Below are 85,174 nucleotides of genomic sequence, written 5' to 3'. Positions count from 1 at the left end.
CACAACCACCCCCCCCCCCCCCCTCAGGGGCCCCGGCGCCACCCCCCCCCCCCCGGGCCCCCCCCGCGGGGGGGGGGGGGCCGGGGGGCGCGGCCCCCCCCCCCGCCCGCCCCCCCGCCCGGGTTTTGGCCCAACTGCGGTGGCAGCGACGGGGATCGGGTCACTACGATGGGTGTCCGGTCGGTCGCTGAGGAAGGGGAGCACGGTGACGGATGGCCCCGGCGCGCCGACGCTCGCCGAGCGCATCGAGCAGCTCTTCCGGACCGTCCGCCGCCCCAGCGGCGCCCCGTACAGCAACGAGGAGGTCGCCCGTTCCTGCCGGGAGGCGGCCGGGGAGCGCTTCTCCACCACGTACATGTGGCAGCTGCGCACCGGGCGGCGCGACAACCCGACGAAGCGTCACCTCGAAGCACTGGCACGGTTCTTCCAGGTCCCGCCCGCGTACTTCTTCGACGACGAGCAGAGCAGCCGCATCGCGGAGGAGCTGGCGGTGCTGGAGGCCCTGCGCGACACCGGCGTCCGGGAGGTCGCGCTGCGGGCGGTGACGCTCTCGCCGGAGGGCCTCGGGACGATCAGCGACATGATCGAGGCGATCGCGCGGCGCGAGGCGGACGCGCGGCGGGGCGGCTGACCGGCGATGACGGACGGGCGGCGCCGCGAGCGCTGGGAACGGCGGGAGCAGCGGGAGCTGTGGCGGCGCTGCCGCGGCGTCGCGGAGGAACTGCGCCTGCCCGGGCCCTTCGACGCGGAGCGGCTGGTCGCCGACCTGGGCGCGCGCCTCGGCCGCCCGATCGAGCTGCTGCCCCTGCCCTCCCGCTCCTGCGGGCCCTGCGGGGTGCTGGTGAGCACCGAGCGCGCCGAGTACGTCGGCTATCCGCTGGACACCACCGCGCTGCACCAACAGCACATCGTGCTGCACGAGTTGGCGCACCTGCTCTGCCGCCACCGGGGGCGCGTCGCCCCGCCCAAGGCCTCGGCCGCCACCGTCCCGAGCGGCCTGCTGCCGCACCTGTCCGAGGAGCTGGTCCGGCGGGTGCTCGGGCGGCACGGGTACAGCGAACGGGAGGAGCAGGAGGCGGAGCTGATCGCCTCCCTGGCGCGCGGCCCCGCCGAGCGCCCCCGGTTGGACGTCGTCCCCGGCCTCGCCACCTCCCCCAACCCATCATCGGGTCACGGGAGTTGAACTCCGCCACCGCCTACCTGGTGTGCGCCCTCGCCGTGGCGGCGACGGCCGCCCGACTCACCCTGACCCGCGGCCAGCCCCGCCACGCCGGGGAGCGGCGGCTGATGGCCTTCACCCTCGGCCTCGGCGCGGGCGTCGCCGTCCTCGCCCCCGCCACGTACGCCGCCGTCCCCTGGCCGGGCCTCGCGGATCTGCTCCCGCTCCTCGGCAGCGAGCTCAAGCTCGGCGCCGAATGCGCCCTCGCCCTGCTGGCGTTCGCGCTGCGGCCGGGTTCGGCGTCCTCCGTACGGCGCCAGGCGACGGGTTCCGCGCTGGTCATGGCGGTCGGCGCCACCGCGTACCTGGTCGCCGGCGTCCGCCCGGTCGGCACGTCACTGGTCGCGGACGGCGGCGGGGCGGTCCCCCTGCTCGTGCTGCACGACGCGCTGTTCACCGCGCACGGCTGCTGGTGCGTCGGCGTGTTCGGCCTCGCCGTCCTGCGCTCCGCCGGACAGGTCCCGCCCGGGCTGCCCCGGACGGGGCTGCGGCTGATCGTCGGTGGCGCCACGGCGGGGATGGTCTGGGCGGCGCTGAGCCTCGTCCCGCTGGTCGAGGCGCTGCGGACGGGCCGTCAGGAGATCTGGGAGAACGCCGTCGCGACGCCCGCCGCCGTGCTCTGCCTGACGCTCGGCCTCGGCGGGGTGACCCTGGCCGTCTGGGCCGAGTTCCTCACCCGCACCGCCCGGCGCCTGCGCGCCTGGCGCGACTACCGGCGGCTCGGACCGCTCTGGTCCGCCCTGCACGGCGCCCTCCCCCAGATCTCGCTGGCCGACTCCGTCGGCGGCCTCGGCCCCGGCGGCCCGCTGCGGGACCCGGAGTTCGCCCTCTACCGGCGGGTGATCGAGATCCGCGACGGCCAACTCGCCCTGCGGGCCCACGTCCAGCCGGACGTCCCCGCCTGGGCCGCCGAGGCGAGCGCGGGGGACGCGGTGGTGGTCGAGGCGGCGATGATCGCGGCCGCACTGGAGGCAGCGGCCTCGGGCCGGCGCCCGTCCGGGGAGGCCGCCGAGTACCGCCCGAGGGGGCTTCCGGCCGACCTGGACGCGGAAACGGCCTGGCTGGTGCGGGTGTCGACGGCCTTCGCGCGCTCGCCGGTGGTCGCGCAGGTGCGGGCGCGTCCTTCGACACCGTAGCAACTCTCGTGAAAATCATGGCCGATGTCATTCATTTCAGTTGACGGCGACTCAGCCGCGCGCGCATCCTGGACGAGCCGAACGGGCCCGCCTCCTGGCGCAGCAGAGGAGTCATTCCGTGCACCTTTCCGGCTTCACCCGCGCCGCCCTCGCCCTCGCCGGGCTCACCGCCCTCGCCGTCGGCACGGGCTGCGCCGCACCGTCCGACCCGCCGTCCGACCCGCCGCTCCACCCCGCCGACCAGCTCATCGGGCCGTCGGACATCCCCGCCTCCTTCCTGAAGGCGACGGACCCCGGAGCGTTCAAACTCCCCTGCCCCGCCCTCGAACAGGCCCTGGCCGTCACCGGCGAGCAGTCCCTCACCACCTTCCGCAGCGGCCTCACCGAGATCACCGAACGCATCACCCTGGCCGGCGGCCCCGGCCAGGCCGAGGCCGGCCTGAAAGCCGCCACCGGCGCCGTCGGCGGCTGCCCGAGCAGCACCCCGACCCGGCCCCCGGGCGGCATCGCCTGGGGCAAGCGGATCAAGGTGACGCCCCTGGACCGCCCGGCGGGCCTCGGCGACGACGCGATGGCCGCCCGGGCGGTCGACGGAACCGACCTCGAAGCCTTCGTCACCGACCTCCTGGTGATCCGCCAGGGCCCCGAACTGGTCGAACTCCGGATCACCGACTGGAACCTCAAGCCGGGGCCCGACATCGACACCGCCGACCTGGCCCGCAAGGCCGTCCACCGACTGAGGCCGCAGTGATCGACATCATCCTGATCACCCTCTGGGTGACCAACCGCCGCCGCGCCAGCCGCTCCATGGGCGCGGAGAACGAGAAGTACGCGTTCCGCGCAACGCTCTTCGGCGTGCTGGAGCTCGTCAACCTGGGCGTGAGCGCCCTGTTCGTCGCGGCCTACCTCAAGGGCGGCGGCCGCTAGGGACTTGTCGGTCGGCTCGGGCGGCGCGGGGTGAGCAGACCGGTTTCGTACCCGATGATGACCAGGTGGACCCGGTCCCGGGCGCCGAGCTTGTCCAGCAGGTGGCCCAGGTGCGTCTTCACCGTCGCCGGGGTGACGTGCAGGTCCTGGGCGATCTCCGCGTTGGCACGCCCCGCGCCGACCAGTTCCAGCACCTGCCGCTCGCGGGCGGTCAGGCCGTCCAGCGCGGGCAGTGAACCGGGCGGGTCGGTGGCCGGGCGGCGGCAGAACTCGGAGATCAGCCGCCGGGTGACGCTCGGCGAGAGCAGGCTCTCCCCGGCGGCCACCACCCGGATGGCGTGCAGGAGTTCGGCGGGCGGGATGTCCTTGAGCAGGAACCCGGCGGCCCCGGCGCGCAGCGCCGCGAAGACGTGCGCGTCCAGGTCGAACATGGTGAGCATCAGGACCCGTACACCCGGGTTCCGCGCGCAGATCACCCGGGTGGCCTCGATGCCGTCGGTTCCGGGCATCCGGACGTCCATCAGCACCACGTCGGGCCGCTGTTCGGCGGCCAGCTCGATCGCGGCGGCGCCGTCGGCGGCCTCGCCGACGGCGGTCAGGCCGGGTTCGGCGTCGATCAGCATCCGGAAGCTGCCGCGCAGCAGGGCCTGGTCGTCGACCACCAGGACGCGGACGGGCTCGGTCACTCGGTACTCCACACGTTCGTCGTTGCGCCGGTCGTCGTCCGGTACGGAAGTCGGGCCCGGACGGCGAAGCCGCCGTCGGGCAGCGGACCGGCCTCGAACCGTCCGCCGAACAGCTCCACCCGCTCCCGCATGCCGATCAGGCCATGGCCGTTCCCGTGATCCGTCCGGCCGGGGGTCCGGTCGGCGGCGCCGCCCGTGTTGGTCACCGCTATCCGCAACTCCCGCCCGTCGGCCGCCAGTTCCACCCGGCAGTGGGTCGGCCCGGCGTGCTTGAGGATGTTGGTCAGGGCCTCCTGCACCACCCGGTACGCGGAACTCTGCACGCCCTGCGGCAGGTTGGCGGTGCCCTCGATGTGCAGATCGGTGGTGAGCCCGGCTGCGGTGGCACCGGCCACCAGGTCGGGCAGCGCCGCGAGTCCGGGGGCCGGCCGGAGACCGGCCGGGTCGTCCGGGTCGTCCGGCTCGGGTTCGCCGGCCCGTAGCACGCTGAGCATCTGCCGCATCTCGGTCAGCGCCGAGCGGCTGGCCGTCTCGATCACCCGCAGGGCCTCGCCGACCCCCTCCGGGTGGGTGGCCAACAGGTGGTTGGCCACGCCCGCCTTCACCGCGATCACGCCGACGTGGTGCGCCACGATGTCGTGCAACTCGCGGGCGATGCGCAGCCGTTCCTCACTGACGGCCTCCACGGCGACCCGCCGGGCCGCGCGGGCGGCCTGCGCACGCCGCTCGCGGACCGCCCGACCGAGCACCCAGGCCATCCCGGCCACGGCCAGGCCGGCCAGGCGGAGCACGAGGTCCTGCCCGCCGCCACCGGGGGAGCCCGAGATCAGGAGCAGGACCAGCACGCCGCCGCTCACCACCCCGACCGCCGGGGTGGGCACCCGCCGGGCCGAGGTGGTGACGGCCACCTGGTAGAGCGCCAGGGCCAGGGCGAGGAAGGGCTCCCGTACGGCGCCGGATGCCGAGGCCGCCAGCGAGGCGGCCGTGACCACGGCGCAGACCGCGCCCGGTCCGGTTCGGCGCAGGGCGAGCGGCAGTCCCATCGCGGCCGCGAGGGCGAGGCGGAGCGGCCACCCGCCGTGGGAGCTCCACGCGGGGCCGGGAAGGGCCAGGAAGAGGGCGGTGAGCACCACCGCCACCAGGCCGTCGGCGGCCGCCAACTCGCCCCGGCTCAGCGCGCGCAGGCCACCGATGCCAGGCAAAGGCTCTCGGATCGGCGGGAGTTGGATCATCTGCTCACCGTAGCCGCTCGGGCACGCCGGAACCTCAGCCGCGGGAATGACCGACCGTGGTAGGAGACGGCGCCCGGGGAGCCCGCCGCCTCCACCGGGCGGTGGAGGCGGCGGGTCGGAGCGCCGGCCGATGTGCCGGGACACCGCCCGGCGGAAGCCTGGAGCGGTGATCGAACTACGGCAACTGACCAAGCGCTACCGCGACACCGTCGCGATCGACGGACTCACCTTCACGGTCCGGCCCGGCCGGGTGACGGGCTTCCTGGGCCCGAACGGGGCGGGCAAGTCCACCACCGTGCGGATGATGCTCGGCCTGGAGCGCCCCGACGAGGGCGAGGTCCGCTACGACGGCAAGGCCTACCACGAGTTGCGCGAGCCGCTGCGGCACGTCGGCGCCTTGCTGGAGGCCAAGGCGGTGCAGAACAGCCGCACCGCGTACCACCACCTGCTGTGGCTCGCCCGGACCAACCGGATCGGGCGTGGGCGGGTTCGTGAGGTGCTCGCTCTGGTCGGGCTCGAGGCCGTCGCCTCCCGTCGGGCGGGCGGGTTCTCGCTCGGCATGGGGCAGCGGCTCGGCATCGCCGCCGCTCTGCTCGGCGACCCGGAGGTGCTGCTGCTGGACGAACCGGTCAACGGACTGGACCCGGAGGGGGTGCGCTGGATCCGTACGCTGTTGCGGGAGTTGGCCGCCGAGGGGCGGACGGTGCTGGTGTCCAGCCACCTGATGAGCGAAATGGCGATCACCGCTCAGCACCTGGTGGTGATCGGGCGCGGCAGGCTGCTCGCGGACACGGGGACGGAGGAGTTCATCGCCGGTCACTGCCGTTCCGAGGTGCTGGTCCGCACCCCGGAGCCGGAACGGCTGGTGAGCGTCCTGGGCCGTGCGGGACTGACGGCGCGGAGGGAGGAGGGCGGTGCCGTGGTCGTCGACGGTGTCGGAACGGAGGAGGTGGGTCGGATCGCGGCCGAGGCGGGGGTCGTGCTCGGGGAGTTGGCCGGCCGTACGTCCTCGTTGGAGGACGCGTTCCTCCGGCTCGCCGGCGGCACCGTTCAGTACCGGGGAAGGGGCGGACGTGTCTTCTAACGTGCCCATGGCTGTGGTCCGGGCCGAGCTGACCAAGATCTGGACGGTTCGGTCGACGCTCGCCGCGCTCGGCATCGCCGTGGTCGGCAGCATCGGGGTCGGCGTGCTGGGCAGTGCTTCGGCCCGCTCCGCGATCGACCGGAAGAGCGCGATGCTGCGGCCGGACTTCAATCCGCTGGACGCGGGGTTCGTCGGTGTCCAGGTCGGGCAGCTCGCGCTGATCGCCTTCGCGGTCCTGCTGGTCTGCGGTGAGTACGGCAGCGGCATGATCCGTACCTCGCTGGCGGCGGTGCCCGACCGGGGGCTGTTCTACCTCGCCAAGGTCGCTGCAGCCGGGGCGGTGGCCGTGGTGGTCGCGGTCCCGACCGCCTTCGTCAGCTTCCTTGCCTCGCAGAGGGCTCTGGGGCCGTACGGTGTGGGGCTCGGCAGTCCCGGAGCGCTGCGGGCCGTTGTCGGGGCCTGCTTCTACCTGACCCTGATGTGCCTGTTCTCGGTGGGCGTCGCGACGGTGCTGCGCAGTACGGCGCTCGCGTTGTCGCTGCTGTTCGCCTTCGTGCTCTCGCCGGTGGCCAACATCGTTCCTGCGCTGCGCTCCGCCGCCCGCTACCTGCCCGACCACGCCGGCGCCGAGGTCATGAAGGCGCATCCGAGCCTCAGCCCGGCCACGGGCCTGCTGATCCTGGCGGCCTGGGCAGCAGCGGCTCTGCTGGGCGGCTACCTCGTGTTGCGTGGACGTGACTGCTGATCCGCGCCGCCTGATCCGCTCCGCCTTCGAAGTCATCGATAGACTCACGGCCGTGACAGTGATCCGTCCAGCAACCGCCGCCGACATGGACGGTGTGTCCGAGATCTTCGCGCACTACGTCGAGCACAGCGTGTTCACGTTCGAGGAGGCGGCGCCACCGGTCTCCGCCTGGCGGGAGCGCCTCGACGACCTGACCGCCCGCGAACTTCCGTTCCTGGTCGCCGAGTTCGAGGGCGTGGTGGCGGGCTACGCCTACGCCTCGCCGTGGCGCCCCAAGCCCGCGTACCGGCACACCGTCGAGAACTCCATCTACCTCGCGCCCGGCCACAGCGGCAGGGGCCTCGGCGGCGCGCTGCTGCGGGCGCTGATCGCGACCTGCACGGAACTCGGCAAGCGGCAGATGATCGCCGTCATCGCCGACTCCGGCACCAACGCCTCCCACACCCTCCACCAGCGGCACGGCTTCAAGGAGACGGGCCGGTTGTCGGCGGTGGGGTACAAGCACGGGCGCTGGCTCGATACGGTGTTGATGCAGCGGGCCCTGGGGGAAGCTCGAACTGAACCAACCACGGCTACTTGAGCCGCATCACCGCAGCTCAGCAAGCCTCGGCCCCGCACGCGCGGGGATAGCTCCCTGGGATCGCCGCTGGTGCTAGGCCGGGCACACTCGGCCCCGCACGCGCGGGGATAGCTCCGTCCACTCGGACCCGGTGCCGACTGCGGACCGCTCGGCCCCGCACGCGCGGGGATAGCTCCATGTGGCACCAGTAGGCGGCGCTCCACCCGTACTTCGCCCCGCACTGCGGGGACCGCGCCCAGCGACGCCCCGACCCCCGTCAGTCGAGCAGCGCCTCCGGGTCGTCCGTCGTGTGCATCGCCGCCTCCTCCGCCGAGGCGGCGCCGCCGGAGATGCCGACGTCCTCGGCGATCAGCTCGCTGCGCGACGACCCGGAGAGCACCAGTCGGCCCGTGCGGACCTCGCCGGCCTCCGGATCGACGGGCTCTCCCTCGCTGCCGTAGCAGTCGCCGATGCCGTCCCCGTCCGGCGGGGCGACCTCGGGCAGCTCTTCGGCGAGGCGGCGGTCGAGGCTCTCGCGGGTGTGGGCCTCCGCCGCCGTGGTGCCGTGGCGGGCCACGGCGAGGGGGTGCTCGGGGGGTGCGTAGCCCTCGTCGAGGGCGGAGGCGAGGCCGCGGTCGTCCAGGGTGTCCTCGGGTTCGAGCGGCCCGATGTCGTCCTGCTGCTCGGAGCCGTCCGGCTGGTACACCTGGTCGCCCATCAACGCTTCGTCGGACACGACTTTCCTCCTTCACCGGCCGGGCCCGCCGCGCCGGGTGCCACCTCCCCAGAGTCCCATGCGGAGGCGATCTCCGCAGGACTGCCGGGGAGGGGACCGCTTCACCCGGGGGCAGGTCACATGTTGATCATGTGCCCGGCCAGGCCGTGGATGGCCTCCTTGACCGCCTCGCCCAGGGTCGGGTGGGCGTGCACGTTGCGCGCCACCTCGTACACGGTGAGGTCCCACTGCTGGGCGAGGGTGAGCTCGGGCAGCAGCTCGGTGACCTCGGGGCCGATGAGGTGGGCGCCGAGCAGCTCGCCGTGCGCGGCGTCGCTGATGACCTTGACGAAGCCGATCGGGTGCCCCAGGCCGTGCGCCTTGCCGTTGGCCGTGAAGGGGAACTTCGCGACCTTGACGTCGTGGCCGAGCTCGCGCGCCTGGGCCTCGGTGTACCCGAAGGAGGCGATCTGCGGCTGGCAGTAGGTGGCGCGCGGGATCATGGCGAAGTCGACCTCCATGGTCTCCGCCCCGCCGATGGTCTCGGCGGCGATCACGGCCATGGTCTCGGCGGCGTGCGCGAGCATGAGCTTCGCGGTGACGTCGCCGATGGCGAAGATGTGCTCGCTGCTGGTGCGCCCGCGCCCGTCGATCGCGATGGCGCCGCGGTCGGTGAGCTTGACGCCCGCGTTCTCCAGGCCGTAGCCGTGCACGCGCGGGGCGAATCCGATCGCCTGGAGGACCTTGTCGGCCTCCAGCACCTGCTGCTGCCCGTCCTTGCTGACGGTGACGCGGACCTTGGCGTTCGGGTCGCTGTCGTCGATGGACTCGACGCGGGTGGAGGTGAGCACCTCGATGCCGAGCTTGCGGTACTGCTTGGCCAGTTCGGTGGAGACCTCGACGTCCTCCAGCGGCACCATGCGGTCGAGGAACTCGACGATGGTGACCTTCACGCCGTAGTTGTGCAGCACGTACGCGAACTCGACGCCGATCGCGCCGGCGCCCGCGATGACGATGCTCTCCGGCAGCTCCTCGGTGAGGATCTGCTCCTCGTACGTCACCACGCGGTCGCTGAGGCTGGTGCCGGGCAGCAGGCGGGTGGTGGCGCCGGCGGCGATGATGCAGTGGTCGAAGGTGACGACGTCGAAGCCGCCACCGCTGAGCGCGACCTGGAGGGTGTGGTCGTCGACGAAGGTGCCCCAGCCGTCGTACTCGGTGATGCCGTTCTTCTTCATCAGGTAGTGGACGCCCTTGACCCGGCCGTCGGCCACCGAGCGGCTGCGCCGGAACGCCTCGCCGAAGTCGAAGCTCACCGTGCCCTCGACCTTGATGCCGAAGGTCTTGGCCTCCTTGGTGAAGATGTGCGCCAGCTCGGCGTTGCGCAGCAGGGCCTTGGAGGGGATGCAGCCGACGTTGAGGCAGACGCCGCCCCAGTACTTGGCCTCGATGATCGCGGTCTTCAGGCCGAGCTGGGCCGAACGGACGGCGGCGGTGTAGCCGCCGGGGCCCGCTCCGAGGACGACGACGTCGTAGTGCGTGCTCATGTTGCTGACTCCTCCGAGGGTGTCACGGTGTCGTGATCTCGGTCCCATGGTGTCAGGACCGGGTTCGGCGCACCCACCGGGTCTCGGCGGACGCGCACCGCGCGGAACCGTACATCTCCCGGGGCGGATTGTCAGGGGTGGGCCGGGCCCGCCGCCCCGTGACGGCGGGCCCGGCCGGAGGTGCTCAGGCGTCCGGCTGCTCGCTGTGGGAGCCTGCGGCCAGGCGCGGGGCCGGGGCCGGGGCCGGTACGGGCCGGGTGAGCGAGGAGAGGTCCCAGGCGTACGTGCCGACGGCGTGGGCGATGACGCCGATGTTGACCTGGTACGCGTCCATGTCCAGGTTGCGCAGGTCGTCGCAGGCCTTGTGGTAGCAGGGGTCGAAGGCGACGCCCGCCGTTCCGCCGTAACGGGCGGCCTGCTCGGGCGACTTGACGACCTCGGCGCCGGTGTCGGTGCCGCCGGCGGGGATGCCCACGTCGATGAACGGCCCGTAGTCGGAGCGGCCGTTGAAGGCGGCGGGCTCGTGCGGCAGGCCGAGGCGGTCGAGGTAGCCGGTGAGGTACCGCTCGATCTGGGCGGACCCTTCGGGGCCGGCGCCGCCGCCGGTGCTGCCGGAGCCGTTGTAGACGAACTGCGCGTAGTTCGGGGAGGCGATCATGTCGAAGTTGAGGTAGAGCCGGATCTTCTTCCGGTCCGCCTCGGAGAGGGAGTTGACGTAGGCCTCGGAGCCCTTGAGGCCGAACTCCTCGGCGGACCACCAGGCGAAGCGCACCTTGTTCTTCACCGGGTGGACGTTGAGGTTGCGGGCGACTTCGAGGATGCCGGCCGAGCCGGAGCCGTTGTCGTTGATGCCGGGCCCGGCGGGGACGGAGTCGAGGTGGGCGCCGATCATCACGGTGTTGGTGGCATCGCCGCCCCTGGTCTCCGCGAGGACGTTCCAGGTCTTGCGGTCCTCCATGTAGGTGCGGATGTCCAGGGTGAGGCGGACGGGCCCGGCGGCGGCCTCGGCGGCCAGGGACTCCCCCGCCGCCTGCGTGATGCCGCCGGTGGGGATCCTGCCCGCCTTCGGGTCGGTCAGGGTGCCGTTGAGGTCGCCGTCGGTGTTGTTGTAGATGATCGCCCCGGCGGCTCCGGCCGTGGCGGCGGAGGCCTGCTTGACGGCGAAGCTGCACCCGCCGCGCTTGATCAGCGCGATCTTCCCGGTGACGGAGCCCGCCGGGTAGTCGGTGGGCGCGCAGCCGGTGGCGGCGCTGACGGGGGCGACGGCGAGGTCGGCGGTCAGGCCCGCGTCGGGGCCGCCGGCCGAGTACGTCATGGCGATGACCGGCACGGTCTCGGGCTGCGGGGAGAGGACGGCCAGGTGTTCGGCGCGGGCCTCGAAGAAGGTGTAGGTGAACTCCTGCTTGGACACCTTGAGCCCGGCGCGGCGCGCCTGGTCGTAGACGTACTGGGCCGATTCGTCGTGGCCCTTCGACCCGGCGACCCGGGTGCCGCCGTTGCGCTTGGCGATGCGCTGGAGCGCGGCGAGGGTGTCGTGCGCGTCCTCGGCGCTGCTCGCGTCCACCAGCCGGGCGGCGAGCTTGGCGCCCTTGCGCGCCGGGTCGGGGTCGGCGGCGGCGGTCCCGGCGCCGACCAGCAGGAACGGGGTGACCAGCGCGGCGACGGTGAGTGCGGCGGCGACCGGTCTGTGCCGGGGTGCGGGGGCGGGACGTAAGGGCGAGGTGCTCGGGCGACGCGTGCGCGACTTCAAGGCGGCTCCTTCCGACGGTCCGTGGAGTCACGATTGGACAGGACGGCAAAGCACTTGCCAAGCCCATCGCCCGATTCGGTCAACTCCCGTCACCGTCCGCCGCCCCCTCCTCGACCCACCCGCAGTTCTCGCACGCCTGCGGCCCCGGCCGCTCCCGCAGCCGCCCGCACTCCGGGCACACCCGCTCCAGCCAGCAGGCCGGCTCTCCGCCTTCGTCCATGCGCCCGATTGTGCCGCTCAGACGCCCGCGGTGCCGTCGATCGCCTCGCGCAGCAGGTCGGCGTGGCCCGTGTGGCGCGCGTACTCCTCCACCAGGTGCGTCAGGATCCAGCGCAGCGAGACGGTGTCCGAGCCCGTCATGGCGGCCGCGCCCGCGTCGAGCCGACCGGGGGCGTCCAGCGGGGCGCCGGCGGTCAGGGCGCGGCCCCTCTCGACCTCGGCCCGCCAGTCGGCCAGCGCCTCGGGCATGCCGTACCCGGGGGTCAGGGCGAAGCCGTTGTCCCCCGCCGCCCGTACGGGCGGAAGGTCCAGCCCGGCGAACACCCGCTGGCACCACTCCCGTTCGACCTCGGCGAGGTGCTGGACCAGCCCCAGCAGGGTCAGTTCGGAGCTGGGCACGGGGGCGAGCCGCACCTGCCGGTCGTCCAGCCCGGCCGTCTTGAGCGCGAGGGTGGCCCGGTGGAAGTCCAACCACCCTTCCAGTACAGCCCGTTCGTCCCCGTGTGCGGGCGGGACCACCCGTCCGTCCGGCAGTGTCGTCATGCCTCCCAGTATCGCAGTCGATCACCCGAGGACTCCAGTCGGCTCCTCCGCCGAGTCGGCCGTCAGGCGGGAGAACCCCTGGAGGCTGACGGAGTGTTCGAGGCGGCCGTCCACGAGGTGCTCAGCGGCGGTGCGGCGCGGGCGAGGACGGCGAGTTGGACGAGCGCGCCGACGGCCGGGCCGATCCAGACGCCGGTGAGGCCGACCGGGCCCGACAGGGCGGCGGAGGCGGCGAGTTGGGCCGCGAGGCCGGTGAGGACGGAGAGGACCACCGGGCGCGCGGCGCCCGTGCCCTGGTAGAGGCCGCCGAGGGCGACCACCAGGGCGTACGGGAGCAGGTAGGGCGCCGCGGTGCGCAGGAAGAGGACGGACGGCCCGGCCACCGCCGCGTCGTCGGTGAAGAGCGCGGTCAGCGGGGCGGCCAGGGCGGCGGCGAGCACCGCCGCGAGGCCGCCGGCCGCCGCCGCGGACCACCGGACGGCGCGGCGCAGGTCGGGCAGGTCGCGCGCCGCCCCGGCGCCGGTGAGGCGGGCGGCCTCGATGGCGGCGGCCTGGCGCAGCGCGTAGAAGGCCATCGTGGCGACCAGCAGCAGCCGGTAGCCGACCCCGTACCCGGCGACGGCCGCGACGCCGAAGCCCGCGGTCAGGGCGAGTTGGGCCGTGCCGACGGCCATCCGGGCGGTGAAGTCCAGACCGAAGGGGGCACCCGCGCGCAGGATGCGTCCGGCCGCCGCGCCGGCTCCCCCTGCCGCCGCACGGGCCCGTGGCCGCAGCCGCGTGCGCAGCCGAAGAGTGACGGCGAGGGCGACGGCCCGGGAGAGGGCGAGCGCCAGGGCGGCGCCGGTGACGCCGAGGGCGGGCACCGGGCCCGCGCCGAGGATGAGCAGCGGGTCGAGCAGGAGCAGCAGGGCGTTGGAGAGCAGGGCGATCCGCATCGGGGTGCGGGTGTCGCCCGCGCCCTTGAAGAGTTCGTCGGCGACGCGCTGGCCGAAGAACAGGGCGAAGGCGGGGAAGGCGACGGCGAAGTAGTCGGCGGCGAGGCCGGCGGCCGGGCCGTCGAGGAAGGCGCGGGAGAGCGGCTCGCGCAGCAGGAAGCCGGGCAGGGAGAGGGCGAGGCTGCCCGCCGCGCAGAGCCGCCGGGCGGCGCGGGCCGTCCGGGCGGCCCCGGCGCCGTCCCCGGCGCCCCGGGCGCGGGCGAGGCTGACGCCCGTGCCGGAGGCGACGACCAGGACGAGGCCGAGCAGCAGGTTCTCGACGGTGGCGGCGAGGGTGACGGCGGCGACGGCGGCCCCGCCGAGGCCGACGGTCCAGTACGCGGTGAGCACCGTGGCGAGGACGCCGGAGAGCAGTTCGGCGTAGACGGGCCCGGCGAGCGCGCCGAGCCGTCGCAGGTGTCCGTCGGTGGTCCTTCGCATGCCGCCCCCTGGTCTCCGAGTCGATCGAGTCGGTCCGTGTCGGTCCGTGTCGATTCGCGTCCGTCCGCATCCATTCGCGTCTGTCCTCGAAAAGAGATACATCGAATCGATGCACATCGGCAAGAGGTAGCATGACGGCGTGCTGACCCTCGCGATCCTCGGCTTCCTCTACGACCGGCCGCTGCACGGCTACGAGCTCAAGTCCCGGATCACCGGCCTCACCGGCCACGTCCGCCCGGTCAGCGACGGCGCGCTCTACCCCGCCATCGCCCGGCTGGAGAAGGCCGGCCTGCTCGTCCGCCGCACCGAGCCCGGCAGCGGGGCCGCGCCGCGCCACGCCCTGGAGCTGACCGAACAGGGCCGCGAGGAGCTGCGGCGGCGGCTGGCCGACCCGGAACAGGCCGAGATCACCGACCAGATCCGCTTCTTCGCCCTCGCCGCCTTCCTCCACCACCTCCAGGACCCGGCCGCCCAGGCCGCGGTGCTGCGCCGGCGGCTGGCCTTCCTGGAGGAGCCGAGCAGCTTCTTCTACGACGGCGCGGGCGCGCCCGTCACCGCCGAGCGGGAGCCCAACCCGTTCCGCCGGGGCATGCTGCTCGTCGCCCGGGCCTCCACGGCGGCCGAGCGGGCCTGGCTGCACGAGACCGTCGAGGCCCTGGAACACCCGGAAATCTGACACCGCACGGCGCTCGCCCGGGGCGCTCACGCGGGCGTACAGTCTCCCGATCACGCCCTTTGTTCAACGCCCCTGTGAGGTCACGGGGTTATAACGGAAATCGTGCCCGGTTCCGTCTCACGTCGCCTTCCCGGGGCGTGCCTATGATGCGCCACTCGCGTTACCAGGTGTCACTCATGGCACACGGGCACCACGAGTCACAGCAACAACTCCTGTCCCCACGAGTCGAGTAGCGCACCGTCCGCCACAAGGAGGTCCCATGGCCACCCCCCAGACCGACGCCGCTTACACCGAGCCGCAGACCCGCGACGACATCCCCGGCTGGTTCTTCGGCCTCGACCAGGCCGCCTTCACCCACCTGCTGTCCACCCAGAGCGCGACCGGCGTCACCGGCGACGTCCTGGAGCTGGGCTGCTACCTCGGCCGCAGCACCGTCCTGATCGGCGACCACCTGCGCCCGGGCGAGCGCCTCACGGTCTGCGACCTGTTCGACTCCGACGCGGGCGACGCCGCCAACGCCGCCGAGATGGCGATGTCCTACCGCCGCACCCTCACCCGCACCGCGTTCGAGTCCAACTACCTGGCCTTCCACCAGGAGCTGCCCGAGATCATCCAGGCGCCCACCTCCGTGCTGGCCGACGGCCGCATCCCGGCGGGCAGTTGCCGCTTCGTCCACGTGGACGCCTCGCACCTGTACGAGCACGTCGCCGGGGACATCGCGGTCGCGCGCGCCGCACTGCGGCCCGACGGGGTGATCGCCCTCGACGACTACCGCTCCGAGCACACCCCGGGCGTCTCGGCCGCCGTCTGGGAGGCCGTCTTCACCGGTGGGCTCAAGCCGGTGATGCTGACGCCGATGAAGTTCTACGGCACCTGGGGCGACCTCGACGCCGCCCGCGCGGTGCTCACCCTGCGCGACTGGCAGGCCGCCGGCTACGCCGTGGACGAGGACGTCATCGCGGGCAACCGGGTCCTGCGACTCAACAACCCGGACCGGTCCTCCGCCCCGACCCCCGCCTCCCGCCGCCTCGCCCTCGACCTCCTCCCGCCCATAGCCACCCGCGCCACCCGCAAGGTCCTGCGCACCCTCCGCGACCGCCGCACCACCCGCGAGGCCTGAGAACCGGTACCGGCGGCGGCGATCAGGGCCCTACGTCGGATCATCCCACGTAGTACGCCCGATTGTGCGCCGCCACCGGCGCGGACTGGTACGTCCAGACGCCGGTGGCGGGGGCGTCCGCGATCAGGTGGGCGAGGTCCCGGGCGGCCTCCTCGGACGGGTTGCCGAGGGCGAGGTGGACGCGGTCGGCGCCGAGGTCGTCCAACGCGTAGTAGCGGTACGGCTGGTAGACGTTGAGCGGCCCCGCGAGCAGGCGGCCCTCCTCGTCCGTGCCGTAGCCGGTGACGGGGGTGTTGTTGACGGATTCGGGGGTCAGCCCGACCAGGTTGACCGACAGGGCGACCACCTCCTCCTCGTACCGCTGCAGCCCGCCCGCGCCGAGTGCCGCGCGGCGGCAGGAGACGGCCCAACGCTCCTGCACGGACGGGGCGTTGAGCGAGGGCATGGTGGCCTCGAACCAGCCCGGGTACTTGGGCTCGGCGTACAGACGCCGCCCGGCGTCGATGGCGAGCGGGTTGTCGCACAGCACGTGCAGCCGGGCGATGCCGAGGAGCTTGGTCTGGTCCCACCCCCGCGCGTACTGGCCGTAGTTGAGGACCGGCAGCCGCTCCCCCGCGAAGGCCGGGTGGGCGATCAGGTTGATCTCCAGTTCCTGGGTGACGCCCCAGCCGTTCGGGTACTGGGCGAAGTACAGCTGGTAGTTGAGCGACACGCACGCCCCGCCGTCGAACTCGGCGACGGCGAGGCCCGGGTGGCGCTTCTCCAGCAGCCGGGCCGCCCGCTGCGGGTCCACGAGGTAGTCGACACCCAGGTTGTGCAACGCGCCGTAGTGGAACGGCAGGTGGTACGGCTCGGGCACGGGCGGAAGGGGCAGGCCGGTCATGGCGTCTCCGTCTTCGGAACGAGGGGCGGGTCGGTGACCACGGCCGGGCGGCGCAGCTCCAGCAGGTCCTGGTGCATCCGTTCGGCGCTGCGCAGCGCGAGCGCGGCCATGGTGAGCGAGGGGTTGGAGGTGCCGAGGGAGGGCATCGAGCCGCAGCCGACGGCGTACAGGTTGGGGTGGTCCCAGCAGCGCTGCCACGGGTCGACGACGGAGGTGCCGGGCGCGTCGCCCATGACGTGGGTGCCCCCGGCGTGGCCGGCGCCCCGGTAGCCGTGGGCGACGCCCCGGTGTTCGAGCCTGCCGGGCCAGAGCGGCCCGGCGGGGTAGGCGGTGTGGTCCTCGGCGCCGAGGAGGGCGAACAGCTGGTCGGAGACGGCGCGGGCGGAGGCCATGCCCTCGCGCACGTACGCGTCCAGGTCGTAGTGGACGGCCGGGGCGGGCAGCCCGAGCGGGTCGCGCCGGTGCGGGTCGAGGGTGACGCGGTTGGCGGGGTCGGCGGGCTGCTCCAGCTCGAACTGGAGCGAGAACTGACGGCCCAGCCGGTCCCCGAGCCGCTCGCGCAGCTCCTTGCCGCGCAGCCCCTGGGCGATCATCGCGGCGCTCTCCGCCTCGACGCCGCCGCCCGCCCAGGACCAGCCCCAGTTGCCGATCTCGATGCGGAACGGCGCCCGCCGCGCCCGGGCCGGGCCGAAGCGGAAGGCCTCCAGGCCGCTGGTGGAGCCGGGCCCCCGGTACGGGCCGACGGGCCGGGGCATCAGGCCCCAGGTGAGCAGCGCCGGGTGGTCCATGAGGTTGCGCCCGACCTGGTCGCTGCGGTTGGCGAGCCCGGACAGGAGCAGCAGCCGGGCGTTCTCGATCGCGTGCGCGGCGAGGACGACCACCTCGGCGGAGGCCAGCCGGGCCCGGCCGCCCTCCACGTACTCGACGCCGGTGGCGCGCCCGGTGGCCGGGTCGGCGAGGACGCGGCTGACGACCGCCTCGGTGCGCAGCTCGACGCCGTCCGCCCATCGGGCCTGGGTGCGCAGCGGGGTGTACTTGGCGCCGGTCGGGCAGACGGGCACGCAGCTGGCGCTGCCCTCGCAGACGGCTCCGCCGTCTGCCGCGCCGGGCCCGTTGCGGGCCTGCGGGGTGCCGGTGACGGCGAGGCGGGCCGGGCCGGCCATCGCGGGGTCGTGGGCGAGGCGTCCGTCGAGGGCCCGGGCGAGCCGCTGGTCCAGGTGGCTGGCGGGCAGGGGCGCCTGGGGGAAGGCGTAGTCCTCGGGCAGGGGGAGGCCGACGGCCCCGCGCTGCTCCTCGGCGTCGGCGGCGGCGACGCCCAACTCCCGTTCCGCCGCGCGGTAGTGGGGCTCGAGGTCGGCGTAGCCGATCGGCCAGTCGCGGCCGCGCCCGAGGAGGGTGCGGGTGCGGAAGTCCTCGGGGTGCATGCGCGGGACGAGGCCGGTCCAGAGCAGCCCGGTGCCGCCGTTGGCGCGCAGGTAGCCGCTGGCGTACGGGAGCGGGCCGTACTGCCGCAGGTGTCCGGTGGCGCGGAAGCCGCCGCCGGGCAGGCCGGTGAGGTCGCCGACGTCGGGCGAGGGCGCGTCGGGGTTGTGCGGGTACGGGGAGGTGGGCGGGCCGCCGCCGGCCGCGCGCAGGGCCTCGGCGGTGCGGGCGGCGTCGGGCGCGTGCCGGCCGGCTTCCAGGACGAGGACGCGGTGGCCGTGGGCGCCGAGGCGTTCGGCGACGAGGGAGCCGGCGAAGCCAGCGCCGACCACGATCGCGTCCCAGCGGGCGCTCATCGGCCCTCGCCGCCCTCGGGCGGGCGGGCCCAGCTGCCGAAGCCGGGGGCGGCGCTGCCGGGCGGGGCGGAACGGAAGGTGCGCCAGGCCAGGGCGCCGTCGTGGGCGCGGGCGGAGGTGGGCGCCTCGCCGGGCCAGGCGCCGACGTACCAGAGGTGGACGAGCGCGGCCTCGTCGCGGACGGGGTGGGCGAGGGCGGTGCGGTGGTGCTCGCGGGCCAGGCCGGTGGCGCGCAGTTCGGCGACGTCGAAGCCGGTGAGTTCGGCGCTGACGCGCAGGAACTCGTCGAGGTCGGCGAGTTCGTCGCGGGTGAGGCGCCAGTCGGCCGCGGCGAGGTCCTCGTCGCCGTCGGGGCGGTTGCGGGAGGCGCGGTGGTCGGACAGGGGCACGCGGAGGACCTCCACCAGTGGATGGCCGGGGCATGACATGCCGGGGGCGTCACCCCGGCCGCGGTCGCGATCCTGCCCCGGGGTGGCGCCCGCCAGGCCGGGATGCCCGAATCTGCCCGTTCTTGGTCGCCGATCGATCGACCGACGACCATTCATGTCCCGTCGGAGCCCGCCGGCGACCGGCCTCGCCCTACACAAGAACCCGCAGGCGACCGGCCTCGCCCTACACAAGAACCCGCCGGCGACCGGCCTCGCCCTACACAAGAACCCGCCGGCGATCAGCCGAGCGCCCGTACGGCCTCCAGGACGTCCAGCCCCAGCTCCGGGTCCGCGCCCTCCGGCAGGTTGACGGAGAGCCGGGTGACCAGCCCCGCGTACCGGCGGTGGATCTCCCGCGCCGCCTCCTCGACCGTCCCGCTGACCGCGAAGGCGTCGAACACCTCGTCGTCGATCAGCGCGGCCATCTCCGCCCAGCGCCCCCGCACCGAGTGGGTGTGCAGCTCCTCCTGCAGCGCCTCCCACCCGTGCTGCGCCAGCACCGGACGGTAGGCGGGGGTGGAGGCGTAGAACGCCAGCCGCTCCCGGACGGCGGCCCGGTTGGCGGCCAGCTCCTCCTCCGTCCGGCCGGTGGCGGTGAGCACGTTGCCGACGGTCTCGAACGGCCGCCGCGTCCACGGCTCCCCCGCCGCCTCGGCCCGCGCCCGGGCCTGCCGCAGCCCGGGCAGGACCTGCTCGGCCAGGTAGGCGGTGGAGGTGAAGGGGTGGCCGAGGAAGCCGTCGGCCACGGCCCCGGCGGTGCGGGTCATCAGCGGGCCGACGCCCGCCAGCAGGATGCGCGGCGCCCCGGCCTCGACGGGGTCGGGCGAGAAGACCGGGGTCATGACGGTGTGGGTGTAGAACTCGCCCCGGAAGCGCAGCCGCTCACCGGTCTGCCAGCTGTGCCAGATCGCCCGCACGGCGTGCACGTACTCGCCCATCCGCGCCGCCGGGCGGTCCCAGGGCATCCCGAAGCGCTTCTCGACGTGCGGCTTGACCTGCGAGCCGAGACCGATGACGGCCCGGCCGCCGGAGGCCGCGTGCAGGCCCCAGGCCTGGTAGGCGAGCGTCATCGGGGTCCGGGCGAAGGCCACGGCGATGCCGGTGGCCAGCTCGATGCGCTCGGTGCGGTCGGCGGCGCGGGCCAGCTGGAGGAAGGGGTCGTACGCCGTCTCGGCGACGACCAGCCGGTCCATGCCCCGCAGTTCGGCACGCTCGGCGGCCTCCAGGATGCCCGCCGGGTGCCCGGAGGCGGTGGCGTCGAGGCGGAGGGCGGCGGGCTGGTCCATGGCGGTGCTCCTGGTCGCGGACGTGCGGGGGCGGGGCCCCGGTCGTACCCCGGTAGCCTCCCACGCCGCCCCGACCGCCTGAACCTCCCATGCCTGCGGCCGCCGCGGCGTAAAGGTCCGTACGGTGGTGCCAGACCCGAGGGAGGAGCGCGTCACCATGACCGAACTGCCCGACCAGCCCGTCGTCCGCACCACCGAGGGGGCCCTGAGGGGCCGCCTCGACCGGGGCCTCGCCGTCTTCCGCGGCGTCCCGTACGCCCGGCCGCCCGTCGGGGCGCTGCGCTTCGCCGCCCCGGCCCCGCCCGAGCCGTGGGAGGGCGTGCGCGAGGCCGCCGAGTTCGGCCCCGTCGTCCCGCAGTCCGGCCCGATCACCAGCCCCGTCCCGTCCGAGGGCACCGACTGGCTGACCCTCGACGTCTGCACCCCGGACCCGGGCGCGGCGGGCCTGCCCGTGCTGGTGTGGCTGCACGGCGGGGGCTTCATCGCGGGCACCTCCGGGGACCCTCTGTACGACCCGACCGCCCTCGCCTCGGCCGGCCTGGTCGTGGTGGCCGTCAACTACCGCGTGGGGGCGGAGGGTTTCCTCCTGCTGGAGGGCGCCCCGGCCAACCGGGCCTTCCTCGACCAGACGGCCGCCCTGCACTGGGTCCGGCGCAACATCGCACGCTTCGGCGGCGATCCCGCTCTGGTCACCGTCGCCGGGCAGTCCGCCGGGGCCGGGTCCGTCGCCGCGATGACAGTCATGCCGGCGGCGCGCGGCCTGTTCCGGCGGGCCGTCGCCCACTCCGTCCCCGGCAACCTCGCCACGCCCGAACTCGCCTCGGACGTCGCCGCCGTGCTCGCCCGGCGCGTCGGCGCGGCGCCCACGGCCGCCTCCCTGGCCGAGGTCGACCCCTGGCGACTCGCCTCCGCCGTCACCGACCTGGGCGCGGAGCTGCCGAAGCACCTCGCCCGCTGGGGCCGCCTGGCCCAGACCGGCATCGCCACCGTTCCGGTCCTCGACGGCGAGGTGCTGCCCTGCGTCCCCTGGACGGACCTGGCCGACGGGGTCGAGCTGCTCGTCGGCCACACCCGCGACGAGTTCCGGCTCTTCACCGTGCTCAGCGGTCGGCTCGGCACCTTCACCGAGGAGGAGGCCCGCACCGCGCTGCGCCTGCTCGCCCCGCCGCCGGACGGCATCGCCGCGTACCGCGCCGCCTACCCGGAGGCCGGCTGGGAGGCGCTGCTGGAGGCCGTCGGCTCCGACGCGATCTTCCGGATGCCCTCCCTGCACCTGGCCGAGGCCAACTCCCGTGCCGGCGGCAGCTCGTACCTGTTCGAGCTGGCCCTGCCCGCCGCCGGCCTCGGCGGGGTGCTCGGCGCCTGCCACGGGCTGGACGTCCCGCTCTCCTTCGGCACCCTGGACGCCCCGACGGCCCGGCAGTTCCTCGGCGACCCGCCGCCGCCCGCCGCCACCGAGGTGTCCCGGGAGATCCGGCGGGCCTGGGTCTCCTTCGCCGCCACGGGCGATCCCGGCTGGCCCGCCTACGAGGACGGCGAACAGCTCACCCGCGTCCTGGACGCGCCCTCGCGGACCGCCCGCTACCCCGAGCAGGCGGCCCGCGCGATCTGGGAGGGGAACTCCCCCACCCCGTACGGCCTTTCGGACTCCGACGAGAACGGCTAGGAGTTCAGCACCGCCCGCTCGAACTCGCCGAACCCGCGCTCCTGCTTCCACTCCTGCTGCGCCTTCGGGCTGGCCTCCAGCAGAGCCGCGCAGCGGGGGCGCGGGTTCGTGCTGCCGAGGGTCTCACCGGCGCACTCCGGCACGGGCTGGAAGCGGGTGCGGTCCTTCCACAGGCTGCGGCCGGGCAGGAAGCCGAACTCCAGCGAGGCCCGGGAGAGGTCCTTCAGGTCGCGGTAGCCCAGGTCGTAGCGGGTGGCGGCCTTCTCGTACTCGCCGGTGATGTCCCCGCGCGAGACGCCCGGGTCGTCGGTGGCCAGCGCGACCGGCACGCCGTTGGCGCGGTACAGCGGGAAGGGGTGGTCCTGGCCCGAGACCTGGAGGATCTGCTCGTTGCTGGTCAGCGGCACCTCGACGAGCACCTGGCGCTCGGCGAGGAGGCTCAGCAGGCCGTCGGAGTCGTCCTCGCCGGCGACGTCCACGCCGTGGCCGATCCGCTCGGCGTGGCCGGTCAGCACCGCCTCGCGGATGTGCGAGCGCAGGTCCTCCGGCTTGACCAGGCCGGGCGTCAACTCGCCCGCGTGCAGGGTGATGTGGGCCTTGGGGTAGAGCGGGTGCAGGTAGTCGAGCATCCGCATCTGGAGGTCGTAGTTGTCCAGCGAGGACTGGTAGTCCTCCGGCTGCACGAGGTTGACGGCCACGAACCGGTCGTCCTGGCCGGCGAGTTCCATCCCGAGCAGCAGCTGGGTGAACACCCGGGCCGGGGTGGAGGCGCGGGAGGCCTGGGAGACGATCCGGACGGTGACGGCGCAGCCGGGCGCGGCCCGGTCGGTGCCGCAGTTCTCCGTGGTGCGGTACTCGGCGAACAGCTTGTCCGCGTCGGAGCGCGCCTGGGCGACGAGGTTGGCGATGCCGTTGTCCGCGAGCAGCTTGTCCCGCAGCTTGGCGAGGTCCGCGTCCCACCCGACCTTGGCGGACAGCGCGGCGGCGCCGCCGGAGGCGGGGGTCAGCATGGTCTCCAGGTAGCTCTGGTGCTGGTCGGCCATGGTGTCGGTGACCTCGGCCAGCATCTTTCCGGGATGGCGCCAGCTGGCCTCGCCGAACTTGCCGAACGTGGCGAAGAAGTGGTCGTGCCCGGACTCGGCGCCGCCGGGTGCGAAGTCCTGCATCGACCAGGCCCGGATCACGTTCTGCCGGAACGCCTGGTCGGTGACGGCGTCGGCGGCGGGGCGGGCGGTGGCGGTACAGGGCGGGTTCTGCGCGGTGAGCGTGCCGGTGTCGATGCAGAGGCCGTCCTCGGCGGCGAGCTTGATCAGCAGCTCGGTGGAGACGGCGCCGGAGAGGTGGTTGTGCAGGTCACCGCCCTTGGGCAGGTCGTGCAGGAAGGCGCGCAGCGCGGCCGGGTCGTCCCGGAGGCGGTCGAGCCGGGCGTCCACCTTGCGCTCGGCGAGGGTGCGCGAGCCCTTGCTGGCGGGCGCGGGGGCGGCCTGGGCGGCCATGGGGACGAGGGGGGTCAGCAGGGCGGCGCAGACGGCGGCCGCGATCATGGTGCTACGGCGTGGCGTGATCATGATCGTATGCTCACGTCCCGCCGGAGCAGCCCTTTACCCTTCCTCTACCCGTCACTCGAACGGGTGACTGATCGGTACGAACGGGACGACACCCACGTTCGAACCTCCGCTCATCCGTTCGAGCCTGACGCCCGGACGGACTCCAGGTACGCGACCGTCAGCTCCGGCGTCGCCAGCCAGGCGGCGTGGTCGCTCGGCTCGGCGTAGGTGTTGGCCAGTCGGCGCGCGACGGCGTCGTACTCCGCCGCCGCCGCGAACACGCCCTGGAGGTGCTCCGGCATGGTGAGCAGGTCAGCCGTCAACCGCACGCTGTGGCGGGCCTGTTGCTGCCAGAAGCGCTCGGCGGTCCGGCACATCCAGTCGGCCGTGAAGGGCGCGTCCCCGTGCTCGGCGATCGCCCTCCGGTAGGCGTCGGCGGCCCGGGCGGCGCTGTTGGCGCCCTGCCCGGTGATCGGGTCGTTGACGACCACCGCGTCCCCGAGGCCCAGGACGTGCACGGCGTCGACACCCGAGCCGAGTTCGGCCACGGGCCGCCGGACGACCGGGGTGACCGCCCCCGAGAGCCCGGCCCCGGCGTCGGTCGGCTCGGCCTCCGCCCAGAGCTCCGCCTCCCAGGGCAGGTACTCCGCCAACAGCTTGCGCATCCGGGCGAGTTGGACCTCCGGCGCCGGGTCGTCCCCGAAGGCGTCGAGCGGGCTCCCCGGCAGGGACTCCCACAGCAGGATCGAGCACGGCCCCGACAGGGTGAGCGCGGGCTGGAGGTACAGCTCCCCGAGCCCGGGCAGGGCGTGCATCCGGGCGCGCGGCTCCGTCGCCGGGTCGGGCGAGCCGACGCCGTGGGCGTAGAGGCAGGTCAGATTGCGCTGCGGCCGGTCGAACGGCGAGCGGCCCGGGTCGCGTTCGAAGATCCCGGCCAGCTCCCCGCGCCCGGCCGCGACGACCGTCAGCTCGTGCCGCCGGGCGAGCTCGCGCAGGCCCTCGCGGTCCAGGGAGCGGAACCGGACGTCGCCGCCGCGCTCGCCGAGCAGTTCGAGCCAGCGCGCCAGCTTGATCCGCTGGTCGACGGACTGCGCGGGCTCGTCGAGGGTCATGGTGAACTCGAGCGCCTTGACGCCCGGCGGCACGCACAGCGCCGAGCGGACGGCGTACACGGAGGGCGCCTCCCGCGCCCACAGGTCCAGCCCGGCCCCGGCCTCGATCCGCAGCGCCGGGCCGAACATGGCCTGGGTGGACAGGACGCGCCCGCCGCGCAGCTGGTCCGGGGTCCGCTCGGCGACGAGCGTCACCCGATGGCCGTCCTCGACCAGCCCCAGCGCGAGCTGCAGGCCCGCCTGACCCGCTCCGACGACGGCGATCCGGCGCACAAGGCCTCCCGAAGGCTCCCTGACGACGGCTCCGTTGACCGTGCGTCAGGTTCGAACACCCTAGCCGAGCCCGCCGGGCGCGTCACCGCCGCGAACGCCTCAACCCCGCAGGCGCCCGACGATCAGCTCGGTGACGGCCTCGACCTGCTCCGCCACGTAGAAGTGCCCGCCCGGGAAGACCCGCAGGTCGAAGCCGCCGGTGGTGTGCCCCGCCCAGGCGCCGACGTGTTCGACGGTGGCGTTGGGGTCCGTCTCACCGACCAGGCCGGTGATCGGCACGGGCACGGTCGCGCCGGGCGCGCACAGGTAGGTCTCGATCGCCGTGAAGTCCGCGCGCAGCGAGGGCAGGATCACCTGGCGCAGCGCGGGGACGGCCAGGATGCCGCGGTCCGTGCCGCCGAGCGCGGTGATCTCCTCCAGCAGCGCGTCGTCCCCCTGCCGGTGCACGTCGGTCGCCCGGGGCAGCGAGGGCGCCCGGCCCGCCGAGACGAACAGGTGCTCCGGCGCCGAGAGGCCCTCAGCGGCGAAGCGCGCGGCCACCTCGAAGGCGACGGCCGAGCCCATGCTGTGCCCGAAGAAGTACAGCGGACGGTCGGCCCAGGGCCGCAGCTCCGCGGCGAGCCGGTCGGCCAGCCCCGCCACCGAGGGGATCCCGGGCTCGGAGAGCCGGTTCTGCCGGGCCGGGTACTGCACCGCGAGCACGTCGGCGTACGGCGACAGCGCGTTGGCGTACTCCAGGTAGTAGCTGGCCGAACCGCCCGCGTGCGGGAAGAACACGACCCGCGCGGGGGCGTAGTCGGACGGCTTGAACCGGCGGAACCACGGGTTGTCGACGGCGGCGCTGTTGGACATACGGGCTTCGACCTCTCTCCGGAACGGGCACCCTTCCTCCCCAGTCTCCCAGCACCCGCCCGGTCACGGGATGTTGCCCCGGTCACGCCCGCCCTCCGGGCCGGTGAATCTCCTGCCGCATCACCGGGAGCCACTTGCGCCCCAGTGGGCTACGCTGACGCACCGTCAAAATCACGGGAGGACGGGGTCAGGGCATGACGACGAGCACGGAGCCCACGTACACCGGGCTGGTGCTGGACGGGCTGGCGCAGGACGGGGGCCGGGTGGCCCTGTGGTCCGGCGACCGGGCCTGGACGGCGCGGGAGTGCCTGGACGCGGTGTTCCGGATGGCCCGGGCGCTGGAGCGCGCGGGGCTGGGGCACGGCGACGGGGTGACGGTGATCTCCGGGAACCGCCCGGAGGCGGTGCTGGTGCGCCTGGCCGCGAACCTGCTGGGCTGCCGGGTCGCGATGCCCTACCCCCTCGCCCCCGCACGGGAGTTGGCGGCCCTGGCGGAGTTCGCGGGGACGGAGGCGCTGGTCTTCGACCCGGCCGGCTGCGCGCCCGCCGCCGAGGAGGTCGCCCGGGCGCTGCCCTCGGCGGCCCTGTTCGCCCTCGGGCCGACCGAGGTCGGCGCGGACCTGCTGGAGCTGGCCGCCGGGTGCTCCGCCGAGCCCCTGGAGCCGCGCTTCCGCCCCGAGGACGTGATGGGCGTGCGCTTCACCGGCGGCACGACCGGGCGGCCGAAGGGCGTGATGAGACGGTTCTCCCGACCGCCGAGACCGGGGCTGCTCGGCGGTTCGGTGTTCCTGCTCTGCACCCCGCTGTGCCACGGCGGCGGCACCACGGCCGATCTGGCACTGGCGGCCGGCGGCACGGTGGTGCTGCAGGAGGGCTTCGACGCGGGGGCGGTGCTGGAGGCGGTGGAGCGCTTCCGGGTCTCCCGCACCTTCCTGCCGCCGCACCTGCTGTACCGGCTGCTGGACCACCCGCTGCTGCCCTCGGCGGACACGGGCAGCCTGCGCCTGATCGGCTACACCGGCTGCCTGCCCTCGCCACGCCGCCTGGCGGAGGCGACGCGGCGCCTCGGCCGGGTGCTGCACCAGACGTACAGCCTCACGGAGTGCGGCCCGGTCACCCGCCTCGGCCCGGACGAGCACCTGGACCCCCGGCTGCTGTCCACCGCCGGGCGCCCGTTCCCGGACGTCGAGGTGCGGATCGTGGACGAGGAGGGTGAGCCGCTGCCGCCCGGTGAGGTGGGCGGGATCGAGGTGCGCACCCCGACGGCGATGGCGGGCTACTGGCGGGACCCCGAGCTGACCGAGCGGGTGCTGCGGGAGGGCCGGCTGCTCACCGGGGACCTGGGCACGCTGGACAGGTCGGGCTATCTGACGGTGGTGGGCCGGGGCGAGTCCATGGCCATCGTCGAGGGGCACAATGTGTTCCCCCGCGATGTGGAGGAGCCGCTGCGCTCCCACCCCGAGGTCCGCGAGGCGGTGATGTTCGCGACCGCCGACCCCGACCGCCTGGAGCGGGTGCACGCCGCCGTGGCCGTCGCGCCCGGTTCCCGTGTCACGACGGAGCAGCTGCACCGCTGGAGCATCGAGCGCGGGGGCGCGCGCCACGCCCCGCACACCCTGCTGATCCTCCCGAGCATCCCCCTGACGGGTTTGGGCAAGCCGGATCTGCCCGCCCTCCGGGCCCTGCTCGAAGCGCCGGACGGACGGACCGCGACCGGCGCAGCGGCGTACGAGGAGGCGTACGAGGAGGCCTGACGCGCCCCCGTGGCGCGTCGAGCGCCCGCGCGGACGGCCGCTCGCACCGCAACCGACGGGAAGAACCGCCCCCGGACAGCTCGACCGCGCAGGCCGGACTGCCGATACCACTGCGGCCGCACCGTCCTCCCCGGGAGCCCGACCTTGACCTGGCTACGCGTCCTCACCGCGCTCGGCCTCCTCGCCGCCGCCGCGTGCGCGCTGTTCGTCTTCGCCCGCGCCACCGGCCACGCCACCCGCTCCACGACGACCGCCGCCCCCGACCTCCGGAGGGAGGCCGAGGGCAGCGGCCTGTTCGCGCGCTCGGGGAACGACGACTAGGAGTGCCCCGCCAGGTCGTCCGGCCGCACCTCGATGTGGTCGGCCGCCAGGTCGACGGCGACCCGGTGCTCCATCCCCAGCGCCTCCAGGAACTTCACCGGCAGCTGGACGCGCCCGGTGCGGTCGAGCATCACGTACTCGCGCTCGTTGACCGACTCCTCGCCGTGCTCGTCCGTCACCGTGCGCCGCAGCACCTCGCTGCTGGTCCGCCCGTCCCGGATGGCGACGGTGCGCCGGACCTCCCCGGCCACCATCGGGTCGTGGGTGACGATCACCACGGTCGCGCCCAGCTCCCGGTTGACGGTGCGGAAGGACTCGAAGATCACCCCCGCCGTCTCGGAGTCCAGCTCACCGGTGGGCTCGTCCGCGAGCAGCACCGGCGGGTTGTTGGCCATCGCCACCGCGATCGCCACCCGCTGCTGCTGGCCGCCGGACATCTCGTTGGGCTTGCGGTGGGCGAGGTCGCCGATCTCCAGCGCCTCCATCAGCTCCGCGACCCGCGCCACCTGCTGCTTGGAGCCCCCGGCCCCGCGCCCGCGCAGCTGCATCGGCAGGGCGATGTTCTCGGCCGCGGTGAGGAAGGGCAGCAGGTTGCGGGCCGTCTGCTGCCAGATGAAGCCGACCACCTCGCGGCGGTAGCGCAGCCGCTCCTTGGTGGACATCTCCAGCAGGTCGCAGCCCGCCACCGTGGCGGTCCCGGCGGTGGGCACGTCGAGCCCGGCCAGGATGGTCAGCAGGGTGGACTTGCCGCTGCCGGAGGCGCCGACCAGGGCGACGAGGTCCCCCTGGGCGATGGTCAGCTCCAGGCCCTGGAGCGCCTGGACCTCGACGCCCTCCGCGCTGAAGATCCGCACCAGCCGGTCGCAGACGATGGCCGCGCCCTCTCCGTACGCCTTGGGCGAGGCGGCGGCGAGGGCCCGCCGCTGGAGCTCCTGCAGGCTGGGGGCCTCGGCGGCCGTCCGCTCCGTGGGGGTGCTTGTCACCGCTCGTCTCCTGTCTCGACGGTCTGTCCGGTCCGTCCGGTCTGTTCGGTCTGTTCGGTGTGTTCGATCTGTTCGGTCTGTTCGGTCCGGTGCGTGTCCGGTCGCCCGACTGCTCCGACGAGCCGTACGGGCAGGGAAGTTCGCCGCCTCACGGGGTCTCCCCCGCGCGCAGCTCGGTGGCGATCTGGCGCCGCCCGGTGATCGCCGTCTCCAGCAGCACCGCGAGGCAGACCACCAGGGCCAGCCCGGCGGTGGGCACCAGCACCGGCATCACCGAGGGGAGCAGCTGGTCGTCGACCCGGGCGCCGACCAGCGCCGAGAGGTCGATGGCCGAGCCGGTCAGGGCGACCGCCACGAGGGCGACCAGCCCGCCGCCGAGGGCCGCCGTCAGGGTCTGCGGCAGCGTCTCGGTGACGATCAGGGCCAGGCCCTGCCGGGGCCTCAGACCCATGGTGCGCAGCCGGGCCAGCAGCGCCGTCCGCTCGGGGGCGGCGCGTACGAGCGTCAGCAGCACGGCGAGCAGGGCGAATCCGGCGCCGGCGAAGGCCGCGGACCAGAACAGCGTTCCGGCGGAGTGCTGCAGCGGGTCGTTGGCGAGCCGGGCGGCCTCCTCCTCGCTGCTGTGCACGGTGTAGCCGGGCGGCAGGCCGAAGCTGCCCTCCCCGGCGGCCGCGGCGTCGTCGCTGACCATCTTGACGTAGCCGCTGAGCTTGCTCAGTCCGCGCTCCAGCAGCAGGGTGCGGACCTTGCCGGGGTCGATGTCGCCGACGGCGAACCACTTGTTGACCTTCTTGTACTCCGGGATCCGCTCCCCGGCGGCCGTGGAGGAGACGACCACGAAGGACTGGCCCGGCTGGGAGAGGGCCGGGGTGGCGCTCACGATCCCGGCGACGGTGGTCAACAGGTCGCTGCCGCCCGGCAGGTGCACCTGCGCGGGGCCGGTGGCCAGCCGCTTGGCCAGGTCGCGGCTGAACAGCGCGGGCACCGGGGTGTCCCGGCCGCCCGGGGGAGCGGCCATCTTCGCCGGGTCGAACTGACCCGAGCCGAGGGAGCGGGCGATCTCGGCGTAGGCGTTGGGCTCGACCACGATGAGCACCGTCTTGGTGGAGTCGTGGTCGCCGCCGATGAAGGTGGCCTCCGTCTCGACCCAGGCGCCGGTGGCGGCCCGCACCCCGGGCAGCTCCCCGGCGGCCTTGACGAAGTCGTCCGGCAGGGTGCCGTAGGTGGGGAGCGCGATGGAGGCGTCCCCGCTGCTGGCGATCCGGGCGGCCTGCATCCGGGAGTGGTCGACGGTGTCGAGCACGGTCGCGCCGAAGCCGGTGGTGGTGACGGCGATCAGCAGGGCGAGCAGCGGCAGGGCGGACGGGCGGCGGCCCGCCGCGCTGCCCCGGGCGGCGCGGGCGAGGCCGAGGAACCCGACCACGCCCCGGCCGCGCCCGGCGAGGGCGGCGAACCGGCCGACCACGTACGGCTGGAGGCGGGCCAACGCCAGCGCGCCGGTGACGGCGAGCAGCAGCGGGGCGAGCACCAGCAGCGGGTCGATGCCCGCGCCGGGCGCGGCCACGCCGCGTCGGCGGACCTCGGCGACGGCGGCCGCGGTGGCGGCGAGGACGGAGAGTTCGCCGACGAGTCGGCGCCATCCGGCGGCCGGCCGGGGCTTGGACATGATCATCGCACCGCGCACCGGGAAGGCCAGCAGGGCGAGCAGCGTCGCGGCGAGGGCCGCCAGTACGGCGTTGCCCCAGCGGGGAGTGGGCAGCAGCGCCAGGGCCAGGGCGGTGCCGACCGCCGCGGCCGGCAGCACCGTCACCGCGCCCTCGCCGAGCAGCCGCAGCAGCACGCCGGTGCGCGAGCCGCCCCGGGCCTGGAGCAGCCTGATCTCCCCGGCGCGCCGGTCGGCGGTCAGGGCGGCGGCGAGGCAGAGCACCACGGCGGCGACGCCCGCGACGCCGGCCGGGCCGATGGCGGCCAGCGGCGCGGCGGCCTGCTGGCGGACGACGGCGCGGTTGAACACCTCGGGCAGCATCGAGTTGATGTGCAGGTCCGCGCGGTGGGTCACGACGGGGAGTGCGGAGGCGCCGCGCCCGGCGATGAAGGAGTCGACGATGCCCCGGGTGCGGTCGAGCTGGTCGGAGCGCAGGGTGCTGGTGTCCATCGGCACCCGCCAGAAGTGCTGGCCGACGGAGCCCCAGTTGGACAGCGCGGCCAGGCTCTCGCCGCCGACGAATCCGGTGGTCGACCAGTGGAGGCTGGCCGGTCCGCCGGACAGGCAGGCCCGGGCGGGGCAGCCGAGGTCCTCCCAGTACGGCCCCTGGGGGTCGTTGACGCGGTAGAGGCCGACCACGGCGGTGCGGACCGGGCCGATGCCGTCGTCGCCGTTGTCGAGGACGTCGCCGAGCTTGATGCCGATGGTCCTGGCGGCGTCCTCGCTGATGGCGACCGGCAGCGGCTCGCCCGGCTGGGCGGCGCCCGGCCAGGTGCCGGAGGTCAGGGTGACCTGGTCGCCGAGGCCGTGGAGGTAGAGCAGGCCCATCATCGGCGGGTTGGTGTCCGTGAGGCGGGCGAGGCCCGGGTTGAGCAGCGGGTGGGAGCGCTTGACCCGGGTGCCGTACACCTCGCCGACGGTGCTGAGCGGGAGCTGGCGGCCGATCTCGGCGGTCAGCTTGGCGTGGACCTCGTCCAGGTCCGAGGCCTTGTCGGTGGCGCGGGCGTTGCCCGTCGCGGAGAAGCTGGTCGCGTTGACGCTCAGCCGGTGGGTGAACTCGCGCAGTGCGGAGTCCGAGCCCCGGTCGGACTGCCGGGGGAAGGCGGCCGCCAGGAAGGCGGTGACGAGGGTGAGGGCCGCCATGAGCAGCGCAGCCAGCGGGGCCGAGCGCAGCCGGGTGCGGACCCAGGGCGCGGGCGTGGTCCGTGCCTCCCTCCTCGTGTTCTCCTTCTCCGTGTTCTCCTTGCCGGTCACATCTCCTCCACGTGGCGCAGCCGGGAGGCGACGTCGCGGCGGCGGCCGATGAGGAAGGCCGACAGCAGCGGGACGACGGCGATCGCGGCCGTGAGCAGGAGGGACTGTCCGATCGGCAGTTCGACCAGCGCCGGGGGCGTCGGCCGGACGGCGGCGGAGGTGAGGACCACGTACGGCACGATCAGGTGGACGAGCAGGGCGCCGAGGGCGAGCCCGACGGTGCCGCCGAGGGCGACGAGCAGGGCCTGCTCGACGGCCACGGTCCGGGCGACGGCCCGGCGCGGCGCGCCGAGGGCGAGCAGCAGGGCGGAGTCGCGGGAGCGTTCCCGGGCCGAGCCGGCCACGGCGGCGGCGAAGCCGATGGCGGCGAGCACGGCGGTGACGATGGCGATCACCAGCAGGGCGCTCTGCGGAGCGGAGCCGACGGGGTCGTCGAGCAGCGCGTCGGCGCTCTCCTGGTACAGCTTGACGTCCTGCGCCCCGGGGGCGCCGCGCAGGGCGGCGGCCGCTTCGGCGGGGGTGCGGTCGCCCGGCCCGGCGGCGGGCAGCCACCACTCGGTGCGGGTGGGCAGGTCGCGGCCCTGGGAGGCGAGCAGGTTGGCGATGGTGGGCAGGTCGACGACGAGGGCGCTGCGGCCCGCGACCGGGAGTGCCTCGATCTCGGCGGTGATCCTGACCCGCAGGACGACCCCGGCGAACGGCACCTGGATGGTGTCGCCGACCTTGGCGCCGATGGCCTTCAGGTAGTCGCCGGTGGCGACGCCGGGGGTGTCCGCCGGGGCCTCGGGGCCTCTCGGGGTGAGGGTGGCGCGCAGCGACTCGTTCGCGAAGCCGAAGGAGTTGTGGTAGCGGACGGTGAACAGCCGGTCGGCGCCCAGGGGTTCGGTGCCGAGTTCGGCGGTGGGGCCGCCGCCGGTCTTGCCCGTGACGCGGATGGGCGGGGCCGTGGCCGTCCAGCCGAAGCCGGAGGGGACGGGCACGGCGGTGGCGGGGCCGTCCGCGGTGTCGGAGACGGCGATGCGGTGGACGGTGACCTCGCCCTCGGTCCGGTCGCCGAAGGCGACGCTCACCCCGGCGAGGGTCAGCGGCGCGGCGACGGTGCCCCGGGGGGCGTCGACGGCGGCGCCGAGGTCGATCGAGGCGTGGACGTCGCCGCTCAGCGGCAGCTGGGGGAAGGGGAGCTTGTGGATGAAGCCGAAACGGTCGCGCAGCAGCAGCCGGACCTCGGGGTGGATCACCGAGGCGCCCGTCATGGGCCGCTGCTTGTAGTCCGTCTGGCCGGCCTGGTTGACCGTCAGGTCGGCGTCGATGCGCAGGGGCTTGCCGGGCAGCGGGATGCCGGCGGCGTTCCCGGTGGGGGCGGCCTGGGCGAGCGGGGGGAACAGCTCGTTCGCGCTGTGCCCGTCGAGCAGGTCCTCGCGGACGGGGATGCGCTCGGCGAAGGCCTTGCCGTCGACGGCGAGCAGCCGGCCCTTGCCGCTGGGCAGGGCCTGGTCCTCCAGGACGGCGGGGACGATGCGGTCGCCGCCGGGCAGGGCGGCGTAGCGGCCGCCCTGGCCGATGACGGCGCTCTGCGAGCCGCTGATGCGCAGTCCGCCGAGGGTGTCGAAGGCGGCCTGGTCGCGCTGGGAGGCCGACCAGGTCGCGCCCTGCCCGAGGGCGAGGACGCCGGTGGCGACGGCCATCACCAGCAGCAGGACGGGCCCGGTGGCGCGGGCGGGGCGGCGGGCGAGCTGCCAGCCGACCATCGCGGGCCCGAGTCCCCGGCCGCGGGCGGCCATCCGGGCGCCGAGCCGGGCGGCGAAGGGCAGCAGCCGCAGGACGACGAGGGTTCCGGCGCACAGCGCCAGGGTCGGGGTGGCGACGAGGAGCAGGTCCACGCCGAGGTCGCCGGAGGAGTCGACGGACATCCCGCTGCCGTACTGGCTGAGCTGCTGGTAGGCGAGCACGGCCAGGGCGAGGACGGCGAGGTCGCCGCCGTTGCGGGCGATGCCGGAGACGACGGCCTGGCGGCGGCCGGCGCGGCGGCGCAGGGCGGCACCGGCTCCGCGCAGCAGGCTGGGCACGGTGGCCAGGGCGATGCAGGCGAGGGCGCAGACCAGGGCGACGGGCCAGAGCGTCCAGGTGAGGCCGGTGTCGAGGTCGAGCTGGCGGTCGCTGCCGAGCCCGGCGAGGGCGCGGACCAGCAGCGGGGTCAGCAGGGGCGCGACGAGGGCGGCGGGCAGGGCGAGCAGCACCGCCTCGATGGCGGTGAGGGCGCCGAGGCGGGCGCCCGAGGCGCCGCGGGCGGCGAGCAGTTCGTTCTCCGCCTCCTGCCGGGCCGCGATCAGGTGGACGACCAGGAGCAGCGCGGCGGCGGCGAGGACGGCCAGTTGGAGGGCGCCGATCAGCAGGGTGGACCGGGCGACCATCATGCTGGAGGACAACTCCCGCATGATGTCGGGCAGTTCGGTGGTGGCGTTGAGGGAGGCGCTGGTGCGCAGCTGGTCGCCGAGGCCCCGGGCGCGGGCGCCGATGGCGTCGGCGGTGGACTGGTCGATGCCGGAGAGGTCGGCGTCGAGGAGCCAGCCGCGGCTGCTCTGGATCAGTCCGCCGGCGGTGAAGGCGCTCTGGTCGACCATCATCGGGCCGTAGGTGGTGAAGCCCGACACGGCGATCTCGCGTCCGCCGACCGGGTCGATCCGCCAGTACGGGTCGGCCGGGTCCTTGGCGTGGTAGGCGCCGGTGACGCGGACGGCCAGTTCGGCGCCGCCGAGGCGGTCGACGAGGCGGACGTCGGCGGGCAGGGACTGCGCGGTCAGGCCGAGCCGGGCCAGCATCGACTGCGGGACGGCGACCTGCGGGGCGGTGGTGGCGACGGGCGCGGCGGCCGCCCCGGGCCAGGCGCCGCCGACCAGGTTCAGCCGGGAGCGGTCGAGGTCGGCGAGGACGGTCAGGTCGGGCTGCGCGGCGGCGCCCGAAGTCCCGTTGGCCGGGCCCGCGTTGGCGGTGCCTGCGATGGCCGCGTCCGCGTTGGCCGCGTCCGGCAGGGCGTACGAGCGGCTGCGCAGCAGGGACTGGGTGGTGACCGGGTGGCCGCCGAAGAGCCGGTCGCCGTAGTCGGCGAGCGCCTTCTCGTCCTTGGCCCGGGCGTCGAGTCCGTGTTCCGCCGTCACCACGACGGTGGTGCGGGCGTGGCCGGGGCCTTGCAGCGCCTTGCGCAGGCCGGCTTCGCCGACGCTGTTGTTGAACGCCACGAGCGCCGTCAGCACCGCCGTGGTGATCAACACGGCGAGCAGGACGGCGCCGGCCAACGGCAGTCGCCCGCGCAGTCGGCGCACGACGAAGCCGAGCATGTGATTCCTCCCCCGCTTACGTCCCCGGTTGCGTGCCGGGCTCGTTCACATTCCAATTCGGGCACAATTCGGCCCGCGCTGGCCACTCTTCGAGCACATCATGTGCAGAGATCACCGGCTATCGGTCGCCGGATAGCGGACGACTCTGTCAGATTCGATCCGGGAACGGAAGGGACTTGCGCGAATCGAGTAAGTAATGAGCAAATTCCTTGCATTGGACGCGCGCCCGCATCCGAGGCCGCCTCCGAAATGCCATGCACACTTCACAGAGACCCTGGAGCCACGCCCGCCACGCACCCGCGGCGAACGGAATCCGACGATTCCGGAACCTCCGCGCGAACGCGTGAACCGATCGCACCACCGCGGCCGTGGAACCGGACAGAGACGTTCACAGGGGGACGCCACATGACGCAGCACCAGGCCGAGGACGCCACCGGTACGCCGATGGTGACCGTGACCGACCTGCTCCGCAGCTTCGGCAGCGGCGAGCGGACCGTGCACGCCCTGCGCGGCGTCTCCTTCGCCATCGGGCGGGGCGAACTCACCGCGCTCAAGGGCCGGTCCGGCTCCGGCAAGACCACCCTGCTCAACCTGGTCGGCGGCCTCGACGCCCCGACCTCGGGCACCATCGGCCTGGACGGCGTCGACCTCGGCAGCCTGGACGAGGACGGCCGCCTGGCCCTGCGCCGCGAGCGGATCGGCTTCGTCTTCCAGTCCTTCGGCCTGATCCCCATGCTCACCGCCGCCGAGAACGTCGGCGTCCCGATGCGGCTGCGCAAGGTGTCCCCCGCCGAGCGCGAGGAGCGCGCCCGCACCCTGCTCGCCCTGGTCGGCCTCGCCGACCACGCCAACCAGCGCCCCGGCGAGCTCTCCGGCGGCCAGCAGCAGCGCGTCGCCATCGCCCGCGCGCTCGCCAACGAGCCCGCCCTGATCATCGCGGACGAGCCCACCGGCCAGCTGGACTCGGAGACCGGGCGCTCCATCATGGAGCTGCTGCGCGCGGTGGTGCGCAGCGAGGGCGTCACCGTCCTCGTCGCCACCCACGACCCGACGCTGATGGGCCTCGCCGACCGCGTGATCGAGCTGCGCGACGGGCGACTGGTGGAGGAGACGGCGGAACAGGCCGCCTGAAACCGTCGGAATTCCCCGGGAATCCCGGCCGCCGACGCGGCCGGGATTCCTTCCGTTCCCGTGCGCCCGTCCGAAATTCCGGTTGCCGACGAACAGTTGGGGAATTCCCCGACTCCGGAACGCCCCCGAATCGCCCCCGAAAACGCGGATGTGGTGGCCGACAGTGCCGCCGGCCACCACATCCGTTTCCCGGGCCTGGTTCTCGGTTCAGGCCCCCACCGTCATCACAACGCTGTCATCACACCGCCGGGAAGATCTCCAGGTCCGGCTTCAGCAGCTGGCCCGGCTGCGGCGCGGTGCCGTCCACCAGGTAGCGGGTGACGAGGCCGTTCAGGGCCTTGCTGCGGCCGACGGCGCAGTGCTCGATCGAGTCGACGCTGACCAGCACCGCGTTGCCCAGCTCCTGCTGCATCCGCTGCGCGAACTTGTACTGGGTCGCCGGGTCGTAGAGGTTGCCGATGACCATCACGGTGTTGGAGGTCTTCTTGTTCCACGGGCCCTTGAACCGCTCGGCGTCCCGGGCCGGGGCCGGCCAGCTGGCGCAGGCGGGCGCGTCGAAGGCCTGGTAGCGGCCGAAGGTCGGCGCCTCCTTCTCCCACACCTTGGCGGCGTTGGCGAAGACCTTGTCGTTCGACGGGTACGGCTTGTCCTGGCAGTTGACGCCCATGTACGAGTCGTCGGCGGTGTACTCGGAGTCGACCGGCGCCTCGCGCAGCGCGTGCTTCAGCGGGATCGCCAGCAGGTCGTCGTCCGGGTCGGCCGCCACGGCCTTGGGCGCCATCAGCGCGGCCGGGGCCGGCTTCATCGCCGTGTAGGTGGCCTGCAGGGACTTCGCCAGCGGGGCCAGCTTGGCCTGCGAGTACAGCGCACCGGCGACCTCGCTGGTGAAGCTGCTCAGCGTGACCTGCTGGCCGCTCGGCAGGGTGACCGGGCTGGTGCGCAGGTGGTCGCGCAGCTCGTCGAACTTGGCGCGGGTGTCGCCGCCGCCGAAGGCGCAGCGCGGGGCTCCGGCCGTCTGACAGCGCTTGAGGAACTCGCTCAGGGCCAGTTCGAAGCCGCCCGCGCGCTGGCGGTCGTACTCCAGGCCGTTGTGCAGGCGCAGGTCGGGGTCGACGTTGCCGTCGACGATGATCGCGCGCACCTTGTTCGGGTACATGCCGGCGTACGTCGCGCCGATGAGCGTGCCGTACGAGAACCCGGCGAAGGTCAGCTGGGAGTCGCCGACGGCGCGGCGCATCCGGTCGAGGTCGCGGACCACGTTGATGGTCGACATGTGCTCGATCAGCGGGCCGGCGTTCTGGCTGCACGCGTCCGTGTAGTCCTGGTCGGCGTCCAGGGTGTCGGCGATCTCGGCCTTGGTGACGGGCACGCCGACCATGCGGTTGTTGACCGCGTCGGCGTCCTCCTGCGTCTTGAAGCACTTGAGCGGGTTGCTCCGGGCCACGCCGCGCGGGTCGAAGCCGACCAGGTCGAACTTCGACTGCACCTCGGCGCCGAAACGGGTGGTGGTCGCCCACATGTAGCCGCTGCCGCCCGGGCCGCCGGGGTTCATGAAGAGCGAGCCGATGCGCTTGGACGGGTCGCTCGCCCGTCGCCGCAGCATGGCGATGCCGATCTTCTCGCCGGACGGGTTGTCGTAGTCGAGCGGAACCGGGTAGGTCGCGCAGTCGTAGATGCCCGGGTCCGGCTTGGTCGGGTCCGGGTTGCACGGGGTCCAGGCGACGGGATCGACCTTCGCCTCGACAGCGGTGCCCGGCACCAGGTCGATCGGCGCGGCGGATGCGGCGACGGCGGTGCCGGTGACGAGGGCGAGCGCGCAGGTGACGGCGCTGGCCAACGTGGATATGCGGGTCAAGGAACCTCCTCCGTAGGAAAGGGCGGCCCAAGCCTGTCAGTCTGAGAACTCCGTGTGAAGACCTCGAAGCAGCGCAAATCTTCCGAACAGTACGCCTTTGGCGATCGGAATATTCTGTGAATGAACGAACTTGACACTTCGTTGACCTGACGGAACGCCATTTCGCTGCCGGACGCGGCGTCCGGGCACAGGGCCGCGGCGTGCGCTAGCGCAGGGCGGCGGCCACCAGGCCCTCGATCTCCTCCGCCCGGACCCCTCCCCCGCCCACCAGCCGGTCGAAGACCAGGCCGTCCACGCAGGCCAGCAGGGTGGTCGTCCGCGCCTCCGGATCGGCCACGCCCCGCTCGGTGAGGAAGGCCCGCACGGCGGCGCGCCCCGCGTTCTCCCGGGGCACGAGGATCTCCCGCAACTCCTCGTCCCGTACGCTCTCCACCGCGCAGGCGTACCGGGCGAGCGAGCGCCGCCGGCCCTCGCCCGTCAGCCGCTGCTCGATCAACTCGCCGATACCGCGCACCAGTTCCTCGGCCGAGCCGACCGGGGCGCGCTCCCCCGCGCCCTGCAGCTCGCCCTGGTCCAGCTCCACCAGCCGGCGCACCAGGGCCGTCAGCAGTGCCTGCCTCGTGCGCAGGTACGCCGAGGTCGTCCCCGTCGGCAGCCCCGCCGCCGCGTCCACCGCCCGGTGCGTCAGCCCCCGCACCCCGGCGTCGGCGAGCACCCCGATCGCCGCGTCCGCCAGCACCGTCCGCCGGTCCACGGCCCCTCAGTCCTCCCCGCCGTCGGCGGCGCGCAGCCCGTCCAGGGCCCAGTCCAGGTTCGCCCGCGTCGCGTCGAAGGCGGCCTCCGGGTCGCCGGCCGCGATCGCCTCGACCAGTGCGCGGTGCGCCCGCTCGATCGCCTCCGGCTCGACGCCGCCGTGCAGCCGCTCATCGGCCACCAGGTGACCGGCCGCCTCGCGCAGGGCGTCGGAGAAGGACTCGTACATCCTGGTGAGCACCGGGTTGCGGGCGGCCCGCACCACCAGCCGGTGCAGTTCGAGGTCCGCCTCCACCAGTTCGGCCGCACCGCCGGCCGCGTCCCGCGCGAGGAGCGCCGCCCTCAGCGCGGCCACGTCCTCGTCGGTCCGCCGCCGCGCGGCCAGCCGTCCCGCCTCCGCCTCCAGCGCCGCCCGGACCTCGTACACGTCGACGACCTCGGCGCGACGCAACTCCCGGTCGAACTCCGACACCGGCGCGGCGGCCGCCACGTACGTGCCCGACCCCTGACGCGCGCGCAGTTGGCCGTCCGCGATGAGCACCCGCACCGCCTCCCGCGAGGTGGTCCGGCCCACCCCGAGCAGGCGGCTCAGCTCCACCTCCCCGGGCAGCCGGCTCCCCACCGGCCACTCCCCCGTCCCGACCAGCCGCCGCAACTCGGCCACGGCCTCCTCGACCAGCGAGCTGTGACGTACCGGGCGAACAGTCATGGGCACGACCCTACCCTCAGCACACCCCTGCCCCGCAGGTCACGACCCCACGGACGGCGGGCGCCGGCTCCGCCGCCGTGACGGACCGGCGCCCGGTACCGGTGCCCGCTGCCGGCGGCGCTACGAACCCGCGCCCAGCACCGCGGCCTGCTCCCGTTCCGGCTCCGGCGCCCGGTCCGGGAGGACCCGGTCGCGCAGGCGCAGCGCACCGAGCAGGGCGGCCACCAGGACGCACAGCGCCACGCCCAGCGCCGTCCTCAGTCCGTGGGCGTCGGCCGTGCGGCCGAGCAGCGGGGCGGCGAGGCCCCCGGCGGACATGGCGAGGCCGAGGGTGAGGCCGCTGGCGGTGCCGGGGCGGTTGGGGAGGTAGTCCTGGGCGAGGGTGACCTGGGGGGCGAAGGGCAGGAACATCGTCAGCCCGAAGGCCGCCGCGCCCGCGAGGGCGGCCGGGGCGGAGGGGGCGAACGCCGTTGCCGCCAGGGCGGGGACGGCCAGGACGTAGCCGAGGCGGATCGGGCTCAGCCGTCCTCGGCGGTCGGCCAGCCAGCCTCCGAGCAGGGTGCCGGCCGCCCCGGCGAGGGTGAGCACGGTGAGCGCCGCCGCGCCGAGCCCCGCCGAGGCGTGCAGGTCCCGCTGGAGGTGCAGGGCGAGCATCGAGGTGACGGTGACATAGGGCACGGACCAGCAGATCGTGGCGGCCACCAGCCGCCCGAAGGCCCGCCAGTCGTCGCGGTGCGCGCTCGCCACCGGGGCCTCCGCCGCCTCGGAGGTCCGTGCGGTACGGCCCCGCGCGAGCCACAGCACGGCCGTCACCAGCGCCGGGACGGCGAGCAGCCAACCGCCCGTCAGGCCGTACGTGCCGACGACGAGGGTGACCAGGGCCGGCGCCAGCGAGGCGCCGAGCGTGCCACCGACCGAGAACAGGCTCATCGCCCGCTGGGACTGCCCTCCGGCGGCGCGGGCCTGCTTGGTGGCGGGCGGGTGGTAGGCGGCGATGCCGATCCCGGCGAGGGCGGCGAACAGCCAGGTGAGCGGGTAGCTGCCGGCCAGGGAGGCGCCGGTGATCCCGGCGGCGGCGGTGAGGAAGCCGGCCGGAACGAGCCAGTCGCGGGGGCTGCGGTCGACCAGCAGGCCGAACAGCGGCTGCACCACGCTGGACAGACCGCTCGCCGCCAGCGCGATGCCGGAGACGGCCGTGTAGCTGTAGTGCCGCTCGGACATCAGGAAGGGCAGCAGGGCCGGGACGGCCCCCTGGTACAGGTCGTTGACGACGTGGGTGCCCGTCAGGAAGGCGAGGCGTCCGCGCTTCATCGCGTCACCTGCCCGATCCGCGCGGCGTGGTGGTGCCACGGCTCGGCCCGTTCCAGTTGGGGTCCTTCACCGACAGCGGCACGCCGAGCAGCGGCGGCAGGTCGGCGCCGCCCGGGTCGGCGGCCGGCCGGGCCTCGGCCGCGCGGGCGGCTTGCCGGGCGCCGGGGGCGTCGACCGTCCGGTAGGCGCCGAGCGCCGCGTTCAGTTCGCCGATCCGGCGCAGGTGGTGGTCGGTCAGTTCGGTCGGCGACACCGTCCGCCGACGGACGGCCTCGGCCTGTTCGGCCAGGGTCAGCCCATGGAGAGCTGTCATGATCACTCCCTAAGTCCTCAGATCCTCAGGTCCTCTGAGGACTTTGACCCTAGAGGTCCCGGCCGAAGAAAAGCAAGGCTTGCCTTACTCACATGCGCCGCACCCTCCACCTCCGAGCGGACAAGAGCGCAGTACGCTCCTTCTACATCTGTAGAAGCCGACGGAGGGACAAGGGCATGAGCGGCACGAACGCGGTGGTGGTCGGGGGCGGGATCGGCGGGCTGGCGGCGGCGATCGGGCTGCGGCTGGCCGGGTGGGAGGTCACCGTGCTGGAGCGCGCCGCCGTCCTGGACGACGCGGGCGCGGGCATCTCGCTCGCCGCCAACGGGATGCGCGCCCTCGCCGCCCTCGGGGTCGGCGAGCGGATCGAGGCGGCCGCGCGCCGCCAGTACACCGGCGGCACCCGCACCCCGGACGGGCGGCGGCTGGCCCTGATGGACGGGAGGGCGCTGGAACGGCAACTGGGCGCGCCGATCGTCGGCATCCCCCGCGCCGAGCTGCACCGCATCCTGCGCGAGGCGCTGCCCGAGGGCTGCCTGCTGGTCGGCGCGGAGGCCACCGAGATCGCCGGCTCCCCCGCCCGGCCCGTGGTCCGCCACGGCGGCGCCGAACTCGAGGCCGATCTGGTCGTGGCGGCGGACGGCATCCACAGCCGCGTCCGCCGCCGCCTCTTCCCCGCCCACCCCGGCCCGTCCTACAGCGGCTCGACCGTCCTGCGCGCGATCACCGCACGCCCCGTCGAGGGCCTGCGCGCCGACTTCGAGATCACCTGGGGCCACGGCGCCGAGTTCGGCCACATCGCCTTCCCCGACGGCCGGGCCGAGTGGCACGCCGTCCTCAACGCCCCGGCCGGGGTCCGCCACGAGGAGCCGCTGGAGGAGATGCGCCGCCGCTTCGCCCGCTGGCACGAGCCGATCCCGGCACTGCTCGCCGCCACCGACCCGCAGGCCGTGCTGCACCACGACATCCACGAGCTGGCCGTGCCCCTCCCCTCCTACGCCGTCGGCCGGGTCGCCCTGCTCGGGGACGCCGCGCACGCGATGACGCCCCACCTCGGCCAGGGCGCCTGCCAGGCCCTGGAGGACGCCGTCACCCTCGCCGCCGCCGTCGGCGCCGGCCCCGGCGTCGAGGCCGGGCTCGCCCGCTACGACGCGCAGCGCCGTCCGCGCAGCCAGACGGTGGCCCGCGACGCCCGCCGCGCGGGCCGGATGGGCCAGCAGCTCGCCCACCCGCTCGCGGTCGGCCTGCGCAACGCCGCGATCCGGCTCACCCCGCCGGGCGCGATGATGCGCACCGTGCTGCGCCACGCCGACTGGACGCCGCCCCGGATCGCGCCGGCACCCCGGAGTGCCTGAGCGGCCTGCCCGAGTCACGTGTCCGAGTGGCACGTCCGCTTGACAGAGGATCTGGTTAGGCGCCATACTACTCGCATGCCCCAGCACCCGGCCGCCGATCCGGCCTCCCCCAGCCTCGACCAGGCCCGCCGCCAGATCGCCCGCTACGGCCTCTCGGCCGATCCGCAGGCCGTCCTGGTCGCGGCCCGGCTGATGGCCGCGGGGGCCAGGATCGGCCAGGCCGGCGAGGTGCACTTCGGGCGCTTCGGGCTCTCCACCGGCCGCTACCGGCTGCTCTCCGACCTGGAGGACCACGGCGGCGAGAAGTCTCCCTCCCAGCTGGCGGCGAGCCTGGGCGTCACCCGGGCGACGGTGACCGGCCTGGTCGACGGACTGGAGCGGGAGGGGCTGGTCGCCCGCAGGCCGTCCACCGAGGACGGTCGGGGCAACGTGGTCATCCTCACCGCCCGGGGCGCGGACCGGCTGCGCGAGCTGGCGCCCGAGCACTTCGCCCGGATGCAGGCCATGGTCGGCGAACTGACCGTCGAGGAGCGCGCGACCTTCCTGGACCTGCTGGCCCGGATCGTCGCGGGCGTCGACGCCCTGACCGACGACTGACCCGGACACCCCGGCACCCCAAGGCGGGCCCCTGCGGCCCGCCTCTTCTCAGCCCCCATAGTTAGCCACCTAAGCACTTATCCGTAGGCACCTCAGCACATCCCGAGAGGACACCCCGTGAGCAAGAAGGCCCGAGGCGCCCCGCCGCCCTTCGTCCTGTGGCGCGAGGTCCTGACCTCCTACGCCATGCCCGCCGTCATGGCCGGCCTCGGCGGCGCGTTCACCCGCCAGCCGCAGCTGATCGCCGCCGCCCTGACCACCATCGGCGGGACCTCCGCCCTGGTGGCCGCCGCCCTCGGCACCCTGCTGCGCCGTCGGCCCGCCCGCACCCGGGCCCCGCGCACCCCGCGCGTCCTGGCCGCTGCCCTCCTCGGACTGGTCGCGGCCGCCCTGGGCCTCGCCGCCGGCCTGGCCGGCGCGCACTGGCTCCCGCAGCTGCCGGCCCTCGCCGACAGCCCCTGGCCCGGCCGCCTGCCGGTCGACCTGCCCGTCTCCTCGGCCATCGCCGCCACCGTCGTCACCTGGCGCTGGCGCGGCAGCCGCACCCCCTCCCGCATCCCGACCCCCGAAGGGCAACCCGCATGATCGTCGTCATGGGCGCCGCCGGCGCCACCGGAGGCGCCACCCTGCGCAGCCTCACCGCCCTCGGCGCACCCAGCCGCGCGCTGAGCCGCGACCCCGCCCGCCTCGCCGCCTCACTGGACGAGCAGACCCTCGCCCTCACCCGGCCCGTCGCCGCCGACGCCGCCGACCCGGCCTCCCTGAGGGAGGCGTTCCGGGGCGCCCACCAGCTCCTGCTCACCATGGCCAACGGCCCCGAGCAGGTGCGGTACGAGCTCAACGCGATCGAGGCCGCCGTCGACTGCGGCGTGGAGCACATCGTCAAGATCTCCGCACCCGCCGCCGAGCCGGACTCCCCCGTCGCCGTCTCGCGCGGCCACCACCTCGTCGAGGAGCGGCTGCGCGCGAGCGGCGTCACGGCCACGGTCCTGCGGCCGTACGCCTTCATGCAGAAGCTGCTCCTGCTGGCCCCCGGCATCCTCGGCGGGGGCGTCATCGCCGCGGCGACGGGGCGGGCGCGGTGCACCTACGTGGACGTGCGCGACATCGGCGACATGGCCGCCGACGCCCTGACCCGCCCGGAGCTGGCGGGCGCCACCGTCGCCCTGACCGGCCCCCGGGCGTACAGCCACGCGGAGCTGGCCGCCCTGCTGACCGAGCTGCTCGGCCGGCCCGTGCGCCACCTGGACCTGAGCCCGGCCGAGTTCCACGCCCACCTGGTCGGGCGCGGCGGGATGCCCGACTGGCTGGCCGCCCACGTGGTGGAGATCCAGCGCCTCGCCACGCTCCGCAAGGAGGAACCCGACGACGCCTACACCCGCCTGACGGGGCGCGTCCCGCGCACCCTGGAGGCCTTCCTGAACGAGCACCTGCACCACTTCCGCTGACCGTCACCCCACCCCGGCGGGCCGGACCTACCGACCGGTAACCCGGCCCGCCACCCGAAGGGAGCAGCATTCCCTGTGTCGTGGATCACGGCCGGAAAATCGGCCTGACGGACCGTCAATTCGACTGACTGGCCGTCACCACCGATACCGCACAGCACAGTTGCGAGCTGATGTGGCGTCAGATTCGGCCACCACCAGCCCAGTTGGGCCGGGTGTCACCCTCTGCAACCACGGCCGAGCAGGTCTACCATCGGTCGGGTTGTCCGCTCCGGCCCTGGAGTGGGGTCACCCGGTCCGGCAGGTGCTCCCACCGCCCCCAAGGGCCGGGCATCGATCGGGACGGGGCGAGGACGAGGAGCGCACGGGCCGCCATGACGACCGAACCGAGCCAGCCGAACCAGAGCACCCAGACCGCCGAGGTCACTGAGGCCGCCGAGGCCACCCGGGCCGCGGCGCCGCCGCAGGCCGCCGCGCCGCCGATGGCCCTGTTCCCGGGCCGCCCGGCCGCCGAGCCGCGCACCCTGGTCGACCTCCTGGACGCCACCGTACGGGCCCACCCCGACGAGCCGGCCCTGGACGACGGGCGCACCGTCCTCAGCTACCGCGCCCTGGCCGCCGAGGTCGAGCAGCTGCGCCGCCGCCTGGCCGCCGCCGGGATCGGCCCCGGGGACCGCGTGGGCGTCCGGGTGCCCTCCGGCACCAACGACCTGTACGTGTCGATCCTGGCCGTGCTCGCCGCCGGCGCCGCCTACGTCCCGGTGGACGCGGAGGACCCGGACGAGCGCGCCCAGCTGGTCTTCGGCGAGGCCGCCGTGGCCGCCGTGCTCGGCGCCGAGCGCGCCCTGACCGCCACCGGGGAGCGGGCGCCCGCCCTGGAGCGCCGCCCCACCCCGGCCGACGACGCCTGGATCATCTTCACCTCCGGCTCCACCGGCAGGCCCAAGGGCGTGGCCGTCACCCACCGCAACGCCGCCGCCTTCGTGGACGCCGAGGCCGCGCTCTTCCTCCAGGAGGAGCCCATCGGCCCCGGCGACCGGGTGATGGCCGGGCTGTCCGTGGCCTTCGACGCCTCCTGCGAGGAGATGTGGCTGGCCTGGCGCCACGGCGCCTGCCTGGTGCCCGTCCCCCGCTCCCAGGTGCGCAGCGGCGCCGACCTCGGCCCCTGGCTGTCGGAGCAGGAGATCACCGTGGTCTCCACCGTCCCCACCCTGGCCGCGCTGTGGCCGGCCGAGGCGCTCAACGAAGTCCGGCTGCTGATCTTCGGTGGCGAGGCCTGCCCGCCCGAGCTGGTGCAGCGCCTGGTCACCGAGGGCCGCGAGGTGTGGAACACCTACGGCCCCACCGAGGCCACCGTCGTCGCCTGCGCGGCCCTGCTGACCGGCGACGGCCCCGTGCGCATCGGCCTGCCGCTGGACGGCTGGGACCTCGCGGTGGTCGACGAGGCCGGCGTGCCCGTGGCCCCCGGCGGCACGGGCCAGCTGGTGATCGGCGGCGTCGGCATGGCCCGCTACCTGGACCCGGAGAAGGACGCCGAGAAGTACGCCCCGCTGCCCTCCCTGGGCTGGGAGCGCGCCTACCGCAGCGGGGACCTCGTCGAGGCCGACCCGGCGGGGCTGCTGTTCCTGGGCCGCACCGACGAGCAGATCAAGCTGGGCGGGCGCCGCATCGAGCTGGGCGAGGTCGACGCGGCCCTCCAGGCCCTGCCCGGCGTGGCGGGGGCCGCGGCCGCCGTCCGCACGGCGCGCGGCGGCAACCAGCTGCTGGTCGGCTACCTGGTCGTCCAGGAGGGCTTCGACCGCGAGCAGGCCGTCGAGCGGCTGCGCGCCGAGCTGCCCGCCGCCCTCGTGCCGCTGCTCGCCCCCGTCGACACCCTGCCGACCCGCACCTCCGGCAAGGTCGACCGCAACGCGCTGCCCTGGCCGCTGCCCGAGCTGGAGAGCGCCGGCCCGTCCGAGCAGCTGTACGGCACCGAGGCCTGGCTGGCCGAGCAGTGGTCCGAGATCCTCGGCGTGCAGGTCTCCGGCGCCCGCGACGACTTCTTCGCCGTCGGCGGGGGCAGCCTGGCCGCCGCCCGGCTGACCACCCTGCTGCGCTCGCGCTACCCGAGCGCCTCCGTCCTGGACGTCTACCAGCACCCGACGCTGCGCAAGCTCGCCCGGCACCTGGAGCGCGGCGCGAGCGAGGGCGGCGAGGCGCGCACCATCACCCTGGTGCCGACCAGGGCCAAGCTGCTGCAGCTGCTCCTGCTGATCCCGCTGTTCACCGTGGTCGGCCTGCGGTGGACGGTCGCCCTGCTGGCCGCCGGCAACCTGCTGACCCACCTCGGTGACTTCCCGTGGGCGCCCACCGCCTCCTGGTGGTGGGTCGGCGCGGGCGCGCTGGCCCTGTACACCCCGGCCGGGCGGCTGGCGATCGCGGCGGGCGGGGCCCGGCTGCTGCTGCGCGGCCTGCGCCCCGGCACCCACCCGCGCGGCGGGTCGGCGCACCTGCGGCTGTGGACGGCCGAGCGCCTCGCCGAGGTGAGCGGCGCGACCGCGCTGTCGGGCGCCTGGCTCACCCGCTACGCGCGGGCGCTCGGCTGCAAGGTCGCGCCCGAGGTGGACCTGCACTCGCTGCCGCCGGTCACCGGCATGCTCAAACTGGGCCGCGGCTGCGCCGTCGAGGCCGAGGTCGACCTGTGCGGCTACTGGCTGGACGGCGACCGGCTGGAGGTCGGCGCGGTGAAGGTCGGCTCCGGCGCGAGCGTCGGCACCCGCTCGACGCTGCTGCCCGGGGCCAAGGTCGGCAAGCGCGCCCAGGTCCTGCCCGGCTCCAGCGTCGTCGGCCAGGTCCCGACCGGCCAGCGCTGGGGCGGCGCCCCCGCCGTCAAGCTGGGCCGCGCCGAGCGGTCCTGGCCGAAGTCCCGCCCGCCGCGCCGCGCCCGCTGGGCCGCGCTGTACGGCGCCGGCGGCACGGTGCTGGGCCTGCTGCCGGTACTGCCCGCGCTCGCCGCGCTGGTGGTGCTCTCCCGCTTCGTCGAGCAGGGCACCGACCTGGGCGGCGCCCTCGGCGGTGCGCTGCTGGGCCTGCTGCCCGCCACCCTGGCCTACGGCGCGGTGTACGCGGCGCAGCTGGTGGTGCTGGTGCGGCTGCTGAGCCTCGGCCTGGCCCCGGGCGTGCACCCGCTGCACGGGCGGGTCGCCTGGCAGGCCTGGCTGACGACGCAGCTGATGGACCAGGCCCGGGAGGTGCTGTTCCCGCTGTACGCCGGGCTGGTCACCCCGCTGTGGCTGCGGGCGCTGGGGATGCGGGTCGGCCGGCACGCGGAGGTGTCCACGGTGCTGGCGCTGCCGAGCCTGACCACCGTCGGCGACGGCGCCTTCCTGGCGGACGACACGCTGATGGCCCCGTACGAGCTGGGCGGCGGCTGGGTGCGCCTGGGCGAGGCGAAGGTCGGCGAGCGGGCGTTCCTCGGCAACTCGGGGATGACGGCCCCGGGCCGCGCGGTGCCCAAGCGGGGCCTGGTGGGCGTGCTGTCGGCGACGCCGGAGAAGGCGAAGAAGGGCGGCTCGTACCTCGGCATGCCGCCGGTGCGGCTGCCGCGCTCGGCCGACGAGGCGGACCAGAGCCTGACCTACGAGCCCCCGGCGCGGCTGCTGTGGGCGCGCGGGCTGGTCGAGGTGGCCCGGGTCCTGCCCGTGGTGGCCTCGGGCGCGCTGGGCCTGCTGACGGCGGCGGCGCTGACCTGGCTGACCGACGCCTCGCCGCTGCTGGCCGCCGCCCTGTCGGGCCTGGTGCTGCTGGCCTCGGGCGCCCTGGCCTGCCTGGTGGCGGTGGCCGCGAAGTGGCTGCTGGTCGGACGCTTCCGGGCGGTCGAGCACCCGCTGTGGAGCGGCTTCGTGTGGCGCAACGAGCTGGCGGACACCTTCGTCGAGGTGCTGGCCGTGCCGTGGCTGGTCGGCGCGGTGCCGGGCACACCGGTGCTGAACCTGTGGCTGCGCTCGCTGGGCGCCAAGGTCGGGCAGGGCGTGTGGTGCGAGAGCTACTGGCTGCCGGAGGCGGACCTGGTGACCCTCGGTGACGGCGTGAGCATCAACCGGGGATGCGTCGTGCAGACCCACCTCTTCCACGACCGGATCATGCGGATGGATACTGTGGTCCTCCGCGAGGGCGCCACCCTGGGCCCGGGCGGGATCGTGCTGCCCGGCAGCACGGTGGGCGCGCGCAGCACGCTGGGCCCGGCCTCGCTGGTGATGCGCGCCGAGTCCGTCCCCGCCGACACGCGGTGGCTGGGCAACCCCATCGAGGCGTGGCAGACCACGTCGTGACCACCCGTCCCGGCCCCGAGGCGGCCGGCCCGCAGGAAGCTCTCGCCCCCGTGAAGCCCAAGCACGCCCCGTCGGTCGCCGGAGCCCCGGACCCGTACTTCCCCGACAGCGGCGACCACCGCTTCCGGGTGCACCGCTACGAGCTCGCCCTGGACTACCGGCCCGGCCCCAACCGGCTGGCCGGGTCGGCCCGGCTCAGCGCGGTGGCCGACACGGCGCTGGACGCGATCGCCCTGGACCTCGCCGAGTTCCGCATCGGCCGGGTACTGGTGGACGGCAAGGCCGCCAAGTACACCCACCGCGGCGGCAAGCTGCGCATCCGCCCGGTCCGGGCGCTGGCGGCTGGCGCGGCCTTCACCGTCGAGGTCCACTACACCGGCAACCCCCGCCCGGTGCGCAGCCCGTGGGGCGGCCTGGGCTGGGAGGAGCTGGAGGAGGGCGCGCTGGTGGCCAGCCAGCCGATCGGGGCGCCGTCCTGGTTCCCGTGCAACGACCGGCCGGCCGACAAGGCGACGTACCAGATAGCCGTGACCACGCCCTCGCCGTTCACCGTGGTGGCGAGCGGGCGGCTGCTGACCCGCACCACCCGCTCCTCCAGCACCACCTGGGTGTACGAGCAGAGCGCGCCGACCTCGCCGTACCTGGTGACGGTCTCGATCGGCCCCTACCGGACGGTGCCGCTGGCGGCACGCCCGGCCGTGCCGCAGACCGGGTACGCGCCGGAGCGGCTGGCGGCCGACTTCGCGCGGGACTTCGCCCGACAGCCGGAGATGATGGCCTACTTCACCGAGGTGTTCGGGCCCTACCCGTTCGGCGAGTACGCGGTGGTGCTGGCCGACGAGGAGCTGGACGTGCCGGTGGAGGCGCAGGGCGTCGCCACCTTCGGCACCAACCACCTGGGCGGCGGCTGGGAGCGCGAGCGGCTGATCGCGCACGAGCTGGCGCACCAGTGGTTCGGCAACAGCGTCACCATCGCCGACTGGCGCCACATCTGGCTCAACGAGGGCTTCGCCAAGTACGCCGAGTGGCTCTGGTCCGAGCACGCCGGAGGCCCGGCGGCGGCCACCCACGCGGCGGCCGCGCACACCCTGCTGGCCTCGCTGCCGCAGGACCTCCGGCTGGCCGATCCGGGGCGCAAGCTGATGTTCGACGACCGGCTGTACCAGCGCGGCGGCGTGGCGGTGCACGCGCTGCGCCACCACCTGGGCGACCAGGCCTTCTTCGCGATGCTGCGGGACTGGACGACCGTCAACCGGCACGGCGTGGTGGCCACCGAGGACCTGGCGGTGCACGCCGCCCGGTACGCCTCGGCGCCGCTGGAGCCGCTGTTCGAGGCCTGGCTGCACCGGCCCGAGCTGCCGGAGCTGCCCGGCCGGGGCCCCGGGGAGTTCGTTCGCAGGCTGTTCATCCGCTGAGTTGTTCGCTCCATGCGCTGAGTTATTCGCTGAGGCCGGGGCCCGAGCTGGGCTACTGTCCCCAGCATGCCGAACTTCGATCATCAGACCGACCTGCCCGCCGAGCTGCTCCCGACGACCGGGCGCGCCCTGCTCCACCGGATCGCCGTCGCCCAGTCCGAGGGGCGCGCCCCCTCGCTGGTCGCCGGTGTCCAGCGGGGCGGGCGGCCGGTCTGGAGCGGCGCACGCAGCATGATCGACGGGCACGCTCCGACGACCGACGTCCAGTACCGCATCGGCTCGATCACCAAGACCTTCGTCGCCGTGCTGGTGCTGCGGCTGCGCGACGAGGGCCTGCTCGACCTCGCCGACCCGCTCGGCCGTCACCTGCCCGGCACCCCGGCCGACGCGGCCACCGTCGCCCAGCTGCTCTCGCACTCCTCCGGGCTCACCGCCGAGACCCCCGGGCCCTGGTGGGAGCGCACCGAGGGCTCGCTGCGGCCCGAACTCGCCGACCTGCTGGAGACGGAGAAGCCGCTCAAGCACCCGGCCGGGCGGCTGCACCACTACTCCAACCCCGGCTTCGCGCTGCTCGGCGCCCTGGTCGAGGAGCTGCGCGGCGAGCACTGGGGCGAGGTGCTGCGGCGCGAGGTGCTGGAGCCGCTCGGCATGACGCGCACGAGCCTGCTGCCCGAGGCGCCGCACGCGGGCGGCTTCGCCGTCCACCCCTGGGCCGACGTCATGCTGCCCGAGCCGCTCACCGACACCGGGCGGATGGCCCCGGCCGGCCAGCTCTGGTCCACCGGTGAGGACCTCGCGCGCTGGGCGGCCTTCCTCGCGGCCGGCGACGAGAAGGTGCTCGCGCACGCCACCCTCGCCGAGATGCGCCGCCCCGCCGTCGCCCCCGAGGACGCGGACTGGACCTCCGCGTACGGGCTCGGCCTGGCGCTGTACCGCCACGAGGGCCGGCTGCTGTACGGGCACTCGGGCTCGATGCCCGGCTTCACGGCGGGCCTGTGGATCAGCGAGCAGGACGGCCTGGCCGCGTACGCCCTGGCCAACGCCACCTCCGGCGCCAACACCTCGGTGCTGGCCGCCGAGCTGATCGCCCTCACCGCCGCGCACGAGCCCCGGCTGCCCGAGCCCTGGCGCCCGCTGGCCGAGGCGGACGCGGAGGAGGAGCTGCTGGCGCTCACCGGCCCCTGGTACTGGGGCGCGGCCCCGCACGCGCTGCGGCTGCGGGCCGGGCGCGTCCTGGAGATCGGCCCGCTCGCGGGCGGGCGGCGCGAGTCGCGGTTCCAGCCGCAGCCGGACGGCACCTGGCTGGGGCTGGAGAACTACTACGCGGGCGAGACGCTGCGGATCGTGCGGCGCGCGGACGGCTCCGTCAGCCACCTGGACCTCGGCTCGTTCGTCCTCACCCGGGAGCCGTACGGGCCCGCCGAGGTCGTCCCGGGCGGCATCGACCCGAAGGGGTGGCACGCGGGCTGACGGCCCGCTTCCTCCCAGGCCGGGGGCGCGCACCTTCCGTGCGCGCCCCCGTCGTCCCCCCGTTGTCCACCCGCTTTCCGTCACTGCCGAACGGCCTTCCGGTGCCCGGCAGATGACGTACGGGCCACGGGTGGTCCCATTCAGCAGCTGCACATCTGCGCTCCTCCACGCCGCAACGTGAATGCCAGCCGGCTCGGACATTCATACGGGGACCGGTTCGCGTCCTGCCTGACGTCTGCGAACCGGGACGGTGCCTGGGAGGCCACGGCACCGCCGATCGTGCTGCCCTGGAGGGTCCGCCATGACCACCGTCCCCACGTACGCTCCGACCGCAGTCGCCCCCACCCACGAGACCCCGGCGGTTCCGGCCCAGCGCCACCGGCCCGCCCCCGCCGCCGGCTACACCGTCTCCCTCGCCCGCGACGAGGGCGACGTCCGCGCCGCCCAGCGGCTGCGCCACAGCGTCTTCGCCGCCGAGCTCGGCGCCGTGCTCCACACCCCGCTCGCCGGGCTCGACATCGACCCCTTCGACGAGTTCTGCGACCACCTGCTGGTCCGCGAGGGCGAGACCGGCGAGGTCGTCGGCACCTACCGGCTGCTGCGCCCCGAGGCCGCCCAGCGGGCCGGGCGGCTGTACTCCGACGGCGAGTTCGACCTCTCCGCGCTCGCCCCCGTCCGCCCCGGCCTGGTGGAGCTCGGCCGCTCCTGCATCCGCCCCGACCACCGGGGCAACGGCGCCGTCATCAACCTGATGTGGGGCGGCATCGCCCGGTACCTGATCGACACCGGCAACACCTGGGTCGGCGGCTGCTGCTCGATCGACCTCGCCGACGGCGGCGCCGAGGCGGCCCGCGTCTGGGACACCGTCAGCGCCAAGTACCTGGCGCCCGAGGAGTTCCGCGTCACCCCGCACCGCCGCTGGGACGCCACCGGGGTGCCGCGCGCCGAGCGCGGCGGGCTGCCCGCCCTGCTGCGCGGGTACCTGCGGCTCGGGGCCTGGGTGTGCGGCGAGCCCGCGTACGACCCGGACTTCGGCTGCGCCGACCTGTACGTGCTGCTCTCGCTGGAGCGGACCGACCCGCGCTACCTGCGGCACTTCCTGTCCGGGGTCGCCCCGGCGCAGGGCTCCGCGCCGCTCGCCGTCGGCTCTCCCGGTTCAGGGGCGAGCGCGTCGTGAGCGTCTGGCTGCCGACCGCGCCCTGCCGGCCGGAGACCTGCCTCCGCGAGCGGGCGCCGGCGGTCTCGCACCCCCGGCGGATGCTGCGGCTGGGCTCCTGCGTGGCGGTCGTCCTGGCGGGCGTCGCACTGAGCCTGCCGGTGCGGCTGCTGCCGTACGGGAGCCGGGTGCCGCTGACCCGGCTCTGGGCGCGCGTCCTGCTGCACAGCCTCGGAGTCACGGTGCGGCTCTCCGGGGCGGTCGGCAGCGGCGGGGCCCTGGTCGTCGCCAACCACGTGTCCTGGCTGGACATCCCGCTGCTCGCGGCCGGGCGGCCCGGGCGCTCGCTGGCCAAGACCGAGGTCCACCGGTGGCCGGTGCTCGGGCACCTGGTGGCCTGGGGAGGGACGGTCTTCCTCGACCGGGACCGGCTGCGGACCCTGCCGGACACCGTGGCGCAGGTGGCCGCGGTGCTGCGCTCCGGGCGCCCGCTGATCGTCTTCCCGGAGGGGTCGACCTGGTGCGGCCGGGAGAGCGGGCGGTTCCGGCCGGCGCTGTTCCAGGCGGCGGTGGACGCGGGAGCCGTCGTCGAACCGGTGACGATCCGCTACCGGCTCGGCGACGGCCGCCCGACCAACGCGCCCGCCTTCATCGGCGACGACGGGCTCCTCACCTCGCTCGCCCGGGTGGTCGCGGTGCGCGGGCTGGTCGCCGAGGTGACCTTCCGTCCGCCGATCCCCCCGCCCGCCACCGCGCCCGGGGCGCCCCGGGCGGCGGCGCGGCGCGAACTCGCGCGGGCGGCGCAGGCCTCGGTGGTGGGCGTCCCCTGAGGCGCCTCCGGGCGCGGGCGCCGCGCGGTGGTGGCGGGCCGGGTGGGGCGCTGCCTTGCGCCGCATCGCGCTGCGGCGGGGCCGGCGCGGGGCGCTGCGGCGGGCCGGGCGCGAGGCTCCGCGCTGCGGCGGGCTACGCGGGGGCGGCCTCGGCCGCCTCCTGCGGGCGGGCCCGGTCGGCTCCGCCCCCGGCCTCGGCGTTGCCGCCGTCCGCCGTGCCGCCGCCGTCCGCCGGTGACTGCGGGCGGGCCGCCCGGCCCAGCAGGACGGCGACCAGAACGGCGGTGACGACCAGCGCCGCCGAACCGGTGCGCATCGCCAGGTGGAGGCCCTCGGTGAAGGCGCCGTCCACCGCCTCCTGCAACGGCCCGGGCAGTGCCGCAGCCGCCGCCCCGGCCTGGTGCGCGCCGCCGGTGGGGGCGTCCGTGAGGGAGCCGACGCTCTCCGACGGCACGCCCAACCGGTGCAGGGAGGAGGTGAGTTCGTCGGTCATCCGGCTGGTCATGACGGCGCCGAGCGCCGCGATCCCGAACACGCCGCCGAGTTCGCGCAGGGTGCCGATCGTCGCCGAGGCCATCCCCATCTGCACCGGGGCGACCCTCTGCAGCACCGCGACCGAGATCGGGGTGAAGGTCAGCCCCATGCCGAAGCCCATCGTGAACAGCGTCCACACGTAGCCGACGTAGTGGGCGTCATCGCCGTAGAGCGACAGCCCGCCCAGGCCCAGGGCGCAGAGCGCGATCCCGACCACCATCGGCAGCCTGGGGCCGTACTTCGTCGCGAGGCGGCCGGACAGCGGGCCCGCGACCACCAGCATCGCCGTCATCGGCAGCCCTCCGTAGCCCGCGCCGGACGGGGACCAGCCGAGCACCCCCTGCATCATCAGCGGCAGGAAGAACATCGCCCCGAACATCCCGAAGCTGACCATGAAGGCGCCCAGCAGCGCGCCGCTGAGCGCGCCGTCGCGGAACAGCTCGAGCTCCAGCATCGGCTCGGCCAGGCGCAGTTCGAGCACCAGGAAGGCGATCAACAGCGCGGCGCCGGCGATGCCGCAGCCGAGCACCACGGCGCTGCTCCAGCCGCGCGAGGGGCCCTCGATCAGGGCGTAGACCAGCAGGCCGAGGCCCGCCGCCGACAGCGCGAAGCCGCCGTAGTCGATCCTCCGGGCGCGCGGCGGGATCTCCGGGAGGACCTTGGCCGCGAGCACCACCCCGGCCAGGCCGATCGGCACGTTGATCCAGAACACGCTGGACCAGCCGAGGTGTTCGACCATCGGGCCGCCGATGACCGGACCGACGGCGAGGCCGAGCGCGGACACCCCGGACCAGAGGCCGATGGCCTTGGCCCGTTCCGCCTGGTCGGTGAACACGTGGCCCAGCAGGCTGAGGCTGCCCGGCGTGAGCACCGCGGCCCCGATGCCCTGGAGCATCCGCGCCGCGACCAGCACGCCGATCGACCCGGCGAGCGCCGCCACGGCGGAACCGGCCGTGAACAGGGCCAGACCCAGGACGAACATCCGGGCGCGGCCGTACCGGTCGCCCAGGGCGCCGCCGGTCAGGACGAGGGCGGCGTAGATCAGGCTGTAGCCCTCGGCGACCCACTGGAGGCCGCTGATCCCGGCGTCCAGGTCCTGCCCGATGCGGGGCAGGGCGACGTTGACGATGACGTTGTCCAGCATGGCCATGAACATGGCGATGCAGAGTGTGAGCAGCGCCAGCCCCTTGCGGCGTGCGCTCGACTCCCCCATGGAGAACTCCTCCCGAACTCCTGCCCCTAACGGTGTTAGGGGCGATTCCGACACGCACAGAGTGCCCCTAACACCGTTAGATTGCAAGCCGGATCCCCGACCTGCGGGTTCACCCGTCGCACCGCCGTGGCACTGTTGAGGCGCCGCGCACCGCACCACCGGTGCGCACCACCGATCCGCCCGACCACTGGAGGCGTCCGAACAGCCATGCCGGAGAATGACCACGCGACACCCGCCGTGACCAGGGAAGCCCTCGCCCAGGCAGCGCTTCGCGTGCTGGAGCGGGACGGCCTCGCCGGACTGTCGATGCGCAAGGTCGCCGCCGAGGTCGGCGTCAAGGCGGCCTCGCTGTACTGGCACGTCCGCAACAAGGAGGAACTGCTCGACCTCCTCAACGACGCCATCCTCGCCAAGGCCGACCCACCACCGCGCGAGGGCGGCTGGCGGGAGCAGCTCGCCGAGTACTGCCGCCGCTACCGCCGACTGCTCCTCGGCAACCGGGACGCCGCCAAGGTCATCGCCGGCCGGCTCGTCCCCGGCCCGTGCATGTTCGACCTGCTGGAGGACCAGCTCGACCGACTGCGCGCCGCCGGGCTGACCGACTCCGACACGGCCATGGCCTCCTACCTGCTCAGCTCCTTCGTCCAGGGCTTCGTACTCCAGGAGCAGACGCCGCTGTCCGCCGCCGAGGCCGGCGGGGCCAGCCGGCTGGAGGTCGTCACCTCCGTCGCCGACCAGTTCAAGGCGCTGCCCACCGAGCGCTACCCCAACCTGGTCGACCTCGCCGACGACCTCACCACGCCCAACATGGACGAGCGCTTCGAGTTCTGCGTCCAGCGCGTGCTCGACGGGCTCGCCGCACTGCTCCCGCCGGAGCGCCGCTGAGCGTGCCGGGGGCTTCCCGCCCCTGACCCGTCCCCGATCCGCCCCGGCCCGGTCCGCCGCTGGCCCACCCCCGGCCCGACCTGCGACGACGCCTCCGGCGCGCTGCTAGCATGGCGCGATCGTCAAGGGTTGGCAAAGAGCGGTGGGGACGGGGCGGGGCGGGACATGAGCGGCACTCAGGCGAGCACGGGCGGAGCGGCAGGCACAGGCGGAGCGGCGGGCACGGCGGACGCCCCCTCCGGGGCGGGCGAGGACGAGCCGACCGGCCACCAGCCGGGGGACCCGACGCCCGTCCCCGGCGGGCAGGTCGGCCCGCTGACCTTCGTCGCCCGGAAGGTCGGCGGGTGCCTCGGCGAGGTGCTCTTCGAACTCGTCGGCGGCGTCCTCGCCATGGCCCTCACCACCGCCTCGCTCGCGGCCGCCTTCCACGGCGTCAAGCTCCTCCACCGCGCCAGCGCCGCCGGCGCCTACGGGGTCGCAGCCCTCGGGTTGCTCGCCCTCGTCCACGGCATCCGGCACCTGCGTCGCCCCAAGGAGCAGCGCAGCCGCGCCGGGCGGTTCACCGCCACCGTCACCTCCGTCCTCGGCGGCTGGCTGGTCCTCTGCGTCGGCTACGCCTCCCTCGACACCGCCTTCGGCCTCAACATCGGTCTCTGAGGCCCGTTTTCACCCTGACCGGCCGCCCGCCGGGCTGCGCCTACGATACGAGTCATGATCGCCTACCTCCCGGCCGCCTTCTTCTTCCTCCTGTTCGGCCTCGGGGTCCTCCGCGACCGCCGTCGGTTCAGCAACGCCGTGCTGCTCGGTATCTCCGTCTCCCTCCTGTCACTGGCCCTGCTCGCCGAACTGCGCCACGCACCCACGCTGGTCGCCGAACTGGCCGCAGTCGCGATCGTCCTGCTGCCCGCCCTCGGCACGGTGGCCCTGGTCTGGTTCCTGATCGCCAACGGGCTCACCATGATCCGCAAGGAGGGCCGCCGGCCCGCCAACCTCCTCTCGCTGCTCGCCGGGCTCGGGATCATCGGCCTGTTCGCGCTGATGGCCGCTGCCATCGCCACCCGGTCGCCCCGCCTCGGCGTCCTGGCCGGCACGCTGCTCCTGGTCGTCCTCTACGTCTCCTTCCTGTTCGTCTGCTTCGTGGGCTACGCCTTCCTGTACGGCCGCCACCGGCCGCGCCGGGACGTGGACTTCGTGGTCGTCCTCGGCTCCGGACTGATCGGCGGCGAGCGCGTCCCGCCGCTCCTCGCCAGCCGGATCGACCGGGGCCGTGAGGTGTACGAGCAGCAGGCGGCCCGCGGCAACCCGCCGGTGCTGATCACCTCGGGCGGCCAGGGCCCGGACGAGAAGCTCCCGGAAGCCCACGCGATGGCGAACTACCTGACCGAGCGCGGCTTCCCGGCCGAGCACGTCGTACGGGAGGACCGCTCCCGCACCACCGAGGAGAACCTGCGGTTCAGCAGAGCCCTGATGGAGCAGGCCAAGCCCGACTACCGCTGTGTGGTCGTCACCAACAACTTCCACGCCTTCCGTGCGGCCCTCCTCGCCCGCAAGACCGGTGTCAACGGCCACGTCTTCGGTTCGCCGACCGCCGCCTACTACTGGCCCACCGCGACGATCCGGGAGTTCGCCGCCGTCTTCCTCTCGCACAAACTGGTCAACTTCGGTATCTGCGGCCTCCTCGCCCTCTGTGGGCTCCTCGCGATCCTCTGAGTTCTCTGAGCTCTCTGAGTCCTCTGGTTCCTCCACTCCTCCGGTCCCTGCGTTCATCCGTTCCTCCGACCGACCGCTCCCGTCCACCGGGCCGGCCGCACCTCGTCATCGGGTCCGGGTGTCGGGCCGGGGCCCCGGCCCGACACCCGGCGCCGCCTCAGGCCCCCGGGCGCGGGGCCAGGATCGCGCAGGTCGTGGTGCCGTGGGCATAGAGCTTGCCGTTCTCCACACCCACCACCCGGGCCTCCGCCGTCGCCATCGTCCGCCCCAGGTGCAGTACTTCGCCCTCGCAGCGCACCAGCCCCGAGTCCGCGAACAGCGGACGCAGCATGTGGACGTTGAGCTGCGTGGTCGTGTACCCGACCCCCGCCGGCAACCGGCTCAGCACCGCGCAGCCCAGTGCCGAGTCCAGCAGCGTGGCGAGGTATCCGCCGTGCACGGTGTTCATCGGGTTGTACAGGTGCTCACCCGGTTCGCCCTCGAACACCGCCACGCCCGGCTTCACTTCGGTCACGTGGAAGTCCATCGTGCTGCAGATCGCGGGCTCCTCGATCCGCCCGGCGATCATCTCCAGCAGAATCTCCTCTCCGGTCAGGTGGGTGTACTCCGCCAGCGGCGGGCCGGCCGTCCAGGTGTGCGTCCGGAAGCGCTGCTCCCGGCCGTCCGCTGACCCCTGCTCGTCGCCGCCGATCTCATGGTTCGTCATGGGACCAACCTGCCCTGCCCACCTCCCGCTCTCAAGTGCCACCTGTCGCACCGCAGATGGCCGATCCCACGGGAGCCGTGCCCTGTCGGTCCGCACCGTTCCGGAGCGGCGGGCCCCGGCACGCCGGCAGACGGCTCGTCATGGGCGCAGCCCTTCGAACAGATCCGTCTCCACCCATCCGTCCTCGCCGCCCCGGGCCGCCACCGGGCCCCTGGCGAGGTGGTAGTCCTCCGTCGGCCAGACCTCGCGTTCGACGTCCCGGGGGTGGGCCATGAACCTGACGCCGGGCTGGATCTGGGTGGCGTGGGCGAGCAGCGCCGCATCCCGTACGGCGAAGTACGCGGCGCAGTCGATCCGGGTGGTGGTGGCGAGGGCGGGCGGGGTATCGGGCCAGCCGGCCAGCAGCGCACCCATGGCCGACGGCACGCCCCGGGCCGTCATGCCCTCGTGCAGAGCCTGGAACCAGGCCCGGGAGAGGGCGAGGTGGTAGTAGAGCTTCGACACCTGCCAGGGCTCGCCCGCCCCCGGGCACCGGGAGGCGTCGGCCGCCGCCTCGACGGCCTCGACCGTGATCCGGTGCGCCATCACGTGGTCCGGGTGCGGGTACCCGCCGGTCTCGTCGTAGGTGATCACCACCTGCGGGCGGAACTCCCGGATCAGCGCGACCAGAGGTTCGGCCGCGGCATCCACCGGTTGGGCGGCGAAGCAGCCCTCGGGCAGGGGTTCGCCCGGGCCCGGCATCCCGGAGTCGACGAAGCCGAGGAAGCGCTGCCGCACGCCGAGGATCTCCCGGGCCTCCTCCATCTCCCGCCGGCGGATCCGGGCGAGATCGGCCCGGACCTCGGGCCTGTCCATCTCCGGGTTGAGCACCGAGCCGCGCTCTCCCCCGGTGCAGGTGGCGACCAGGACGTCCACGCCCTCGGCGGCGTACCGGGCGAGGGTGGCCGCGCCCTTGCTGGACTCGTCGTCGGGGTGCGCGTGCACGGTGAGCAGGCGCAGTCGGGTCTGGTGCTGGATCAACATCGAGGCCTCCATGGCGCTTCGGGGCGACGACGGGCGGTCGGCGACCACCCGTCCGGCGGCCGTGGTGACCGCTCGGAGCAGAAGCTAGGACGAACCCAGTCGATAGGTCAAGTCAATTTATTGGGTCCGACATAATTCATGTGCTCGACCCAGCAAGATGCGCTAGGCTCCCGCCATGACGAAGCCCAGCCCCACCGAGAACCTGCGCGAGATCAACAAGCGCCGCACCCGCGAGGCGATCTCGCGCGTCGCCACCAGACTCTTCATCGACCAGGGCTTCGACCGGACGACCATCGCGGAGGTCGCCGCCGCAGCCGGCGTCGCCAAGATGACCGTCACCAACCACTTCCCCCGCAAGGAGGACCTCCTGCTCGACCTGCACGAGGAGCTCGCCGGCAGGCCCGCCCGCGCGGTGGCCGCCCGAACACCCGGCGAGTCCGCACTCGCCGCCCTCCGCCGCGACTGCCTGGCCGCGCTCGACCGCCAGGACGCCCGACTCGGTTTCGCCGACCAGGCCTTCGCCCGCACGATCGCCGAGAGCCCCGCCCTCCTCGCCCGGCTGCGCGAACTGCACGAGCTGGGTGAGACGGCCCTCGCCGAGGCGCTCGCGGAGGCGACCCGCCCGACACCCGACCCCGACAACACCAGCGCCGACACAGACGACACCGACAGCGCCGACAGCACCGACAGCACGGACGACACCGCCCACGTCGACTTCGAGAGCCGGGTCGCCGCCGCCCTGCTCGCGGCCGTCGACCGGTCGCTGTTCACCGAGGTGTTCCGCCGCGTCCTCGCCGGCGAGGAGCACTCCGCCATCACGGCGGCAGTACGCCCCTCGGCCGTCCACGCCTTCGACCGATTGGAGGGAGCCCTCGGGGGCTTCGCCGTCCGCCCCGAGCACTGACCAGCCGCCACGCGCCAACCGCCCGACCCGCCCGCACTTGACGAAAGGTTGACCTGTTCACGGCAGAAGCTAGAAGCACACCACACCTATCGTCGCCCCATGCCCTCACAGCCCATCAGGTCCACCGCCCTGCCGGTCCTGCCCTACCGCAAGCCCACCCGCGGCCGGGACTACTGGGTCCTCGACAACGTCCTGCCCGATCCCGACGCCGTCCGTGAGCGCTGCCTGGAGCGCGGCGACTGGACCGAGGGCTACCCGTACCGCCCCGAGACGTGGCCGGGCCTGCGCACCATGCCCGGTCTCGAACCCGAGGAGCTGGCCCGGGTCGAGGCGCTGGTCCGCAAGGCCACCGGCGCCTCCCGGCTCTGGGTCCAGAGCACCCCGGGCGGCGGCACGCTCAACCACAACTGCGTCCAACTCGTGGGCGCGGGAGAGTCGGAGTCCCGTCCGCACACCGACTCCCGCGCGCTGTGCCGCTACGCCGCCGTGCTCTACCTCAGTCCGGAGGCCCCGAAGGACGCCGGCACGAGCTTCTACCGCCAGCAGTTCCCCGGCGGCCGGCTCGGGGGCAACCTGGTCAACGCCCCGCACAACAACCTGGTCGAGGCGCTCGGCACCCGGCACGTGCCCGTCGACCACTTCACCGAGGACGTCCGCGTCCCCAACCGCTACAACCAACTGCTGCTCTACCACGCCAACCTCATCCACAGCGCGACGAGCTACTACGGTGTCGAGCTGCCCGAACGCCGAATGACCGCGGTCTTCTTCTGGATGGCCTGACGACCGCACCCCACGGTCGGCCACACCCCACCCTCCCGCCGGTTCGGGCCCGCCCCGCCCGGGGACGATCACGCCATGGACACCCCCGATCCGGCCCTCCCGCCCACCGAAGCCGTCCACCCCGCCTGGTCGGGCATCGACGAGCTGCCCACCCTCGACCTGCTCCGCCTGATGAACGCCGAGGACCGCACCGTCCCGCTCGCCGTGGCCGCCGAGTTGGAGCGGATCGCCACCGTGGTGGACGCCGTGGCGGCCCGGATGGCCACGGGCGGGCGGCTGATCTACGCGGGCGCGGGAACGGCCGGCCGCCTCGGCGTGCTGGACGCCTCCGAGTGCCCACCGACCTTCGGCACCGACCCGGCGCTCGTCGTGGGCCTGATCGCGGGCGGCCCGTCGGCCCTGACCACCGCCGCCGAGGGCGCCGAGGACCGCGCCGACCTCGCGGAGGCCGACCTCGCCGCCCTCCACCCGACCCCCGCCGACACCGTGGTGGCCGTCTCCGCCTCGGGCCGCACCCCTTACGCGGTGGCCGCCGTACGGACCGCCCGCGCGGCCGGCGCCCTGACCGTGGCCCTCACCTGCACCCGCGGCTCCGCCCTGGCCCGGGCCGCCGAGTTGGCCGTCGAGGTGGAGGTGGGCCCCGAGGTCCTCGCCGGTTCGAGCCGCCTCAAGGCGGGCACCGCGCAGAAGCTGGTGCTCAACCTGCTCTCCACCGCCACGATGATCCGCCTGGGCCGGACGTACGGAAACCTGATGGTCGACCTCCGGGCCACCAACGCCAAGCTCCGCGACCGCGCCCACCGGATCGTCACGGAGGCCACCGGTGCCGACGACCGAACGGCACACCAGGCCCTGGAGGCGACCGGCGGACGCGCGAAGGACGCGGTCCTGATGCTCCTCGCCGACGTCGACGCCGCCACCGCCGCCCGCCTCCTCGCCGCCTCGGAAGGCCGCCTGCGCCGGGCCCTGAGCCAGGCCCTGCGAACGGCCGGTCCCTGAGGACCGGCCTCGTAGGCCCGGCGTCGAGGACGGGCTACTGCGTGTCGGCGGCGATCACCGTCCACGCCCTGTCCGAGCCCTCGTCCAGCCGCAGGTCGAAGGTGAAGTCGATCGGCCCGCGCTTGTGCGCGTCACCGCGCAGCACCTCTTCGGTGCGCCGGTCGACTTCGTAGTAGACGCCCTGTGCGTTGGCCGTGACGCGGAAGACGATCGGGTCCCGAGAGACGAGCGAACGCACCGTGACCGCCGTGACGGTGGCCTCGCGCAGGACGGTCCGGCGGGGCGTACGGACGGCGGTGAAGTCGAGGCTGCCGTCGTTGAGCACCCACTCCTCGAGGAACCGCTCGATGGCGACCTCGAGAACCGCTCGGTCGAAGCGGCCGTCGACGACGCTCAGATCGCCGGCCGCGTTGTCGGCGTCCGTGCTCCACGAGATGGTGGTCAGGGAGAGGACGTCGCTCCCCGCGGTGACCGTGCTGTTCCGCGCGACCTCGAGCACCGCGTCCCGGGCGACGTCCTTCTGGTCCCAGCCGTCGGTCTCGATGGCGTTGCTCAGGTGGTGCGCCCCCTCGGCGGCCTGTTCGATCGAGGAGACGATCCACTCCCCGGCCTCGGTCTTGCGCAGGGTCCAGTACTCGACCGGGCGGGTCGAGCCGTCCTTCCTCACGCTCTGCCGACCGTCACCGCTGCGTACGTAGTCGCGCAGCGTCGCGGTGATCCGGAAGGTGACGGTGTCGTTCACCTCGCCCGCCCGGTTGGCGACGTCGACCAGTTCGACCGCCGGACCGTCGACGACCTCCACGACGTTGACCTCGCCACGCGACTCGTAGTCGCGCAGCTCCTCGGACCACTTGCCGTACAGCACCGGGGACAGGATCTGCTGCAGCGTGGCGTAGTCGTGTCCGGTCCAGGCCCGCTGGGCCGTCCCGTACAGCCACACCACACGGCGCTCGAGCGCCTCGCGGTCGAAGGTCGCATCGGTGTCGGCGATGGCATCGACCCGGGCCGAGACGTGGGCGGCGCGCTCGCGCGCCTGCGCGTCCGCGCGGTGCGCCGTACGGTCCGAGACCGTGTTCAGGCCGACCGCCAACGCCGCCTTGCGGCGCCGGGACCTGACCCACAGGATCAGCAGGATCACGGCCACGATCACCAGCAGGGCGACGAGCCCACCGCCACCGGCTCCGAAACCGCTCCCGAAACCGAAGCCGAAACCGCCGCCGCCGTGCGACCCGTGGAAGCCGCCACCACCGTGGCTGCCCCCGCCGCCGCCTCCACCTCCGCCAAAGCCGTGACCGCCGCCACCGCCGCGGGCATAGGCGACCGCCGGGCTGCTCAGCGCCACAACTCCCGCGACCACGCACAACCACCGACCAACGCGCACCGGCCCTCCCTCCAAGAACCGCAGACCCTCCAGACACACAAGCCTACAAGCCCAGGATTCGCGGGAGGCTTCGAGCCCAACGGACCGCCGGCAGAGACAACGGCGGGCGGCTTGCCTCTTCCCCAGGGGCAGGGAGCAGAGTGGGCCGCGTGCACGAGGACGTGATCACCATCGGAGAGCTCGCGGCCAGGACCAGGCTCAGCCTCAAGGCCCTGCGCCTCTACGGGGAGCGGGGGCTGCTCCCGCCCGCCGAGGTCGATCCGCGCACCGGCTACCGCCGCTACGGCCCCGCCCAGGTCGAGCGGGCCCGCCGCATCGCGCTCCTGCGCGGCATCGGCATGCCGCTGGCGCGCATCGCACCGCTGCTCGACGCCGAGGGCGAGGAGTCCGTCCGGCTCCTGGCCGCGTACTGGCGCGAGCAGGAGCGGACACACACCGCCCGCCGCAGCACGGTGGGCTACGTCAAGGACGTTCTGACCGGAAGGAACCCGACCATGTACGAGATCCACGAGCGCGACGTCCCCGCACAGAAGGTGCTGTTCGTCCAACGCCACGTGACCGGCGCGGACCTCCCCCACTACCTCGCCGAGGCCGGCCAACAGCTGCTCGACCACCTACGGCAGGCGGACGCGTGCCTGTCCGGGCCGATCTTCGCCGTCTTCCACGGCCTGGTGGACGAGGACTCCGACGGGCCCGTCGAGGTCTGTGCCCCGACGGGGAACGCCGTCGAGCCGGGCGGGCGGATCGGGGTGCGCATCGAGGCCGCGCACCGAGAGGCGTACACCGCCCTGACCAAGCGGCACGAGGGCTACGCGGCGATGGCCGCCGCCCACGACGCCGTCGGCGCCTGGCTCGCCGAGCGCGGCCACGCCCGAAGCGCCTCCAACCGGGAGGTGTACCACCCGAACTGGGCCACCGCCGGGCCGGAGGAGCACGTGGTCGACGTCGCCGTCCCGTTCCGCCCCGGCCCCGGCACCCAGCCGGGGTGATCCTGCGGCCGCCAAGACCGCCCCGCGATCACCGCCGTGCCCGACCGGCGCCCGGACGTCACGGCTCGAGCAGCAGCTCCGAGGCCGTCACGACCTCCCCGAGGCGCGGGAAGTCCAGCTCCACCGAGGCCCGGTGCTCCTCCCCCGTGAGCGCCGCCATGGCGTCCTCGACGAAGACCAGCTCGTAGCCGTGGTCCGCGGCGGCGCGGGCGGTGGACTCCACGCCCAGGTTGGTGGCGATCCCCGCGAACACCAGGGTGTCGATCTTCCGCACGGCCAGCAGGTCCTGCAGCCCGGTGTTCTGGAAGCCGCCGATGGTGCGCTTGACCACGACCTCGTCGGCCACCGCGGCGACCTCCGCCGCCAGGTCGCTGCCGGGCGGCTGCTCGGCGACGTTCGGCCGCTCCACCCGCACCGCGACGACCAGGCCGCCGGCCTCCCGGAAGGCCCGGGCGAGGCCGAGGGAGGTGGCCAGCACCTCCGAACCCGGGCGCGGCGCGAGCCGGTTGGCGATGATCCGGTCCATCAGGTCGATCAGGACGAGGGCCGTACGGCGGGGATCCAGAGTGGTCACGCGCCTCACGCTAGCGCACGCCGACGGACGCTAGCGGGCCTGCCCGCCCCCGCCTGTCTCCGCCGCCTCGCGGGCGATCTCGGCCCGGAAGCCCTCGATCAGCACCCGCAGCCCGTAGTCGAAGTCCGCGTCGTGGTCGGTCATCCGCAGCACCTCCGCGGCCTCGCTCAGCAGCGGGAGCCTGCTCAACGCCTCGTCGGGGAAGACCTCGTGCCCTCGGTCGGCCGCGCCGTGCCGCCAGGCCTGCTCCTCGGTGACCCAGCCCATGATGTAGCGGTCGACGGTGAGCAGCAGCCGCAGCGCCGTCCGGGGCCGTAGCCCTGCCCCGCACAGGGCACGGAGCTGCGCCTCGACGGCGGGCAGCTCGTCCGCCGTGGGCAGGGTGCCGGCGTGCACCCGGGCGCCGTCGCGGTAGGCGAGCAGCGCGTGGCGCTTGGCGCGGGCGTCGGCGGCGATCCAGTCCGGCCAGTGCTCCGGGCCGGGCTCGCGGTCGGGCGGCAGCGCCTCGGCGAGCATGGCCTCCGCCATGAGGTCGAGCAGTTCGCGCTTGTTCTTGAAGTGCCAGTACAGCGCCGGGGACTGCACGCCGAGTTCGCGGGCGAGCCGCCGGGTCGTGAGCCCCTCGATGCCCTCCTCGTTGAGCAGGCGCAGCGCCGTGCGCACCACCTCGTCGCGTTGCAGCGCCATCCGCAGCCCGCCTCTCCGCACCACCCGAAAAAAGAAGTTGCCGCTCCACCTTATCGCCGCTAAGTTCCCGAGCTGGAACTTATCAGCGATAAGGAAGGCTGTGGCGCCCACGCCGTCGGCCGCGAAGGGACCGTCCATCCGCATGTCCGCACTCCTCGCCCGCCTGCTGCCGAACACCGCCCCCTGGCGCGACTCCCGGGACTTCCGGCTGACGTGGACGTCCGGCACCGTCACCATGCTCGGCTCGATCTTCACCATGACCGCGATCCCGCTGCAGATCGCCCACCTCACCAGCTCCCCGCTCGCCGTGGGCGCGGTCGGCGCGGTGGAGCTCGTGCCGGCGGTCCTGTTCGGCCTGTACGGCGGCGTGCTCGCCGACCGCGCCGACCGGCGCACCGTCGCCCTGGTCACCGAGGTCGCCCTCGCCGCGCTCAGCGCGCTCCTGCTGGCCAACGCCCTGCTGGGCACCCCGGCCGTCTGGCCGCTCTACGCGGCCGCCGGGGTGGCGGCGGCCCTCCAGGGCATCCAGCAGCCCTCGCTCGACGCGATGATCCCCCGCCTCGTCCCGCACGAACAACTGGTCGCGGCCGGCGCTCTGCTGTCGCTGCGCGGGAGCATCGCCACCGTGGCGGCGCCGGCCGCCGCCGGGCTGCTGATCGCGGGGGCGGGCGTCCCGGCGGCCTTCCTGGTGGACCTCGCCACCTTCCTGGTCTCCATCGCCCTGCTCGCCCGCGTCCGGCCGGTGCCCTCCGAGCGCGACGCCGAGTCGCCGCAGCTCGGCGAGTTCGTCGAGGGCGCCCGGTACGCGGCCCGCCGACCGGACCTGGTGGGCACCTACCTGGCCGACCTCGCGGCCACCGTCTTCGCCCTGCCCACCGCGCTCTTCCCCTTCCTCGCCCAGGAGTTGGACGCGGTCTGGGCGCTGGGCCTGCTCTACTCCTCCGCGGCCGTCGGCAGCCTGCTCGCCGCCGCGACCGGCGGCTGGACGGAACGCGTCCACCGGCACGGCCGCCTGGTGCTGCTCTCCGTCGCCCTGGTCGGAGCGGCGACCGCCACGGCCGCCGTGGCCCCGGGCCTGTGGGCCGTCCTGCTCTGCCTGACCGTCGCGGGCGCCGCGCACTGGATCGGGGACACCTTCCGCAGCGCCATCTGGAACCAGTCCATACCGGACGAACTCCGGGGCCGGGCCGCCGGCCTGGAGATGCTGATCGGCTCCGCCGGGCCCGCCCTCGGCGACCTGCGGGCCGGTGGCCTCGCCGCCCGGCAGGGCATCCTCGCCGCGCTGCGCACCGGTGGCCTGCTCTGCCTCGGAAGCGCCGCCGTCCTGCCCGCCGCATTCCCCGCCCTGTGGCGCTACGACCAGCGCGCGCACGGGCGGGAGCCGAGCCCCGCAGAGTCGACCCCCTGACGCCAACTCACCCGCACTCCCGGAGCGGAGGATTCCCTACGTACTCGATGCATCCGTACGCCGCCTGCCCGACCCTCTCGCTCCGAGCACCTGGTCGACGAGGCCGCGTCAAGCGAAGACTTGCCCACAGATCGTCGACCGATGCTTCGTCAATCGTTCACCGCAGGAGGTCTACCCGCATAGACGGACCGGTGATGGCATGGACACACCGCCCGGCTGCCGGAGCCCGGGCCCGTCCCAGGAGCCCCCATGTCCCGCCACCGCCGCCTCGCCACAGTCCTCGCCACCGCCGTCCTGACGGCCGCCGCCCTCACCACCGGTGCCGCCGCCCACGCCGCCCCCGTTGCGCACACCACCGGTACCACCCTCGACGCGAGCTGCTCCCAGGCCTACCTCCCGCTTCCCGACCCGGCCTGCACCCCCGGCGCCACCAACCCGGACGTCACCCAGGACACCATCGACACCACCATCTGCGTCCCGGGCTACAGCACCTCGATCCGCCCGTCGAGCAGCTACACCACCCGCCTGAAGATCCAGCAGATCGCCCAGTACGGCTACGACGACACCAACACGGCCGACTACGAGGAGGACCACTTCATCCCGCTCTCCCTCGGCGGCCACCCGACCGACCCCAACAACCTGTGGCCCGAGCCCCGTTACGCCACCGGCGCGAGCGGCATGACCTCCACCGACAAGGACACCGTCGAGTACAAGCTCTACAAGGCCGTCTGCAACCACCAGGTCGCCCTGGTGCCCGCCCAGCAGGCCATCTCCACGGACTGGACCACCGCGCTCTCCGTCCTCGGCCTCAGCTGACCGAGCCCCACCGCACCGCACACACCACCGCACCGCACACACCACCGGCACCACCACCGGAACCGCCGCGCGCCCCACCGCGCGGCGGACCAACCGGGCTTCCCCATCGCACGGTTCAGAGACCGAGCGCCCGCGCCGATGCCCCGATCGGCGCGGGCAGCTCCGTCCACCCGCGCAGGTACCGGTCCACCGCCGCGGCCGCCGCCCGGCCCTCGGCGATCGCCCAGACGATCAGCGACTGTCCGCGCCCCGCGTCCCCGGCCACGAACACCCCGGGCGGCCCGGCGGCGAAGCCCTCGTCCCGCTCCAGGGTCCCCTCCGGCCCGAGGGCGAGGCCGAGTTGACCGAACAGCGCGTCCGGCTCGGGCCCGGTGAAGCCCAGCGCGAGCAGCGCCAGGCGCGCCGGTACGGTCCGCTCGGTGCCGGGCCTCGGGCGGCGGCCGCCCTGCTCCGCCTCGGCGAAGCGGACGGCAGCCAGCCGACCGTCCGGCCCCGGCTCGAAGCCGACCGTGGCCGCCGCGAACAGCCGGCCCCCGGCCCGTGCGGCCCCGCACTCCTCGTGCGAGGTCGTCTCCCGCTCGACCTTGGGGTGGAGGGGCCAGGGCTGCCCGGCCGACCGCCGCACCGGCGGGCGCGGGTTGATGTCCAGCTGCGTGACGGAGGCAGCGCCCTCGCGCAGCGCCGTCCCCAGGCAGTCCGCCGCCGTGTCCCCACCGCCGACGATCACCACGTCCAGCCCCTCGGCGGAGAGAGGCGAGTCGGCACGGTCCCCCTCGTCCACCCGGTTCGCCCAGGTCAGGTACTCCATCGCGGGATGCACCCCGGGCAACCCCCGCCCCGGCACGGGCAGTTCCCGGCAGGCGCCGGCGCCCACCGCGACCACCACCGCCTCGTACTCGGCCCGCAACTGCTCCCCGGGCACGTCCCGCCCCACCCGCACCCCGGTGCGCAGCGCCGTACCCTCCTCCCGCAGTTGGTCGAGGCGTCGCTCCAGCCGGTGCTTCTCCAGCCGGAACGGCGGGATGCCGTAGCGCAGCAGCCCGCCGGCCCGGTCCGCCCGCTCGTACACCGTGACGGCGTGGCCGGCCCGGGTGAGCTGCTGGGCGGCGGCCAGCCCGGCCGGGCCCGAGCCGATCACGGCGACCCGACGCCCGTCGCCCCGGTCGGCGGGGTGCGGCCGGTCCCAGCCCTCCTCCCGGGCCAGGTCCGCGAGCGCCAGCTCGACGTTCTTGATCGCCACGGCCCCGAGCGCCGGCACCGGCCCGGCCCCCGGCCCAGCCCCCGGCCCGACCTCCGTCCCGGCCCCCACCCCTGCAACCACCCCCGCCCCGGCCCCGCCGATCGCCAACACACAGGCGCTCTCGCACGGCGCCGGGCAGAGCCGCCCCGTGAACTCCGGGAAGTTGTTCGTCGCCAGCAGCCAGCGGGCCGCCGCCCGCCAGTCGCCGTGCGCGGCGAGCCGGTTCCACTCCGGCACCAGGTTCCCCAGCGGGCAGGCGCTGTGGCAGAACGGGAGCCCGCAGTCCATGCACCGCGCGGCCTGCCCGCTCACCAACGGCAGCGGCGGCCCGGGCCGGTACACCTCCCGCCGGTCCCCGACCCGCTCCCGCGCGTCACGCCGCTCCCGCTCCGCGCGCGGGGTCCTGAGGAAAGCCATCCGCTCTGCCATCACGGCCTCCGGCGGAGGCGTGCCGACGTTCCTGCCCGACGTCCGTCCCGACGTCCGGCCCGGCAGACCCACCCGGCATCCTGCCCAGGGGCCCGGGCCCGGCGGCGCGCCACCGTGAAGCCACCGTACGCCCCGAAGCCCCGCACAACACCCCGAGCCCCCACGCACCCACCCCAGCGCGCACCGAACGCCCGCACGCCCGAGCCCCACCCCTCGTACGCCCCCGAAGCGCCGCGCAAACCCGGCGTCCCCGCGCGAACCCCCGCCCCGCCCTCACCCGCCGTGCCCACGCCAGGGAGAATCGGTCGCCATGAGCCACACCGTGCTGATCGCCGAGGACGACCGGGCCATCCGCGACTCGCTCACCCGCGCCCTCACCCTGGAGGGCTACCAGGTCCGCACCGCCCCGGACGGCGCCGAGGCCCTCGCCGTCCTCTCCGAACAGCGCCCCGACGTCCTGATCCTGGACGTGATGATGCCCCCGCCCGACGGCCTGGAGATCTGCCGCCGCCTGCGCGCCACCGGCGACCGCACCCCCGTCCTGATGCTCACCGCCCGGGTCGAGGTGCCGGACCGCATCGCCGGTCTGGACGCAGGGGCCGACGACTACCTCGTCAAGCCCTTCGACGTGGACGAGCTCTTCGCCCGCCTGCGCGCCCTGCTGCGCCGCAACCTCCCCGGTCCGCCCTCCCGCACCGAGGAGGTGCTCGCCGTCTCCGACCTCCGGGTCGAACCGGCCGCCCGCCGCGTCTGGCGCGCGGGGCGCGAACTGGAGCTCTCCCGCACCGAGTTCGACCTCCTGGAGCTGCTGGCCCGCAACGCCGGAGCCGTCCTCGACCAGACCACCCTGTACGAGCGCATCTGGGGCTACGACTTCGGCCCGGGCTCCAAGAACCTCGCCGTCTTCATCGGCTACCTGCGCCGCAAGCTGGACCTGCCCGGCCTCTCCCCTCTGATCCACACCGTCCGCGGCGTCGGCTACACGCTGCGCGAGCCGTGACGGGCGGCCCGCGCCGCCGCATGGCGCGCCTGCCGCGCCCGGGCCTGCGCACCACCGTCTCCCTCGCCTTCGCCGCGATGGCCGCCCTGGTCGCGGTGCTGATCGGCACGCTCGGCTACCACGCCGCCGCGCGCCTGATCCGCGACGACGAGATGGACGACTTCACCTCCGCCATCCGCGCCGTCAGCGGCCAGGTCCACGACGAGAGGCTGTTCCCGGGGGACTTCAACGGCCCGACCGGCCTCAGCGAGCAGCTGCTGCACCCGGTCCGGGTCACCGCCCAGGCCCTCGACTCCCAGGGGGCCGTCCTCCCCGGCACCTCCCACTTCGACCTGCCGACCACCCCGGAGGACCGCGAGCTCGCCGGCTCCGCCACCCCCGCCCGTACGGCGACGGGCGTGCGCACCACACACGGCGTCACCTGCCGGGTGGGCGTGGTCTCGCTCGGCGGCGGCCGGGGCGCCGTACAGGTCGTGCAGCGGCTCGACGACGTCGAGGAGTTGCTGGAGGAGCTGCGGCGGCAGATGGCGGCCGTGGTGGCCGTGGTCGTCCTGGTGGCGGGAGGGGCCGGCTGGCTGGTCGCCGGCCGGATCAGCGGCCGTCTGGTCCGGCTCACCGAGGCGGCCGAACTCGTCGCCACCAGCGGCCGGTTGGACGTGCCGGTGCCCGCCGCCGGTACGGACGAGGTGAGCCGGCTCGCCCGCGCCTTCGATCGGATGTTGGTCCGCCTGGCCGCGGCCAAGGAGAACCAGCGCCGCCTCGTCCAGGACGCCGGTCACGAGCTGCGCACCCCGCTGACCAGCCTGCGCACCAACCTTTCCGTCCTGCCCGCCATGGACCGCCTGCCGCCCGCCGAGCGCGAAGCCCTGATGGCCGATCTCGCGGACGAGGCGCGGGAGTTGACCCAGCTGGTGGAGGAGCTGGTGGCCCTGGCCGCCGACCACAAGGCGGACGAGGAGCCGACGGAGGTGGCGCTGGCCGAACTCGTCCACGCCGCGGCCGCCCAGGCCCGCCGGCGCAGCGGCCGGGAGATCACCGTGGACGCGGACGCCTCCGTGGTCACCGCCCGCCCGGAGGCCCTGGTCCGCGCGGTGGCCAACCTCCTGGACAACGCGGCCAAGTTCGACCCTTCCGGCAGCGCCCCGATCGAGGTGGTGGTCCGCCGCAGTCGGGTCGAGGTGCGCGACCGGGGCCCCGGCATCGACGCGGCGGACCTCGACCGGGTCTTCGACCGCTTCTACCGCGCCACCGCAGCCCGCAGCCTGCCCGGCTCGGGCCTCGGCCTGGCCATCGTCCACGAGGTCGCCCGCTCCCACGGCGGCTCCGCCTACGCCGTCAACCGCGAGGGCGGCGGCGCGGTCATCGGCTTCACCCTCGGCGCCCCCTGACGAACGACCGGCACACGGCAGCGGGCCCCGGCGAAAACGATCGCCGGGGCCCGTCCGTACAGCAGGGCCGGACCGGGGCGGATCAGCCCCCGTCCGCCCAGCAGGGGTCAGACGGCGGCCAGCAGCCCCCGCCCGAGCCAGTCGGCGTTGTCCTTCACGCCCGGCAGGACGAAGAAGTACCCGCCACCGGTCGGCGAGATGTAGTCCACCAGCGGCTCGTCGATCAGCCGCGTCTGGGTGGCCTCGAACTGCCGCACCACGTCCTGCTGGTAGCAGCAGAACACCAGGCCCATGTCGAGGTTGCCCGCCTTGTCCACGCCCCGGTCGTAGTTGAAGCCCCGGCGCAGGATGCGCGTGGCGTCGGTGTCGGCGGTGCGCGGGTTGGCGAGGCGGATGTGCGCCTTGAGCGGGATCGCCTTGCCCTCCGGGTCCTTGGCGTAGTCCGGGGCGTCGTTCTCCTGGTGCCCGTCCAGCGGCGCGCCGGTGTCGCGGCGGCGGCCGAACATCTTCTCCTGCTCGGAGAGGGTGACGCGGTCCCAGAACTCGATGAGCATCCGGATGATGCGGATGACCTGGTAGCTGCCGCCGACCGCCCAGGCGGGCTCGCCCGCGCCGTCCTGCACCCAGATCAGCCGGTCCATCTCCCGGGAGGAGGTGGTGTCCGGGTTGACGATGCCGTCCTTGAAGCCGAGCAGGTTGCGCTGCGCGCCGTCCGGGCGGGACTGGTTCTGGAAGCCGTCGATGCGCCAGAGGATCTGCAGCGCACCCCGGGTGTGCCGGGTGATGTCGCGCAGGGCGTGCAGCACGGTGTCCTGGCGGTCGGCGCAGATCTGGAGCGAGAGGTCGCCGTGCAGTTCGGCGGCCTGGAGGTTGTCGTTGGGGAAGGTCTTCATCGGCGCGAGCTTGGCGGGCTTCGCCTTGGCCAGGCCGTAGCGGTCGTCGAAGAGCGAGGCGCCCACGCCGACGGTGACGGTCAGGTTGTCCGTGGCGACGGTCGGGCCGAGGATGCCGCTGTCGGCGGGCGGAGCGCCGACGCCGAGGTCGGGCGGGGTACCGCCGGCGGTGAGGAAGCGGATGCGCTCGGTCAGGGTCTTGAAGAGGTCCTCGAGTCCCTTGCGGTCCTGGGCGATGACCTGGCAGGAGACGAAGGCGGCGTAGCCCGGGGCCGGGGTGGTGACGCCGGCCTGGTGCGCGCCGTGGAAGGGCACGACCCCGTTCGAGGCCTGCTTGGTGTCCCCGGCCGAGGCCGGTCCGGCGCCGAGGGCGAAGGAGGCCCCTCCGGCGAGGACGGCGGCCCCGGCGCCAGCGCCGAGCGCGGCGCGCATGAAGCCGCGCCGGGCCGGTCCGGCCGGACACGCACCCGACTCGACCGGAGCGGAGGCCGGAACGGAAGCCGGAACGGAAGCGGAAGCGGCGTGCGGGAAGGGGCAGGTGCCTCCGGCGGCTGCGGTGCGGTCGTTCATCAGGCGGCCTTCCGGATCTCGAGCAGGGCGGGGATGGGCGAGAGGTCTTCGAGCAGCTGGCCGGTGGCGCCGTTGAGCTGGCGACGGTCCCCGGCGGGCAGCTTGTCCAGCGGCGTCCAGCCCTCGGGCTTGTGGGCCGCGGCGACGAGGTCACCGACCCGCTTCATCCCGGCGTTGACGCGGACCAGCACCTGCGGGTCGCGCTCGTCGAGCAGCGGCTGCAGGACGGTCAGCAGCTCCTGGGTGCCCGCCAGGTTGGCCTGGACGGTGGCCAGGTTGGTGCCGCTGCCCTGGTCGGTGTCGCCGGTCAGCTCGAACTGGAGGGTGTTCTCGAGGATCTCGTGGGCGCGCAGCGGCAGGTCGCCCGGGTCGAACTGCTGGCCGGGGAAGTCCTGCACGAGCTTGGCGACGTCGCCGGAGAGCTGGTCGGCCACGCCGGTCAGCTCCTCGACGGACTGGCCGTGCCACAGGCCGTACTCCAGCCGGAGGAAGCCGCTGAAGTCCTTGTCCTGCGCCTTGTCGGCGAGGCCGTCGGGGCGGCCGTTGATCTTGCCGTCGAGGTCGGCGAAGGTGCCGTAGGCGGCGCCGAGCGAGGCGTACTGGAGGTGGGCGGTCAGCCAGTCGGTCTTCGCCGTGGCGAGGTCGCCCGCGTGGACGTCGGCCTGGAGCTTCTGGGTCTCGGTCAGCAGGGTCGCGAGGCCCTTGTTGACGTAGTCCTTGTAGCTGTCGAGCGGGCCCTTGAGGTCGTCCTCCGCGACGGGCTTGACGGCCTTGACCTGGCCGCCGCCGGTGACGTGGACGGCCGCCGAGGTGACGGACTTTCCGCCGGTGGGCACGCAGCGCCAGGCGTAGTCGCCGGAGCCGATGGTGGCGGTCAGCGCCCGGGTGGTGCCGGGGGCCAGGCCCTCGATCTCGCCGTAGACGGCGCCGGTGCCGGGGTTGACCAGGTACACCTCGGAGACCTTGTCCCCGGTGTTGTGCATCTGGAAGACCTGCTGGCCGGGCAGCGGGGTGGTGAACCCGTGGCCGCACTCGGACTCGGAGACGGCGACGGTGGAGGAGCTGTCCTTCTTCCCGTCGCTGGCCGCGATCACCACGCCGGCCACCACGACCGGGACGGTCACCAGCGCGGCCGGCACCACCCAGCGGGGCCGCCCGGAGCGCACCGGCTTCTCCTCGGCCGGCTTCTCCGCGACTGCCTTCTCCTCGGCCGCCTTCTCCTCGACAGGCTTCTCAGCAGAGGCCTGCGACGGAGCGGGAGCGGGAGCGGCCTGAGCCGGCTTGCGCACGCCCTCGATGAACAGCGTCATCACGATGCACAGGTACGCCACGTACCCCAGCACCTGCAGCACCGTCATGGTGACGGTCAGGTTGAGCGTCCCCTGCACCAGGGTCGCGTACCAGGACGAGGCGTCCAGGTGCCCGCTCAGGTCGAAGGCGTACGTGGTGCCCCCGCCGACGAGCCCGGACTCCTGCAGGTCGCGCAGCCCGTACCCGAGCACGCCCGCCGCGACGACGATCAGGCCGGCGCCGGTGATGGTGAAGAACCGGGTGAGGTTCATCTTGAGCGCCCGCCGGTACAGGCCCCAGCAGAGCCCGGCGGAGAGCAGCAGGCCGACGGCCGCGCCGATGAGCGGGCCGGTGGACTCCCCGGCGGTGCGCACGTTCGTCCAGAGGAAGAGCGAGGTCTCCAGCCCCTCGCGGGCGACGGCCAGGAAGCTGGTGAGCACCAGCGCGCCGGCGCCCATCGCGAGCGAGGCCTGCACCTTCTCCTTGAGGTCGGTGGAGAGGGTGCGCGCCGAGCGACGCATCCAGAACACCATCGCGGTGACGAAGCCGACCGCGATCAGGCTCAGCACCCCGCCGAACGCCTCCTGGGCGTGGCCGGAGAGGTTGGCCGCGGTGAAGGTGAGCACCGCGCCGAAGCTGAGGCTGAGCGCGATGGCCGCCGCGACGCCGGTCCACACCTGGGGCAGTCGGGCCTTCTGCCCGAAGCGGACGAGCGTGGCGACGAGGATCGACACGATCAGTCCGGCTTCCAGGCCCTCACGCAACCCGATCAGAAAGCTCGGAAACGCTTCATCCCACATGCAGCGGGCTCCTCCCCCGGGTTCCCCGGGTCGTACCTGTCCTGAATCGCCCCGGGCGCCGGGAGGCGGGCGGGGCGGCACAGCCGAACGCCCCGGACGGAACGGTCCAGGGCGTCGCGGCTTAGCTTAGGCAAACCTTAGAGGCGCCCCGGTCAACTGCACCCCCGATTCAGGTAAGAGTTCGGTATGGGAATGCCCGTACGAAGGTCAAAACAGCACGTCAACGCCGTGACCGCGTGCTCACCCCCACCACTGCCCGGGCACCGCCTCCGGCTCCTCGGGGGCGTTCACGGGCTCGACGGCGGTGACGAGCAACCCACCGTCCGCCGTCCCGGCGACGAGGTGGCCGCGCTCGCGCAGCACCACCGCGGCCGCCTCGACGACCGCCGCCCGCGCCGCCCCGGACGGCTCCCCCGACGGAGGCCCGCCGGGCTCCTCCCCGGGCGACCAGCCGACCACCACCCCCTCGGGGCCGGGGCCGATCCGCAGCGGTGAGGCGCCGGGCCCGGTGTCGAAACCGGCGCGGGCCAGGGCCTCGGTGACGTCCTCGCAGAGTTCAGGGTGTTCCACCATTGGCGCAGCGTAGGCCGCCGCCCGCGCGACCCCCGGGCGCGGCGCGCGCCGGAGCGCCCCAAGGGCACCCGACCGCAGCAGCGGCACCCGTACGGCCGTCCGGCGGACGCCCGATCGGGCGGCAACGCCCCCCGTCCGGCCCGACACGAGCCGCCGGACGGGCCGATGGACGTGCACAGTCGGCCCCCTGCCGACAGCATGTCAGAGTAAGCGCCCCATCACTCTGAGCAGCGGGTCCGGCGGATCGGGCCGGTCCGCCCGCCGGTGCGTCCGGCGGTTCCCGCATCGAGAGGTCCCATGATCACAACACTTCGCCGGTCGGCGTTCCCGCCGGCGGGTCTCCCCCTCGGCACGTCGGTCGGCACGCCAAGCACGCCGGGGAGCCAGTCGTGAGCACCGACCAGCAGTCGAAGCAGGGACCGGTCACCAGCACCCGCGCCAAGCCGGCGAACAAGGCCGAGGCCCTCGCCGACTGGACCGACGGCCGGCTCGGCATCTACTCCCTCGCCAAGGCCAACCTGCGCAAGATCTTCCCGGACCACTGGTCCTTCATGCTGGGCGAGATCGCGCTCTACACCTTCGTCATCATCATCCTCACCGGCGTCTGGCTGACCCTCTTCTTCAAGCCGAGCATGGGCGAGGTCGTCTACGACGGCTCCTACGTGCCGCTCAAGGGCATCCGGATGTCGGAGGCGTACGCCTCGACGATCGACATCAGCTTCGAGGTCCGCGGCGGCCTGCTGATGCGCCAGATCCACCACTGGGCGGCGATCGTCTTCGTCGCCTCGATGCTGACGCACATGCTGCGCGTCTTCTTCACCGGCGCCTTCCGCAAGCCGCGCGAGATCAACTGGGTCTTCGGCGCGCTGCTGCTGTTCCTCGGCATGTTCGACGGCTTCATGGGCTACTCGCTGCCCGACGACCTGCTCTCCGGCACCGGCATCCGGTTCATGGAGGGCGCCGTCCTGGCCGTCCCGATCGTCGGCACGTACCTGCAGTTCTTCATCTTCGGCAGCGAGTTCCCCGGCACGGACATCGTGCCGAGGCTGTTCACCGTCCACATCCTGCTGATCCCGGGGATCATGGTCGGCCTGCTCGCGGCCCACCTGATCCTGGTCTTCTACCACAAGCACACCCAGTTCGCGGGGCCCGGCCGGACCAACGAGAACGTGGTCGGCATGCCGCTGATGCCCGTCTACATGGCCAAGGCCGGCGGCTTCTTCTTCCTGGTCTTCGGCGTGGTGGCGGTGATGTCCGCGATCGCGACCGTCAACCCGATCTGGGCGTACGGCCCGTACCGTCCGGACCAGGTGTCCACGGACGCCCAGCCCGACTGGTACATGGGCTTCTCCGAGGGCCTCGTCCGCGTGATGCCTGGCTGGGAGATCAGCGTCTGGGGCGGGCACACCCTCAACCTCGGGGTGTTCGTCCCGCTGATGATCTTCCCGAGCGTGCTGCTGGCCATCTGGTGCTGGCCGTTCCTGGAGGCCTGGGTGACCGGCGACCGGGGCGAGCACCACATCGCCGACCGGCCGCGCAACGCCCCGGTGCGCACCGCGTTCGGCGCGGCCTGGATGAGCCTCTACCTCATCCTGCTGGCCGGCGGCGGCAACGACCTGCTGGCCACCCACTTCCACCTGTCGATCAACGCGATCACCTACGCGGTGCGCGCGGGCTTCTTCGCCGTGCCGGTGATCGTCTTCGTGATCACCAAGCGGTGGTGCCTGGGCCTCCAGCGCCGCGACAAGGAGAAGGTGCTGCACGGCCGGGAGACCGGCGTCATCGAGCGGCTCCAGCACGGCGAGTTCGTCGAGATCCACGCCCCGCTGCCGCAGGGGCGCCTGTTCACCCTCACCTCGCACGACCAGCCGCAGCCCGACGAACTGCCGCCCGCGGTGGACGAGAACGGGGTGGCGCGCAAGGCCGGCCTGCTGACCCGCGCGCGGGTCAAGCTGTCGCGCGGCTTCTACGGCGAGGGCAGCCAGATCGCCAAGCCCACCGCCGAGGAGCACCAGGAGATCAGCAGCGGCCACGGCCACCACTGACCCTCCCCGCCGGACGTACGAAGGCCCGCCGCAGTCGCTTGCGGCGGGCCTTCGCGCGTGCGGGGTCAGCCGCGCAACGCGGCGGGGACGACAGCGAACAGCGCCGCGGCCAGGGTCACCGACAGGCACAGCGCCGCCCAGCGGCCGCAGATGCGGCGGCACTCGGCGCGGTAGCGGGCGGCGAGGCGGCGGCAGCGCTCGACCGCGCGGTCCACGACCTCCTCGGCGTAGCGCAGGCGGTCGGCGGCGTAGGCCCGCTCCAGGCTCTCCCGCTCCGCGGCGGGCAGCCAGGGGAACTGCTCGGCGAAGGCCCGGGCGTCCCGCTCGGCCGCGGCGACCTCCGCCTCCCACGCCAGGAACCCCTCCAACCGCGCGAGCCCCAGCCGGGACTCCCCCCGACCACCGCCGGCCGACCCGCCCTGCCGCGGGGCCCGTGCTCTCGGCGGACGCCGTCTGCCAGCCATGACCGCTCCTCGTGTCCTGTCGGGTCGCCCCGCCGGCACGCCGTACGGGACTCGCTCCTGGGGTGGTTCGCTCAGCGACCACGTCACTACTACCAGTGACCAACCGCAGCTCACCGCCCGACTCGCCGTCGGATCCGGCCCGGTGGTGCCCAGCGCCCTCACACGCGCGGCGGCAGGACCTCGACGACCTCGGCGAGCCCCACGACGGGTCGGCCTTCGTGCATGGCGATCACGTCACCGGGCCTCAGGTGCCGCCACCGCTCGGGCCGCAGCGGAGCCAGGCCGAGCGCCAACTCCCACTCCTGGAACGCGATCTCCTCCCGCACGTGGCCGACCGTCCAGCCGTTCTCCGCCTCAGCGCCTTCGGGCAGGAGGTCGACAGCCCGCCGAAGAAGTGTCAACGCGTCATCCATGCGCCGGATTGTCACCCGCCCCGGACCGCCTTGTCACAGCCGACCGGACATCCCATCAGGCCCGGTCCCGCCTTCCGACTTCCCTTGCGCCCCCTGTGCAGTGGCTCCTGTGGAGCACCGATCGCACCGACCGGTCGCAGTACCGGGCGCTCGTCCAGTCCCCACACGCCGCTGTTCTGCCGGCGGCAGAACACCGGCCCGGTCGGGCTCGGCGGTCGCTACAGTCCGGTCCCATGACGGAGACGACGACGCGTACGGTCGAGTACCCGGCCGACGGGCTGACGATGGTCGGGCACCTCGCGTTCCCGGCCGGTGGCGGCCGGCGGCCCGCGGTGCTGGTCGGACCGGAGGGCATGGGGCTCAGCGACGTCGAGCGCCGGCGGGCCGATGCTCTCGCCGAACTGGGATACGTGGCGTTGGCCTTCGACCTTCACGGCGGGCGCTATCTGGGCGACCCCGAGGAGATGCTGGCCCGTTGCATGCCCCTGCTCGCCGACCCCGACCGCATGCGGGGGATCGGCCGGGCGGCGCTCGACGTGGTGCTCGCCGAGCCGCGGACCGACCCCGACCGCATCGCCGCCGTCGGCTACGGGACCGGGGGCGCCGTCGGGCTGGAACTCGGGCGCGACGGCGCCGACCTGCGCGCGATCGGGACGGTCAACGCACTGACCACGGGCCGCCCGGGCGAGGCGGCGCGCATTCGCTGCCCGGTGTGGGCCGGGGTCGGGTCGGAGGACCCGATCATGCCGCCCGCGCAGCGGGACGCGTTCGCCGCCGAGATGCAGGCCGCAGGCGTCGACTGGCGACTCACGGTCTACGGCGGAGCCCTGCACGCCTTCCACCACCCGCCGGTCGACCACCCCACCGTCCCCGGCGTCGGCTACCACCGGCAGCACGCGCAGCGGGCCTGGCGCGACGTCGTCGACCTGCTCGCCGAGTGCCTGCCGGTGACGGAGGACCGGCCGTAGGGGGTGGGGAGGTAGTGGGGGAGAATGGGGCCATGTCTCGACGTCGTTCCGCGCCCCGGCAGGCCGTTCCGCGGTTGTTGCCCTCGTCCCCCTGTCCCTGCGGCCTGCCCGGCACGTACGGGGACTGCTGCGGTCGGCTGCACCGGGGGGCCGCGGTGGCGGGTACCGCGGAGTCGCTGATGCGCTCGCGGTACAGCGCGTTCGCCGCGCGGGACGAGGCGTACCTGTTGCGGACCTGGCACCCGGACACCCGGCCCGCCGAGGTGGAGTTGGACCCGGGGCTGCGCTGGACCGGGCTGGAGGTGCTCTCCACCTCGGAGGGCGGGGCGTTCCACGCCCAGGGGACGGTGGCCTTCAAGGCGCACTGGGCGGAGGGCGGCGAGGAGGGGGTGCTCACCGAGAACAGCCGGTTCGTCCGGCACGAGGGCGCCTGGGTGTACCTGGACGCCCTCTCGCTCGGCTGATCCGGCCGTCCGTCGGAGGTCTCAGAGGTAGTCGTCGAGGCGGGCCAGGGAGAATCCGGCCGCGGTGACGTCGTTGACCACCTTGCGCAGCAGTTCCGGCATGGTCGCCTTCCAGATGTCGGTGCCCCGGAAGTGGGTCAGGATGATGTCGCCCGGGTGCAGTTTCTGGTCGTCGTAGCGCCAGTCCATGCGGTCCGGCCAGGCCTCCTCGTTCCACATCGGCACCGCCTGCACCCCGCAGGAGGCGGCCGCGCGCAGGGTGTCGTCGTTGTACTCGCCGTAGGGTGGGCGGAAGAGGCGGGGGCGGGTGCCGATCTGCTGTTCCAGCTGGTCCTGCTGGCGGCAGATCTCGCCGCGCTGGGTCTCGTAGTCGAGGACCTTGAGGTTGCGGTGGTTGATGGTGTGGTTGTTGATCTCCACGCCCTGGGAGTGCAGGTCGCGGAAGTAGCCGTAGTTCTCGCGGGCCAGATAGTCGGAGACGAACGCGCTGACGGGGACTCCGAGTTCGTCGAGCATCCGGGAGAACTCCGGGTCCTTCTCGGCGCCGTCGTCGACGGTCAGGAAGACCACCTTGTCCTCGGTGGGGACGCGGTAGACGACGGGCGGGAGGCCGTCCTTCATCTTGACGCCGGTCTGCGGGGTCAGCGCGACCCGGGCGGCCGGGTGCGGCGCCTTGATCGGCGGGGTGGTGACGCCCCAGCGCTGGGCGGTCTCGAAGGCGGCGCGCACGGCGGCCTCCTGACGGGCCACCGCCTCGCTGCTGCTCTCCTCCTCCTTGCGGGCGAGGCCGGGCAGCAGGGGCGGGGCGGCCGGCGGGCGGGCCGTGCCGCGCTCGGCGACGGGGGCGGCTCCGGCCTCGGGGGCCGCCTCGGCCGCCGTGTCGCCGGGGGCGTTCGCGGCCGGAGCGGCGACGGGGCCAGCGGCGGGACCGGCGGCGTTCGCCGTGGCCGGGGCCGCCTCGGGGCGGGCGGGGCCGGCGGGCCCCGCGCAGCCGGCCACGACCGCGGAGAGGCAGACGGCGGCCAGCAGGCCGGTCCGTGCCGCGCTCTTCTGACTCCCCCTCAAACCCCCATTAATCCGACTATCTGATGGTCTATGCATAAGGGCACTGCTCCCCCGTCGCGGCCCTCCACCAACCCCGCGTCACCCGCGCGGGGCAACGACGCGCCGGGGGCGTTGCCCATCCTTTGCCCGGCCCCACCTGCGAAAACCCGATTGCGCCCGGCGGGGACGACCAACGATCATGCGCCCATGACCACTGCCGCGCACCCGACCGACCGCTGGACCGTCACCCAGGGCGATGTGACCGACCCCGAGGCCCAGCGGCTCCTGCGCGAGTACTACGACGACGTGGCCAACCGCTACTACCGCCTCCACCTCGACCGCGACGGCACCCCCGAGGAGCTCGACACCGGGTACGCCGACTCCCCCAGCAACGACCTCGTCGCGCCGACCGGCGTCTTCCTCCTCGGCCGCTACGACGGCGCCGCCCAGTCCTGCGCCGGGCTGCGCGTGCGCGACGAGACCACCGTGGTGCTGACCCGCGTCTTCGTCCGCCACGCGCTGCGCGGCACCGGCGGAGGCGCCCGGCTGCTCGCCGCCGTCGAGGAGGCCGCCCGCGGGCTGGGCGCCCACCGCATCGTGCTCGACACCCGCCTCGACCTCGTCGAGGCCCGCGCCCTGTACAGCCGCCACGGCTACGAGGAGATCCCCGCCTTCGAGGCCGGGCCCTACGCCGAGGTCTGGTACGGCAAGGAGCTCACACCGTCCGGGAGTTGACCGCCAGCGCCGCCTCCAGCTCGGCCGCCGAGGGCGGGTTGGCGCCCGGGCGGGAGACGGTGAGCGAGGCGGCCGTGACGGCCTGGGCCAGGCAGCCGGGCAGGCCGGCGCCGACGGCGCGGGCGTGCAGCAGGGCGGCCGTGAAGGAGTCCCCGGCGCCGACGGTGTCCGCGACCGGCGTGGGGACGGCGGGCACCCGCAGGTGCTCCCCCTCGGCGGTGAGCGCGAAGGCGCCCCGCTCGCCCAGGGTCACGGCGACCACGGACGGGCCGAGGGCGAGCCAGCGCTCGGCCACCGCCTCGGGCCGCTCGCCCGGGTAGAGCCAGGCGAGGTCCTCGTCGCTGGCCTTGACCAGCCCGCTCAGTGCCACGCAGCGCTCGACCCGGCGCACGGCCCCGGCCCGCTCGCCCATCAGCGCGGGGCGGACGTTGGGGTCGTAGCTGATCGGCACGAGGCCGCTCCAGCGCTCCGCGAGGGCGAGCACGGAGGCGGCGCCCGGCTCGGTGACAGCGCCGATCGAGCCCAGGTGGACGGCGGCGGGCGGCTCGGAGAGGTCGACCGGCGGGAGCGTCCAGCCGATGTCGAAGGTGTACCCGGGGCGCCCCTGTCCGTCCAGGCGGACCACCGCCGAGGGGGTGCGCGCCACCTCCGCCGCCCGGACGGTCACCCCGGCCGACTCCAGGTGCGCCCGGATCAGGCGGCCGTTGGCGTCCGGCCCCAGCTCCGTCAGCAGCACGGCCGGGCGGCCCAGCCGGGCCAGGCCGTAGGCGACGTTCGAGGGGCTGCCGCCCGGGTGCACCACGTCCGGGGCGCCGTCCGTGCGGACGATGTCGGCGACGCACTCGCCGATCACCAGGACGGGGGAATCGGGGCTGGTCACGGCGGGCTCCTGGCGTCCGGTGCGGGCGGCGGTCGGGCGCCAGCCTACGGCGTACCGGATGCGGGCACGGGCACAGCAGGATGCGGGCACAGAAGTACGGCCGCCGGATCTGGCCAGGAGCTCCGGCGGCCGTGGCCCCGTCCGTCAGGGGACGAAGTGATTCCGACACTAGGCACGGCGCAGGCGGGACGCCAGCACGGTGGGCCGTCCGGGGGACGACCGCGTGTCGCGAGGGGCGCCTTCGCTAAGGTCCCTCGGTGTGCTGACCGTTCTGCGCAAGGCCCGTGCCGGTGTCGCCCTGGTACTCGGGGGGCTGGTGCTCTCCGGTGCCGTCCCGGTGGCGAGCGCCGCGGACGGGGTGGGCGACCCCGTCTTCCCCGACCTCGGCAATCCCGGGTACCGAGCGCTCGCCTACGACCTGGCCTTCGAGTACCGGGGCGACACCCGGACGGTGGACGCCACCGCCCTCGTCACCGCGCGGATCGACCGGACCCTCGCCGAACTGCGGCTGGACGCCCTGGGGTTGGTGGTGCGCGCGGTGCGGGTCGACGGGCGGCCGGCGCGGTTCGCGACGCGGGACGAGAAGCTGGTCGTCACCCCGGATCGGCCGCTGCGGGGCGGGGCGACGGCCCGGGTGAGCGTCGAGTACACGGCCGACCCGCGCGCCCGGCTCGCGCACACGGCCTGGGTCCCGACGCCGGACGGCTTCGCGATCGCGCCCCAGCCGGACACCGCGCACACCGTCTTCCCCTGCAACGACCACCCCGGGGACAAGGCCCGCTTCACCGTCGCCGTGACCGCCCCGGACGGCCTGACGGGCGTGGCCGGAGGGGAGTTGACCGCCACCGAGCACCTGGGCGACGGCCGCACCACCCGCCGGTACTCCTACCGCGCGCCGATGGCCACCGAACTGCTGCAGCTCTCCGTCGGCGACTACACCGTGCGCGAGCGCACCGGCCCGCACGGCCTGCCGGTGCGCGACGTCGTCCCGACCGCCCGGGCCGCCGCGCTCGAACCGGCCCTCGCCCTCACCCCCGGCCAACTCGCCTGGGCGGAGGACAGGTTGGGGCCGTTCCCGTTCGAGTCGTACGGCCTCCTGCCGGTGAACACCGACGACCCGGCCGCCTTCGGCTTCACCGGGCTGGAGACCCAGACGCTCACCCTGTACAAGCCCGGCTTCCTGCTCGAGCCGGAGCCCGCGATCGGCTCGCACATGATGCACGAGATCGTCCACTCCTGGTTCGGCGACAGCGTCACCCCCGCCACCTGGGCCGACCTCTGGCTCAACGAGGGCCACGCCGACTACTACGGCCTGGCGTACCGCTACCAGCGCGGCTGGCCCGACGACGCCGGGCACACCACGCTCACCGACCGGATGCGCGAGGTCTACCGGCAGGGCGACCACTGGCGCCGCACGGCCGGGCCGGTGGCCGCGCCCACGGCCGAGCACCTCTTCGACGACCAGCGCTACCTGGGCGGCGCGCTGGTGCTGTTCGCACTGCGCGAGAAGGTCGGCGAGGAGGCCTTCACCCGGATCGAGCACGCCTTCCTGGCCCGCCACCGCCACGGCGTCGCCGACACCCAGGGCTTCGTCCTGGTCGCCTCCCAGGAGTCGGGGCAGGACCTCGACGCCTTCCTCGGCGACTGGCTGTACGGGCGCCGCACCCCGCCGATGCCGGGGCACCCGGACTGGACGGTCGAGGCCGGCTAGGGCCTGTCCGGCGGATCTTGTCGGATCAGCGCGCGGCGTTGGGCGCCCGGCTGGGCGTGCGCCCGAGTCGGCCTCGTACTGGACGTACTTGGGCGATTCGGGCGTGCGTCCAGGCGGGATGCCCGGCGTCGTGCGCCCGGCAAGATCCGCCGGACAGGGCCTAGGGCCAATGCCGGTGACTTATGACTTAGGTCGTGTCCGTTCCGGCAATCGTGACGATTGCCGGAGCGGGTGGCGGCCAGTTGCGGTGTTCGGCCCGTT

The 85,174-nt window shown here is 74.3% G+C and carries 75 protein-coding genes and 1 pseudogene; 39 read left to right on the top strand and 37 right to left on the bottom strand.

Annotation, left to right across the window (positions count from 1 at the left end):
* Positions 1–205 precede the first annotated feature (205 nt).
* The 5 genes from ACIRRS_RS33230 (at position 206) to ACIRRS_RS33210 (ending at position 3,282) form a co-directional block, all read left to right on the top strand.
* Positions 206–631, top strand: coding sequence for an XRE family transcriptional regulator (locus tag ACIRRS_RS33230; protein ID WP_402978911.1), 426 nt, complete (start codon positions 206–208; stop codon positions 629–631).
* Positions 632–637: 6 nt separating this feature from the next.
* Entirely contained in the window at positions 638–1,183 is a 546-nt protein-coding gene (locus tag ACIRRS_RS33225; protein WP_402978908.1) for a ParH-like protein, read from the top strand.
* A complete protein-coding gene (locus ACIRRS_RS33220) occupies positions 1,180–2,355 on the top strand; it encodes an MAB_1171c family putative transporter (protein ID WP_402978905.1) in 1,176 nt (391 codons plus the stop codon). The genes ACIRRS_RS33225 and ACIRRS_RS33220 overlap by 4 nt, the downstream gene beginning before the upstream one ends.
* A gap of 118 nt (positions 2,356–2,473) precedes the next feature.
* Positions 2,474–3,106, top strand: a complete 633-nt coding sequence (locus tag ACIRRS_RS33215; RefSeq protein ID WP_402978902.1) for a hypothetical protein — start codon at positions 2,474–2,476, stop codon at positions 3,104–3,106.
* Positions 3,103–3,282, top strand: coding sequence for a hypothetical protein (locus tag ACIRRS_RS33210; RefSeq protein ID WP_402978900.1), 180 nt, complete (start codon positions 3,103–3,105; stop codon positions 3,280–3,282). Before ACIRRS_RS33215 ends, ACIRRS_RS33210 begins: the two co-directional genes overlap by 4 nt.
* Here the strand turns inward: ACIRRS_RS33210 and ACIRRS_RS33205 are convergent.
* Both ACIRRS_RS33205 and ACIRRS_RS33200 read right to left on the bottom strand, forming a co-directional pair.
* Complete coding sequence (locus ACIRRS_RS33205; protein WP_402978898.1) at positions 3,279–3,968, bottom strand: response regulator; 690 nt, start codon at positions 3,966–3,968, stop codon at positions 3,279–3,281. The genes ACIRRS_RS33210 and ACIRRS_RS33205 overlap by 4 nt on opposite strands.
* The gene (locus ACIRRS_RS33200; protein WP_402978895.1) at positions 3,965–5,200 is read right to left on the bottom strand and encodes a sensor histidine kinase; all 1,236 of its coding nucleotides are present in this window, start codon (positions 5,198–5,200) and stop codon (positions 3,965–3,967) included. Before ACIRRS_RS33200 ends, ACIRRS_RS33205 begins: the two co-directional genes overlap by 4 nt.
* Before the next feature lie 166 nt (positions 5,201–5,366).
* Here ACIRRS_RS33200 and ACIRRS_RS33195 point away from each other — a divergent pair, with 166 nt between their 5' ends.
* Genes ACIRRS_RS33195 through ACIRRS_RS33185 form a run of 3 tightly spaced genes read left to right on the top strand, consistent with a single transcriptional unit; the run spans position 5,367 to position 7,609 of the window.
* The gene (locus ACIRRS_RS33195; RefSeq protein WP_402978892.1) at positions 5,367–6,284 is read left to right on the top strand and encodes an ATP-binding cassette domain-containing protein; all 918 of its coding nucleotides are present in this window, start codon (positions 5,367–5,369) and stop codon (positions 6,282–6,284) included.
* A 7-nt stretch (positions 6,285–6,291) separates the two neighbouring features.
* Positions 6,292–7,029 carry an ABC transporter permease gene (locus ACIRRS_RS33190; RefSeq protein ID WP_402978889.1) on the top strand — a complete coding sequence of 246 codons (738 nt, stop codon included), beginning with the start codon at positions 6,292–6,294 and terminating at the stop codon, positions 7,027–7,029.
* 52 nt (positions 7,030–7,081) lie between these two features.
* Entirely contained in the window at positions 7,082–7,609 is a 528-nt protein-coding gene (locus tag ACIRRS_RS33185) for a GNAT family N-acetyltransferase (RefSeq protein ID WP_402978886.1), read from the top strand.
* A gap of 256 nt (positions 7,610–7,865) precedes the next feature.
* Here the strand turns inward: ACIRRS_RS33185 and ACIRRS_RS33180 are convergent, their stop codons facing one another.
* The 6 genes from ACIRRS_RS33180 to ACIRRS_RS33155 all read right to left on the bottom strand — a co-directional run bounded on the left by ACIRRS_RS33180 (position 7,866) and on the right by ACIRRS_RS33155 (position 13,774).
* Complete coding sequence (locus ACIRRS_RS33180) at positions 7,866–8,306, bottom strand: DUF5709 domain-containing protein (protein ID WP_402978920.1); 441 nt, start codon at positions 8,304–8,306, stop codon at positions 7,866–7,868.
* Between the two features lie 134 nt (positions 8,307–8,440).
* Positions 8,441–9,847 (bottom strand): dihydrolipoyl dehydrogenase, encoded by a 1,407-nt coding sequence (gene lpdA, locus ACIRRS_RS33175; RefSeq protein WP_402978883.1) that lies wholly within the window; start codon positions 9,845–9,847, stop codon positions 8,441–8,443.
* A gap of 184 nt (positions 9,848–10,031) precedes the next feature.
* A complete protein-coding gene (locus ACIRRS_RS33170) occupies positions 10,032–11,597 on the bottom strand; it encodes a M28 family metallopeptidase (RefSeq protein ID WP_402978880.1) in 1,566 nt (521 codons plus the stop codon).
* A 79-nt stretch (positions 11,598–11,676) separates the two neighbouring features.
* On the bottom strand, positions 11,677–11,817 hold the full coding sequence (locus ACIRRS_RS33165; RefSeq protein WP_402978877.1) for a hypothetical protein: 141 nt from the start codon (positions 11,815–11,817) through the stop codon (positions 11,677–11,679).
* Positions 11,818–11,834: 17 nt separating this feature from the next.
* Positions 11,835–12,359, bottom strand: coding sequence for a DinB family protein (locus tag ACIRRS_RS33160; protein ID WP_402978874.1), 525 nt, complete (start codon positions 12,357–12,359; stop codon positions 11,835–11,837).
* A gap of 62 nt (positions 12,360–12,421) precedes the next feature.
* Entirely contained in the window at positions 12,422–13,774 is a 1,353-nt protein-coding gene (locus ACIRRS_RS33155; RefSeq protein WP_402978871.1) for an MATE family efflux transporter, read from the bottom strand.
* 139 nt (positions 13,775–13,913) lie between these two features.
* Between ACIRRS_RS33155 and ACIRRS_RS33150 the strand changes: the two genes are divergently transcribed.
* Positions 13,914–14,450: a PadR family transcriptional regulator gene (locus ACIRRS_RS33150; protein WP_402978868.1), complete on the top strand. Its 537-nt coding sequence runs from the start codon at positions 13,914–13,916 to the stop codon at positions 14,448–14,450.
* 259 nt (positions 14,451–14,709) lie between these two features.
* Positions 14,710–15,570 carry a class I SAM-dependent methyltransferase gene (locus ACIRRS_RS33145; RefSeq protein ID WP_402978865.1) on the top strand — a complete coding sequence of 287 codons (861 nt, stop codon included), beginning with the start codon at positions 14,710–14,712 and terminating at the stop codon, positions 15,568–15,570.
* Positions 15,571–15,610: 40 nt separating this feature from the next.
* On the opposite strand, the gene ACIRRS_RS33140 is transcribed toward ACIRRS_RS33145, so the two are convergent.
* The 4 genes from ACIRRS_RS33140 to ACIRRS_RS33125 form a co-directional block, all read right to left on the bottom strand.
* Positions 15,611–16,453 (bottom strand): hypothetical protein, encoded by an 843-nt coding sequence (locus tag ACIRRS_RS33140; protein WP_402978862.1) that lies wholly within the window; start codon positions 16,451–16,453, stop codon positions 15,611–15,613.
* Complete coding sequence (locus ACIRRS_RS33135; protein ID WP_402978859.1) at positions 16,450–18,231, bottom strand: GMC family oxidoreductase; 1,782 nt, start codon at positions 18,229–18,231, stop codon at positions 16,450–16,452. Before ACIRRS_RS33135 ends, ACIRRS_RS33140 begins: the two co-directional genes overlap by 4 nt.
* Positions 18,228–18,620 (bottom strand): hypothetical protein, encoded by a 393-nt coding sequence (locus tag ACIRRS_RS33130; protein ID WP_402978856.1) that lies wholly within the window; start codon positions 18,618–18,620, stop codon positions 18,228–18,230. Before ACIRRS_RS33130 ends, ACIRRS_RS33135 begins: the two co-directional genes overlap by 4 nt.
* Positions 18,621–18,898: 278 nt before the next feature.
* Positions 18,899–19,945 (bottom strand): TIGR03617 family F420-dependent LLM class oxidoreductase, encoded by a 1,047-nt coding sequence (locus ACIRRS_RS33125; protein WP_402978853.1) that lies wholly within the window; start codon positions 19,943–19,945, stop codon positions 18,899–18,901.
* 157 nt (positions 19,946–20,102) lie between these two features.
* On the opposite strand from ACIRRS_RS33125, the gene ACIRRS_RS33120 reads away from it, so the two are divergent.
* Positions 20,103–21,611, top strand: a complete 1,509-nt coding sequence (locus ACIRRS_RS33120) for a carboxylesterase/lipase family protein (RefSeq protein ID WP_402978850.1) — start codon at positions 20,103–20,105, stop codon at positions 21,609–21,611.
* Here the strand turns inward: ACIRRS_RS33120 and ACIRRS_RS33115 are convergent.
* From ACIRRS_RS33115 to ACIRRS_RS33105, 3 genes are all read right to left on the bottom strand, one after another.
* A complete protein-coding gene (locus ACIRRS_RS33115) occupies positions 21,608–23,179 on the bottom strand; it encodes an adenosine deaminase (RefSeq protein ID WP_402978847.1) in 1,572 nt (523 codons plus the stop codon). The two genes, ACIRRS_RS33120 and ACIRRS_RS33115, sit on opposite strands and share 4 nt — an antisense overlap.
* A 110-nt stretch (positions 23,180–23,289) precedes the next feature.
* The gene (locus tag ACIRRS_RS33110) at positions 23,290–24,543 is read right to left on the bottom strand and encodes a styrene monooxygenase/indole monooxygenase family protein (protein WP_402978844.1); all 1,254 of its coding nucleotides are present in this window, start codon (positions 24,541–24,543) and stop codon (positions 23,290–23,292) included.
* Positions 24,544–24,642: 99 nt separating this feature from the next.
* Positions 24,643–25,395 (bottom strand): thioesterase II family protein, encoded by a 753-nt coding sequence (locus tag ACIRRS_RS33105; RefSeq protein WP_402978841.1) that lies wholly within the window; start codon positions 25,393–25,395, stop codon positions 24,643–24,645.
* Between the two features lie 194 nt (positions 25,396–25,589).
* On the opposite strand from ACIRRS_RS33105, the gene ACIRRS_RS33100 reads away from it, so the two are divergent.
* On the top strand, positions 25,590–27,149 hold the full coding sequence (locus ACIRRS_RS33100; protein ID WP_402978838.1) for an AMP-binding protein: 1,560 nt from the start codon (positions 25,590–25,592) through the stop codon (positions 27,147–27,149).
* Between the two features lie 144 nt (positions 27,150–27,293).
* Positions 27,294–27,470: a hypothetical protein gene (locus tag ACIRRS_RS33095; protein ID WP_402978835.1), complete on the top strand. Its 177-nt coding sequence runs from the start codon at positions 27,294–27,296 to the stop codon at positions 27,468–27,470.
* Here the strand turns inward: ACIRRS_RS33095 and ACIRRS_RS33090 are convergent.
* From ACIRRS_RS33090 to ACIRRS_RS33080, 3 genes are all read right to left on the bottom strand, one after another.
* Positions 27,467–28,453, bottom strand: a complete 987-nt coding sequence (locus tag ACIRRS_RS33090) for an ABC transporter ATP-binding protein (RefSeq protein ID WP_402978832.1) — start codon at positions 28,451–28,453, stop codon at positions 27,467–27,469. The two genes, ACIRRS_RS33095 and ACIRRS_RS33090, sit on opposite strands and share 4 nt — an antisense overlap.
* A gap of 148 nt (positions 28,454–28,601) precedes the next feature.
* Entirely contained in the window at positions 28,602–31,412 is a 2,811-nt protein-coding gene (locus ACIRRS_RS33085) for a hypothetical protein (protein WP_402978829.1), read from the bottom strand.
* Entirely contained in the window at positions 31,409–34,747 is a 3,339-nt protein-coding gene (locus ACIRRS_RS33080; protein ID WP_402978826.1) for an FtsX-like permease family protein, read from the bottom strand. The genes ACIRRS_RS33085 and ACIRRS_RS33080 overlap by 4 nt, the downstream gene beginning before the upstream one ends.
* A gap of 405 nt (positions 34,748–35,152) precedes the next feature.
* Between ACIRRS_RS33080 and ACIRRS_RS33075 the strand changes: the two genes are divergently transcribed.
* Positions 35,153–35,878 carry an ABC transporter ATP-binding protein gene (locus ACIRRS_RS33075; protein ID WP_402978823.1) on the top strand — a complete coding sequence of 242 codons (726 nt, stop codon included), beginning with the start codon at positions 35,153–35,155 and terminating at the stop codon, positions 35,876–35,878.
* A 238-nt stretch (positions 35,879–36,116) separates the two neighbouring features.
* Here ACIRRS_RS33075 and ACIRRS_RS33070 read toward each other — a convergent pair whose 3' ends face one another.
* From ACIRRS_RS33070 to ACIRRS_RS33050, 5 genes are all read right to left on the bottom strand, one after another.
* Entirely contained in the window at positions 36,117–37,733 is a 1,617-nt protein-coding gene (locus ACIRRS_RS33070; RefSeq protein WP_402978820.1) for an alpha/beta hydrolase, read from the bottom strand.
* A gap of 205 nt (positions 37,734–37,938) precedes the next feature.
* The gene (locus ACIRRS_RS33065) at positions 37,939–38,487 is read right to left on the bottom strand and encodes a TetR/AcrR family transcriptional regulator (RefSeq protein WP_402978817.1); all 549 of its coding nucleotides are present in this window, start codon (positions 38,485–38,487) and stop codon (positions 37,939–37,941) included.
* Between the two features lie 6 nt (positions 38,488–38,493).
* Entirely contained in the window at positions 38,494–39,195 is a 702-nt protein-coding gene (locus tag ACIRRS_RS33060) for a FadR/GntR family transcriptional regulator (RefSeq protein WP_402978814.1), read from the bottom strand.
* A gap of 120 nt (positions 39,196–39,315) precedes the next feature.
* Positions 39,316–40,506, bottom strand: a complete 1,191-nt coding sequence (locus ACIRRS_RS33055; protein ID WP_402978811.1) for an MFS transporter — start codon at positions 40,504–40,506, stop codon at positions 39,316–39,318.
* A 4-nt stretch (positions 40,507–40,510) separates the two neighbouring features.
* Positions 40,511–40,819 carry an amidase family protein gene (locus ACIRRS_RS33050; RefSeq protein ID WP_402978808.1) on the bottom strand — a complete coding sequence of 103 codons (309 nt, stop codon included), beginning with the start codon at positions 40,817–40,819 and terminating at the stop codon, positions 40,511–40,513.
* Between the two features lie 176 nt (positions 40,820–40,995).
* Here ACIRRS_RS33050 and ACIRRS_RS33045 point away from each other — a divergent pair, with 176 nt between their 5' ends.
* The 9 genes from ACIRRS_RS33045 (at position 40,996) to ACIRRS_RS33005 (ending at position 53,397) form a co-directional block, all read left to right on the top strand.
* Complete coding sequence (locus ACIRRS_RS33045) at positions 40,996–42,174, top strand: FAD-dependent monooxygenase (RefSeq protein WP_402978806.1); 1,179 nt, start codon at positions 40,996–40,998, stop codon at positions 42,172–42,174.
* Between the two features lie 75 nt (positions 42,175–42,249).
* A complete protein-coding gene (locus tag ACIRRS_RS33040) occupies positions 42,250–42,771 on the top strand; it encodes a MarR family winged helix-turn-helix transcriptional regulator (RefSeq protein ID WP_402978803.1) in 522 nt (173 codons plus the stop codon).
* A 117-nt stretch (positions 42,772–42,888) separates the two neighbouring features.
* The gene (locus tag ACIRRS_RS33035; RefSeq protein WP_402978800.1) at positions 42,889–43,356 is read left to right on the top strand and encodes a hypothetical protein; all 468 of its coding nucleotides are present in this window, start codon (positions 42,889–42,891) and stop codon (positions 43,354–43,356) included.
* Positions 43,353–44,219, top strand: a complete 867-nt coding sequence (locus tag ACIRRS_RS33030; protein WP_402978797.1) for an NmrA family NAD(P)-binding protein — start codon at positions 43,353–43,355, stop codon at positions 44,217–44,219. The genes ACIRRS_RS33035 and ACIRRS_RS33030 overlap by 4 nt, the downstream gene beginning before the upstream one ends.
* A gap of 479 nt (positions 44,220–44,698) precedes the next feature.
* Positions 44,699–48,526 carry a Pls/PosA family non-ribosomal peptide synthetase gene (locus tag ACIRRS_RS33025; RefSeq protein WP_402978917.1) on the top strand — a complete coding sequence of 1,276 codons (3,828 nt, stop codon included), beginning with the start codon at positions 44,699–44,701 and terminating at the stop codon, positions 48,524–48,526.
* Positions 48,527–48,576: 50 nt separating this feature from the next.
* A complete protein-coding gene (locus ACIRRS_RS33020) occupies positions 48,577–49,941 on the top strand; it encodes a M1 family metallopeptidase (protein ID WP_402978914.1) in 1,365 nt (454 codons plus the stop codon).
* 66 nt (positions 49,942–50,007) lie between these two features.
* Complete coding sequence (locus ACIRRS_RS33015) at positions 50,008–51,411, top strand: serine hydrolase domain-containing protein (RefSeq protein WP_402978794.1); 1,404 nt, start codon at positions 50,008–50,010, stop codon at positions 51,409–51,411.
* A 301-nt stretch (positions 51,412–51,712) separates the two neighbouring features.
* Positions 51,713–52,588 carry a GNAT family N-acetyltransferase gene (locus ACIRRS_RS33010; RefSeq protein WP_402978791.1) on the top strand — a complete coding sequence of 292 codons (876 nt, stop codon included), beginning with the start codon at positions 51,713–51,715 and terminating at the stop codon, positions 52,586–52,588.
* Positions 52,585–53,397: a lysophospholipid acyltransferase family protein gene (locus tag ACIRRS_RS33005; protein ID WP_402978788.1), complete on the top strand. Its 813-nt coding sequence runs from the start codon at positions 52,585–52,587 to the stop codon at positions 53,395–53,397. The genes ACIRRS_RS33010 and ACIRRS_RS33005 overlap by 4 nt, the downstream gene beginning before the upstream one ends.
* Before the next feature lie 133 nt (positions 53,398–53,530).
* Here the strand turns inward: ACIRRS_RS33005 and ACIRRS_RS33000 are convergent, their stop codons facing one another.
* Positions 53,531–55,144 (bottom strand): DHA2 family efflux MFS transporter permease subunit, encoded by a 1,614-nt coding sequence (locus tag ACIRRS_RS33000; protein WP_402978785.1) that lies wholly within the window; start codon positions 55,142–55,144, stop codon positions 53,531–53,533.
* Positions 55,145–55,381: 237 nt separating this feature from the next.
* Between ACIRRS_RS33000 and ACIRRS_RS32995 the strand changes: the two genes are divergently transcribed.
* From ACIRRS_RS32995 to ACIRRS_RS32985, 3 genes are all read left to right on the top strand, one after another.
* Complete coding sequence (locus ACIRRS_RS32995) at positions 55,382–56,029, top strand: TetR/AcrR family transcriptional regulator C-terminal domain-containing protein (RefSeq protein ID WP_402978782.1); 648 nt, start codon at positions 55,382–55,384, stop codon at positions 56,027–56,029.
* 165 nt (positions 56,030–56,194) lie between these two features.
* Positions 56,195–56,686, top strand: coding sequence for a hypothetical protein (locus tag ACIRRS_RS32990; protein WP_402978779.1), 492 nt, complete (start codon positions 56,195–56,197; stop codon positions 56,684–56,686).
* A 54-nt stretch (positions 56,687–56,740) separates the two neighbouring features.
* Positions 56,741–57,739, top strand: a complete 999-nt coding sequence (locus ACIRRS_RS32985; protein WP_402978776.1) for a YdcF family protein — start codon at positions 56,741–56,743, stop codon at positions 57,737–57,739.
* A 157-nt stretch (positions 57,740–57,896) separates the two neighbouring features.
* On the opposite strand, the gene ACIRRS_RS32980 is transcribed toward ACIRRS_RS32985, so the two are convergent.
* Positions 57,897–58,445, bottom strand: coding sequence for a PaaI family thioesterase (locus ACIRRS_RS32980; protein WP_402978774.1), 549 nt, complete (start codon positions 58,443–58,445; stop codon positions 57,897–57,899).
* Positions 58,446–58,583: 138 nt separating this feature from the next.
* Entirely contained in the window at positions 58,584–59,468 is an 885-nt protein-coding gene (mca, locus tag ACIRRS_RS32975) for a mycothiol conjugate amidase Mca (protein ID WP_402978772.1), read from the bottom strand.
* A gap of 175 nt (positions 59,469–59,643) precedes the next feature.
* Between mca and ACIRRS_RS32970 the strand changes: the two genes are divergently transcribed.
* The 3 genes from ACIRRS_RS32970 (at position 59,644) to murQ (ending at position 62,151) form a co-directional block, all read left to right on the top strand.
* Positions 59,644–60,372, top strand: a complete 729-nt coding sequence (locus ACIRRS_RS32970; RefSeq protein ID WP_402978769.1) for a TetR/AcrR family transcriptional regulator — start codon at positions 59,644–59,646, stop codon at positions 60,370–60,372.
* Positions 60,373–60,471: 99 nt separating this feature from the next.
* Positions 60,472–61,152 (top strand): DUF6445 family protein, encoded by a 681-nt coding sequence (locus tag ACIRRS_RS32965; RefSeq protein WP_402978767.1) that lies wholly within the window; start codon positions 60,472–60,474, stop codon positions 61,150–61,152.
* A 75-nt stretch (positions 61,153–61,227) separates the two neighbouring features.
* Positions 61,228–62,151, top strand: coding sequence for an N-acetylmuramic acid 6-phosphate etherase (murQ, locus tag ACIRRS_RS32960; protein ID WP_402978764.1), 924 nt, complete (start codon positions 61,228–61,230; stop codon positions 62,149–62,151).
* Positions 62,152–62,185: 34 nt separating this feature from the next.
* On the opposite strand, the gene ACIRRS_RS32955 is transcribed toward murQ, so the two are convergent.
* Positions 62,186–63,295, bottom strand: coding sequence for a TIM44-like domain-containing protein (locus ACIRRS_RS32955; protein WP_402978761.1), 1,110 nt, complete (start codon positions 63,293–63,295; stop codon positions 62,186–62,188).
* A 386-nt stretch (positions 63,296–63,681) separates the two neighbouring features.
* Between ACIRRS_RS32955 and ACIRRS_RS32950 the strand changes: the two genes are divergently transcribed.
* Positions 63,682–64,521, top strand: a complete 840-nt coding sequence (locus ACIRRS_RS32950) for a MerR family transcriptional regulator (RefSeq protein WP_402978758.1) — start codon at positions 63,682–63,684, stop codon at positions 64,519–64,521.
* Positions 64,522–64,579: 58 nt separating this feature from the next.
* On the opposite strand, the gene ACIRRS_RS32945 is transcribed toward ACIRRS_RS32950, so the two are convergent.
* Both ACIRRS_RS32945 and ACIRRS_RS32940 read right to left on the bottom strand, forming a co-directional pair.
* Positions 64,580–65,095, bottom strand: coding sequence for an isochorismatase family protein (locus ACIRRS_RS32945; protein ID WP_402978755.1), 516 nt, complete (start codon positions 65,093–65,095; stop codon positions 64,580–64,582).
* 30 nt (positions 65,096–65,125) lie between these two features.
* Positions 65,126–65,782 carry a TetR/AcrR family transcriptional regulator C-terminal domain-containing protein gene (locus ACIRRS_RS32940; RefSeq protein ID WP_402978752.1) on the bottom strand — a complete coding sequence of 219 codons (657 nt, stop codon included), beginning with the start codon at positions 65,780–65,782 and terminating at the stop codon, positions 65,126–65,128.
* A gap of 142 nt (positions 65,783–65,924) precedes the next feature.
* Here ACIRRS_RS32940 and ACIRRS_RS32935 point away from each other — a divergent pair, with 142 nt between their 5' ends.
* Both ACIRRS_RS32935 and ACIRRS_RS32930 read left to right on the top strand, forming a co-directional pair.
* Positions 65,925–67,190: an MFS transporter gene (locus tag ACIRRS_RS32935; RefSeq protein ID WP_402978749.1), complete on the top strand. Its 1,266-nt coding sequence runs from the start codon at positions 65,925–65,927 to the stop codon at positions 67,188–67,190.
* A gap of 249 nt (positions 67,191–67,439) precedes the next feature.
* Positions 67,440–68,006 carry a hypothetical protein gene (locus ACIRRS_RS32930; RefSeq protein ID WP_402978746.1) on the top strand — a complete coding sequence of 189 codons (567 nt, stop codon included), beginning with the start codon at positions 67,440–67,442 and terminating at the stop codon, positions 68,004–68,006.
* 115 nt (positions 68,007–68,121) lie between these two features.
* On the opposite strand, the gene ACIRRS_RS32925 is transcribed toward ACIRRS_RS32930, so the two are convergent.
* A complete protein-coding gene (locus ACIRRS_RS32925; protein ID WP_402978743.1) occupies positions 68,122–69,675 on the bottom strand; it encodes a glutamate synthase subunit beta in 1,554 nt (517 codons plus the stop codon).
* Between the two features lie 310 nt (positions 69,676–69,985).
* Between ACIRRS_RS32925 and ACIRRS_RS32920 the strand changes: the two genes are divergently transcribed.
* Together ACIRRS_RS32920 and ACIRRS_RS32915 are read left to right on the top strand one after the other, a co-directional pair.
* Entirely contained in the window at positions 69,986–70,675 is a 690-nt protein-coding gene (locus ACIRRS_RS32920) for a response regulator transcription factor (protein WP_402978740.1), read from the top strand.
* Complete coding sequence (locus ACIRRS_RS32915; protein WP_402978737.1) at positions 70,672–72,063, top strand: ATP-binding protein; 1,392 nt, start codon at positions 70,672–70,674, stop codon at positions 72,061–72,063. The genes ACIRRS_RS32920 and ACIRRS_RS32915 overlap by 4 nt, the downstream gene beginning before the upstream one ends.
* Before the next feature lie 107 nt (positions 72,064–72,170).
* On the opposite strand, the pseudogene efeB reads toward ACIRRS_RS32915, so the two are convergent.
* From efeB to ACIRRS_RS32900, 3 genes and pseudogenes are all read right to left on the bottom strand, one after another.
* A pseudogene (gene efeB / locus ACIRRS_RS32910) lies at positions 72,171–73,421 on the bottom strand (iron uptake transporter deferrochelatase/peroxidase subunit); the annotation flags it as partial.
* Positions 73,422–73,525: 104 nt separating this feature from the next.
* The gene (gene efeU / locus ACIRRS_RS32905; RefSeq protein ID WP_402978734.1) at positions 73,526–75,616 is read right to left on the bottom strand and encodes an iron uptake transporter permease EfeU; all 2,091 of its coding nucleotides are present in this window, start codon (positions 75,614–75,616) and stop codon (positions 73,526–73,528) included.
* Between the two features lie 240 nt (positions 75,617–75,856).
* Positions 75,857–76,189 (bottom strand): hypothetical protein, encoded by a 333-nt coding sequence (locus ACIRRS_RS32900; RefSeq protein WP_402978732.1) that lies wholly within the window; start codon positions 76,187–76,189, stop codon positions 75,857–75,859.
* A gap of 389 nt (positions 76,190–76,578) precedes the next feature.
* Between ACIRRS_RS32900 and ACIRRS_RS32895 the strand changes: the two genes are divergently transcribed.
* A complete protein-coding gene (locus ACIRRS_RS32895) occupies positions 76,579–78,234 on the top strand; it encodes a cytochrome bc complex cytochrome b subunit (protein ID WP_402978729.1) in 1,656 nt (551 codons plus the stop codon).
* Positions 78,235–78,299: 65 nt separating this feature from the next.
* Here the strand turns inward: ACIRRS_RS32895 and ACIRRS_RS32890 are convergent, their stop codons facing one another.
* Together ACIRRS_RS32890 and ACIRRS_RS32885 are read right to left on the bottom strand one after the other, a co-directional pair.
* On the bottom strand, positions 78,300–78,698 hold the full coding sequence (locus ACIRRS_RS32890) for a hypothetical protein (RefSeq protein ID WP_402978726.1): 399 nt from the start codon (positions 78,696–78,698) through the stop codon (positions 78,300–78,302).
* A 158-nt stretch (positions 78,699–78,856) separates the two neighbouring features.
* Entirely contained in the window at positions 78,857–79,111 is a 255-nt protein-coding gene (locus tag ACIRRS_RS32885; RefSeq protein ID WP_402978723.1) for a hypothetical protein, read from the bottom strand.
* A 233-nt stretch (positions 79,112–79,344) separates the two neighbouring features.
* On the opposite strand from ACIRRS_RS32885, the gene ACIRRS_RS32880 reads away from it, so the two are divergent.
* A complete protein-coding gene (locus tag ACIRRS_RS32880) occupies positions 79,345–80,079 on the top strand; it encodes a dienelactone hydrolase family protein (RefSeq protein ID WP_402978720.1) in 735 nt (244 codons plus the stop codon).
* A gap of 32 nt (positions 80,080–80,111) precedes the next feature.
* A complete protein-coding gene (locus ACIRRS_RS32875) occupies positions 80,112–80,543 on the top strand; it encodes a YchJ family protein (RefSeq protein ID WP_402978717.1) in 432 nt (143 codons plus the stop codon).
* 21 nt (positions 80,544–80,564) lie between these two features.
* Here the strand turns inward: ACIRRS_RS32875 and ACIRRS_RS32870 are convergent, their stop codons facing one another.
* On the bottom strand, positions 80,565–81,608 hold the full coding sequence (locus ACIRRS_RS32870) for a polysaccharide deacetylase family protein (protein WP_402978714.1): 1,044 nt from the start codon (positions 81,606–81,608) through the stop codon (positions 80,565–80,567).
* A gap of 186 nt (positions 81,609–81,794) precedes the next feature.
* On the opposite strand from ACIRRS_RS32870, the gene ACIRRS_RS32865 reads away from it, so the two are divergent.
* A complete protein-coding gene (locus tag ACIRRS_RS32865; protein ID WP_402978711.1) occupies positions 81,795–82,322 on the top strand; it encodes a GNAT family N-acetyltransferase in 528 nt (175 codons plus the stop codon).
* Here the strand turns inward: ACIRRS_RS32865 and ACIRRS_RS32860 are convergent.
* Positions 82,303–83,202 (bottom strand): carbohydrate kinase, encoded by a 900-nt coding sequence (locus ACIRRS_RS32860; RefSeq protein WP_402978708.1) that lies wholly within the window; start codon positions 83,200–83,202, stop codon positions 82,303–82,305. The genes ACIRRS_RS32865 and ACIRRS_RS32860 overlap by 20 nt on opposite strands.
* Before the next feature lie 259 nt (positions 83,203–83,461).
* On the opposite strand from ACIRRS_RS32860, the gene ACIRRS_RS32855 reads away from it, so the two are divergent.
* Entirely contained in the window at positions 83,462–84,913 is a 1,452-nt protein-coding gene (locus tag ACIRRS_RS32855; RefSeq protein ID WP_402978705.1) for a M1 family metallopeptidase, read from the top strand.
* Positions 84,914–85,174 lie beyond the last annotated feature (261 nt).

The organism is Kitasatospora sp. NPDC101183 (assembly GCF_044767945.1).
GTDB lineage: Bacteria > Actinomycetota > Actinomycetes > Streptomycetales > Streptomycetaceae > Kitasatospora.
Note: the sequence above shows the minus strand (reverse complement) of the source record. Positions and strands in the feature narration are given on the sequence as shown.

Bases quoted from the DNA above. Each gene is read 5' to 3' on its own strand.
- ACIRRS_RS33225 (WP_402978908.1), top strand. From the start codon at position 638: ATGACGGACGGGCGGCGCCGCGAGCGCTGGGAACGGCGGGAGCAGCGG.
- ACIRRS_RS33200 (WP_402978895.1), bottom strand. From the start codon at position 5,200: ATGATCCAACTCCCGCCGATCCGAGAGCCTTTGCCTGGCATCGGTGGC.
- ACIRRS_RS33190 (WP_402978889.1), top strand. From the start codon at position 6,292: ATGGCTGTGGTCCGGGCCGAGCTGACCAAGATCTGGACGGTTCGGTCG.
- ACIRRS_RS33180 (WP_402978920.1), bottom strand. From the start codon at position 8,306: ATGGGCGACCAGGTGTACCAGCCGGACGGCTCCGAGCAGCAGGACGAC.
- lpdA (WP_402978883.1), bottom strand. From the start codon at position 9,847: ATGAGCACGCACTACGACGTCGTCGTCCTCGGAGCGGGCCCCGGCGGC.
- ACIRRS_RS33165 (WP_402978877.1), bottom strand. From the start codon at position 11,817: ATGGACGAAGGCGGAGAGCCGGCCTGCTGGCTGGAGCGGGTGTGCCCG.
- ACIRRS_RS33160 (WP_402978874.1), bottom strand. From the start codon at position 12,359: ATGACGACACTGCCGGACGGACGGGTGGTCCCGCCCGCACACGGGGAC.
- ACIRRS_RS33155 (WP_402978871.1), bottom strand. From the start codon at position 13,774: ATGCGAAGGACCACCGACGGACACCTGCGACGGCTCGGCGCGCTCGCC.
- ACIRRS_RS33145 (WP_402978865.1), top strand. From the start codon at position 14,710: ATGGCCACCCCCCAGACCGACGCCGCTTACACCGAGCCGCAGACCCGC.
- ACIRRS_RS33140 (WP_402978862.1), bottom strand. From the start codon at position 16,453: ATGACCGGCCTGCCCCTTCCGCCCGTGCCCGAGCCGTACCACCTGCCG.
- ACIRRS_RS33135 (WP_402978859.1), bottom strand. From the start codon at position 18,231: ATGAGCGCCCGCTGGGACGCGATCGTGGTCGGCGCTGGCTTCGCCGGC.
- ACIRRS_RS33125 (WP_402978853.1), bottom strand. From the start codon at position 19,945: ATGGACCAGCCCGCCGCCCTCCGCCTCGACGCCACCGCCTCCGGGCAC.
- ACIRRS_RS33120 (WP_402978850.1), top strand. From the start codon at position 20,103: ATGACCGAACTGCCCGACCAGCCCGTCGTCCGCACCACCGAGGGGGCC.
- ACIRRS_RS33115 (WP_402978847.1), bottom strand. From the start codon at position 23,179: ATGATCACGCCACGCCGTAGCACCATGATCGCGGCCGCCGTCTGCGCC.
- ACIRRS_RS33105 (WP_402978841.1), bottom strand. From the start codon at position 25,395: ATGTCCAACAGCGCCGCCGTCGACAACCCGTGGTTCCGCCGGTTCAAG.
- ACIRRS_RS33100 (WP_402978838.1), top strand. From the start codon at position 25,590: ATGACGACGAGCACGGAGCCCACGTACACCGGGCTGGTGCTGGACGGG.
- ACIRRS_RS33080 (WP_402978826.1), bottom strand. From the start codon at position 34,747: ATGCTCGGCTTCGTCGTGCGCCGACTGCGCGGGCGACTGCCGTTGGCC.
- ACIRRS_RS33075 (WP_402978823.1), top strand. From the start codon at position 35,153: ATGACGCAGCACCAGGCCGAGGACGCCACCGGTACGCCGATGGTGACC.
- ACIRRS_RS33060 (WP_402978814.1), bottom strand. From the start codon at position 39,195: ATGACTGTTCGCCCGGTACGTCACAGCTCGCTGGTCGAGGAGGCCGTG.
- ACIRRS_RS33055 (WP_402978811.1), bottom strand. From the start codon at position 40,506: ATGAAGCGCGGACGCCTCGCCTTCCTGACGGGCACCCACGTCGTCAAC.
- ACIRRS_RS33050 (WP_402978808.1), bottom strand. From the start codon at position 40,819: ATGACAGCTCTCCATGGGCTGACCCTGGCCGAACAGGCCGAGGCCGTC.
- ACIRRS_RS33045 (WP_402978806.1), top strand. From the start codon at position 40,996: ATGAGCGGCACGAACGCGGTGGTGGTCGGGGGCGGGATCGGCGGGCTG.
- ACIRRS_RS33040 (WP_402978803.1), top strand. From the start codon at position 42,250: ATGCCCCAGCACCCGGCCGCCGATCCGGCCTCCCCCAGCCTCGACCAG.
- ACIRRS_RS33030 (WP_402978797.1), top strand. From the start codon at position 43,353: ATGATCGTCGTCATGGGCGCCGCCGGCGCCACCGGAGGCGCCACCCTG.
- ACIRRS_RS33025 (WP_402978917.1), top strand. From the start codon at position 44,699: ATGGCCCTGTTCCCGGGCCGCCCGGCCGCCGAGCCGCGCACCCTGGTC.
- ACIRRS_RS33015 (WP_402978794.1), top strand. From the start codon at position 50,008: ATGCCGAACTTCGATCATCAGACCGACCTGCCCGCCGAGCTGCTCCCG.
- ACIRRS_RS33010 (WP_402978791.1), top strand. From the start codon at position 51,713: ATGACCACCGTCCCCACGTACGCTCCGACCGCAGTCGCCCCCACCCAC.
- ACIRRS_RS33000 (WP_402978785.1), bottom strand. From the start codon at position 55,144: ATGGGGGAGTCGAGCGCACGCCGCAAGGGGCTGGCGCTGCTCACACTC.
- ACIRRS_RS32990 (WP_402978779.1), top strand. From the start codon at position 56,195: ATGAGCGGCACTCAGGCGAGCACGGGCGGAGCGGCAGGCACAGGCGGA.
- ACIRRS_RS32985 (WP_402978776.1), top strand. From the start codon at position 56,741: ATGATCGCCTACCTCCCGGCCGCCTTCTTCTTCCTCCTGTTCGGCCTC.
- ACIRRS_RS32980 (WP_402978774.1), bottom strand. From the start codon at position 58,445: ATGACGAACCATGAGATCGGCGGCGACGAGCAGGGGTCAGCGGACGGC.
- mca (WP_402978772.1), bottom strand. From the start codon at position 59,468: ATGTTGATCCAGCACCAGACCCGACTGCGCCTGCTCACCGTGCACGCG.
- ACIRRS_RS32970 (WP_402978769.1), top strand. From the start codon at position 59,644: ATGACGAAGCCCAGCCCCACCGAGAACCTGCGCGAGATCAACAAGCGC.
- ACIRRS_RS32965 (WP_402978767.1), top strand. From the start codon at position 60,472: ATGCCCTCACAGCCCATCAGGTCCACCGCCCTGCCGGTCCTGCCCTAC.
- murQ (WP_402978764.1), top strand. From the start codon at position 61,228: ATGGACACCCCCGATCCGGCCCTCCCGCCCACCGAAGCCGTCCACCCC.
- ACIRRS_RS32940 (WP_402978752.1), bottom strand. From the start codon at position 65,782: ATGGCGCTGCAACGCGACGAGGTGGTGCGCACGGCGCTGCGCCTGCTC.
- ACIRRS_RS32935 (WP_402978749.1), top strand. From the start codon at position 65,925: ATGTCCGCACTCCTCGCCCGCCTGCTGCCGAACACCGCCCCCTGGCGC.
- ACIRRS_RS32930 (WP_402978746.1), top strand. From the start codon at position 67,440: ATGTCCCGCCACCGCCGCCTCGCCACAGTCCTCGCCACCGCCGTCCTG.
- ACIRRS_RS32925 (WP_402978743.1), bottom strand. From the start codon at position 69,675: ATGGCAGAGCGGATGGCTTTCCTCAGGACCCCGCGCGCGGAGCGGGAG.
- ACIRRS_RS32920 (WP_402978740.1), top strand. From the start codon at position 69,986: ATGAGCCACACCGTGCTGATCGCCGAGGACGACCGGGCCATCCGCGAC.
- efeU (WP_402978734.1), bottom strand. From the start codon at position 75,616: ATGTGGGATGAAGCGTTTCCGAGCTTTCTGATCGGGTTGCGTGAGGGC.
- ACIRRS_RS32900 (WP_402978732.1), bottom strand. From the start codon at position 76,189: ATGGTGGAACACCCTGAACTCTGCGAGGACGTCACCGAGGCCCTGGCC.
- ACIRRS_RS32890 (WP_402978726.1), bottom strand. From the start codon at position 78,698: ATGGCTGGCAGACGGCGTCCGCCGAGAGCACGGGCCCCGCGGCAGGGC.
- ACIRRS_RS32885 (WP_402978723.1), bottom strand. From the start codon at position 79,111: ATGGATGACGCGTTGACACTTCTTCGGCGGGCTGTCGACCTCCTGCCC.
- ACIRRS_RS32880 (WP_402978720.1), top strand. From the start codon at position 79,345: ATGACGGAGACGACGACGCGTACGGTCGAGTACCCGGCCGACGGGCTG.
- ACIRRS_RS32875 (WP_402978717.1), top strand. From the start codon at position 80,112: ATGTCTCGACGTCGTTCCGCGCCCCGGCAGGCCGTTCCGCGGTTGTTG.
- ACIRRS_RS32865 (WP_402978711.1), top strand. From the start codon at position 81,795: ATGACCACTGCCGCGCACCCGACCGACCGCTGGACCGTCACCCAGGGC.